The sequence below is a fragment of the Rhodanobacter sp. OR92 genome, assembly GCF_000427545.1.
Taxonomy (GTDB): domain Bacteria; phylum Pseudomonadota; class Gammaproteobacteria; order Xanthomonadales; family Rhodanobacteraceae; genus Rhodanobacter; species Rhodanobacter denitrificans.
Window position 1 is genome coordinate 1 of the sequence record NZ_KE386557.1, and the last position, 109,027, is coordinate 109,027.

Sequence of the window (109,027 nt, forward strand, 5' to 3'; positions counted from 1 at the left end):
CAGGTGCCTGACGTTCTTTTCCAGCCGGTTCTTCAGCATCTGCGCGCCGGCCGACAGCGGCTTCAGCTCGCGTGGTATCTCGTCGCGCGGCTTCAGGTCGAAGGTCAGCAGCACCGTTTCCAGCGCGCCGTTGTACAGCGCGTAGCGCTTGTCCGCATGCAGCTGCATCGCGCGGCCCAGTTCCACGTCACCGGCCAGCACGGCGNCNCNCCAGCCGATGAAGTGCTGGCGCAGGGTGTCGCCCAAGGCGCGGTACAGCTTCGGCATCTCGGCACGATCGCCGAGCCGCTCGCCGTACGGCGGGTTGGTGATGACCAGGCCGTGGTCGACGCCGGGCGGCGGCACGGCGTGCACCACGTCCTGCCGATCCAGCGTGAAGAAGCCGGCCACGCCCGCCGCCTGCGCGTTGCGTTTGGCCGTCTGCACCATGCGCGGGTCGGCGTCGCTGCCGAAGAACACGCTGCGCAGGCCGCGCAGGCCGGTTTCGGCGCGCTGCTTCGCTTCGTCCAGCAGACCGCGCCACAGTGCAATGTCGTGCTGCTGCCAGCCGAGGAAACCGAAATATTCGCGGCGCAGGCCAGGGGCGACGTCGGCCGCCATCAGCGCGCCTTCGATCAGCAGCGTGCCCGAACCGCACATCGGGTCGAGCAAGGCACCGCCGGCGGCGTATACCTCCGGCCAGCGCGCGCGCAGCAGCATCGCGCACGCGAGGTTTTCCTTCAGCGGCGCCTCGCCCTGCTCCTCGCGCCAGCCGCGCCGGTGCAGCGGCGAGCCGGCCAGATCCAGCGACACGGTGGCGCGGTCGCGACGCACGCGGACGTTGATGCGGATGTCCGGCTCGTCGGTGTCGATGCCAGGACGCGAGCCGTCGCGCTGACGGAACTGGTCGACCACCGCGTCCTTGGTGCGCAGGCCGATGAACTGGCTGTGGGTCAGCTTGCTCAGCGCGGTGCCGGCGTCCACGGCGAAGGTGGCGTGTGCGGCCAGGTGCTCGCTCCAGTCGATCGTCTGCACGCCGCGATACAACGCATCGTCGTCGGCCGCGTCGAACTCGGCCAGCGGCAGCAGGATGCGGCTGGCCAGGCGCGACCACAGGCAGGCCTTGTAGGCCGTCTCCAGCGTGCCGGAAAAATGCGCGCCGGCCAGCGCCTCCCGCACGTCGGGCGCGCCGAGCGCGACCAGCTCGTCACGCAGCAGGTATTCCATGCCCTTCGGGCAGGTAGCGAAATAGTGGCTCATGCGGCAACGGCCAGCTGGTCGAGCAGGTGGCGGAACTGTGCGTCGATCATGGCCATGCTGGAACCCAGCCGATGGTCGTCATCCAGCACCAGCAACGGCAGCCGGCGCTTCGCGGCGAACGCGTGCACGCCCGCCAGCGGGCAGACCTCGTCGCGCCAGCCGTGGATCAGCAGCGTGGGCACCTCCGGGCGCAAGTCGAACTTGCGCGCATAACCGGGAATCTCGCTGGGCGTGGCCAGCAACAGCAGGCCGGCCACCGGCACGTCCAGCGAGACCAGGCCGGAGACGAACGCGCCCATGCTGGAACCGACCAGCAACGGCGGCGCCTCCAGCGCCTCGATGGTGGCGCGCAGGCGGGCAACCCGCGGCGCCACCGAGCCTGCGTGACCGCGTGCATCGTCGGTGCGGTAATCCGGCCGCTGCGTACGCCAGCCCAGCGATTCGGCCAGCGCGGCCAGCGCGCTGACCTTGGTGGCCTGCGGACTGGAGTCCGAGCCGTGCGAAAGAATGATCTGGCCGCGCATGGCGCGTCTCCGTGAGACTGCTGGAAGCAAGGCGCGCATGGTAACAGGCGGCGTTTCCGCGGGCCCTTGCCGCATGCGAAACTGCGGCGCATGAGCCTGAGCATCCACGAGCAGCCGCTGCCTTATGTCGACCTCCTGCCCGAACGCCCGGCCGACGCGGTCGAGCTGGTGGTGATCCATTGCACCGAACTGCCGGACCTGGCCATGGCGCGCGAGTACGGCGAACGCGTGCTGCACGCCAGCGGCACCGGCAACAGCGGCCATTACTACGTCGACCGCGATGGCGCGGTGTATCGCTACGTGCCCGGCACCCGCGTGGCCAACCACGTGCGCGGGCACAACCCGAACTCGATCGGCATCGAGCTGGTCAACCGGGGCCGTTATCCGCACTGGTGGGATTCGCGCCATCAGCAGATGGATGAGCCCTATCCCGACGCACAGATCGCCGCGCTGAGCGCCCTGCTGGCGCAGTTGCGCGCGGCGTTCCCCACGCTGCGCCAGATCGCCGGGCATGAGGACCTGGACACCGACCTGATGCCGGCCAGCGACGATCCCGCGCGGCAGGTCCGTCGCAAGCTGGACCCCGGCGTGTGCTTCCCGTGGGACGTCGTCGTGCCGGCCTGCGGCCTGCAACGACTGCGTTAGACTCCGGCCCTGCCTCCCCCGGCCTGCGCCATGTCGGAGTTCACTGTCCAGCCGCTGCTGCAAACGCAGCTCGTCGCGGCGCACGACGTGCACTGCCGTGGCGCCTGCCGTCATCGCAGCACGGAGGAATGCGCGGTCGCCACTCACCTGGTCTTTCCGTACCGCGGCCTGTTCCTGCGCCACGTGGGCAGCACGCAGTCGGTGGCCGATGCCAACCACGTGCTGCTGTTCAACGCCGACCAGGGCTATCAGGTGAGCCATCCGGCGGCGGGTGGCGATGCCTGTTTGTCGCTGTCGATCGCGCAACCGCTGCTGCGCGAGCTGGCGCCGGCCGGACTGCTGCAGGATCGCCACAAACCCGTGTTCCGCGGCCAATCGCTGCGCATCGACGAGCGCACCCAGGTACTGGTGGCCTTGCTGCGGCACAGCCTGCACCACGGCAGCATCGAGCCGCTGGAAGCCGAGAGCCTGGCGCTGACCCTGGTCTGTCGCAGCCTCGGCCCGCGCACCGCCCACGCGCCCGGCGCCAGCCATGCGCGGCAGCGGCTGGTGGACCGGGCCAAGCTGCTGCTGGCCAGCGACCTCACCCGGCGCTGGACGCTGGCGGAGATCGCGGCGGACATCGGCGGCTCGCCGGTCTACCTCACCCAGGCCTTCCAGCAGGTCGAAGGCATGCCGTTGTATCGCTATCACCTGCGCCTGCGCCTGGCCCATGCGCTGGATCGGATCGCCGATTGCGCGGACGTCGCCGCGCTGGCGCAGGATCTGGGCTTCTCCAGCCACAGCCATTTCAGCGCAGCATTCCGCCGGGCCTACGGCCACACGCCCACGGCGTTCCGCCAGGCCGCGCTGGCACAGAAGCTGTAAAGAAAACCACATCCTGTGGTTTTCTTTTATCGCGAGTCCGGTACATGCCCGGACTCGCTCACGCGAATCAGGCACTGGCGTGCCCGATCCGCAGCCGGCCATCCATGGCCGGCCTGAGAGGTTGATAGTCTCAACCTCTCAGGTCGTCGTGAATCGCTAAAGATCCTGACAGCCGCCGGCGGCGGCCGGTGGTCTCCTGTGCCTGCCCGATCGCGGGCATCACCCGGAGACCCAGCATGAACGAAACCACCTGCGCCGCCTGCGACTATCCGCTCGACGGCAACGCCATCAAGGTCACCATCGGCGGCCGCACCGTCGAGGTCTGCTGCGAGGAATGCGCACAGAAGCTGCGCGAGGCGGCAGCGAAGTCGTGAGCGACCAAGCTTCCTCGCTTGCCGCTCGACGGGCGGCGCCGGGCATGCCCCGGCGCCGCTTCCTCGCCCTGTCCGCCGGCACGCTGGCCGGTGTGTGCGTGGGTAGCCTCGCCGGCTGTGTTCGCTGGCCGCGCACCGGCGCCGTGTCGGCACCGATGGACGCGGCGGGCTTCCACGCCGCGCGCCGCCATACCCGCACCATGTTCGGTCGCATCGCCTACGTCGAGCGCGGCAGCGGGCCGGCGGCGCTGTTCCTGCACGGCTTCCCGCTCAACGGCTTCCAGTGGCGCGGTGCGCTCGACCGGCTGGCAGCGTACCGGCGCTGCATCGCGCCCGACTTTCTCGGCATGGGCTACACCGAGGTCGCCGATGGGCAATCCTGCGCACCCGAGGCGCAGGTCGCCATGCTGGTCGCCCTGCTCGACACCCTTCAGGTCGAGCGCGCCGACGTGGTCGCCAACGACAGCGGTGGCGCCGTGGCGCAGCTGCTGGTCGCACGCCGCCCCGACCGCGTGCGCAGCCTGCTGCTGACCAATGGCGACACCGAGGAGAACTGCCCGCCGCCGGCGCTCCTTCCGGTGATCGACTTGGCGCAGCAGGGCCGCTTCGTCGACGAATGGCTGGGCACATGGCGCGACAACCACGCCCTCGCGCGTTCGACTGACGGCATCGGCGGCATGTGCTACACCGATCCCGCGCACCCCACCGACGAAGCCATCGAAACCTATTTCACGCCGTTGCTGGCCTCACGGCGCAGCCGCGACTTCGCGCACGCTTATGCCATCGCGCTGGAGCGCAACGCGCTGGCCGGCATCGGCCCCTCGCTCGCGCGATCGCGTGTGCCGGTGCGCATCGTCTGGGGCAGCGCCGATACGATCTTTTCCGCCGCCAACCCGGGCTTCCTCGACCGCGCCTTCGGCCGCTCGCTCGGCGTGCGCCGGCTCGCAGGCAGCAAGCTGTTCTGGCCGGAGGAGCGCCCCGACGTGATCGCCGACGAAGCACGGCGGCTGTGGGCCGCGCAGGGGGACCAGGCATGACGGCGCATTCCTCCCACCGCATCGCGGTGTATGGCGCCTACGGCCATACCGGCCGCTTCGTCGTGGCCGAACTGCGCCGCCGTGGCTTCGTGCCGGTGGCCTGCGGCCGCGACGCGGCCAGGCTGCATGACCTGGCCACGGTCGCCGGCGTCGAGGTCCGCGTCGCCTCCACCGATGACCCCGCTGCGCTGGATGCCGCCTTCGCCGGCACCGCCGCCGTGCTGCATTGCGCCGGACCTTTTCTCGACACCGCCGCGCCGGTGCTGGACGCGGCGCTGCGCGCACGCATCCACTATCTCGACGTGGCGGCGGAACAGCATGCCGTGACCGACACCCTGGCGCGCGATGCCGAGGCGAAAGCCGCGGGCGTGACGGTGGTGCCGGCGATGGCTTTCTACGGCGGCCTCGCCGATCTGCTGGCCAGCGCCGCGCTCGACGGCGCCACCGACGCGGACACGGTGGACATCGCCGTCGCGCTCGACGGCTGGCATCCGACGCGCGGCACCCGCCTCACCGGCGAGCGCAACCATTACCCGCGCACGTACGTCGAGCAGGGCCGCACCTGCACCGTGCCCGACCCCGCGCCCGTGCGCGAGACCGACTTCCCGGCACCGTTCGGGCGGCTGGAAACGGTGCTGCTGCCGCTGTCCGAGGCCATCGTGGTGCCGCACCACATCGCCTGCCGCAACCTGCACTCGTGGATGAACCTGGCACCGCTGCGCGACTTGCGCGATCCGGCCACGCCAGCGCCGCTCGCCGCCGACGCCAGCGGCCGCTCCGCACAGCGTTTCGTCGTCGACGTGCATGTGCGGCGCGGCAACCGCGCGTGCCGCGCGATCGCCCGCGGACGCGACATCTACGCCGTCACCGCGCCACTGCTGGTCGAGGCGCTGCAACGCATCCTCGACGGCCGTGCCCGCAGGCACGGTGCGCTCGCCGCGGGCCAGGCGTTCGACGCGCGCGACTTCCTGGCCGCGCTCGCACCCACGGCGCTCGCGGTCACGTTCGAGGCTGCCCCGGGGCTGGCCGTCGCCCGCTGAGTGCGGATTCGGGCGACCGCCACCGCTATACTGGCGAACCCCCGCAAGGACCCGCCATGAGCGAAGACCACGTCGCCGAACTCGTCGAACTGCTGCAGCTGGAACGGTTGGAGGACAACCTGTTCCGCGGCCAGAGCCGCGACATCGGCACCCGTTTCGTGTTCGGCGGCCAGGTACTGGGGCAGGCGCTGGCGGCGGCGCAGCAAACGGTCGACCCGTCGCGCGAGGCGCATTCGCTGCACGCCTATTTCCTGCGCGCCGGCGACATCGAGGCGCCGATCGTGTACAGCGTGGAGCGCACCCGCGACGGCGGCACGTTTTCCTCGCGGCGGGTGGTGGCGATCCAGCACGGTCAGCCGATCCTGAACGGATCGATCTCGTTCCAGGCGCCCGAGCCCGGCGTGGAGCACCAGACCAGCATGCCGGAAGTGCCGGCGCCGGAAGACATCGAGCCGCTGCACCCGCTGCCCGCCGGCGAGCTGGCGCGGCTGCCGGTGAAGCTGCAGCGCTGGCTCGGCATCGACGGCCCGTTCGAGTTCCGCCAGGTGTGGCCGCGCGACGAACTGCACCCGGTCAAGCGCCCGCCGATCCAGCACATCTGGTTCCGGCTGACTTCGCCGATCGACGACTCGGCGATCCTGCACCGCGCGCTGCTGGCCTACGCCTCCGATTTCCACCTAATCGGCACCGCCACCCTGCCGCACGGCATCTCGTACATGACCCACAACGTGCAGATGGCCAGCCTCGACCACGCGCTGTGGTTCCACCGCCCGTTCCGCGTCGACGAGTGGCTGCTGTACTCGTTCGACAGCCCCACCGCGCAAGGTGGGCGCGGTCTGGCGCGCGGGCAGATCTTCAGCCGCGACGGCCGCCTGGTCGCCTCCTCCGCGCAGGAAGGGCTGATCCGCGTGCGCGGCGACTGAGCACCGACGCCGGGCCGTTCGCGTAAACTCCCCGCATGCGCCAGATCTATACCTCGCCCCGCCAGGAAAACATCGATACCGTGGTCGCCCTGATGGCCGAACACGGCATCGAGGCGACCGTGGCCAACCGCTCCAACTACAACCGCCCGAGCTGGCAGCGCTTCAGCTACGCGCAGCGGCAGAACGACCGCAGCAGCTGGGCGCAGGTGTGGATCACCCGCGCCGACGACTACACCCGGGCGCGCAAACTGCTGCTCGACCTGGGTATCGAGCCGGTGATCCGCTACGGCGAGGAACTGGCCGCCGCGCGCAACCCCACCCCGGCCGACCGGCGTGCGCGCACGGTGGTTCGCGTGCGTCGCATCGTGCTGCTGGCGGTGCTGGCGGTGCTCGCCGTGGCGATGCTGCGCTTCCTGCGCGTGGCCTGAGCTGGCAAGGTGCACCGCCGCCGTGGGCGGCATAGAATCGCGAGATGCGCCGTTCCGACCAAGTCCGCCTGTTCCAGACGCTGCCCCACGCATGCGGCTACTACGCCGACCGCACGGCGCAGAACCTGGTGCTGGATCCGGCCGCGCCAAACCTCGACAAGCTGTACGGGCCGGCGCTCGAACGCGGCTTCCGCCGCGCCGGCGGCCACCTGTATTTCCCGCACTGCGCGCAATGCCACGCCTGCACGCCGTGCCGCATCGACGTGGCGAACTTCCGGCCCGACCGCGCCCAGCGCCGCTGCCTGAAACGCAACGCCGATCTCGTGGTCAGCGAGTCGATCCCCGGCTACAACCGCGAGCGCCACGCGCTGTACGAACGCTACCTGCAGAGCCGCCACGCCGGCGGCGGCATGGACGACGCGGAGGCCAGCGATTTCCGCCGCTTCCTCACCGCGCCATGGAGCCCCACGCTGTTCATGGAACTGCGCCTGGGCGAGCGCCTGCTCGCGGTAGCGGTCACCGACGTCTGCCCCAACGGCGCCTCGGCCGTGTACACCTTCTACGACCCCGACGAGACCGCACGCAGCCTCGGCACCTGCGCCATCCTGCAACAGGTCGCGCTGTGCCGCCGCCACAGCCTGTCGTGGCTGTACCTGGGCTTCTGGATCGACGGCCACCCGAAGATGGATTACAAGCGGCGCTTCAAGCCGCTGCAGATCCGCACCGCCGAAGGCTGGCAGGCGATGCCGTAGGCGGCCGCTCGTTGGAGCCGGGAGCCGGGATTCGCAAAAGCAAGAGCATCGCTCGCGAGCGGGCTCCTACGGGTGCTCGCTCGGTGGGACAGCTTGCGGGTAGGGAAACAGCTTCTCCAACGGGATCGACAAGCCGTCGTCGCCGACCACGCGGCAGTGGCTGCGGTTGAGCTGGCGCGGTTCGCTGACCCCGCAGCTGTGCGCGATGATGCCGACCTCGTGCATCAGGTTCTTCGCGTAGTGGTACACCCGCTCGCTCTTGTCGCTGACCACCAGGCCGCGCTGCAGTTTCGGGTTCTGCGTGGTGATGCCGGTGGGACAGGTGTTGCGGTTGCACTGCAATGACTGGATGCAGCCCAGCGCCAGCATGAAGCCGCGCGCGGAGTTGACGAAATCCGCGCCGATCGACAGCGCCCACGCCACGTCGTAGGCGGTGATGCACTTGCCCGAGCAGACCACCTTGATGCGCTGGCGCAGGCCCTTGACGATCAGCATGTCGAGCAGCGCCGGCAGCGCCTCGTGCAGTGGCAGGCCGACGCCTTCCATCAGGGTCTGCGGCGCCGCGCCGGTACCGCCCTCGGAACCGTCGACGATGATGAAGTCCGGCGCGCTCTCGATGCCGCGCCGGTACACTTCATCGCACAGCTCGCCGATCCACTCGACGCCGCCAAGCACCGCCTTGAAGCCGACCGGTTTGCCGGTGAGCTCGCGAATGTGCCCGATGCTGTCCATCAGCTGCGACACGTTGCCGATGTCGAGGTGGCGGTTCGGGCTCTGCGAATCCTCGCCGACCGGGATGCCGCGGATCGCGGCGATCTCGGCGGTGACCTTGGCGCCGGGCAGCAGGCCGCCCATGCCGGGCTTGGCGCCCTGGCCGAGCTTGATGCTGACCATCTTCACCTGCGGGTGTGCGCAGATCGCCAGCAGCTTGTCGTCGTCGAGCCTGCCCTCGGGCGTGCGCACGCCGTACTTGGCGGTGCCGATCTCGAAGACGATGTCGCAGCCGCCTTCCAGGTGGTACGGCGCCAGCCCGCCTTCGCCGGTATCCATCCAGATGCCCGCCTTGGCCGCGCCGCGCGACAGCGCGCGCACCGCCGGTGCCGACAAGGCGCCGAAGCTCATCGCCGAGATGTTGAAGAACGCCGCGTGGCTGTACGGCTCGCGCGCGTACGGGCCGATCGTCACCGGCACCGGCTCGACGTGGTCCATGCCCAGGTCCGGGAACGGCGCGTTGACGAAGAACGGTACGCCCTCCGCGCGCAGGTCGCGGCTGGAACCGAACGCATTGGTGTTGTCGACGTTCTTCGCGGCGCGGTAGACCCAGGTGCGCTGCGCGCGGTTGAACGGCATCTCCTCGCGATCGCTGGAATACAGGTACTGGCGGAAGAACTCGCCCAGGTGCAGGAACCAGTAGCGGAAGTGGCCGACCACCGGAAAGTTGCGCAGCACCGCATTGCCGGTCTGGTTGCGGTCGACCACCCAGGTCACCGCCAGCACCACCACCGCCAGGGCCAGCAACAGCAGGGCGAACGTCGTGACCAGTTCGACCAGCACAACCAGCCAGTGCGCAAAGCCGGTGGATTCCATCCTGCCTCTCCTTCGGTCAATCGAATGCCGGTGACGGCCACCGCCGTCACCGCCAAGCCTAGCGCATCAGGTCGTGCGCGCTCACAGCTCCACGCGCAGGTGGCCCGCCGCGCGCACCGCCTTGCCCACTGCCGCTTCCAGCGTGCCGGCGCGCGCCAGCGTCACCGCCATGCGCCGGCGCCCCTTCACCTCGGGCTTACCGAAGATGCGCAGTTGCGTGTCCGGCTCGGCCAGCGCCGCGGCTACGCCATGGTAGCGCGGCCCCGCGCCGTCGCCTTCGACCAGCACCGCGCACGAGGCCGACGGCCCGTACTGGTGGATCACTGGGATCGGCAGGCCGAGGATCGCCCGCGCGTGCAGCGCGAACTCGGAGAGCTCCTGCGAGATCAGCGTGACCAGGCCGGTGTCGTGCGGCCGCGGGCTGACCTCGGAGAAGATCACCGTATCGCCCTTGACGAAGAACTCCACGCCGAACACGCCCCAGCCGCCCAGCGCACCGGTGACCGCGGCGGCCTGCCGCTGCGCCTCCGCCAATGCGGCATCGCTCATCGGCTGCGGCTGCCACGATTCGCGGTAGTCGCCCTCCTCCTGGCGATGGCCGATCGGCGCGCAGAAGCTCACGCCATCGACGTGCCGCACGGTGAGCATGGTGATCTCGTAGTCGAAGTCGACGAAGCCCTCGACGATCACCCGCCCCCTGCCGGCGCGCCCGCCGGACTGCGCGTAATCCCACGCGTGCTGCAATCCGCCGGCGCCGCGCACCACGCTCTGGCCCTTGCCGGACGAACTCATCACCGGCTTGACCACGAACGGGTAGCCGATCGCAGCCACCGCCTCGCGGTACTGTGTTTCGTCGTCGCAGAAGCGATACGGCGACGTCGGCAATTTCAGTTCCTCGGCGGCCAGCATGCGGATGCCTTCGCGGTCCATGGTCAGCCACGCCGCGCGGGCAGTCGGGATCACCCGCTGCCCTTCCTTTTCCAGCGCGATCAGGGTCGGCGTGTGGATCGCCTCGATCTCCGGCACCACCAGGTCGGGCTTTTCCAGTTCGATCACCGCACGCAACGCCTTGCCGTCGAGCATGTCGACGACGTGGCTGCGATGGGCGATCTGCATGGCCGGCGCATTCGCATAGCGATCCACCGCGATCACCTCCACCGCGTAGCGCTGCAGTTCGATCGCCACCTCCTTGCCCAGCTCACCGGCCCCGAGCAGCAGGACGCGCAGAGCGTGGTCGGAATGGGGTGTGCCAAAGGGCTTCATCGGGTTCTCCGGGGCGGCAAACCCGCATTGTAAGCGGCCATCCGGCATCGCCCGCGCCGGCAGGGCAGCCTCCTTGTATTAGATATCATTTTGATATCTAATCATCACACCTCAGGGAGACCACTCATGAACGAACGCAATGGCTTTTCCGTCGCCGGCATTCCCTTCGTCGGCTTCTGCCTGATCCTGGCCGGCATCGGCGGGTGGATGGTGGTCGGTGCCATCCACGGCCAACCGGATGCGCCGCCGCTCACGCTGCTGCTGGGCGGCGCACTGCTGCTGGCCCTCGACGCCTTCCTGCTCAAGGGCTTCTTCCAGGTCGCCCCGAACGAAGGCCAGGTGCTGCAGCTGTTCGGCAAGTATGCCGGCACGGTGCGCCACGAGGGCCTGCGCTGGACCAACCCGTTCTACAGCCGCCGGCGCATCTCGCTGCGCGTGCGCAACTTCGAGAGCGGCAAGCTGAAGGTCAACGACAACGACGGCAACCCGATCGAGATCGGCGCCGTGGTGGTATGGCAGGTGCTGGATACGGCCGAAGCGGTGTTCTGCGTGGACGATTACGAGAACTACGTGCACATCCAGAGCGAATCGGCGCTGCGGCAGATGGCGCAGAGCTATCCGTACGACGCCCACGACGACGGCAAGCCGTCGCTGCGCAGCCACGGCGACGTGATCAACTCGCACTTGCGCGACGAAATCCAGACCCGCCTCGGCAAGGCCGGCGTGCAGGTGGTCGAGGCGCGCATCAGCCACCTCGCCTATGCCCAGGAAATCGCCCAGGCGATGCTGCAGCGGCAGCAGGCCGGCGCGATCATCGCCGCCCGCACCAAGATCGTCGAGGGCGCGGTGAGCATGGTCGAGATGGCGCTGGACCAGCTCAGCCAGCGCGGCGTGGTGAACCTGGACGAGGAGCGCAAGGCCGCGATGGTCAGCAACCTGCTGGTGGTGCTGTGCGGCGAGCGCGGCACCCAGCCGGTGCTGAATACCGGCACGTTGTACTGACACGTCACGATGGCCGGCGAGAAGAAAGCCTACCCACTGCGCATCAGCGCCACCGTGCTGGACGCGATGCAGCGCTGGTCGGACGACGAGTTGCGCAGCGTCAACGCGCAGATCGAATACGTGCTGCGCGAGGCGCTGCGCAAGGCTGGCCGGCTGAAAGCCGGCCCGGCCAGACCGGCAGCCGACGACAACGACACGGATTGAACGGCTCAACCAAGGAGTCCGCACGCATGCCTGTCCAGCCGCCCACCCTTCCGGTCAGCGGCCCGAACCTGAAACTCGCCGCGCTGTTCGGCATCGCTGGCGCGCTGGCCACGCTGGCGCTGATGCCGTACGCGATGGCGCTGACGCCGCAGAAATTCACCGCACTGCCGTTGCCCTTGCCGGCCATCGTGCTGGCCGCAGCGGCGCAGACCGGCGTGCTGTGCTGGCTGCTGGGCTGGCTTGGCCTGTACCTGGGTGCGCCGTACGGCCTCGATGCGCCCTGGCTGCGCGCCTGGGTGCACCGGCGGCCACGCGATCCGGCACGACGCCCACGCTGGTGGCTGGCCGTCCTGCTCGGCGGTCTGGCGGGGTTGCTGGTGGTCGGCTTGTCGGCGCTCGGCCCGAAGCATGCGGAGAACATCATTCAGGCGTGGCGCGGCGCGCTGGTTTCGTTCTACGGCGGCATCGTGGAGGAAGTGCTGTGCCGGCTGCTGCTGGTCAGCGCGCTGGTGTGGCTGCTGGCACGCTGCAACCGGCGCGTGGCGCGGCCGTGGATGTTCGTGCTGGCGATCGTGCTGGCCGCGCTGCTGTTTGGCGCCGGTCATCTGCCCGCCGCACATGCCGCCGGCCTGCTCGGTACCCCGCTGCTCGTTGCGCGCATCGTGCTGTTGAATGCCGTCGTCGCCGTCGTGTTCGGCGGCCTGTTCTGGAAGTACGGGCTGGAGCACGCGATGCTGGCGCACTTCTGCGCCGATCTGGTGCTGCACGTGGCGCTGCCGCTGGCCGGCGGTTTCTAGCGGCCGCCCACGGCCACCGCCCGCAGCTCCGGCAACTTCAGCAGGTGCACCTTCGGGTGCTGTCGGCCCGTCACGAACAACCACGACCCCTGCTGTGCGATCGACTGCACGTCCGGCAAGCCGTCGTCCGCGCCGAGCCGCTCCAGCGGACGGCCGTCGGTGGCGTCGTAGACCACCAGCTCGCGGGTCGCCGGGTCGACCACCAGCAGCCAGTCGTGATCCGCGTCCTGCCAGTGCACGAGTGGCTGGATCGAAGGCTGTTCCGCCGCACGATCGGCTGCCGGCCAGCACCACCACAGCAGGCATGCCGACAACAGCGCGAGCAGCAGGATGACCGGCAGGCTGCGCGGCATGCGGCCGGGTGACCACGCCGCAAGCGATCGATGGTGAAGGGCGAGCTGCGCGTTCATGCCGGCACCATCGCAACCGGCCATGACCACGGGATGACACCCGCAAGAACTATTCGTTACGCGTGCGCAACGCCCACCCGAGCGCGAGCCAGCCGGCAGCGAAGGCGAGCCCGCCGAACGGCGTGATGATCCCGACCCAGCGCGGCGCCCCCAGCGCCAATGCGTACAGGCTGCCGCTGAACAGCACGATGCCGACGACGAACGCCGCCACCGCGACGCGCCCGCTGCGGCCGCGCCCCAGCCCGGCCGCCACGGCCAGCGCCAGCGCATGCCATGCGTGGTAGGTCACCGCCGTATGCCACAACTCGGCGCCACGGGCGTCGAGCACGCCGCGCAGCGCATGCGCGCCGAACGCGCCAAGCAGCACCGCGCTGGCGCCGGCGATGCCGATCAGCACGGCGATACGGGTACTGGCAGGTTGTCGCATCGTGCGTGTCTTCCCTGGGCTGGCAAATCCGGCCATGCGGTCGGTGTCGTATGCTTGAACGGATGAAGACCCAGGATTCTCGCATGAAGCCCCGCCACTGGCTGCGCCCCGCCCTGCCGCTCCTGCTGCTTGCCACCGGCCTGCTGCTGGGCGGCTGCCACCGCGGCGAACCGCTGCCGTTCCGGCTGACCAACATCAGCGGGCACATGCCCGACCTCGACTTCAAGCTCACCGACGACAGCGGCAAGGCGGTCACCGGCGCCGACTACCGCGGCAAGGTAGCGGTGCTGTACTTCGGTTACACCCATTGCCCCGACGTCTGCCCGCTGACCCTGGCGCAGCTGCACGTGGTGATGCAGCGGCTGGGGCCGCTGGCCGACGGCGCGCGGATCCTGTTCGTCAGCGTCGACCCGGCGCGCGACACGCCGGCGATCATGCACGGCTACGTCAGCGCGTTCGACAAGCGGGCGGTGGGCCTGGTCGGCGATGCGCGCAGCGTAGAGGCGCTGAGCAAGCGCTACCGCTCCGCCTTCACCCGCGAGCCCAGTTCCGCCGACGGCGCCTACGAAGTCAGCCACAGCTCGGCGATCTACATCTTCGACCGCGACGGTCGCGCCCGCGTGTTGGCTACGCCGTCCGCCTCGCAGGACGACCTGGTGCACGACCTGCACCTGCTGCTCGACACCGGAGCCACCCCATGAAGTCATCCCGCATGAAGTCATCCCATATGAAGTTAGCCACCCTGCTGCTGGCCGGCCTGCTGCTGGCCGGCGGCGCCCACGCCACCGACGCCGACCACATCCGCGCCAGCCACGCCTGGATCCGCGTGCTGCCCGGCGCGCTGCCGGCCGGCGCCTATGTCACGCTGGAAAACGATGGCGAGAAGCCGGTCGCGCTGCGCGGCGCCGGCAGCACGGTGTACGCCGAGGTGATGCTGCACCAGAGTTCGCGCGCGGGCGGCATGAGCCGCATGGCGATGGTCGACGCGCTGGACGTGCCCGCGCACGGCAAGGCGGAACTGGCGCCGGGCGGCTACCACCTGATGCTGATGCAGCCGAACGCGCCGGTGAAACCCGGCGACACCGTCACCCTGACCCTGCAGTTCGGCGACGGCAGCACGCTGGCCACCGACTTCATCGCACGCCCGGCGAATGCGCTGGACGCCGGCGATGAGCACACCGACCACGCGATGCCGGCGATGGACCACGGCGCGATGCCGCACGGCCACTGAACCGCGAGGAAGGCTTCAGTCCGGCACGCGCGCCTCGACCGCGGCCGCACGCGCGGCGGGCCGACGCAGCGGCTTGCGCGGCAAGCGGCCGTGGCGCGACAGCCGCAGCCACATGCGCAGCGCCATCAGGCCGCCGATCGACTCCACCAGCGCCGACGGCACCCAGATGATCACGCCGCCGATCAGCTGCCCGGTGAGCACGTTGAAGGTGAACGCGCGGCCGCAGATCTCGAAGATCGGGTACAGGTCGGTCTTGGAGAAGGTGACGATCGCGCCGGCCACGATCTGCGGCGTCATGGTGATCGCCGGCGACAGCACGCGCAGTCCGGCGGTCATCCGCCCCGGCGGATGCGGCCGGTGGTCGAGTACCAGCGACCAGTAGGCGAAGCCGCTGACCAGCATGCTCCAGTTCATGAAGCGGTAGATGCGCCAGTCCAGCATCGCCAGCGTCTGCATGGACGGGATCAGCCAGATCAGGATGAAGGCGATGAACAGCAGCGTCGCCACGGTGGGGTTCAGCAGCACGCCGCCGAGCAGCCGCCACGGCCACGAACGCTGCAGCGGCCGCAGCAGACGCCGCCGCCAGGCCAGCGGCAGGCCGGCGCGCAGCACCGTGGCCGGGTAGGCGGTGACGATCAGCAGCGGCGCGATGTGGTGCAGCAGCAACTGCTGGATGCGGTGCATGAAGAACTCATGCTCGGCGTAGTAATCCAGGTAGGTGTGCAGCGACAGGTAGATGATCGCCATGCCGCACCAGAACGCCAGCCGGCGGCCGAAGCTCACCGGCAGCCGACGGCTGCCGCGCAGGTACAGCACGGCGGCCGTCACGAAGCACGCGAGCAGCACCCACGAGAACTCCCACGGCACGATCCATTTCAGCAAGGTTGCGGTCACTGCAGCGGCACTTCGGTCTGCGCCGGCAACGGCCGGCGACCGCCCAGCATAATGCCGCACGCCGGCGGAGTCAGCCGCAGCGGCGCCGCGGGCTTGCGGCAGTTCGCCGCCCTGGAGCCTGCGGACGCCCTGCTCCGTGGCTTCGTGCAGATTCTCAACGCCGCCGGCGGCTGTAGCGGGTACGCCGCCAGCCATACAGCAGGCCGAGCAAGACCACCAGCGCCGGCACCAGCACGATGTTGATGAACTTCAGGCGCAGGCCGAGCGCGTCGATCTCGGCGTTGAGCTGGTGCTGCACGTCGCGCAGTTCCTTGTTGATCGCCAGCTGGCGCTGGCGGAACTGCTCGATCTCGCGGCGCTGCTCGGCGCTGGCGGCGCTGCCGTGGCTGCCCTTGGCCGGCTGCAGCTCGTCCAGCCGGCGACGGGTATCGGCCAGCTCCTGCTCCAGCTCGTGTTCCTTCTGCAGGAACTTCTGGTCGGCCACGTTGCGCAGCGCCTGCACCCGCGTGAACGGCCGTTGCGAGGTGGAGCGGCCGCGGATCGACAGCAGCGCCGAGGAACCGCTGAGGTTGTCCACCAGGTTGGTGACGAAATCCCCGTTGTTGGCGAACACCCGCATCATGGTCTGGCCCAGGATGGTCTGCGGCTCCACCCACAGCCGGTCGCTGAGCAGGTCGGTGTCGGCGACCAGGATCACCTCGGCATCCGGCGCCGAGCGGGCCCGGTGGCCGGCCACGCCGGCCCGCTCGGGAAACGCGCTGTCGAAGGTGCCGCGCAGGCGCGCGGCGAGCACGTAGTGCGCATTGTCCGGCCGGTAGTCCTGCAGCAGCGCGGTGGGGTCGCTGGTTGCATCCAGCACCCGCTGGGTCGGCACCACCTCGGCCTCGGCACTGCTCTGCAGCAGCGGCACCAGCCGCGTGCGTGCATCGGCGGCCAGGTCGAAGTAACCGGTGGTGGACACGTTGATCCGCTGCAGGCTGGCGGTGACCACGTCGTTGCGGTTCAGCTCCTGCGCGCCCAGGTCGAGCATCGCCGGGTGGTTGAGGCTGCTGCCGGCCAGTTCGATCTGCAGCGCGCGGGCCCGGTCCAGCACCACCTTGTGCGGGTCGTAGCTCACGCCCCAGGCCTTGAACAGCCGCGGCAGGTCCGAACCGTGGTCGGGGAAGGTGATGCTGTCGGGTCCGTACGGCGAGGCGTCGAGTTCCGCGTCGGGGTCGACGAACACCACCAGGTGGCCACCGCGCAGCACGTACTGGTCGATCGCATACTGCGCATCGACCGGCAGCCGCTTGGGGTGGATCAGCAGCAGCACCCTGATGCCGTCGTCGACCTTCTGCAGCGTCGACGCATCCAGCGGCTTCACGTCGAACAGCTGGCCGAGCTGCTGCAGCACCGCCCACGGCTGCTCGCCGAGCACCGGATTGCCCTGCACGGGCAGCGAACTGATCACCCCGATCGGCGGCTTGCTGGCCTGGTTCAACTCGTACAGCAGCTTGGCGATGTCGTATTCCAGAAAGGCCTCGCGGGCCGGGTCGAAGAACGCGATCGCCAGCGTCTTCTCCGGCACGCGATCGTCCGCGCCTTCGCTCTCCGGGCCGCCGGAAAGGGTGCTGCCGGCCAGGCCGAAGAACACCCGCTCGCCGTTGCTGCCGCCGTTTGCCGCGGTCAGGCCGTTGCCTTCGGCACTGGCCTCGTCGTCCGAGTACGGCACCGGGTCGATGATCTGCAGGCGGATGCGGCCATGCGAGCGCGCCACCATCTCCTGCAGCATCTCGCGCACGCGCTGTTCGTAGCTGCGCAGCTGCGGCAGATCGCGGGTGGCATGCTCGGAGAAGTACAAGGTCAGCCGCAGCGGGCGCTGCAGCGTATCGACGATGTGCAACGTGCCCGGGGTCAGCGTGTACAACTTGTCGGTGGTGAGGTCGATCCGCGAGGCGTGCAACCCGCGGCTGCTGGCCACGATCAGCGGCACGAACAGCAGCACCAGCAGTACCAGCGCGGCATACAGCGCGCCGCGCCGGGTCGGTTGCAGCGGGGTGGTGAACAGGTGATGCAGGCGTGAGCGGGGCATCGCGTCAGCGCGTCCGTTTCAGGTCGAGCAGCAGCACGCCGGCGACCAGCCAGCCGATCGTGCTGAGCAGGAAATACACCAGGTCGCGGATGTCCAGCACGCCGCGCGCGATCGCCTCGAAATGCCGCAGCATGGACAGGTGCGCCACCGCATTGATCAGCTTGCGCGGCAGCGTGCCCGAGAAGAAATCCAGCACCTGCGGCTGGCCGGCCAGGATCAGCAGCACGCACACCAGTGCGGTGAGGATGAATGCCACCACCTGGCTGCGGGTCAGCGCGGACAGGCAGGCGCCGATCGCGATGAAGCTGCCGGCCATCAGCCAGCTGCCCAGGTAGCCGGCCAGGATCACGCCATTGTCCGGCGAGCCCAGGTAGTTGACGGTGATCCAGATCGGGAAGGTCAGCACCAGTGCCAGCCCGATGAACAGCCACGCCGCGAAGAACTTCCCCAGCATCGCCTGCCACAGCGTCAGCGGCAGGGTCAGCAGCAGCTCCAGCGTGCCGCCCTTGGCCTCCTCCGCCCACATGCGCATGGTGATCGCCGGCACCAGGATCAGGTACAACCACGGGTGCATCGTGAAGAACGGCTGCAGGTCGGCCTGGCCGCGCTCGTAGAAATCGCCGGCGTAGAAGGTGAGGATGCCGGCCAGCACCAGGAAGATCACCAGGAACACGTACGCCACCGGCGTCACGAAATAGCTGCGCAGTTCGCGCCGCAGCACGGCGTTGACCGGGTTCACGCGCGGCCTCCGACGCCATCGCCGTCACCCGTGGTGATCTGGCGGAACACCTCGTCCAGCCGGCCGCGCTCGAGCTGGATCTCCGACACCTCCAGCCCCTGCTCGCGCAGCAGCGTCTCGACCGGCTCCAGGATCCGCGCGCCCGGCTTCGGGAACACCGTGATGCGGCCGTCCAGCGGGTCCACCTCGATCGCCGCCACCTGCGGCAGGCGGCCCAGCATCTCCTGCGACATGCCGCTGCCCGGCGCGCTGAACGACACCGCGCCGTGGTAGCGCGAACGCGCCTCCAGCTCGGCCGGCGTGGCATCGGCCAGCAGCTTGCCGCGCGCGATGATCACCACCCGGTTGCACAGCGCATGCACCTCCTCCAGCAGGTGGGTGGAGACCAGGATGGTGCGGTCGCGCGCCATCGCGTCGATCAGCTGGCGCACCGCGTGCTTCTGGTTCGGATCGAGGCCGTCGGTGGGCTCGTCCAGCATCAGCACCGGCGGGTCGTGCAGGATCGCCTGGGCCAGTCCGACGCGCCGGCGCAGGCCCTTCGACAGTGTGTCGATGCACAGGCCCAGGACTTCCTCCAGTTGCAGCTGCTGCACCACCGCGTCGAACCGCCGGTAAGCGGCCTCGGCCTTGAGCCCGCGCATGCGCACGATGAACTGCAGGAACTCGCGCACGGTCATCTCGCCGTAGCTCGGAGCACCCTCGGGCAGGTAGCCAAGCGCGCGCTTGGCCTGCAGCGGCTCGCGGACGACGTCATGGCCGCACACCCGCGCGGTACCCGAGCTGGGCACCAGAAACCCGGCGATCATGCGCATCGCGGTGGACTTGCCGGCGCCATTGGGGCCAAGCAGGCCGAGCACCTGGCCCGGCTCGACACGGATGCTCAGCGCATCCACTGCGGTCAGGTTGCCATAGCGTCGGGTGAGCTGGTCGGTCTCGATCATGTCCGGTGGAAGGCTGTGGCGGCATACCGCGCCGGGCGCGGGCGAACCCGCCGACCATCGCCGCGGATCACCCCGCAATGTACCGCAAGACACCGACCGGCGGCCCGAAAAGAAAAGGCCCCTCCGAGCGGAGGGGCCTTTCGAGGCGCTGCGGCGATCCGGCTTACTTACCGGCGCTGGCCGCTGCGGCCGGCGCGGCAGCGCTGCCGGCCGGTGCCGGGGCGGAGCCGGACGCGGCCGGCGCCGCTTCGTCGAGCGTCGGCGGCTGCAGGCCGGCTTCCTGCTCCGGAGTCTGCTCCGGCGCGCTGCTGATCGGCAGGAACACGTTGTACTTCGCGTAGGTGGTGATGTTGCCGCCGGCATCCTTCACTTCCGGCGTGGCGATCACGTCGTAGGCGCGGTTGATCACGTCGTCATACTTGTAGCCGTGGGTCTGCGCATAGGCCTTGAGCATGTCGCGGGTCTGCGGCACGCCGGCGAAAGTGCCGTTCCACACGCCCTTCAGCGCTGCACCGCCGAAGGCCAGCATGGCGCGCACGTTGCCGTCCACCACCAGGCGGCCGTAACGGTCGCGGCTGCCGGCGGCAACGCTGGCATCCGCGGCGGCGGCGGCACTGCTGGCCTCGGCCGGCGCACCGGAGGCGTCGAGCGACGGCGGAGTCGCCGCAGTCAGCTGCTCGCTCTGGCCGTTGATGGTCAGCGTGCTGGAGTCGATCGGGAATGCCACGTCGAAGCTGTAGGTCTGGTCGCCGTAGTTGGTGGTGATCAGGATGCGCGAGCCGGTGACGTTCACGCCGAGCTTCTTGGCGGCTGCCTGGACCTCGGTGTTGGCCTTGGCGATGGCGTCTTCCACCGCCTCCATGCCGTCCTTGCGCTGGATCGAGGTGGACACCAGCAGCACCGGGGTCGGCTGGGTCTGTTCGATGTGCGGAATCAGCTGGCTGTAGTCGATGTTCGGCACGCCGGCCAGCACGTTCTGCAGGTTGTTCAGGCTGAACTGGATAAACGAATCGGGATCGCCATGGATGTACAGGTTGGCGAAGCGGTTGATCAGGTTCCAGCCGTAGGAGACGTCATACGACCAGGTGACCTGGGTCAGCTGCCCGCGGCTGCCCTGGCGTTCCAGATCCAGCGTGAAATGCTTGTCCAGGCCGCGCCAACTGTTGTCCAGGTTCCAGACGATGCTGGCGGTCTTGGTGTTGCTGTCGATCTTGTCGAACTCGGGCGTGGCGCTGGCGATGGTCAGGCCGCCGTTGCCGACCTTCGGGTCGGTGCTGGTCCAGCTGACCTCGGCACCCGGGCCGTACGCCTTGCCGGAGAAGTTGAACTGGATGTTCGGGTCGAACGAGCGCAGCACCGAGTAGTCGGGCAGCCGGCGGTAGTTGTCGAGCACGTCGTAGACCTGCCGCATGTCCTTGCCGATGACCAGTTGGCGTTCCACGTGGCCACTGCCGGGCATGATCACGGCCGCCAGGACACCGATGACCGCCACGATGACCAGGGCAGCAAGAAATTCAAAGACACGCATCATTCCAGAGTTCTCCGAAGCGTCTTTACGCCATACCTAGATAGTGTTGTCCCAGCCGTCCGCGCGGGCCCGCCCGAGGGTTCATCCCGAGGGCCATGGCAGGGGGTCGGCAAACGCCGAAGCAACGGATGTTACTTGCTCACGGGCCGGAACGCTATCGCCGGCATCGCCCGTTCCGGAAGGCCAAAAGCGGGCTGCAGCGGGGCCACCGGCGCCGCCAGGAGTGCTTCAGACGATGCCCATTTCCAGCGCCTTCAGCACCGCGCGGGTGCGGTCGCGCACGCCAAGTTTGGACAGGATATTGGAAACGTGGTTCTTCACGGTGCCCTCGGCCACCTTCAGCGAGTTGGCGATTTCCTTGTTGCTGTAGCCGCCGGACAGCAGCCGCAGGATCTCGGTCTCGCGCTCGGTCAGCGGGTCGGGCTGCTCCAGGCTGGTGAAGCTGTTCTGCATCCGCGCCACCCCGGCCATCAGCCGCTGGGTGACCATCGGCGCCACCAGCGAGCCGCCGCCGGCCACGGTGCGCACCGCCTCGACCAGTTGCTCCAGCGAGACGTCCTTCAGCAGGTAGCCGCGCGCGCCGGCCTTGAGGCCCTGCAGCACCAGCTGGTCGTCGTCGAAGGTGGTCAGGATGATGGTCGGCGGCAGCTCGTTGCGGGCGGACAGCGCCTGCAGCACTTCCAGCCCGCTCATGTTCGGCATGCGCAGGTCCAGCAGCACCACGTCCGGCTTGACCCGCGGGATGTCCTGCACGGCCTGGGCGCCGTCGGCACACTCGGCCACCACGCGGATGTCCTCAGCCAGGTCCAGCAGCGAGCGGACTCCCTGGCGCACCAGATTCTGGTCGTCGACGAGACAAACGGAAATCATCGCGGATCCTCGGGCAGACACGGCTTAAGGGTAAGTGATGTTGACAGCCGGCGGGCCGGGCCACTGCCGACACCGGCGCATTTTCGCACGCCGCGCGAGCTGCCAAGGTTACGACACATGCAGCGCCGGCGGCTCGAGGCGCGTCGGCGCGTGCGCCAGCGCGGTGTGCTCGCCCAGCGGCAGCCGCACGGTCAGCGCGAAGCCCTGGCTGAGGCCGGTATCCAGCGTCACGCTGCCGCCGAATTCGGCCAGCCGCTCGCGCATGCCGGACAGGCCGTTGCCCGGCTCGACGTTCTCGGCACCGCGGCCGTCGTCGCGCGCGTGCAGGCCGAGCAGGTTGTCCCCCGCATAGGCGAAATTCAGCCACAGGTTGCGCGCACCGGCGTGCTTGGCGGTATTGGTGATGATCTCCTGGGCGCAGCGCAGCAGCACCTGCGCGCGGCGCGGATCCTCCACGCTGAAGCGCGGCGGCATGATCACGTGCACGCTCAGGCCAGGCACGCCCTCGGTGAGGCTGCGCAGCGCCTGGGTCAGGTCGATCGCATCGTCCTGGCGCAACTCGCTGACCACCTCGCGCACGTCGGCCAGCAGCAGCTTGGCCGTGCTTTGCGCCTTGCGCACGTGCGCGCCGGCGGACTCGTTGGAGAGGTGGCTGGCCACCTCCAGGTTCAGGCTCAGCGCGGTCAGGTGATGGCCGATCAGGTCATGCAGGTCGCGTGCGATGCGCATGCGCTCGGCGATCCGGCTGGACTCGGCCAGCAGGGCGCGGGTGGCGCGCAGTTCGGAATTCAGCCGGCGCTGCACCTCGCGCTGTTCGGCCTGCTGGCTGGCCACCGTCGAAGTCACGAACACCAGCACCGAGATGCCCAGGTAGATGCTGGCCTGGATGAAGCCCACCGCGATGCTGTGGTCGTATTCGGGCCAGCCCGCGAAAACCGCGACCAGGCTCAGGTGCTGCAACACCAGCCAGAACGCGGCGAGCCAGAACGGCAGCAGCCACGGCAGCACCAGCGAGGCGACCACCATCAGCATCGCCGACAGGCCGCTGTGGCTGTACCAACCCACCGCCACTGCCGCCGCCGTCATCGAGGCCAGCCCGAGCAGCTTCAGCACCGGATAGCGGCGCGAGCCGAGGTTGCTGGTCAGCAGCCAGTACATCAGGCCGAAGATCAGATAGCACAGCGTCCACAGCAGCAGCGAGAAATTCGGACGGTGCAGTTGGTCCAGACGCTCGGCAGCCCAGTTCGTGACCAGCGGCGTGCCGGCCGACAGATAGGTGAAGAAGCCCGCATAGCGGAGCAGGCGGATATGGTTGAAGAAGGGCCAGCGCATCCCCGCATCATTGGGCGTACGGGGGTTTCGCGCAATGCGCGGGAAGTCATGGCCGGGCACGCGCCCCGGCCACGGCTTTACGAAGCTTTTACATGTGCCCTTGCGAGATGTAAGGGTCACAGCCGCATGTCATAATGGGCCATTGCGCGAGGCTGCTGCCCGACCTCGTCCCCGATTCCATCATTGCGGAGCAACGAATGGCCCTTGCCATCCGCGACGTGCGCGAGCACGACCTGGATGCCGTACTGGCGCTCAACAATGCCGCCGGTCGCTCCATCCTCGCCCTCGATGCAACCCAACTGCGCTACTTCTACGAGCACGCCGAGTATTTCCGCGTGGCCGAGATCGACGGCCACCTGGCCGGGTTCCTGATCGCGCTGCGCGAAGGCGGCGACTACGCCAGCCCGAACTACCGCTGGTTCGCCGACCACTACCCGCAGTTCGTCTACATCGACCGCATCGTGATCGCGAACGCCTACCGCCGCCACGGCCTGGGCCGCATCTTCTACTGCGACGTGCACAGCTACGCCGAGGTGCGCGTGCCGCTGCTTACCTGCGAGGTGTTCCTGGAGCCGCGCGACGACGTGGTGGTGCTGTTCCACGGCACCTACGGCTTCCAGGAAGTCGGCCAGCAGCGCATGGGCGAGCACGGCCCGCAGGTCAGCCTGCTGGCGCGCGACCTGCCCAGCTACGCCTACGTGCGCGATACCTGGCTCGAACACGGCGGCCTGCCCGACGTGCCGTGGCTGGCCGAACGCGAGCACCCGGCCCGGCACGACGCCGCCCCGCGCCGCCTCGCCGGGGAGCGGCGCCCGTGAGTGTAAGAACAGAGACCAACGATGCCTGCGACCTGCGCTTCGGCCAGGTCGGCATCGCCTGCGTGCGCGTGCGCCGGGTCGACGCCGCCGCGCTGTGCGACGAACTCGAACGCCGCGTGCGCGCCGCGCCGCAGATGTTTGCCCGCGCCGCCGTGGTGCTGGACCTGAGCCACCTGCTCGACCTGCCCGACGACGGCGCCGTCGATGCCCTGCTCGAAGCGGTGCGCAGCGCCGGCATGCTGCCGGTGGGCCTGGCCTACGGCACCAGTGAAACCGAGGCGCTGGCCAGGCGCATGGGACTGCCGCTGATCGCCAAGTTCCGCGCCGCCTACGAGCCGGCCCCGGGCAGCGCGCCTGTCGCCGAGCCGGCGGCACGCGCCGAACCGGCACCGGCGGTGCAGCGCGAGCCGATCCTGTCTGCGCCGGCGCCCGGCAGCATGCAGGGTGCGCAGCACCATGCCGGTTCGGTGCGCTCCGGCCAGCAGATCTACGCGCGCGAGCGCGACCTGATCGTCACCGGCGCCGTGGCCAACGGCGCCGAAGTGATCGCCGACGGCAACATCCACATCTACGGCGGCCTGCGCGGCCGCGCCATGGCCGGCGCGCAGGGCGACGCGAAGGCGCGCATCTTCGTCTCCGACTTCCGCGCCGAACTGGTGGCGATCGCCGGGCAATATCGCGTGTTCGAGCAGATTCCCGGCGACCTCGAGGGCCAGTCCGTGCAATGCTGGCTCGACGGCGACAAGCTGCTGATCGCCAGGCTGTAACCCCTTACAACAAGAACAATCATGCGGAGATGAGCCCTTGACTGCTGAGATTATCGTTGTCACTTCCGGCAAAGGCGGCGTCGGCAAGACGACGACCAGCGCCTCGCTGGCCACCGGCCTGGCCATGGCCGGCAAGAAAACCGCGGTGATCGACTTCGACGTCGGCCTGCGCAACCTTGACCTGATCATGGGCTGCGAGCGGCGCGTGGTGTACGACTTCGTCAACGTCGTGCACGGCGAGGCGACGCTGAAGCAGTCGCTGATCAAGGACAAGCGCTACGAAAACCTGTACGTGCTGGCCGCCAGCCAGACCCGCGACAAGGACGCGCTGACCCAGGAAGGTGTCGAAAAGGTGCTCGACGGCCTGTCCGAAATGGATTTCGATTACGTCGTGTGCGACTCCCCGGCCGGCATCGAGAAGGGTGCCCACCTGGCGATGTACTTCGCCGACCACGCGGTGGTGGTGGTCAACCCGGAAGTGTCTTCGGTGCGCGATTCGGACCGCATCCTCGGCCTGCTCGCCAGCAAGACCCGGCGCGCCGAGAAGGGCGAAAGCCCGGTCACCCAGCACCTGCTGCTGACCCGCTACAACCCCGCGCGCGTGGCGATCGGCGAGATGCTCAGCGTGAAGGACGTCGAGGAAATCCTCGGTATCGAGGTGGTCGGCGTGATCCCCGAGTCGGAAAACGTGCTGACCGCCTCCAACAACGGCATCCCGGTGATCGTCGACGCCGCCTCGCAGGCCGGCCAGGCCTACGGCGACACGGTGGCCCGCATCCTCGGCGAAGAGCGCCCGCTGCGCTTCATCGACGTACCGAAGAAAGGCTTTCTCCAGCGCGTGTTCGGAGGTTGATCACGATGGGCATTCTCGATTTCCTGAAGCGCAAGCCCGAAGCCACCGCCAGCGTGGCGCGCGAGCGCCTGCGCATCATCGTGGCACAGGAGCGCTCCACCCGCGGCGCGCCGGACTATCTGCCGATGATGCGCAACGAGCTGCTCGAGGTGATCAAGAAATACGTCCACGTCGACCTCGAGGCGATCAACATCAACTTCGAGCGCGACAGCGGCCACGAGATCCTCGAACTCTCGGTCACCCTGCCGGAAGGCAGGCCGGCCGCGAAGAGCGAAGCCAAGACCGAAGCCAAGACCGGCTGACAACCGGCCCAGCCGCTGCCGCGCTTCCCTGGGCCTGGCGACGCCGTGTCGCCAGGCCCGGCCCCACCCTCGAAGCCATCGCGCCCGCCGCGCACGTCCATGCACTCCGACACTCATTCCGCCTCCGGCGACGACCCGGCCAGCCGCGTACTGCGCCTGGACCAGATCGGCTTCGATGCGCCGGCGGCGCTGCTCGGCCGCTTCGGCCTGCAGCTGCGGCGCGTGGCGCCGGGCGCACCGATCCCCGGCAGCTTCTGGGGCGAGCGCGAGGCCGGCATCATCGGCAGCACCGTCTACGCCCGCGGCGACACCCCGGTGCATTCGCTGCTGCATGAAGCCGGCCACCTGATCGTGCTGCCGCCGGAAAGACGTCCAGACGTCCATACCGACGCCACTGACTCGATCGAGGAGGAAGACGCCACCTGCTGCCTGCAGATCGTGCTGGCCGACGAACTGCCCGGCGTGGGGCGCGAACGCCTGATGGCCGACATGGACGCCTGGGGCTACACGTTCCGGCTCGGCTCAGCGCGCGCCTGGTTCGAGCACGATGCCGGCAACGCCCGCGACTTCCTCAAGGCACGCGGCCTGCCGCATGCCTGACGCGCGAACCCTGAACCCGAATCCCGAACCACGGCACCAGGCTACTTCGCGTGCCAGTCGCCGTCGGCACCCTTGCGGTATTTCTTCTTCACCGCTGCCCAGGCGACCTTGTGCGCCGCCTCCTCGCGCGACTCGCTGCCGCGACGATCGTCCTTGTCGGCGTATTCCTCCCAGGCGCCGTTGAACGCCTCCTTGTAGATTTCCTGCGCGTGCTTCGGCACGTGCTCGCGCACGCTGTCGGGCAGTTCGCTGATGGATGAATAAGGCATGGCGCGGACCCCGCAATGGACGAGTGACGCCTGGCTACCGTGTGCCCCGCATCATCAAGCCTCCGTCAACTCCACGTGGCCGCCGCGACAACCGCGACGCTCCCGTTCAGCGCCGCGAGACGTGCGCATCGCCCGGCACGTACCAGCGCCAGGGTTGCCCGATCGCGCGCGTGATGCCGACGCGCGTCGTGACCACAGGTGCAACCGGTGGCGGCACGCCATCGTCGACGATGCTGAAGCCGCCGGCACCGCCGACCAGGTCGATGCCGTCCTGCGCGCGACCGATGCCCATCGCCTGGCACAAGCGCGCCGGCCCGCGGCACAGGTCGCGGTCGCGGCGGCAACCCGGCCGCGCCGCGCGCATCGCGGCCAGCCCGCCCAGCGGCGCCAGCGCGCGCAGCAACACCGCGACGCCTTCGCCCTCCTCGCCGCAGACCGGGTTGCAGCACCAGTGCATGCCATAGGTGAAGTACACGTAGAGCAGCCCCGGTGCGCCGAACATCGTCGCATTGCGCGCCGTGCGGCCGCGCCAGGAATGCGCGGCCGGATCCGTCGGCCCGCAGTAGGCCTCGGTTTCCACGATGCGACCGCAGCGACCGTCCGCATGCAGCAGCACCTTGTTCAGCAGGTCGGGCGCGACCGCGCGCGGATCGCGCCGGTAGAACGCGCGATCCAGCGCCACGGGCCGCTCAGCCATGCCCGCGCATCCGCGGCGCGGACGCCGCTGCCGGCCTGCGACGGGCCGGTAGCGGCGCCACGTTCAGCCCGCCGACTTCGGCTGGTAGCTGCCCACGTCCGCGCGAAAACCGATCGCCAGGCGGTTCCAGCCGTTGATGGCGATGATCGCCAGGGTGAGGTCGACCATCGACTTGTCGTCGAACTGCGCGTGCACCTCCTCGTACAGGGCGTCGGGCAATTCGTTCGTCGACAGCAGGGTGACCGCCTCGGCCCAGGCCAGCGCGGCACGCTCGCGTGCCGAGTAGAACGGCGCCTCGCGCCACGCCGCCAGCACGTGCAGGCGCTGCTCGGTCTCGCCGGCGGCGCGCGCGTCCTTGCTGTGCATGTCCAGGCAGTACGCGCAGCCATTGATCTGCGACACGCGCATCTTCACCAGCTCGATCAGCGAGTGCTCCAGGCCCGAGCCATGCACATACATTTCCAGGCCCAGCATGGCCTTCAGGCCCGCCGGTGCCGCCTTGCCGTACTCGATACGCTTGTTCATTGCAGACTCCTCGATGAAAAAACTGCCTGCGTCGCTCAGGCCGGCTCGAACAGCCGCTGCGCGTCCGCATAGGTGAAAGTCGCCCCCAGGCCGTCGAAGCGGCCGCTCTCCAGCAGCGCCGCCGCCGCACGATCCACCGCCGCCAGCGCCAGCGTGGCGAAACGCGTGGCCGTGCTGACGCGGGCTACGCCGAGCCGGGCCAGCTCGGCCAGCTCCAGCACGCCGGGGCCGGCCGCCACGTTGACCGGGGCGTCGATGGCCTGCACCAGCGCGGCCAGCACGGCTGGCTCGCCCAGCCCGATCGGATAGATGCCGTCGGCACCCGCCGCCAGATAGGCCCGCGCGCGCTGCACGGCGTCGACCAGCGGCGCGGCCGGGTCGGCGACGTGCCGGATCCAGTGATCCACCCGCGCGTTGATGACGATCGGCACGCCAGCGGCGTCGGCCGCACCGCGCGCCGCGCGGATCCGCGCCGCGGCCTCATCGACCGGGCGCAGCGGACCGTGGCCGGGGCAGCCGTCCTCCAGGTTGATGCCGACCGCGCCGGCGGCGATCACCGCGCGCACGGTGGCGGCCACCGCCTCCGGCGTCTCGCCATAGCCGGTCTCGACGTCTGCCGTTACCGGCAGCTCGACCACCCGCGTGATCCGCGCGATCGCCGCCAGTACCTCGGCCAGCGGCGCCCGTTCGCCGTCGGCGTAGCCGAGCGACCAGGCCACGCCGGCACTGGTGGTGGCGACCGCCGCGAAGCCGCGCCGCGCGAACAGCCGTGCGCTGCCCGCATCCCAGGCGTTCGGCAGCAGCAGGATCGCGCGGCGATCGTGCATCTGGCGGAACGCCCGTGCCTTGTCGACCTGGCTCTGCCTGTCCATGCTCGTGCTGTCCACCCGCGGCGATGTCGAAACGCACAGGGTACGCCTGCGCGCCTCTCCCGGCACTGGCCCGACGCACCGGCGCGGCCTAGAGTGGCTTGCGCCAACCCCGAACGCATCGCTGGAGGGCACCATGGCCGCACGCCGGCTGGTATTGCTGTTCGACGGCACCTGGAACAAGCCCGAGTCGAACACCAACGTGGAACGCCTGCGCCGGCTGATCGCGGCACGCGATGCCGCCGGCGCCCGACAGTTGGTCAACTACATCCCGGGCGTGGGCGTGAAGCGCGGCATCGCCCATCTGCTCGGCGGCGCGTTCGGCTACGGCCTGTCCGACCACGTGCTCGATGGCTATCGCTGGTTGTGCGAGACCTGGCAGCCCGGCGACCTCCTCTACCTCTTCGGCTTCAGCCGCGGCGCCTATACCGCGCGCAGCCTCGGCGGGCTGATCCGCAAGTGCGGCCTGCTCCGCTGCGACGCCCACGCCAGCGTGGCCAGGCCCGACGCTGCGGCTGCCTACGCGTTCTATCGCGACACCGGCAGCAAGCCCGACGACCCGATCGCGGTGGAATTTCGCGCCAGCCATTCGATCGTGATCGACATCCACTTCATCGGCGTGTGGGACACCGTCGGTTCGCTCGGCATCCCCGGTACCGCCTCGTGGTTTCCCTATGCGCGCAAGCGCTATCAGTTCCACGACACCGAACTCAGCAAGATCGTGAAGTACGCCTACCAGGCGCTGGCGCTGGATGAGCACCGCGCCGACTTCGCGCCCACGGTATGGACGCGCAACCCGTACACGGTGAAGCCCGGCGAGACGCTGACCTCGAAGAAGCGCGAGCAGATCGAGATCGAACAGCGCTGGTTCATCGGCGCGCACGCCGACGTCGGCGGCGGCAACGCGAGCGACGGAGCCGGCCGCCGGCCCGACCCGCTGCCCGACCTGCCGCTGGCGTGGCTGCAGCGCAAGGCGATCGACGCCGGCCTTGCCTGCAGCGAACAACTGCTGCCGCCGGTCGATGCCGACCGTGGCGTGCCGCGCAATTCGTACCGGGAGTTCATGGACGGCATCTACAAGGAGTTCAAGCCGCCGTTCGACCGCCGGCTCGGCACCGGCGTCAACGAGAAGGTGGACGACTCGGTATGGCAGCGCTGGCTCGCCGACGCCAGCTACCGCCCGCCGTCGCTGGTGCGGGCGCTGGCCGAGGCCAGCGTGTTGATGTCGGCGGATTCGGTGGTGCGCGCCGCCACGCCCGCGCCGGCCCCGCCCGCCTGACGCCCCGTCCGGCCCGGCTCGATCCGGCCGCCGTGTCAGCGCGGCTCGGCGATCTCCGCCTGCATCGCCGCCGTGCCGGCATCGGCCAGCGGCAGTTCCAGCGACCGGCGCGTGAGGCGGTGATACCACCACCACGCCAGCACGCCGGCCACGGTCAGCGCCGAGGCGCCCAGCGCCAGTGGCAGCATGCCCCTGGACAGCAGCGGCGACATCACCCCGGCCACGAAACTGCACAGCAGCAGGCTGGCGAACGCCTGCACCGAGGAAATCCCGCCGCGATGATGCGGGAAGCGGTCCAGCAGCAGCAGGGTGAGGGTCGGGAACGCCAGCTGCACGCCGATGCCGTGCAGGATCAGCGGCAGCATCGACCAAGGCAGCCGCGGCGCGGGGAGCAGCAGCGCGAGCAGCAAATGCGCCGCGCACGCCAGCAGCATCACCGCATAGCCCAGGCTCACCGTGGAGTTCGCGCTGTGCCGCCCTGCCATCCGCCCGGACAGCCAGGCGCCACCGATCAGGCCGCTGACCACCGGCAGGAACAGCCACGGAAAACCCTGCGCCGACAATTGCAGCAGCCCACGCACGATGCGCGGTGCCGAGGCGATGTACAGGAACAGCCCGGCGAAGTTCACCGAGCTGGAAACCAGCAGCGGCCACAACAGCCGGTCGCGGCCGAACGACCGGTAGCCCGCCAGCAGCGGCCGTGGCGCAAACCGCGTGCGCCGCGCCGGCGGGTGGGTCTCGTCCAGGAACAGCTGCAGCGCCAGCGCCAGCAGCACGGTGAACCCGGCCAGCAGCCAGAAGATGCCATGCCAGCCGCCCAGCGGCAGCAGCAGCGCGCCGACCATCGGCGCGATCACCGGCGCCACCCCGAAGATCATCATCACCTGCGACATCAGCCGTTGCGCGGCCGGCCCTTCCAGGCTGTCGCGGACCACCGCCCGGCCCACCACCAACCCGGCGCCGGCGCACATGCCCTGCAGGCCGCGGCAGGCCAGCAGCATCGCGAACGAGGTGGACATCGCCGCACCCACCGACGCCAGCGCATACACCAGCAGGCCGGCGACGACCACCGGCTTGCGCCCGACCGCATCGGAAATCGCGCCGTGGAACAGGCTCATCGCGGCATAGGTGACCAGGTACACGCTGATCAGCTGCTGCAGCGGCGCGGCATCCACGCCGAAGTGCGCGCCGACCAGCGGGAACGCCGGAAACACCGCATCGATCGAGAACGGCCCGATCATCGACAGCGCGGCCAGCAGCCACGGCAGGCTGCGGCGCACGGGACGGTGGGCTGGGTTCATGGCAACACGGGCATCGACGGGTCGCGCAGTATAGACGTCCGCGCTTGACGACGGGGCCGCCGGATCGACTAGGATGCCCCACCGGGAGATGGCATGCCTCCCGTTCCGGAGCCCTCGGGCACCTCGGGACAAACCGCTTCCCGCGATCCCGCGTCGAAGCTGATGATGCCTGCACCCCGGTTTCCGGCGGCGCAGGCGTGCCTGCCGCCGCGACAACCGGACACATTCACTGTCAGGAGGCGCGCACGTGGGCTGGAACGGATTTGTGGCAATCGGCATCGGCGGCGCCCTGGGCTGCTGGCTGCGCTGGGGACTGGGCGTGCTGCTCAATCCCGTCTTCCCCACCCTGCCGCTGGGCACGCTGGCGGCGAACCTCGTCGGCGGCCTGCTGATGGGCTGCGTGATGGGCCTGTTCGACCACTTCCAGGCATTGTCGCCGGCGCTGCGATTGTTCGTGTTCACCGGCTTCCTCGGCGGGCTGACCACGTTCTCCACCTTCTCGGCCGAGTCCGCCACGCTGCTGCTGCGCCAGCAATACCTGTGGTTCAGCGGCCACGTGGCCGTGCATGTGGCCGGCTCGCTGGCGATGACCGTGCTCGGCATCGCGCTCACCCGCAGCCTGCTGCGCCACTGACCGGGGAACCGCATGAACCAGGAAAAGCTGCAGCACGGCGTGCACCTGACCTTCTACTGCCACTCGCGCACCAAGCACGACGGCATGCTGCTGTCCGAGTGGCTGCTGCAACAGGCCAGGGCGCACGGCCTGGGCGGCGGCTCGGTGTTCCGCGCGATCGCCGGCTTCGGCCGGCATGGCGTGCTGCACGAGGAGCAGTTCTTCGAGCTGGCCGACGACCTGCCGGTGAAGATCGAGTTCCTGCTGCGCGAGGAACAGGCCGAGCTGCTGCTGCAGCTGGTACGCGACGCCGGTGTCGACGCGACGTATGCGCGTTCGCCGGCAAGCTTTGCCGTGCTCGGCGGTGGTTGACCGCCACGACTCCACAAACCGCGAGACGACGCATGAGCCAGGACGACCTGAAGAATCGCGCCAGCGAACTGCTCGAACAGGCCGGCATCCGCATCGACGGCGATGCCCCGACCGACCTGCGCGTGCACGACGAACGCCTGTACGCACGCGTGTTCGCGCACGGCTCGCTGGGCCTGGGCGAGGCCTACATGGACGGCTGGTGGGACGCCGACGACCTGCCCGCGCTGTGCACCCGCCTGCTCGCCGCCGGGCTGGACCAGGAACTGCGCACGCTCGACACCCTGCTCGCCCATCTCAAGGCGCGCTTCGTCAACCTGCAGCGTGGCGAGCGCGCGTTCGAGATCGGCAAGATCCACTACGACCTCGGCAACGACCTGTTCCACGCCATGCTCGGCAAGCGCCTGGTGTACTCCTGCGGCTACTGGGCCAAGGCCGACAACCTCGACGATGCGCAGGCGGCCAAGCTCGACCTGGTCTGCCGCAAGCTGCAGCTGAAGACCGGCCAGCGCGTGCTCGACATCGGCTGCGGCTGGGGCGAGGCGCTGAAGTACGCGGCCGAGCGCTACGGCGTCGAAGGCGTCGGCATCACCGTGTCGCAGCAGCAGGCCGACTACGCGCGCGAGCTGTGCGCCGGATTGCCGATCGAGATCCGCCTGCAGGACTACCACGAGGTCAACGAACGGTTCGACGCGGTGTTCTCGATCGGCATGTTCGAGCACGTCGGCGGCAGGAACTACCGCGCCTACTTCGAGACCGTGCGCCGCTGCCTGAAGAATGAAGGCCTCTCGCTGCTGCACTGCATCGGCAGCAACGGCGCGCCGGCGCAGCCGGACCCGTGGATCGAGAAATACATCTTCCCCAATTCGATGATCCCCGCCGCCAGCCAGGTCACCGCCGCCCTGGAGGACCTGTTCGTGGTCGAGGACTGGCACAACTTCGGCGCCGACTACGACCGCACGCTCACCGCCTGGCGCGCCAACATCGAAGCCGCCTGGCCCAGCCTGCCGGCCAGCTACGACGAACGCTTCCGCCGCATGTGGCGCTACTACCTCGCCGCCTCCGCCGCCGTATTCCGCTGCCGCCGCGACCAGCTGTGGCAACTGGTGCTTAGCCCGCGCGGCGTGCCGGGTGGCTATCGCGTGCCGCGCTGATCGGCACGCACGGTTGCCCGTGGGTGCGCTATGACGAAGAAACCCTCACGCGGCCGGATCCCGGTCCTATCCGAACGGCGGCCGCATGGCGATGTACGATGACCGGTAGGGGTATGTCGAGACGGTGACATGACACGGCGCATCGAAACGCTGCGGGGGTCAATCGGTGAACTCGGCCTGCGCATATCAAACGAAATTGTTGATTTCAGGGGCGACAGCTGGAGAAGAGACGCCGCCGACATAGCTAGGTTGCGGAATTAGACTGCAATTTTTGAAATCTACTAAGCGTTAGGCCTCAAAGGAGCCCCATGAGCCTTCGGAATTTCCACGTTGATTCGAACATCACTGACTCCGACCTCCTGAAGCGCTCCGATGGTCTCTTCAAGAATTTCGTAGCTTCTTTTCGTCAGGCGGCAGCGAACGGCCATTTCAGCTTTGGCGGAATCACTCTTCAAGACCATGACCTAAATCGAGTCCACGGTATCGTCACCGAAATCGATTCTCGCCGGCTGTTCTATGCATGCGGAGAGGACGAGTCTCCACATTACGCCATGCAGAGCCTTTACGAGGCGCGCAGGTCGATCGTCAATGCGTCCAAGGGTGTATGGGCAAACCCTTCCTGCGAAGTTCTCGTTCAAGAAATAACTGCAACTCTTAGCCAGTACTGCACAGAGGCAGAAAAGCTGGCCGCCAAAAGCGGAGACATGTGGTCAGTCGACCAGAGGGCGTTCATGATGGTCATGACAGACATGCGCCTAAGCATCTGGCTTCTTGTGGCGGCCTTGCAGCGCAAACTTGGCTCAATCATTCGCCCAAGGAACCTTCCTACAGACATTGTCCGTTTGGTCAACACGGGTGAGGTCTAACATTTTCTCAAGGCGGATGGCTTCGCCGCCGCTCAACTCAGGCGTTAGGCCTCATGAAAAACTTCGCTCGTACATTGGCCTTGTTGTATGCGGCGATCGTTGGCTTGGCGGCCACTTGGGCTTGGTACGCCGATGTGACGCTCCTTCGCTCAGCGCGGGAGCACATGCTTCCCGACATTCTACTGGCCACTGTGTCTGCGCCGACATCTTTGACACTCGGTCCTCTCTACGAGCTTTCGCCAACTTTCTTTTCACTGCCTTTCATGCAGCTCATATGGATGACTGTTTGCGGCGTGTTTCAAGCATCGGTGTTCTACTTCCTCCTCACGCACTCACCGAGACGACTCGCGCCGCCTAACCACCTATCCAAAAGGCGAAATTCTTAAATCGCGTCCTCCAGATAAGCGGAACCAAAAGGCAATGCCTAATATTTCAGTCCTGGTACTCACCCTGTTCCTCGCCTGGACGCTGCTCCTGCTGGTCGTCATGGAGCTGCTGCGCAGCTACCTCGTCGTCACCGGCCGCGTGCGCTCGAACGAGTTCAAGCCCGACAACTCGAATGTCTCGCCGTTCATGCAGCGGCTCGCCCGCGCGCACGCGAACTGCGTCGAGAGCCTGCCGGTGTTCGGCGGGCTGCTATTGGTCGCCATCGCGACGGGTCGGGCGGAAGTGACCGATGCGCTCGCGCCCTGGCTGCTGGGTGCCCGCGTCGTGCAGTCTGGCATCCACCTGGCCTCGACCAGCGTCATCGCCGTCAATGCCCGCTTCACCGCCTTTGCCGTACAGATGGGCATCGGCGCCTACTGGACGTGGCGGCTGCTTGGCCTGTAGCTCGCACACGGGCTCCAGGGACGAGGGCGGCTCGCGAACTCCCTGGCCGTTGCGCCTCCCTCGTCAATCATGCTCCGACGGAGACGAACCATGAACCAACCTGCCCCACTGTCCGAATACCTCGTCCTCTCCCGCGGCCAGTGGGATCTGGACGCCGCACGCGAGGACATCCAGGCGGCGATCGACCGCTTCTACGCCTGGCATGACCGGCTGGTGGCCGAGGGCCGCATGCGCGCCGGGCAGCGGCTGGCGCGCGAGGGCAAGCTGGTCTCGCGGCAGGCGATCACCGATGGTCCGTTCACCGAGGCCAGGGAGATCGTGGGCGGCTACTGGACGATCCTCGCCCGCAGCCTCGACGAGGCGGCGGCGATCGCGGCGGAGAATCCCTGCCTGGCCTACGGCCTGGCGTTCGAGGTGCGCCCGATCGAGCCGGTGCGCGCCAGCGCCTATGCGCTGACCAACGAAACCCCGACCTGACACTGCGCAAGCCTGGCGGGCGCCGGGATTGAACCGGCCGCCTCATGCCGCGACACTCCCGGCATGAAACCCACGATCGCGCTGCGCCTGCTCGCCTGCCTCGCCCTGCTGCTCGCCTGCGCCCCGGCGCTGGCGAAACCCGCCTTGTGGGTGGTGAAGGATGCCGACACCACGATCTACCTGTTCGGCACGGTGCACCTGATGCCGCGCGATGCCGGTTGGCATTCCCCCGAGCTGGACCGGGCACTGGCGGACAGCCGCACGCTGTACATCGAGCTGACCGACGACGATCCGGCGAACATGGCGGCGCTGGTATTGCGCTACGGGATGGATGCGGCGCACCCCTTGTCTAGCCAGCTCAGTCCAGCGGAGGCACACCGGCTGGACCTGCTGGCGAACAGGCTCGACGTGCCCGGCGGCCTGCAGACATTGAACGTGATGCGCCCGTGGCTGGCCGCGCTGACCCTGGCGCTGACACCGCTGCACAAGGCCGGGCTCGATCCGGAGCATGGCGTGGACAAGCAGTTGAAGGCGCAGATGAGCGCTGCCGGCAAGCCGGTGCTGGGGCTGGAAACCGCCGAACAGCAGATCCGCTTTCTCGCCGACATGCCGCGCGCGATCGAGCTGGCCCTACTGCGCTCGACCATGCGCGACGCGGACCAGGGCGCGTTCCAGCTCACCGAGCTGATCGACGCCTGGAAGGCCGGCGACGTGGACAGCATCACCCGCATCGGCAACGAGGACATGCGTCGGCGCGAGCCGAAGCTCTACCAACTGCTGCTGGTGCAGCGCAACCAGGTCTGGGCGACGAAGATCGCCGCGATGCTGCAGCAGCCCGGCACCGTCTTCATCGCCGTCGGCGCCGCGCACCTGGCCGGGCCGGACAGCGTGCAGGCGCGACTGGAATTGCTGGGCGTCGCGGTCGAGCGCCTGCCCTGATCAGTCGATGCCGGCGACGGCGTGCGGTGCGTACGGCGCCTCGAGCGCGGCGATTTCCGCCGGCGGCAAGCTGACCGACAACGCCGCCACCGCCTCTTCCAGATGATGCGGCCTGGTCGCGCCCACGATCGGCGCGGTGACCGCCGGCTGGTGCAGCAGCCAGGCCAGCGCCACCTGCGCGCGCGGCACGCCGAGCCGCGCGGCGACCTCGCCGACGCGATCCACCACGGCCTTGTCCGCCGCCTTGCTGGCGGCATACACGCCGTCGCCCCACGGATCGGAGCCGCCGCGCACGGTGCTCGGTTCGTCCTCCCACGCCCGCGCCAGCCGACCGCGCGCCAGCGGGCTCCACGGCACCACGCCGACGCCCTGGTCCGCGCATAGCGCCAGCATCTCGCGCTCCTCCTCGCGGTACAGCAGGTTGTAGTGCGGCTGCATCGACACGAATCGCGCCCAGCCATGCAGGTCGGCGGTGTACAGCGCCTTGGCGAACTGCCACGCCATCATCGACGAGGCACCGATGTAACGGGCCTTGCCCGCCTTCACCACATCGTGCAGCGCCTCCAGCGTCTCCTCGATCGGCGTGGCGTGATCCCAACGGTGGATCTGGTAGAGGTCGACGTAGTCGGTGCCGAGGCGGCGCAGGCTGGCGTCGATCTCGGTCATGATCGCCTTGCGCGAGAGGCCGCCGCCGTTCGCGTCGCCGCGCATCGGATAAAACACCTTGGTGGCGATCACCACCTCCTCGCGCCGCGCGAAATCGCGCAGCGCGCGTCCCAGCACCAGCTCGCTGCCGCCGCGCGAATACATGTTCGCCGTGTCGAAATAGTTGATGCCCAGCTCGAGCGCGCGCCGGATGAACGGCCGGCCGTGCTCCTCGTCCAGCGTCCATGGCCTCTCGTCGGTGGGCGTTACCGAATAGCTCATGCAGCCCAGGCAGATGCGCGAGACCCTGAGGCCGGATTTGCCGAGATTGATGTAATCCATAGCGGTTCTCCTTCAGTGTTCGGATGTCGATGCGGGTTCAGCGCGGCGCCGCCCGGTGCAGGTTGATGCCCGCGATGACCATGGCGATGCCGGTCAACTCGGCCGGGCCCGGCAACTGGTGCAGCACCACGATGCCGATCGCACAGGCGGTGGCCGGCAGCAGCGCCAGCATCAGCGCGAACGTGGCGCGCGGCAGCCGCGCCATCGCCAGCTGGTCGCACACGTACGGGATCACCGACGACGACACGCCCACGCCGATGCCGGCGGCCAGCAGGCCGGGATGGGTGAAGGCCACCGCCGCCTCGCGCCAGCCCAGCGGCATCACGACCAGCAGCGCCACCAGCATTGCCGCGGCCAGCCGGTCGATGCCGTTGCCGCCGCCGTCCCTGGCGATGCGATGGCCGAGCACGATATACAGCATGAACAGCGCGCAGTTCGCGAAAGCGAAGGCAAAGCTGATGGCCGTGCCGGCGAGACGCACGTGGGTCAGCATGGCCACGCCGGCCGCCGCCACCGCGAGCGCCACCCCGTTGCGGCGCCTGTGCAGGCCGGCCCAGGCCAGCGCGATCGGGCCGAGGAACTCGATCGCGCCCACCGTGGCCAGCGGCAGCCGGTCGATCGCCAGGTAGAAGCAGACGTTCATGCCGCCAAGCACCGCGCCCAGCGCCACGATGTTCCAGCGCACTGCGGCGTTCTGCTGCGCGAAATAGCGCCAGGGCCGTCGCCACAGCGCGAAGATCAGCGCCGCGCTGGCGATCCGCAGCCAGGCCACGCCGAGCGGCGCGACGTGGGCGAACAGCAGCACCGCGAACGCGGGTCCCAGGTAATGGAAGATCGCGCTGACCAGGAAATACAGCGAGGGCGGCATGCGTTCGCCGGCCGCGAAGGGCGGCGACGGCGGCTCGATCGTGGTGGCATCGGATTCATGGTTCATGCCTCTACTTTTACAAACGATCGGCGCATGATCCATCCTGAAAAGAAGGAATCAGCGACCCATATTTTCTGACTTGAAAGCCGGTGACGCCTCATGCCTCAGATTTCCAATTTGCTGTCCGACCCTCGCAATATCGCCCTGCTGCAGGCGCTGCAGGACGATCCGCGCCAGCCCGTCACGCGGCTCGCCAGCCGTGTCGGCATGTCGGCACCGGCGGTGAAGGAACGCCTGAACCGGCTGGAGGAAACCGGGGTGATCCGCGGCTACCGGCTCGACCTCGACCCCAAGGCGCTGGGCTGGCCGGTCACCGCCTACGTGCGCGTGCGCCCGGTGCCCGGGCAACTGCCGAAGATCGCCGAGCTCGCGCAGAAGATCCCGCAGGTGGTCGAGTGCCACCGCGTCACCGGCGAGGACTGCTTCATCATCAAGGTCCACCTTGACGCGCTGGAACACCTGGACCTGATCCTCGACCGCTTCCTGCGCCACGGCCAGACCACCACCTCGATCGTGCAGTCCACCCCGGTACCGCTGCGCGCGCCGCCGCTGCCGACCCGCAGGCCCTAGCAGATCGCGGCCGAAACCGCGCCTACAAGAGCCTGCCGCTTTCTGGCACCATCGACCGGTTATCCCGCGCGTCGCGCGCCACTTCCCTGATCCAACCGCATGAACCTGCAAGCCAATTACGAACAGATCCCGCTGAAGGAATACGCCGAGCGGGCCTATCTCGACTACTCGATGTACGTGGTGCTGGACCGCGCGCTGCCGTTCGTCGGCGACGGCCTGAAGCCGGTGCAGCGGCGCATCATTTACGCGATGAGCGAGCTGGGCCTGGCCGCCACCGCGAAGCCGAAGAAATCGGCGCGCACCATCGGCGACGTGATCGGCAAGTTCCATCCGCACGGCGATTCCTCGTGCTACGAGGCGATGGTGCTGATGGCGCAGCCGTTCTCGTACCGCTATCCGCTGGTCGACGGCCAGGGCAACTTCGGCTCGCCGGACGACCCGAAGAGCTTCGCCGCGATGCGCTACACCGAATCCAAGCTCAGCCCGATCGCCGAGGCGCTGCTGGGCGAACTGGGCCAGGGCACGGTGGACTGGGTGCCGAACTTCGACGGCACCATGGACGAGCCGAGCTGGCTGCCGGCGCGCGTGCCGCACGTGCTGCTGAACGGCTCGATGGGCATCGCGGTGGGCATGGCCACCGACATCCCGCCGCACAACCTGCGCGAGCTGGCCACCGCGTGCATCCGCCTGCTGGACGATCCGGACGCCAGCGTCGCCGACCTGTGCGAGCACGTGCGTGGGCCGGACTACCCGACCGAGGCGGAGATCATCACCCCGCGTGCCGACCTGCTGGCGATGTACCAGACCGGCGGCGGTTCGGTGCGCGCCCGCGCGGTGTACCAGCGCGAGGAAGGCAACATCGTGATCACCGCGCTGCCGCACCAGGTCAGCCCGTCGAAGATCCTCGAGCAGATCGCCGCGCAGATGCGCGCGAAGAAGCTGCCGATGATCGAGGACCTGCGCGACGAGTCCGACCACGAGAATCCGATCCGGCTGGTGATCGTGCCGCGTTCGAACCGCGTCGACGCCGACGAGACCATGCAGCACCTGTTCGCCACCACGGACATGGAGAAGAGCTTCCGCGTCAACCTCAACATGATCGGGCTGGACGGCCGGCCGCAGGTGAAAGACCTCAAGCGCATCCTCACCGAGTGGCTTAGCTTCCGCACCAGCACCGTCACCCGGCGCCTGGAACATCGCCTGGCCAAGGTCGACCGCCGCCTGCACCTGCTCGAAGGCCTGCACATCGCCTACCTCAACCTCGACGAAGTCATCCGCATCGTGCGCAGCGAGGACGAGCCCAAGCCGGTGCTGATGGCGCGCCTCCGGCTCAGCGAGGAACAGACCGACTACATCCTCGAAACCCGCCTGCGCCAGCTGGCGCGGCTGGAGGAGATGAAGATCAACGCCGAGCGCGACCAGCTCGAAGAGGAGCGCGCGCGCATCAACGTGCTGCTGAAATCGCCGGCCAAGCTGAAGAGTCTGATCAAGGACGAACTGCGCGCCGATGCCGAGAAATTCGGCGACGCACGCCGCTCGCCGCTGGTCGAGCGCGAAGTGGCGCATGCGCTGGACGAGAGCGCGCTGGTGGCCAGCGAACCGGTCACCGTGGTGCTCTCGCAGAAGGGCTGGGCGCGCGCCGCCAAGGGCCACGACATCGACGCCGAGGCCCTGAACTACCGCGAAGGTGACGGCCTGCTCGCCGCGGTGAAGGCGCGCACGACACAGCAGGTCGCGTTCATCGACTCCACCGGCCGCGCCTACTCCACGCCGGCGCACACGCTGCCCTCGGCGCGCGGCAACGGCGAGCCGCTGACCGGCCGCTTCAGCCCGGCCGCGGGCGCCAGCTTCGACGCGGTGATCGCCGGCGACAACGACACCCGGTTGATCCTCGCCACCGACTTCGGCTACGGCTTCGTCACCCGCTTCGAATCGCTCACCGGGCGCAACAAGGCCGGCAAGCAGATCATCTCGCTCAGCGACGGCGCGAAGGTGCTGGCGCCGCAAATCAGCGCCGACCCGGCGCGCGATCGCATCGTGGTGGTCAGCAGCGAAGGGCATCTGCTGATGTTCTCGGTAGCCGAACTGCCTGAGCTGGACAAAGGCAAGGGCAACAAGCTGATCGAGATCCCGAAAAAGCAGCTGGCCGAGGGCGAGCGCGTGGCCGGCGTGACGGTAGTCAGCGAGGGCAAGGGCGAGGTCACGATGTACGCCGGCGCACGCAAGCTGACCCTGAAGTGGGCCGACCTGGTCGAGTACGGCGGCAACCGCGCCACCCGCGGCGGCCTGCTGCCGCGCGGCCTGCGCCGGGTGGAGCGAATCGAGACCACCGGCTGATCACGACTTGCGGGAGCAGGAACCCGGTCGGAGGAACTTGTCGACGTCCGGCCTTTCCAACAGGGACGTACACGCCGATGCGCCATCATGCGTTGACTACGTGACAACCCCGGAGTGTGCATGAACATCCCACGGCATCTCGTCGCCCTCGCCGCCAGCCTGCTGGCCACCACGGCGTGGGCGCAGACGGCCGGCAAGCCGTTGAACCTCAAGCTGCTGCCCAGCGACACCCCCGCCGCCAGCAGCACGGCCGCCAAGCCCGCTGCCAGCGCACCCGGCGTGTATTACGGCGACACCAGCGGACGCATGGGCAACAACGACACCACAGCCGCCGCGACGCCCACCGACGACTGCGACGACTACAGCTACAACCAGCCGCAGATGCACGGCAGCGTCGGGATGGGCGTGGTCGGCGGCAACCATGTCAGCGGCAACTACCAGACCGGCACGGTCAACCTCAGCAAGGCCTTCGGCAGCTGCGACCATCCCAGCGGCGGCGTCAGCATTTCGATTGGTGGCGGCACCGGCCATTTCAACGGCCGCCGCGACCACTGAAGCAGGAACCGCGTCCACTCGGACTTGGGGCCGGCCATGGCGCAGACGCGAACCTGGCGGCGCGCATAACGCACGGCGTTTTCCAGTACCGCGCCGAAAATCCCGGAGAGGTCGTGCGGGCCACGGCCAGGTCATGCTTGCGCGTCGTTGATCGCAATGGTATCTGACAGCACCGCCAAGCCGCCCGCTCAACTCCAGCGTTGACCGTCTGCTTCAGGCTGCGAGCGGCCATGAGCGGCAACGCATGCGCGCCTCTGCGACCGCATGCAGCTAAGGTCCCCCTAGCAGCGCGACCAGCCGCGACTCGCATGCTGAAAGATCGTACCCCTGACGCTGCGAGACCATGAACGTGAGCGGACCCATGTGCCAAGCACGACGCTCAAGTTCGACGAGCTCTCCGCTGGCCAGATCCTCGCTGACGAGGTGCCGCGGCAAGTGTCCCCAGCCGAGGCCGGCCTTGAGCAGGTCGCGCTTGGCGCCGAGGTCGTTGACCAGCCACTGGCGCTTGCCGGCAACGCCCTGCTGGGTCTTTTCTGCGCCGGGCTGGTTGTCGGTGACGACGATCTGGGTGTGTCGACCGAACTCGTCCACGGGGATGGGTTTGGGGGTCGAAGCGAGCGGATAGGATGGCGCGCATACCGTCACCATTTCCTCCTCGCGCAACCAGTGGCGTTCGATGGCGTCCGGATTCACCTCCGGCACGTTCTCGATCGTGACGGCCAGGGCGCACAGCTTTTCGAGCACCAGGTGCTCGCCGCCCTGCATGGTGGTGATGCGCAGGTTGATCGCGGCGGTCGGAAACTCCTGCTGCAGCGTGCGCAAGCAGTCGATCAGGTGGGTGCGTGGAAAGTAGGCATCCACCGCCACCGATACCTGCGGCACCCCCACCTTGGCGATCGCGCCGGCGCGGTTCTTCATTTCCTCGGTGCGTGAGATCACCGCACGCGCGTCCGGCAGGAGGCTGCGGCCCGCGGCGGTGAGCTTCGCCTTGCGTGTATTGCGCTCGAACAACTCGACATCGAACGCGCTTTCCAGCGCCTTGATCGCGTGGCTGATGGCCGACTGCGCGCGTGCCAGTTTCCGCGCCGCACCCGAGAAGCTCCCCTGGTCGCACACCGCAACGAACGCACGCAGCTGGTTGATGGTGACGTTGTCGAGCACGGGCTATCCAGAAAATAGATCGTATTAAGCGATGTTTCGTCAATTGTGTTGATACGTCAAGCGACCCAGATTGATGGGGCAACCGGCCCGAGCGGGCCGGCCCACTCCATCCCCGTACTGAAAAGGATCATCTCCATGAGCTACGCCATCATCGGTTTCGGCGCCATCGGTCAGGCCCTCGCCCGCGCTTTCGCCCGCAACAACATCGAAGTCTCCGTCGCCAGCCGGCGCGCGCCCGAAGCGCTGCTGCCGCAGGCGCAGGCGATCGGATCCACGGTCGTTCCCCGGACGCTGCAAGAAGCGCTCAAGGCGGACGTGATTTTCCTGGCCGTTCTCTTCGAGGGGCATCGCGAGGTCGCCAAGATGCTGCCGAGCTGGCAGGGCAAGACGATCGTGGATGCGATGAACGGTTTCGAGGGCCTGTCTTCTGCCGACGTCGCCAAGGCCTTCCCCGGCGCCCGCTTCGTGAAGGGCTTCAACCATCTGCCCGCGAGGACGCTGGCCGCCGATCCGAACGTCAACGGCAGCCACCGCGTGGTGTTCCTGTCGAGCGACGACCAGGCCGCCGCGGCGCAGGTGGCGGACCTGTCCGAACAACTGGGTTTCGCACCCGTCAATCTCGGGAAGCTTGCAGAAGGCGGCGCGCTGGTACAGGTGCGGGACAAGCGCTGGGCGCCGCTGATCTTCCAGGACCTGTTCAAGAACGAACCCGAGCGACCGGCGACCGCCGGCGCCGCATCGTAATCACCTATCTGTGCCATCCCGACCAAGGATCAAAGACGTGACCAGACTGAATGGAAAAACCGCCGTGATCACCGGTGGCGCCACCGGCATCGGCCGCGCGGCGGCAAAGCGTTTCATCGATGAAGGCGCCTTCGTCTTCATCTTCGGCCGCCGGCAGGAAGCGCTCGACGCTGCCGTGGCTGACCTCGGGCCCAACGCCCGCGCGGTGCAGGGCTCGGTCTCCGACGAGGCCGATCTCGACCGCCTCTACGCGGCGGTGAAGGCCGAGCGCGGCACCCTCGACATCGTCTTCGCCAATGCCGGGACGGGAAGCCTGCTTGCGCTCGGCGAGATCACCGCCGAACACATCGACGAAACGTTCGACACCAACGTGAAGGGCACGATTTTCACGGTGCAGAAAGCACTGCCGCTGATGGGCACGGGCGGTTCGATCATCCTGACCGGATCGAGCGCCGGCACCACTGGTGCCCCGGCATTCGGCGCCTACAGTGCGAGCAAGGCGGCCGTGCGCAACCTCGCCAAGACCTGGGCGGAGGACCTGAAAGGCACCGGCATCCGCGTCAACGTGCTGTCGCCCGGTCCGACGGCGACCGAACTGGCGAAGGCCGCGGTGGGCGAGGAGGGCCTGAAGGCCTTCGCCTCGATGAACCCACTCCAGCGCATGGCCGATCCGGCGGAGATCGGCGCGGTCGCTGCATTTCTCGCGTCGCCGGACAGCAGCTTCATGACCGCCAGCGAAGTCGCCGTCGACGGCGGCCTGGCGCAAATCTGACGCGCCAGGCCCGGCCGGCATCCACCACGAGCTTTTCAGAAGTCATGCCTGACGTGCTGCCCACGCAAAGCCAGAATTGCAAACATGTGCCGTGGGAATCGATCGCCAGGGTATTGACGCCGGAGATGCGCTGAACCCGCCCAAAAGCGGCGGCATGATGTCGCCGCCTTTGGCATGGCGGGCGCCACGAGGCACACTTACACAGATTCGAGGACATTCGGGACGCGTACATGCACGGCGAATACAAGATGCCCGGCGGCAAGCTGGTGGTGATCGACCTCACCGTGCGCGAGGGCCGTCTCGCCGACGTGCAGCTGAGCGGCGACTTCTTCCTCGAGCCGGACAGTGCATTGGAGGCAATCAACCGCGCGCTGGAAGGCCAGCCGGCGCTCGCCGACGAAGCGGCACTCGCCGCCGCCGTGAAGCAGGCGCTCTCGCCGGACGTGATGATGTATGGTCTGTCGCCTGAAGCCATCGCGGTCGCCGTGCGCCGCGCCTTGCACAGGGAAGCCGAAGCATGATGCGCACCGACTGGCGCGACCACGACTGGCAGCTGATCCACACCGCGCCGCAATCGCCCACCCTGCACATGGCGCTGGACGACGTGCTGACCCACGAGGTCGGCGCCGGCCGCCGCGCGCCGACCCTGCGCATCTGGGAATGGGCGTCGCCGGCGGTGGTGATCGGCCGCTTCCAGTCGCTGCGCAACGAAGTGGACGGCGAGGCGGCCCGGCGCCACGGCATCGAGGTGGTGCGCCGGGTTTCCGGCGGCGGCGCGATGTTCATCGAGCCGGGCAACACGATCACCTATTCGATCTACGCGCCGCAGTCGCTGGTCAAGGGGCTGTCGTTCCAGGAAGGCTACGCCTTCTTCGACGCCTGGGTGCTCGAAGCGCTCGGCGAACTGGGCATCAAGGCCTGGTACCAGCCGCTCAACGACATCACCTCCGAAGGCGGCAAGATCGCCGGCGCCGCCCAGGTGCACCGCGGCGGCGCGGTGCTGCATCACGTCACCATGGCCTACGACATCGACGCGGCGAAGATGCTGGACGTGCTGCGCATCGGCCGCGAGAAACTGTCCGACAAGGGCACCGTCAGCGCGGCCAAGCGGGTCGATCCGCTGCGCAGCCAGACCGGCCTGCCGCGCGAGGCGGTGATCGAGCGCATGATCGCGACCTTCCGCCGCCTGCACGGACTCACCGACCACCGCCTGCGCACGGACGAACTGGCCCAGGCCGAAGCGCTGGCACAGACCAAGTTCGGCAGCCCGGCGTGGCTCGCCGACGTGGCGTGAGCCTCCACTCCCGCTCCCGGCCGGGGCAACGGGATGAACGCTACAGCCGCGTGTACGACCACGATTGCATGCGGCCGTCCCGGTACGGCATCACGCCGTGGAACGGGCGCGGGTCGGCGTCGAACACCAGCGGCAGGAAATAGCGGTCGCCTTCCCACATCGGCAGCTCCAGCAGGCGCGTGCGCGCCACCCATTCCAGCGTGCCCTCGTGGTTGGCCGTCTGCGGCGTGCCGCTGTAGCGGTCGATCACGAAGATGAAACCCAGCCAGTCTTCGCCATGCTTGCCGAAGCCTGGCCAGTTCAACGTGCCGCGCAATTGCATCGACTCGCATTCGATGCCGGCCTCCTCGCGGATCTCCCGGCGCATGCACACGGCGATGTCCTCGCCCGGCTCCATCTTGCCGCCGAGGCCGTTGTACTTGCCCAGGTGCAGGTCGTCCGGCCGCGCGTTGCGGTGGATCATCAGCACCTCGCTGCGGTCGGGCGACAGCACGTAACCGAGCGTCGCCACTATCGGGGTATAGGGCATGGACGGGCACCGCGAAAAGAACCCAGTTTAGCGGCAGCCGCCGCACGCTGCAGGTGCGGACTTGCACCGGCGCGGCCGGGCGGCGACCATCGACGGATGCGCGTACCCGCTTCCCTGCCCCGTCCCTTTCCGGTTTCGCCGCTGCGACGCATGCTGCCGCGCGTGCTGCCGCTGCTGCTGCTTGCCGGCGTGTACGGCTGCGCGCCGGGCGCACGAGCACTGGACAGCCGCGAGCTGGCGTTCGAGGGCCAGAACTACCGCGTGGTGCACGTGAACCTGAAACGCGAGCAGCTCAGCCTGCACTGGCGCGAACCCGCCAGCGGCCAGCCGTTCGGCAGCATCGAGGCGCTGCGCCAGTGGGGCGAGGCGCGTGGCCAGCGGCTGCTGTTCGCGGCGAACGCGGGCATCTACGACCACAAGTTCGCGCCGCTGGGCCTGCACGTGGAGAATGGCAGGACCGTGGTGCCGCTGAACCTGGCGCACGGCAACCCGGCTTCGGGCAATTTCTCGCTGCTGCCGAACGGCGTGTTCGCCGTGTACCCGGACGGCCACGCCGCGGTGCGCACCAGCGCCGCGTTCAAGGCCGACGGCAAGAGCGCGCAGTGGGCCACCCAGTCCGGGCCGATGCTGCTGATCGACGGCAAGCTCAACGAGCAGTTCCTCGACGACTCGTCCAGCCTGAAATGGCGCAGCGGGGTCTGCGCGAAGACGCCCACCGAGGTGGTGTTCGCGGTGAGTGAGACGCCGGTGAACTTCCACGCGTTCGGACGGCTGTTCCGCGACAAGCTGGGCTGCCGCGACGCGCTGTACCTGGACGGCAGCATCTCGCAGCTGTACGTCGACGGCGAAGGCTACGCCGGCGCCCCGGCGTTCATGGTCAAGCCGTACGCGGGCATCTTCGCGGTGTTTTCCCGGCCATGACGGTGCGCCGCCGGCGGCTCCTGCGCGTCCTGCTGCTCGCCCTGCCGGCGCTGCTGCTGGCCGCCTTCGTCACCGGCTGGTATCTGCTCGCCGGCAGTCGCGCCCGGCTGGATGGAGCGCGTCCCGCCGCCAGCCTGGCCGCCGCGGTCAGCATCACCCGCGATGCGCTGGGCACGGTCACCATCGAGGGGAAGAACCGCGCCGACATCAGCTATGCGCTGGGCTACGTGCACGCGCAGGAGCGCTTCTTCGCGATGGACCTGATGCGCCGCCTGAGCGCCGGCGAACTGTCCGCGCTGGTCGGGCCGGCGGCGCTGAAGGTCGATCTCGACCATCGCCGCCATCGGCTGCGCGCGATAGCCGCGGCCGCGTACGCGCACTTGCCGCCCGCGGAGCGGCACCAACTCGACCGTTACCGCGACGGCGTCAACGCCGGCCTTGCCGACCTGCGCGTGCGGCCGTGGGAATACCTGCTGCTGGGCAGCCGGCCGCAGCCGTGGCGCGCGGAAGACAGCATGCTGGTGATCGCCGCGATGTACCTGGACTTGAACGGCGACGCCCGCAACGAGCGCGAACTGCGCATGGCGCAGATGCGCGCGGTGCTGCCCGGCCCGCTGGTGGATTTCCTGCTGGCGCCCGACCCCGACTGGGAGGCACCGTTGCGCGGCCGGCTGTCGCGCTCGCCGGTGCTTCCCGCCGCCGACGTGTTCGACCTGCGTCGACTCGCACCGGCGACCGGATCGTCGACGGCGCTGGCCGCCGCACTGGTGCCGGCGCTGGATGCGCCGCGCCCCGGCAGCAACAACTTCGCCGTCGCCGGCACGCTCACCGGCAGCGGCGCGGCGCTGCTGGCGAACGACATGCACCTGGGCCTGCGCGTGCCGAACATCTGGTTCCGCACGCGCCTGCGCTACCCCGACCCCACCGCGCCGGGCGGCCGGCGCGACGTCAACGGCGTCAGCCTGCCCGGCACGCCGGCGATCATCGTCGGCTCCAACGGCCAGATCGCCTGGGGTTTCACCAACAGCTACGGCGACTGGCAGGACTGGGTGCGCGTGCGGCGCGACCCGGCCGATGCTTCCCGCTACCGCGTGCCGGACGGCTGGGCGGCCATCGAAACCCACGACGAGCACATCCAGGTCAGGGGTCGCCCCGACACCATCCTCAAGATCGAGGACACCCGCTGGGGTCCGATCATGGGCACCGACACCGACGGCACGCCGCTGGCGCTGGCCTGGATCGGCGGCCGTCCGCACGGCTACAACCTCGACCTGATGCAGCTGGAGCATGCGCCCGACGTGGCCGCGGCGCTCGATCTGGCGCCGCATCTCGGCATGCCGCCGCAGAACCTGCTGGTCGCCGACAGCCGCGGCGAGATCGGCTGGACCCTCGCCGGCAACAGCGTCCCGTTGCGCGCCGGCATCGACCCGCTGCTGCCGTCGGATTGGTCCAGGCCCGGCAGCGGCTGGCAGGGCTGGGCTGCGCCCGCCAGCTACCCGCGTATCGAGAACCCCGCCGACGGCCGTCTGTGGACGGCAAACAACCGCACCGTCGACGGCGACGCGCTGACCCTGCTCGGCAACGGCGGCCACGACCTCGGTGCCCGCGCCCAGCAGATCCGCGACGACCTGCACGCCCGCCCCAGCTTCACTCCCGGCGACATGCTCGACATCCAACTGGACGACCGCGCCGTGTTCCTCTCCCGCTGGCAGCGCCTGCTGCAGGACACCCTGGCCGACAACACCGATCCATCGCTGCAGCCGCTGCGTCGGCTCACCGCCGCCTGGCGCGGACGCGCCGCCGTCGACAGCGTCGATTACCAGCTGGTACGCGCCTTCCGCCGCCAGGTCAGCGCGGCCGTGCTGGCACCGTTTGCCGCCCGCGTGAAACAGCGCTACGCGGATTTCGGCTGGCCCGGCGAGAACAGCGCCGAAGCCGCGGTGTGGACGCTGCTCCAGCAGCAACCCGCGCAACTGCTCGATCCGGCCTACCCGGATTGGCACAGCCTGCTCATCGACGCGGCGAAGCAGGTGACGGACGAACTCGGCCAACAACCCGGCGGCCTCGCTGCCCGCCGCTGGGGCAAGCACAACCGCACCGGCATCCGCCACCCGCTGTCCGCCGCCCTGCCGTCTTGGCTGGCCCGCTTCATCGACATGCCCGACCAGCCGATCTCCGGCGACAACAACATGCCGCACGTCGCCGCCCCCGGCTTCGGCGCCTCCGAACACCTCGATGTCGCCCCCGGCCACGAGGCCGAAGGCATCCTCAACATGCCCGGCGGCCAGAGCGACCACCCGCTGTCGCCGTATTTCGGCGCGGGTCACGCGGACTGGCTCCAGGGACGACCGACGCCGCTGCTGCCGGGCGCGACGCGGCACACGCTGGTGCTGCAGCCGGCCTCGCGCTGACGCAGCGCCCGCGTGCGGCATTGGACCGCACGAATCGCCCGGCCATATCTGATCGAAGTCAAAAGTACCGCCTTCGTGTGCGCGCATGATCCGCACCGTCCACACGGCGGATTCATCCATGATCAGCTGCGACACCGTCATCATCGGAGCGGGCCCGGTCGGCCTGTTCCAGGTTTTCGAGCTGGGCCTGCTGGGGCAGGATGCGCACGTGATCGATGCCGTGCCGCATGCCGGCGGCCAGTGCACGGAGCTGTATCCGGACAAGCCGATCTACGACATCCCGGCGTTGCCGGTGTGCAGCGGACGCGAACTGATCGAGCGGCTGCAGCAGCAGATCCGCCCGTTCGCGCCGAAGTTCCACCTGGGCCACACCGTCACCGCGCTGCAGCGCATGGACAACGGCCGCTTTCACCTGCGCACCAGTGGCGGCCTGGCGTTCAACGCCGGCGTGGTGATCATTGCCGGCGGCCTGGGCGCGTTCGCGCCACGCACGCTCGACCTGCCGGAAGCCGCGCCGCTGGTGGATCGCACGCTGCACTACAAGGTGACGCAGCCGGCGCTGTTCGACGACCAGGACATCGTGATCGCCGGCGGCGGCGACGTGGCGCTGGATTGGGCGCTGGCCCTGGTCGAGCGGGTACGCAGCATGGTGCTGGTGCATCGCTCGTCCAGCTTCCGCGCGGCGCCGGCCAGCGTGGCGCGCATGCAGACGCTGTGCGACGAGGGCCGCATGCAGTTCTGCGAAGGCGACATCGTCGGGCTGGAAACCAGCGATGAAACGCTGGCGCAGGTCCGCGTGCGCACGCGCAGCGGCATGGTCCGGCGTATCGAGGCGTCGCAGCTGCTGGTGTTCTGGGGCCTGCATCCGGCGCTGGGGCCGATCGCCGACTGGGGACTGGCGCTGGAGCGCCAACAGCTGGTGGTGGATCCGTCGACGTTGCAGACCTCGGTGCCTGGCGTGTTCGCGGTGGGCGACATCAATACCTATCCCGGCAAGAAGAAGCTGATCCTCTGCGGCTTCCACGAAACGGCACTGTGCGCCTTTGCCGCACATGCGCACCGGCATCCCGGCGACAAGGCGAACCTGCAGTACACGACCACCAGCCCGGCACTGCAACGGCGCCTGGGTGTGCGCGATACCGCAGGCGCCGACGTCGTGGCGCAACCGCCGCCACGGGTCGAAGCCAGCGCGGCCTGACGCTCCCCACCCTTTCGCATTCGCACCAAGACGCACGCCGGGAGGCCCTTCCATGCACGGCTCCATCGAACCCACCGAACCGCGCTCGCCCGAGCGCCGGCGACTGCTCCGGCAGGCCGGCCAGCTCGCCATCGCCGGCGGCCTGCTGGCCGGCGGCGGCTGGGCCGTGCTCAGGCGCAAGCAGAACCTGTGGCAGGTGCGCCGCGAGCGCACGCTGATGCAGACCTCGGTGGCGGTGACCTGCCTGGCCGACGACGTGCAGGCGGCCGGCGCGGCGATCGAGGCGGCGTTCGCGCGCATGGCCGCGACCGCCGCGCAGCTGACCCGCTTCGACCCGGCCAGCCCGCTGGCGCGGCTGAACCGCGACGGCCAGCTGGCGCAGGTGCCCGCGCAGCTGGACGCGGTGCTGCGCCAGGCGCTGTCGCTCTCGCGACTGACCGACGGCGCGTTCGACCCGACCGTGCTGCCGGTGCTGCGCTACTTCGAAACGCTGCGCGGTACGGCGACAACCAACGCGCACGAGCAGCGCGTGGCCGAAAGTCGCGACGCGCTGGTCGGCTACCGCGACCTCGCGCTGGACGCACGCGGCGCGCGGCTGCTGCGTCCGGGCATGGCGATCACCCTGGACGGCATCGCCAAGGGCCACGTGGTCGACCAGGGCATCGCCGCGCTGCGCGGCGCGGGCATCGAGTACGCCCTGATCGACGCCGGCGGCGACATCCACGCGATCTGCGGCAACGACCCCGAGCGGCACTGGAACGTCGGCATCGTCGACCCGCTCGACGTCAGCCGCGTGGCGGCGGTGCTGCAGCTGCGCAACGCGGCGCTGTCGACCTCGGGCAACTACCGGGTGTTCTTCTCCGCCGACCGGCGGCTGTTCCACATCGTCAACCCGCGCACCGGCTGGTCGCCGCAAAGCTACTCGAGCGTCACCGTGATGGCGCGGCGTTCGGTGCTGGCCGACGGCATGAGCACCGCAGCGTTTTCACTGGAGCTACCGCGGCTGTCGTCGTTGATGAACGCGCAGGACCACCAGTGGCTGGCCTTCTCGCGCAGCGGCGAGCAGCGCTGGCGCTCGCGCGAACTGCCGCTGATCGCCGGCACGGCGGAGCTGGCCTGATGCGCGACGCACGCTCCCGCTCCTTCATGGCCAGGCTGCTGCTCGCGCTGCTGTTGCTGCTGCCCGCCTCCGCGGCGCTGGCCGGCATCGACGCCCGCTTCCCTCAGTTGCACCAGGTGTTCCCCGAAGCCGACCGCTTCGGCGACGTCGAGGGCACCCCGCCCGCCGCGGCCGTCTATCACGGCGACAAGGTGATCGGCTACGTGTTCGAGACGGTGATGGTGGCGCCGGTGCCGGCCTACTCCGGCGCGCCGATCAACGTGCTGGTGTCGATCGGCACCGACGGCACCATTCGTGACGCGCGCGTACTGGAGCAGCACGAGCCGATCCTGCTGGTCGGCATCCCGGTGCAGAAGCTGTACGACTTCGTGGCCCGCTACGTCGGCCACCGCGTGGACGACCAGATCGTGGTCGGCGGCGGCGCCAGCGGCAGCGTGCGCATCGACGCGATCAGCAGCGCCACGGTGACCTCGATGGTCGCCAACGAGACGATCATGAACTCGGCGCTGAAGGTGGCCGCCTCGCGCCAGCTGATCGCCGGCGCGGCCGACACCGGCGCGGCCGCCGCGCAGGTGCGCGCCGACCACTTCGTGCCGGCCGACTGGCAGGCGCTGACCGGCAACGGCGCGATCGGCCACCTGCAGCTGGCGCGGCAGGCGGTCACCGACGCCTTCAAGGGCCAGCCGGAAAGCGGCCTGGTCGACGACCCCACCGCGCCCGCGCCCGGCCACGGCGCAGACACCTTCATCGACCTGTACTTCACCGACGTCACCCCGCCCACGGTGGGCCGCAACCTGCTCGGCGCCGCGGCCCACGCCGACCTGATGAAGCTGCTCAAGCCCGGCGACTCGGCGATCGCGGTGATGGCCAACGGCATCTACTCGTTCAAGGGCGTGGGCTACGTGCGCGGCGGCATCTTCGACCGCGTGCACCTGCTGCAGGACGGCAAGCTGGTGCTGTTCAAGGACGCCGACCTGGTGCAGCTGAACGACACCCCGCTGCGAGGCAAGCCCGACTTCGCCGAACAGGCGATCTTCATCGTGCGCCACGGCGGCAGCGGCTTCGACGCGACCCGGCCGTGGACGCTGCAGCTGATGGTGAACCGCCAGGTCGGCCCGCTGCAAAGCATCTACCACACCTTCACCCGCGACTACCGCATGCCGGCGGTCTACACCACGCGGCCGGACGCCGCCGAAGCGCAGGCAGACGCGCTGCCGGCCGATGCGCCGCTGTGGCAGAAGGTCTGGTACGGCCGCCGGGTCGACATCGCGCTGCTGCTGGCCGGACTCACCGTGCTCACCCTGATCCTGATGTTCCAGGACTGGATCGTGACGCGCCCGCACCTGCTCGAACGCCTGCGCGTGGGCTTCCTGATCTACACGCTGGTGTTCATCGGCTGGTACGGGCTGGCGCAGCTGTCGGTGGTGAACATCCTCACCTTCATCCAGGCGGTGCTGCACGACTTCCGCTGGTCCACCTTCCTGATGGATCCGCTGGTGTTCATCCTGTGGGTGTTCGTGGCCGCCACGCTGCTGCTGCTCGGGCGCGGCATCTACTGCGGCTGGCTGTGCCCGTTCGGCGCGCTGCAGGTGCTGGTGAACAAGCTGGCGCGCCGGCTGCACGTGCCGCAGTTCGAGGTGCCGCAGTACCTGCACGAGCGGCTGTGGGCGATCAAGTACATCCTGCTGCTGGTGCTGTTCGGGATGTCGCTGCAGTCGCTCAACCTGGCCGAGCACTACGCCGAGATCGAGCCGTTCAAGACCGCGATCACCCTGCACTTCGCCCGCTCCTGGGGCTACGTGCTCTACGCGCTGGCGCTGGTGGCGGTGTCGGCGTTCAACAACAAGTTCTACTGCCGCTACGTGTGCCCGCTGGGCGCCGGGCTGGCGGTGTCCGGCCGCTTCCACCTGTTCGAGTGGCTGCGCCGGCGCAAGGAGTGCGGCCGCCCCTGCCAGATCTGCGCGAACGAATGCGAAGTGAAGGCGATCAACGCGATCGGCCAGATCAACTTCAACGAATGCCATTACTGCCTGGACTGCCAGGTCACCTACGCCAACGACCAGAAATGCCCGCCGCTGGTGGAGCGCCGCAAGAAGCGCGAACGCGCCGCACGGCCGCTGCCCACTCCGGTGCTGACGATCATCCCGGCGGCGACGCCGGCAACCCCCGAGCCGGCGAAGGCCGCCGACTGACCCACCCACCTATCCAGAGGGATGGAGCGCCATGCACGACGAATCGAGCAACCAACCCGGCCAGTCCGGACAAGCTGCGGAACCGGGCAACCCTGCACGCCGCAACTTCATGAAGACCAGCGCGCTGGCCAGCCTCGCCGGCGCGGCGGGACTGGCGCTGGCGGCCTGCGGCCGCAACGGCGAGCACGCCGGCGTGGACGGCGACGAGCATGAGGACAAGCGCCGACACGAAAAAGGTGAGCACGCAGCGGCTTCCGACCACGTGCCGCCCGGCCAGCTCGATGAGTACTACGGTTTCTGGAGCGGCGGCCAGTCCGGCGAGGTGCGCCTGGTCGGCGTGCCCTCGATGCGCGAGCTGATGCGCATCCCGGTGTTCAACCCCGACTTCACCATCGGCTGGGGTGTCACCAACGAGAGCAAGCGCGTGCTCGGGCCGAACTTCCCGCCCGGCGGCGACTGCCACCACCCGCACATGAGCCAGACCGACGGCCACTACGACGGCCGCTACATCTTCATCAACGACAAGGCGCACACCCGCGTGGCGCGCATCCGCTGTGACGTGATGCGCACCGACCGCATCACCGAGGTGCCCAACGTGCAGGCGATCCACGGCCTGCGCGTGCAGCGCGCGCCGCGCACCGGCTACGTGTTCGCCAACGGCGAGTTCCTGGTTCCGGCGCCGAACGACGGCCGCGACCTGGAGGACCCGAAGAAATACCAGACCATGTTCAGCGCGCTCGACGGCGACACCATGGAGGTCGCCTGGCAGGTGCTGGTGGACGGCAACCTGGACAACACCGAGGCCGACTACGCCGGCAAGTACGCGATCTCCACCTGCTACAACAGCGAGGGCGGCATGGACCTGCCCAGCACGATGCAGGCCGAGCGCGACTGGGCGGTGGTGTTCGACATCGCGCGCATCGAGGCGGCGGTGAAGAAGGGCGACTTCAAGACCATCGGCGATTCGAAGGTGCCGGTGCTGGACGGCCGCCACGGCTCCTCGTTCACGCTATACATCCCGATCCCGAAGAACCCGCACGGGATCAACGCCAGCCCCGACGGCAAGTACGTGGTGGCCAACGGCAAGCTCTCGCCCACCGTCACCGTGATGGAGTGGAGCCGCATCGACGACTGGTTCGCCGGCAAGCTCAAGGACCCGCGCGACACCGTGGTGGCCGAGCCCGAACTGGGCCTGGGCCCGTTGCACACCGCCTACGACGGGCGCGGCAACGGCTACACCACGCTGTTCATCGACAGCCAGATCGCCAAGTGGAACATCGCCGACGCGATCGCCGCCCACGACGGCAAGAAGGTCAACTACCTGCGCCAGAAGATCGACGTGGCCTACCAGCCCGGCCACTGCCATACCTCGATGGGCGAGACCCGCGACGCCGACGGCAAGTGGCTGGTGTCGCTGAACAAGTTCTCCAAGGACCGCTTCCTGCCCACCGGGCCGCTGCACCCGGACAACGACCAGCTGATCGACATCTCCGGCGAGACCATGAAGCTGGTCGCCGACGGCCCGGTCTACGCCGAGCCGCACGACGTGATCCTGCTGCACCGGCGGCTGCTGATCGACAAGGTCAAGAAGAGCTGGGATCGCGACGATCCGTTCTTCGCCGAGACGGTGGCCATGGCCAAGCGCCACGGCATCAATGTGCTGGCCGACAGCAAGGTCATCCGCGAGGGCCGCAAGGTGTTCGTGTACATGACCTCGGCCGCGCCGATCTTCGGCCTGGGCAGCTTCAAGGTGAAGAAGGGCGACGAGGTGACCGTGGTGGTGACCAACATCGACGCGGTGGAGGACGTGAGCCACGGCTTCTGCATCGTCAACTACGGCATCAACATGGAGATCAGCCCCGGCGCCACCGCCTCGGCCACCTTCACCGCCGACAAGGCGGGGGTGTTCTGGTACTACTGCACGTTCTTCTGCCATGCGATGCACATGGAGATGAGCGGGCGGATGCTGGTCGAGGCCTGAGCCATGGCCGTGCCGCCGCGCAGCACGCGGCGGCACGGCATGACCTTCCGCTGCCATGCATACGCTTCGTTGCCTCGTCATCCTGCTGCTGCCGTTGCTGGCGCTGTCGGCACACGCGGACGAGTCGCTGGAACAGCTCGTGGCCGCGGCGCCGCCCGGCGCCACGATCAACGTGCCCGCGGGCGTGCATGCAGTGCATCTGAAGCTGGGAAAACCGGTCACGCTGGTCGGCGAACCCGGCGCGATCCTCGACGGCGGCGGTTCGGGCGACGTCGTGCGCATCGGCGCGTCGAACGTGACCGTGCGCAGCCTGACCCTGCGCCACAGCGGCAGCGACCTCACCGCGACGAACGCGGGCATCTTCGTCGAGCGCCAGGCGCGCGAGGTCACGCTCGATGGCAACCGCATCGAGGACAGCCTGTTCGGCATCTACCTCGACGGCGCGGCCAACGTCCGCGTCGCGCACAACGTGATCCGCGGCATGCGCAACCTGCGCGTGGCCGACCGCGGCGACGGCATCCACCTGTGGAACGACACCGGCTGCACCATCGAGAGCAACGACGTGGCCGGCACGCGCGACGGCATCTACGTCTACGTCAGCCCGCACAACACCATCGCGCGTAACGTGGTCCACGACGTGCGCTACGGCATCCACTACATGTACTCCCAGGACAACCTGCTGCTGGACAACGTCAGCCGCGGCAACCTCGCCGGCTATGCACTGATGTCCTCGCACCACCTGAAGGTGATCGGCAACAGTTCGGAGGACGAGAGCTCCTACGGCTTCCTGCTCAACTACATCGCGCACAGCGAGATCGCCGGCAACCGCGTCTACCGCGTCAACGGCCAGAGCGACGACGCCGGCGGCACCATCGACGGCACCGAGGGCAAGGGCCTGTTCGTCTACCTGTCGCAGTTCAACGACTTCCACGACAACCTCGTCGCCGACTCGCAGATCGGCATCCACGTGACCGCCGGCTCGGAGAACAACCGGTTGTGGGGCAACCACTTCATGGACAACCGCATCCAGGTGAAGTACGTGCAGAACCTCGCCCAGGAGTGGTCGGCGGACGGCCGTGGCAATTTCTGGAGCGATTACCTCGGCTGGGACCTGGACGCCGACGGCATCGGCGACGTGCCGTTCCGCCCCAACGACGGCGTCGACGTGCTGCTGTGGAAATACCCCACCGCGCGCAACCTGATGTCCAGCCCCGCGGTGCTGCTGCTGCGCTACGTGCAGCGCGCGTTCCCGGTGTTCACGCCACCCTCGGTGCAGGACAGCCACCCGCTGATGAAAGCTTCCCGGGCAACCCCATGAACCACGCGATCGAATGCGAGGCGCTCGTCAAGCGCTACGGCGCGCTCACTGCGCTGGACGGCGTCAGCGCCGGTGTGCCGCGCGGCCAGGTGATCGGCCTGCTCGGCCACAACGGCGCGGGCAAGTCCACGCTGATCAAACTGATCCTCGGCCTGATCGCACCCAGCGGCGGCCGGCTGCAGGTACTCGGCCAGTCGCCGTGGCGCGCGCACGCGCTGCGCCGGCGCATCGGCTACCTGCCCGAGAGCGCCACCTTCTACGGCAACCTCAGTGGCCGCGAACTGCTCGACTACCTGGCGCGGCTGAAGCAGGCGCCACGCGGCCAGGTCTCCGCCCTGCTCGAGCGCGTCGGCCTGGCACACGCCGCCGACCGGCGCATCGGCACCTACTCCAAGGGCATGCGCCAGCGCATCGGCCTGGCGCAGGCGCTGCTCGGCTCGCCCGAACTGGTGCTGCTGGACGAGCCGACCACCGGCCTCGATCCGCAGGCCACCCGCGAGCTGTACCGCATCGTCGGCGAGCTGCGCGCGGATGGCCGTTGCGTGCTGGTCTCCTCGCACCTGCTGGCCGAGCTGGAGCCGCACATCGACGGCGCGCTGATCCTGCGCCAGGGCCGATTGCTCGCGGCCGGCAGCCTGCATGCGCTGGGCGAGGCGGCCGCGCTGCCGGCGCAGGTGCTGTTGCGCCCGCGCGAGCAGGCCATGCCGGAATTGCTCGCGCGCCTTGAAACGGGTGGCCTGTCGGCGCGGCCGCGCCCCGACGGCCGGCTGGAACTGCAGGTGCCGCGCGCCGGCAAGCTGCGCACGCTGCGCGAGCTGCTGGCCGATCCGGCGATCGTCGATCTCGACGTGCGCGAACCGACGCTGGCGCAACTCTACGACTGGCTCGGCGCCGGCCCGCCGTCCAACGCACAGGTGACCGCATGAACCCGATCCTCACCGTCGCTGCCAAGGAGTTCCGCGACGACTTCCGCAACCGCTGGACGGTCGCGCTCACCGTGCTGTTCGCGCTGCTGGCGCTGGGCATCGCCTGGTTCGGCAGTGCCGCCGCCGGCCGGGTCGGCTTCACCTCGTTCGACGCCACGCTGGCCAGCCTGACCACGCTGGGCGCCTTCGTGATTCCGCTGATCGGCCTGCTGATCGCCTACGACACCATCGTCGGCGAGCGCGACGACGGCACCTTGCTGCTGATGCTCAGCTATCCGCTGGCACGCGGCCAGCTGGTGGCCGGCAAGTTCCTCGGCCACTGCGGCGCGCTGGCCGCGGCCACGCTGGCCGGCTTCGGCCTGGCGGTGGTGATCATGCAGTGGATGCAGCCGCCCGCGCAGGCGCTGCAGGCGTGGCTGCCGATCGGTCGTTTCATCGTCAGCGCGTCCCTGCTCGGTGCCTGCTTCGTCGGACTGGCCTGCCTGATCAGCGTGCAGACCGCCGACAAGTCGCGCGCCGCCGGCCTCGCACTGATCGGCTGGCTGGCGAGCGTGGTGCTGTTCGACCTCGCGCTGCTGGCGCTGCTGGTGGTCAGCGGCGGCAACCCGGTCGAGCGTGCGGTGTATCCGTACCTGCTGCTGCTCAACCCGGTCGACGTGTTCCGCCTGGTCAACCTCACCGCCTTGGGCGACGGCGCCGGCAACGACCTGCTGACCGGCATGACCGCCCACCACACCTATTCGCCGCTGCTGCTGAGCCTGGTGCTGCTGGGCTGGGCGGCGGCGCCGTTTGCGTGGGCGATGCTTGCGTTCCGGCGCAAGGAAATCTGAAGGAGCCCGCGCATGCACCCGTTGCCGTTGACCGTCATCCGCCGAGCCGGCTTCATGCTCGCGCTGGTCCTGCTCGCCGGCTGCAGCGGCCACCCATCGCCCGCCAAGCCCGCGGTCGATACCCACGCGGACGACACCTGCGCCGTCTGCGGCATGTACCTGGACGGCTCGCCCGGCCCGCGTGCGGAAGCCTGGGTCAGTGGCCGCGCCAAGCCGCTGGTGTTCGATTCCACCCGCGACTTTTTCGCCTACGTGCTGCAGCCGGAGAACCTGTCCGCGCTGCAGGAACTGTACGTGCAGGACAGCGCACGCATCGACTGGCAGCAGCCCAGCCACGCCGCGGTCAGTTTCATCGACGCGCGCCGTGCCTACTACGTGGCCTGGCAGCCGCTGCCCGGCTCGATGGGACCGACCCTGGCGCCGTTCGCCAGTCACGCGGCGGCGGAAACCTTCGTGCGTGAACATGGCGGCGCCGTACTCGCTTTCGACGAAGTCACGCCCGCGCTGGTGGCCACGCTGGACTACCGCTGCCCCGCCCAGGCCGCCGGCCGTCACGGCGCGCCGCAATGCCTGGCTCCGGCCGCGCCGTCCCTCGGCCTGTCGGCCCATCCGCAACCCGCGTTTCCGCCGGCGTCGCCACCGCCGCCGGCTCACCCACACCCACATCCGTAACGGGAATCCGGAACATGCTCGGACTGAACAGTTTTTCGCACTGGATCGTGCTGCTCGTACTGGTACTGCTGGTGTTCGGCACCGGCAAGTTGCGCCATGCCGGCCGCGACCTCGGCAGTGCCATCGCCGATTTCCGCAAGGGGCTCAAGGGCGGCCCACCGGGCGACACGTTGCCGGCGGCACGGTCGGATGCCGGCGACGAGCCGAGGCCCTGATGCGCTGACCCTTCCTGCGCGAAGCCCGACACAGGGGCTAGCCGGATCGGGTCCCGGTCAGCAGCCGCTCGCACACGGCACGGTACAGCCGCGGCAGCAGTTCCAGCTCATCCAGCGCCACGCACTCGTCCACCTTGTGGATGCTGGCGTTGACCGGGCCCAGCTCCACCACCTCGGCGCCGAGCGGCGCGATGAAGCGGCCGTCCGAGGTGCCGCCGCCGGTGCTTTGCTCGGGATCGATGCCGCACAGCTCACGGCATACCGCCACCACGACTTCGCGCAGCACGCCGCCGGGCGGAGTGAGGAACGGTTCGCCGGACAGGTTCCAGTCCAGCGCGAAGTCCACGCCGTGCCGCTGCAGGATCGCCTCGGTGCGCGCGCGCAGGTCGTCGGCGCGGCTGGCGGTGCCGTAGCGGAAGTTGATCAGCGCGGTGAGTTCGCCGGGAATCACGTTGTTCGCGCCGGTGCCGGCGTTGAGGTTGGAGACCTGGAACGAAGTGGGCGGGAAGTCGGCGTTGCCTTCGTCCCAGCGCGTGGCCGCGAGTTCGGCCAGCGCGGGGGCGAACGCGTGGATCGGATTCGACGCCTTCTCCGGATAGGCCACGTGCCCCTGCACGCCGCGCACGACGAGCGTGCCGGAGAGCGAGCCGCGGCGTCCCACGCGGATCAGGTCGCCCAGTGTTTCCTTCGCCGACGGCTCGCCCACCACGCACCAGTCGATGCGCTCGCCGGTGACGCGGAAGCGTTCGGCCACCTTGCGCACGCCGTCGAGGTTGGTCGGGCCTTCCTCGTCGCTGGTCAGCAGCAGGCCGACCCGGCCGCGATGGTCGGGATGCGCCGCCGCGAACTGCTCCAGCGCCACCACCATCGCCGCCACCGAGCCCTTCATGTCGGCGGTGCCGCGGCCGTATAGACGGCCATCACGCACGGTCGGCTCGAACGGCGGACTCTGCCACGCCGCTTCCGGGCCGCTGGGTACCACGTCGGTATGACCGAGGAAGATCAGCGTGGGACTGCTCGCGCCGTGGGTGGCCCACAAGTTGTCTACCTCGCCGTGGCGCAGGTATTCGATGGCAAAGCCGGCACGCGCCAGCCGCCCACCGACCAGCGGCAGGCAGCCGGCGTCCTCCGGCGTCACCGAACGGCGGCGGATCAAGTCACGGGCGAGTTCGAGCACGTCGGACATGGGATTCACGGAACGGGCGGCAGGCGGCAGGCGCCGGCGCAGCATAGCAAGCGCGGCGGAACGTGCGCCCTCACTCGTCGCACTCCCCATCGCGCTGGCCCAGGAAGAGCAGCGCGGCCAGCAGCACCACCACGAAGCGGAACGCACTGGCCAGGCCGTTCCATTGCGTGGACATCCACATGCCGAACCATTCGCCGCCGATCGCCATGAAGCCGCCCAGCCACAGCAGCACGCCGAGCGTGAGTCCGGCCACGGCGGGCCGCATGGCACGCCGGAACGTCGCCGCAGGCGTGCGGCGCGCGTGCCACAGGCGCCAGGCGCCGGCGCCGCACAACGCGGCGGCCAGCGTTTCGGCGGCAATGATCAGCGCGTAGGCGGCGTGCTGCAGCAGCGGCGCGTGGATCGCGCGGTAGTGGATGGCGGCGTCGGGGAAGATCGAATCCATCGCCAGCACGTGCTGCACGAAGGCGAGGTTGCTGCCGTAGTCGGTAAGGTTGCCGAACGCGACCAGCCCCAGCCACAGCGCGATCGTCGCCACCAGCGCGATCTTCGAGAGGCGCAGCGTCATGTCAACGCCCGAACAGCTTCTTGAAGCCGTTGTCGCTGAAGCCCACGCTTACCGTGCCGTCCGGCAGCAGCACCACCGGACGGCGGATCAGCGCGGGATATTCCTTCAGCAGCAAGGTCCACTCCGGGTCGCTGCCGGGGTTCTTGCGTTGCGGCAGCAGGTTGCGCCAGGTGGTGGAGGACTTGTTGACCAACTGCTCCCAGCCGCCGAGCTGCGCCACCCAGTCTTTCAGCGTCGCCGCCGGCACCGGGGTGGCGCGGTAGTCGACGAAATCGTGCGCCACGTCGAAGCGGGCCAGCCAGTTGCGCGCCTTGCGGCAGGTGTCGCAGGTCGGCAATCCGTACAGGGAGGGTTTCATTCGCCGCTCCTGAGCAAGTCGTTGATGCTGGTCTTGCCGCGGGTCTTCGCGTCCACCTGCTTGACGATGACCGCCGCGTACAGGCTGTGACTGCCGTCCTTCGCCGGCAGGCTGCCGGCGACCACCACACTGCCGGCCGGCACCCGGCCGTAGCTGACCTCGCCGGTCATGCGGTTGTAGATACGGGTGGACTGGCCGAGGAACACGCCCATGCCGATCACGCTGCCCTTCTCCACCACCACGCCCTCGACCACTTCCGAGCGCGCGCCGATGAAGCAGCCGTCCTCGATGATGGTGGGGTTGGCCTGCAGCGGCTCCAGCACGCCGCCGATGCCGACGCCGCCGGACAGGTGCACGCCGGCGCCGATCTGCGCGCAGGAGCCGACCGTGGCCCAGGTGTCGACCATGCTGCCAGCGCCGACGTAGGCGCCGATGTTGACGTAGCTGGGCATCAGCACCGCGTCCTTCGCGATGTGCGCGCCGCGGCGCACCAGCGCGCCGGGCACCACGCGCGCACCGAGCTGCTGCAGTTCGGCGTCGTTGCCGTGGGCGAAGCGCAGCGGCACCTTGTCGAAGGCCTGCGCCGGGCCGCCGTCGACCACGCGGTTGTCGTTGATGCGGAAGTACAGCAGCACCGCCTTCTTGAGCCACTGGTTTACCGTCCAGTCGCCGTGGCCGTCCGGCTCGGCGACGCGGCGCTCGCCCGATTCGAGCAGGTCCAGCACCTGGCCGATGGCCGGCCGCAGGTGGGTCTCGATTTCGGCCTGGGTGAGCGCATGGCGACGCTCGAAGGCGTCGTCGATCAGGGTTTCGATGGCTTGCATGGGACTCGTTCGCTTGGGGCCGGGACGGCGGCCACGGCAGGGTTCGGCCATCCGCGATGGCGGGTGCGCCATTCTTCCACAGCCGGCCCGCACGCCGCGAATCGGAGCCCGGCCAGGCGGGGGCGCAAGATTCCATTTTCACCGCGCCAAGACGAGAGCCGTGCCCATCATGCGCCAAGGCCCGCGACCGCCCCGCGGCGCCCCTCCGCCAACCCGCCCCGGGGGGATCACGACATGCGCGAACAGATCAACGAGGGTTCCATGGTTTTCATCGCCGACGGCAGCGAAGGCATCGGCTCCGTCCGCGAGATCCGGCACGGGCTGCCCGAGCTGCTCGTCTACATCGAGAACGCCGGTGATTTCGTGGTGCCGATGTCGGCCGTCAAGGCGATCCACTCCGGCAAGATCGTCCTGGACTTCGACCACCTGGACCTGCGCCTGCGCAACGCCATCCGCCATGCGCGCGATTCGGAGGACCCGAACTACATCTCACCTTCGTCGGAGGATGAATAGGGAATGTACCCGTCGGCCCGTCGCCGGCGGCAAGCGCGGGTTTGCCGATACGATGGGGCTTTCCGTGGAAGGGTCGCTCGCGCCGCATGACCGACAAAGACGAGGACGGGCTCAACCGGCAACTCGACCGTTTCGAGCGGGAACTGCCGCCAGGCATCGGCCGCAGCCTGCGCTGGTTGCGCGAACCGTCGGCGCGCTGGGTACGCCTTCCAGTGGGGTTGCTGCTCATCGGCGGCGGCATCTTCAGCATCCTGCCGGTCCTGGGCCTGTGGATGCTGCCGCTCGGCCTGCTGCTGCTGACGCAGGATCTGCCCTTCCTGCGCCGCCCGATGCGACGCGCGCTGCTGTGGGCGGAACGGCGCTGGGTACGGTGGAAGCAGTCCCGCCGCCCGCCGCAAGGCAGGGACTGAAACCCGTTTCCCGATGGGTATATGGTTCGTTTGCGTGTTGGTTGCGTGCCAAAAAGCAAAAAGGCCACCCGGTAAAGATGGCCTAAGTGCTTGATATATTGGTGGGCGGTACAAGGATCGAACTTGTGACCCCTACCATGTCAAGGTAGTGCTCTACCGCTGAGCTAACCGCCCGTATCGCGCTTGACCAGCCACGCGAGCCGCGCAGTATACGGCAGCCGCCGGTGCTCGACAATATCCCGCCGGCCATGCCGCTGCCGGCTCAGCGCAAGGCCTGCTCGCGCAACTGGTGGATCTGGTCGCGCAGGCGAGCCGCATCCTCGAACTCGAGGTTCTGCGCGTGCTTGTACATCTGCGCCTCCAGCTTCTTCAGCAGGCCTGCCGCCTGCGGCGCGCTGAGTCCCGCGTAATCGGCCGCCTGTTCGGCCACGGCAGCGCGCCCGCGCGCGGATGACTTGCCGCCGCGGCGATTGCCGACCTCGCTGCGCGCGCCTTCCATGATGTCGGCGATGCGCCGCACGATGGTGGTCGGGGTGATGCCCTGCTGCAGATTCCACGCCACCTGTTTCTCGCGGCGGCGGGCGGTCTCGCCCATCGCCGCCTGCATCGAGCGGGTGACGTTGTCGGCGTACAGGATCGCCTTGCCGCGCACGTTGCGGGCAGCGCGGCCGATGGTCTGGATCAGCGAACCGGTGGAACGCAGGAAGCCTTCCTTGTCGGCGTCGAGCACCGCCACCAGCGACACCTCGGGCATGTCCAGCCCCTCGCGCAGCAGATTGATGCCGACCAGCACGTCGAATTCGCCCAGACGCAGGTCGCGGATGATCTCGCTGCGCTCGACCGTCTCGATGTCCGAATGCAGGTAACGCACCTTCACGTCGTGCTCGGCCAGATATTCGGTGAGATTCTCGGCCATGCGCTTGGTCAGCGTGGTGACCAGCACGCGGTCACCGATCGCCACGCGCTTGTGCACTTCGCTGAGCAGGTCGTCGACCTGGGTGCGCACCGGACGCACCTCGACTTCCGGGTCGACCAGGCCGGTCGGGCGCACCACCAGCTCGGTCACCGCGTCGCCGGATTTGTGCAGCTCGTAATCGCGCGGCGTAGCGGAGACGTAGATCGCGCGCGGCACGCGTGCCTCCCATTCCTCGAAGCGCAGCGGCCGGTTGTCCATCGCCGACGGCAGGCGGAAACCGAACTCCACCAGGGTTTCCTTGCGCGAGCGGTCGCCCTTGTACATCGCGCCCAGCTGCGGCACGGTGACGTGCGACTCGTCGACCACCAGCAGCCCGTCGGCCGGCAGGTAGTCGAACAGCGTGGGTGGCGGCTCGCCCGGCGCGCGCCGGGTCAGGTGGCGCGAGTAGTTTTCGATGCCCTGGCAGTAGCCCACCTCGGCCATCATCTCCAGGTCGAAGCGGGTGCGCTGTTCCAGCCGCTGTGCCTCGACCAGCTTGTTTTCGCGATACAGATATTCCAGCCGCTCCTTCAGCTCGACCTTGATCGTCTCGATCGCGTTCAGCACGCTCTCGCGCGTCGAGGCGTAATGCGTGCGCGGATAGACCGTGTAGCGCGGTATCTTGCGGATCGTCTCGCCGGTGAGCGGGTCGAACAGCGCCATGTCCTCCACTTCGCCGTCGAACAGTTCGATGCGCAGCGCCTCGGTTTCCGATTCGGCCGGGAACACATCGATGATCTCGCCGCGTACGCGGTAGGTACCACGGCGCAATTCCATCTCGTTGCGGGTGTACTGCAGCTCGGTCAGCTGGTGGATCAGCTTGCGCTGGTCGATCCGCTCGCCCTTGGCCAGGATCAGCCGCAGGCTCAGGTAGTCCTCCGGATTGCCCAGGCCATAGATCGCCGACACCGTGGCCACGATGATCGAATCCCGCCGCGACAGCAGCGCCTTGGTCGCCGACAGCCGCATCTGCTCGATGTGCTCGTTGATCGAGGCATCCTTCTCGATGAAGGTGTCCGACGCCACCACATAGGCTTCCGGCTGGTAGTAGTCGTAGTAGCTGACGAAGTACTCCACCGCGTTGTGCGGGAAAAACTCGCGGAACTCGCCGTACAGCTGCGCGGCCAGCGTCTTGTTCGGCGCCATCACGATGGTCGGGCGCTGCACCCGCTCGATCACGTTGGCGATGGTGTAGGTCTTGCCCGAACCGGTGACGCCCAGCAGGGTCTGCGCGGCCAGGCCGGCCTCGAAACCTTCGGTGAGGCGGGCGATCGCCTGCGGCTGGTCGCCGGAAGGCTGGTAGGGGGCGACGAGTTCGAAGCGGTCGGTCATCGGCTACAGATGTGGGTGGGATGGCGCATTTTAAATCGCCCCTGCTGACAGCACGCGTCAGCAGGCACCGACACCCGGATGGCGGGCGGACGGCTGCCCGGACGAAGGCCGCGCCCTAGCATGCCTCTCCGGGACCACGCAGGAGGCGATGCCGTGTCGGTGTCAAGGAATCCCAGGCCGCTGCGCCGGCAACGCGGAGTGACCCTGATCGAGCAGATCATGGTGCTGGCCATCATCGCGTTGCTCATCGGCATCGCCGCGCCGCCCTTGCGGCACCTGCTGAGCCGCAACACGCTGCGGGTCGCCCAGACCGATTTCATCGCCGTCCTGCGGCACGCCCGCGAGACGGCAGTGATGAGCGGCAAACGCACGCTGCTGTGTCCCACCCGGGACGGCAGCCGCTGCAGCGATACCACCAGCTGGGAGAGTGGCTGGCTGCTCGGTCGTGACGGCGACGGCGACGACCAGCCCGACGGCAGCCCCTTGCGCGTCGGCAGCGGCTACGAGGGCAAGCTGCTCATTCGCAGCAGCAGCGGCCGGCATGTCGTGCGCTTCCGCCCCGACGGCAGCGCCAGCGGCAGCAATATCACCCTGCTGTTCTGCCAGCCGTCCCGCGCAGCCGACGCCCTGGCCGTGGCGGTTTCCAACGCCGGTCGTATCCGCGGCGCGCCCGCCAATACCGCCCAGGTCGCCAGCTGTGCCCAGCTGAACTGAGCCATGGCGGCGCCATCCGCATGACGGCATGGCATTCCCTTGACTCCGATCAACACCCGGGCGCGCCGCTGCGCACATGCTGTGCTCCGACTCCCCGAGCAGGCATGCCCATGGACAGACTGAGCGGCAAGGTGGCGCTGGTGACCGGCGCAGCCATGGGCATCGGTGCGGCCTGCGTGCGCCGCCTGCTGGAAGCGGGCGCGCGAGTGGCCCTGGTCGACCTGCACGACGGGCCGGGGCAACAGCTGGCGGCGGAGTTCGGCGACGCCGCACGCTACTTCCATGCCGACGTCTCGGTGGAAGCCGAGGTAGCCGCGGCGGTCGCCGCCACCGTAGCCGCGTTTGGACGGCTGGACGTCCTGATCAACAACGCGGGCATCGCCGGCGCGAACAAGCCCACCCACGAGCTCAGCGAGGCCGAATGGGACCGGGTACAGGCGATCAACGTGAAGGGCGTATTCTTCTGCACCAAGCACGCGATCGCGCCGTTGCGCGCAGCCGGCGGCGGCAGCATCGTCAACCTGTCGTCGATCTACGGCCTGGTTGGCGCGGCCGACTCGCCGCCCTACCATGCGTCCAAGGGTGCGGTGCGGCTGATGAGCAAGACCGACGCGATGCTGTACGCCGCCGATCGCATACGGGTCAATTCGATCCACCCTGGCTTCATCTGGACGCCGATGGTGGAGCAGCACATCGCCTTGATGGGCGGCGACCCCGCACAGCATCGGCGCGAAACCGGCGCACTGCATCCGCTGGGCCACATGGGTGAGCCGGACGACATCGCCTGGGGCGTGGTCTACCTGGCTTCCGACGAATCGAAATTCGTGACCGGCAGCGAGCTGGTCATCGATGGCGGGTATACCTGCCGCTGATCTTCCCGAGCAAGAGGAGTTCACCATGTTCAAACACATCCTGCTGCCCACCGACGGTTCCGAGCTGTCCATGCGGGCGGTCGACACCGGCATCGAGCTGGCCGCCAAGCTCGGCGCCCGCGTGTATGCGTTCCACGTCATCGCCCCCTTCCCTGCCTCGGTCTACTTCGCCGAGTTCGTCGTGGCCAACGAGCCGAGCTATACCCGCGAAGCCATCGCCAACGGCGAACGCTACCTGGCCGACGTGCGCCAGCGTGCGCAGGCTGCCGGGGTTCCGTGCGAGGGCAGCTACGAGATCGACGCCCGCCCCTATTCGGCCATCGTCGGCGCCGCCCGCAAACAGCAGTGCGACCTGATCGTGATGGCCTCGCACGGCTGGCGCGGCTTCGACCGCCTGCTGCTGGGCAGCGAGACGCACAAGGTGATCCTCAACGGCGATTTGCCGGTGCTGGTGTGCCGCTGAGCGGCGATACCGGCGGGGGCGGTCAGCGAGTCGACGCATGAGCGAAGCACCCCCCCGACTGGCCGGCCGTCCCGGCCTCGATCCGGCCGAGGCCGCGCGGCGGCTGGCCGAACATGGCCCCAACCTGCTGCCGGGCAGCACGCCGAAGAGCCTGTTCGGGATCGTCCGCGGCGTGCTGACCGAACCGATGTTCCTGATGCTGCTGGTCGCCGGCGGTCTGTACCTGGCACTGGGCGACCGGGCCGAAGCGGCGTTCCTGCTGTCGGCTGTATTCGTGGTCATCGGCATCACGCTGATGCAGGAACGCAAGACCCAGCGGGCGCTGGAGTCATTGCGTGAGCTGTCCGCGCCGCGGGCGCTGGTGCTCCGCGGCGGCGAGGAAATCCGTGTGCCCGGTCGCGATGTGGTGGTCGGCGACCTGCTGGTCTTGCACGAGGGCGACCGCATCGCCGCCGATGCGCTGCTGCTGGACGGCCACCTGGACGTCAACGAGTCGCTGCTCACCGGCGAGGCGGTGCCGGTGACCAAGCTGCCGGGTGCGGAGGCCGGCCAGCTGTTCGCCAGCACCGTGGTGACCAAGGGTGTCGGCGTCGCCGAGGCCCATGCCGTCGCCGGATTCACCGCGGTCGGCCGCATCGGGCAGGCGCTCAGCACCACCGTCGAACCCGTCTCCGGCCTGCAGCTGGCTTCGCGCCGGCTGATCCGCCAGCTCGCCACCGGCGGACTGCTGCTGGCCACGGCGTATGCGCTGCTCGGCTGGCTGTGGGACGGCCACGGCCTGCTGCAGAGCGTGCTGGCCGGCATCGCGCTGACCATGGCGATCCTGCCCGAGGAGATCCCGGTGATCCTCACCGTGTTCCTCGCACTCGGCGCGTGGCGGATATCCCGGCACAAGGTGCTGACCCGCCGCATACCCGCGGTGGAAACGCTGGGCGCGATCTCGGTGCTGGCGGTGGACAAGACCGGCACGCTGACGCAGAACCGCATGCAGGTGGCCGAACTGGACCTGGTCGGCGACACCTTCCGCGACGCCGGCGCCGACGAGCTGCCCGAGCCGTTCCACGAGCTGGTCGAGTTCGCCATGCTGGCGACGCCGGCCGATCCGTTCGACCCGATGGAAAAGGCGATCCAGCAGTTCGGGCTGGGTTGGCTCACCGACACCGAACACGTGCACGCCGAGTGGGCGCCGGAATTCGAATACGCGCTGTCGCCGGACATCCTGGCAATGACCCGGGTGTTCCGCGGCGACGCGCGCGACGCGCACCTGCTGGCCACCAAGGGCGCGCCGGAGGCGGTGATCGACCTGTGCCATCTGGACGCCGGGCAGGCCGCCGCGATCCTGCAGCGGGTCGAGGCAATGGCCGAGCGCGGCCTGCGCGTGCTCGGCGTGGCGCGCGGCGAGTGGCAGGGTGCCGCTTGGCCGCGCGGCCAGCACGACTTCGACTTCCGCTTCCTCGGCCTGCTGGGCTTCGTCGACCCGCCGCGCCCGGAAGTGCCGGCGGCGATCGCCGAATGCCGCGGTGCCGGCGTGCGCGTCATCATGATGACCGGCGACCACCCGGCCACCGCGCGCGCCATCGCGCGCGAGGTGGGGCTGAGCGAACGCGCCGAAGTGATCACCGGCGCGGAGTTGGCCATGCTGGACGACGCCGCGCTGGGCGAGCGCCTGCGCCACGTCGACCTGTGCGCGCGGCTCCAGCCCGAACAGAAACTGCGTCTGGTGCAACTGCTGCGCGCAAACGGCGAGGTGGTGGCGATGACCGGCGACGGCGTCAACGACGCACCCGCGCTGAAGGCCGCCGACGTCGGCATCGCGATGGGCGAGCGCGGCACCGACGTGGCGCGCGAGGCGGCGGCGCTGGTGCTGCTGGACGACAGCTTCGCCAGCATCGTCAGCGCGATCCGCCAGGGCCGGCGCATCTACGACAACATCACCAAGGCCACCCGCTTCGTGTTCGCCGTGCACATGCCGATCATCGCGTTGGCGCTGGTGCCGACCCTGCTGCACTGGCCGGTGCTGCTGATGCCGGTGCACATCGTGCTGCTGGAGCTGTTGATCGACCCGGCCTGCTCCGTGGTCTACGAGGCCGACCCGGCCGCGGACGACATCATGCAGCGGCCGCCGCGTGTGCCGTCGGACTCGCCGTTCGCCGCCGCCAACCTGCGCTACGCGGTGATCCAGGGGCTCGGCTTTGCCGGCCTGCTGCTGCTCGGCTACGGTCTGCTGCTCGGTCAGGGCCTGGACGCGGCGCAAAGCCGCAGCGCGGTGTTCATCGCGCTGGTCGCCGGACTGTTCCTGCTGACCCTGGCCAATCGTGACCTGTCCCGCCCCGCCTTCAGTCGCATGCCGGCGCGCAACCCCTGGCTGCCGCGGATGTTCGGCGCGGTGGCGCTGATGCTGGCGGCCGTGGTCGGGCTGCCGTTCCTGCGCGGCGTGATGGGCTTGGCGGTGCCGGGCGCACTCGCCCTGCTCGCCACCGCCGGCATGCTGGCCGCCACCGTCGTCTGGCTGGAACTGCTGCGCCGCGCGGCACCCGGCGTGGCGCGAAAGGCCACGGCGCGCTGAGACGGCCACGTCGCGCCGCCGAGGGTGCGGGCTCCCGCGCGCCAGCGCCGCCCTGTCCGGGCCGCCCGGTTCGCCGCGGGGCACGAGCATGCCGCCCCCTGCGGCGGCGCGAGCCGGCACAACCTGCCCAATGAAAGCCGCGTCACTCCCGTTGACAACCGCTCCGGTTTGCGTAAGATAGTAACTAATTACTTACTGAAACGAGCCATGGCCACGAACATCCCACGCAAACACCTGCCGGCGGACGAGCGCCGCGCGGTCACCGTCGAGGCGGTCGTCAAGCTGGCCGCCGAACAGAACCCCAGCGAGATCACCACCGCGGCGATCGCCACCTCGATGAAGCTGACCCAGGGCGCGCTGTTCCGCCACTTCCCGAACAAGGACGCGATCTGGCAGGCGGTGATGGAATGGGTCGCCGACCATCTGCTGGCGCGGGTGGAGCGCGCCGCGCGCGACGCCGCCAGCCCGCTGGCCGCGCTGGAGGCGATGTTCATGGCGCACATCGGCTTCGTCGCCGAACACCCGGGCGTACCGCGCATGCTGTTCGGCGAGCTGCAGCGGGCCGAGGACACGGCCGCCAAGCGGATGGTGCAGACCATGATCCGCCGCTACGGCGAGCGCCTGCGTGCGTTGATCGAGGAAGGCCAGGCCGCCGGCGAACTGGACCCGCAGCTGGACCCGGCCGCAGCGGCCACGCTGTTCATCGGCAGCATCCAGGGCTTGGTGATGCAGGCGCTGCTGGCCGGCGACACCCGCCACATGCGCAAGGAAGCGGCGGGTGCGTTCGCGATCTACCGCCGCGGCATCGCGCGCGCCGCCCGCCGGTCGAGGACATGAAGATGACGGCTCACCCGCAACACCGCGTCTGGATCCGGCTGATGTCGCTGCTTGCCATCGGCTTCGGCCTGCTGACGCTCAGGGAAGGCGGCGCAGTCCTGTTCGTGGACGGCGCCGCGCGCCAGGCCGCCGGCCATTACGTGCCGTTCGTGCTCTGGTTCAATTTTCTGGCCGGGTTCGCCTACGTCGTCGCCGGCGTCGGACTGTGGCTGCGCCGTCGCTGGGCGGCGTGGCTGGCGCTCGCCATTGCACTAACGACGGCGCTGGTCTTCCTCGCCTTCGGCTTGCATGTGGCCTTGGGCGGTGCGTGGGCGCATCGCACGCCGGTCGCCATGACCCTGCGCACGCTGGTATGGCTCGGCATCGCGGTCCTGGCCCGGCGTTCGTCGGCGAGCGCCGTGTCGGTGGCGCATACGCGCTGAATACCTCCTCTCACGTGGAAAACCCATCGCGATGAAAACCCCGAGCCTTCCCACTGGAAAAACCCGCTGGATCGCCATCGCCATCGCGGTGATCGCGCTGGGCGGCCTCCTGGTGTTCTGGCTGTTGCGCGACCGCGGCAACCCGGACGTGCTGCGCCTGTACGGCAACGTCGACATCCGCGAGGTGGAGCTGGCCTTTCGCCAGCCCGGCCGCCTGACGAACATAGCCTTCGACGAAGGCGACGCCGTCACCAAGGGCGCGGTGATGGCGCAGCTCGACGCCACGCCGTACCGCGAGAAGCTGGCCGCGGCCGAAGCCGAGCTGGCGGCGGCGCAGGCGCAGCTGGACAAGCTGCACAGCGGCAACCGCCCGCAGGAAATCGCCCAGGCCCGCGAGCAGGTCCGCCAGGCGCAAGCCAGCGCGGACGAGGCCGCGCGCAACTTCAGGCGCCAGGACACCTTGCTCAAGTCCGGCGCCAGCAGCCAGCGCGCCGCCGACGCCGCCCGCGCCGCGCGCGACCAGTCCGCCGCCAACCTGGCCGCGGCGCAGGCCTCGCTGTCGCTGGCCAGCGCGGGCTTCCGTCGCGAGGACATTGCCGCCGGCCAGGCGCGCGTGGCCGCCGCCGAAGCCGCCGTGACCCAGGCGCGCACCGCGGTGGCCGATGCCACGCTGGTTGCGCCCAGCAACGGCGTCGTGATCGCCCGCGTGCGCGAGCCGGGCAGCATGGTGGCGAGCAGCACGCCGGTGTACAGCCTGAGCCTGCGCGATCCGCTGTACCTGCGCGCGTACATCGGCGAGGCGGATCTGGGCCGCATTGCGCCGGGCACCAAGGTACGCATCCACACTGATTCCTCCACGACCGTCTATCACGGCCAGATCGGCTTCATCTCGCCGCGTGCGGAATTCACCCCGAAGACGGTGGAGACCGCCGACCTGCGCACCGATCTGGTCTACCGCCTGCGCGTGGTGGTGTCCGACGCCGACGAGGGCCTGCGCCAGGGCATGCCGGTGACGGTCGACGTCGACACCGCCAGCCAGCCCGCGAGGGGGCACTGAGATGGGTCCGCAGCCTGCCCGCGTTGCCTCGCAACCCGGCAAGCACGATGCCGCGGTGGTGATCGACGGCGTCGGCAAGCGCTTCGGCGAGGTCCAGGCGCTGCGCGGCCTCAGCGCCACGATCCGCTACGGCCGCCTCACCGGCCTGGTCGGCCCCGACGGCGCCGGCAAGACCACGCTGATGCGGATCATGACCGGGCTGCTGGTTCCCGACGCCGGCAGCGTCAGCCTGGCCGGCTTCGACGTGGTGAAGGACAACGATGCCATTCACGTCGCCAGCGGCTACATGCCGCAGCGCTTCGGCCTGTACGAAGACCTGTCGGTGATGGAGAACATGCGCCTGTACGCGCGGCTGCGCGGCATGGATGCGGACCGCCACGCCGACCTGTTCGCCGAGCTGCTCGAGTTCACCCGGCTCGGGCCCTTCACCAAGCGCCTCGCCGGCAAGCTCTCCGGCGGCATGAAGCAGAAGCTCGGCCTGGCCTGCGCGTTGATGGCGCGGCCCAAGGTGCTGCTGCTGGACGAGCCCGGCGTGGGCGTCGACCCGGTCAGCCGGCAGGACCTGTGGCGCATGGTGCAGGCGCTGACCGACGAAGGCATGGCGGTGGTCTGGTCCACCGCCTACCTCGATGAGGCCGAGCGCTGCGAGAGCGTGCTGCTGCTCAATCAGGGCAAGCTGCTGTTCGATGGCCCGCCGCAGACACTCACTGCGCAGCTCGAAGGCCGCAGTTTCCGCCTCGAGAACGTCGGCGCCGAGCGCCGGGCGGTGCTGACCCAAGCGCTCGACCTGCCCAGCGTGAGCGATGGCGTGATCCAGGGCGCCGGCGTGCGCGTGGTGCTGCGCGAGGGCGCCGACACCGAGCAGATCCAGTCACTGGCCGACCAGGCGCGGGTAGAGCTGGCGCCGGTACCGGCACGCTTCGAGGACGCCTTCATCGATCTGCTCGGCGGCGGCCCCGGCGGCACCTCGGCCCTGGCCGAGCACCTGCCGCCGGTCGAACTGGGCTCGGACATCGCCGTCTCCTGCCGCAACCTGACCAAGCGCTTCGGCCCCTTCACCGCCACCGACAGCGTCAGTTTCGAGGTGCACAAGGGCGAAATCTTCGGCCTGCTCGGCCCCAACGGCGCAGGCAAGTCCACCACCTTCAAGATGCTGTGCGGCCTGCTTAAACCCACGACGGGCGAGGCGCACGTGGTGGGCCTGGACCTGCGCCGCGCCACCGGCGCGGCCAAGAGTCGCCTGGGCTACATGGCGCAGAAGTTCTCACTGTACGGCCTGCTCTCGGTGCGGCAGAACCTGGAGTTTTCCGCCGGCGTCTACCAATTGGAAGGCCAAACGCGACGCGAGCGCATCGAAGAGATGATCGCCACCTTCGACCTCGGCGACTGGCTGTCTGCCACGCCCGACTCGCTGCCGCTCGGCCACAAGCAGCGCCTCGCGCTGGCCTGTTCGCTGATGCACCGCCCGCCGGTGCTGTTCCTGGACGAGCCCACCTCGGGCGTGGACCCGATCACCCGACGCGAGTTCTGGACCCACATCAATGGGCTGGCGCGCAAGGGCGTGACCATCATGGTCACCACCCACTTCATGGACGAGGCCGAATACTGCGACCGGGTGGCCATGCTCTCGCGTGCGCGCCTGATCGCGCTGGACACGCCCGACGCGCTCAAGCGCATGGCGATCACCCCGCAGCGGCCGGACCCGACCATGGAGGATGCCTTCATCCATCTGGTGCAATCCGCCGACCGCGACATCGAGGCTGCCGCATGAACGCCGCCGCACGCAAGCAAGGCGATGGCGCGCTGCCGGCCGGCTCGCGGCGTTTCGACCGGCGGCGGCTGATGGCCCTGGTGGTCAAGGAAAGCCATCAGGCCCTGCGCGACCCCTCGACGCTGCTGATCGCGTTTGTGCTGCCGGTGGTGCTGCTGCTGCTGTTCGCCTATGCGGTGTCGCTGGACGCCAAGAACGTGCGCATCGGCGTGGTGCTGGAATCGCCGGGTGCTTCGGCGCAGTCCCTGGCGGCGGCCTTTTCGGGCACCCGCTTCCTCGACGTGCACTTCGCGCACGACCGGCGCGAGGTGGCCGACCAGCTGGTCTCCGGCGCGCTGCGCGGCTACGTGGTGATCCCGCAGGATTTCGAGCAGCGCCTGGCCCGGCGCGGCAGCGAGCCGCTGGTGCAGATCATCACCGATGGCTCCTACCCCAACACCGCCAACTATGTGGAGAACTACGCCCGCGGCGTGGTGCAGTCCTGGCGCGCCGGCCGCGGCGCCGCCGCGCCGCAGCAGGCCGTGATGCTGGAGCCGCGCTACTGGTTCAACCCCGAGCTGGAGAGCCGTCGCGCGCTGATCCCCGGCGCCATCGCCATCGTCATGACCATCATCGGCACCATGCTCACCGCACTGGTGGTGGCGCGCGAATGGGAGCGCGGCACCATGGAGGCGGTGCTGTCCACGCCCGCCTCCGTGGCCGAGATCCTGATCGGCAAGCTCTTGCCCTACTTCGTGCTCGGCATGCTGTCCACGCTGGGTGCCGCAGCACTGGCGGTGTTCGTGTTCGGCGTGCCGCTGCACGGCTCGCTGGCGGCCTTGCTGCTGTTGTCGGCAGTGTTCATGGTGCCGGCGCTGGGCCAGGGCCTGCTGATCTCGTCGCTGGCGCGCAACCAGTTCCTGGCGGCACAGATCGCACTGTTCACCGGCTTCCTGCCGGCCTTCATGCTGTCGGGCTTTTTGTACGAGATCGACGCCATGCCGGCGCCGATCCGCGCCGTGACCCATCTGATCCCGGCGCGCTATTTCGTCGAATCGCTGAAGACGGTGTTCCTGGCCGGCGACATCTGGGCGGTGTTCGTGCCCAACCTGCTGGCGATGGCGGCGATCGGCGTGGTGTTCTTCGGGCTGGCCAAGCGCGCCACGCGCAAGAACCTGGAGTAGCGCCGTGTCCGGTTCCCTGCTCAGCTTCACCCGCCTGCGCGCGCAGTTCGTCAAGGAAATCCTGAGCATCCTGCGCGACCCGCGCAGCCGCATGGTGGTGTTCGTGCCGCCGATCCTGCAGCTGCTGGTGTTTGCCTTCGCCGCCACGCTGGAAGTGCGCAACGTCGATATCGCCGTGTACAACCAGGACGCCGGCCGCTGGTCGCACGAGCTGGTGCAGCGGATGGACAGCGCCCGCTTCATCACCCACGTCCGGCACGTGGACAGCCAGCGGCAGCTGCACGAACTGATCGACCGCGGCCAGGTCATCGCCGCACTGGCCATCCCGGCGGATTTCTCGCGCACGATCGCCGCCGGCGGCAGCGGCCGCGCGCAGGTGCTGGTCGATGGCCGGCGCAGCAACTCCGGCCAGATCACCGTGGCCTATCTCTCGACCATAGCCGCCGAGGTCGGCGCCGCGGTCGTGCCGGGCACGCAGGCGTCGAACCCGGTCGTCGTGCGCCACTGGTTCAACCCGAACCTGGTCTACCGCTGGTTCATCGTGCCGGGCCTGACCGGCATCCTGGCGCTGTTCAGCGCGCTCTTGATCACCTCGCTGTCGATCGCGCGCGAACGCGAGCTCGGCACCTTCGACCAGTTGCTGGTGTCGCCCACCTCGACGCCGGAAATCATCATCTCCAAATCGCTGCCGGCGCTGGCGATCGGCACCTTGCTCGGCCTGTTCATGATCAGCGCCGGCGTGTTCCTGTTCGGCATCCCCTTTACCGGCTCGTTCGGCCTGCTGCTGGCGAGCCTGGTGCTGTTCATCCTGTCGGTGGTCGGCATCGGTCTGATGATTTCCGCGGTCAGCGCGACGCAGCAGCAGGCCATCCTCGGCGCCTTCGCGATCGGCGTGCCGGCGGTACTGATGTCCGGCTTCGCCACACCGGTGGAAAACATGCCGGTGGCGCTGCAATGGCTGGCGCAGGCGATTCCGCTCACCCACTTCCTGGTCATCGTCGAAGGCACGTTCCTGAAGACGATGCCGGCGCTGGACATCCTCGCCAACCTCTGGCCACTGGCCGTGATCGCGTTGGTGACGCTGACCCTGGCCACGGCGCTGGTGCGCAGCCGCCTGCAGTGACGCCACCCAAGCCATGCCTGAAGGAGTTGCCATGACCTGCTCATCCAATCGCCGCTGCCGAGCGCCCCGCGTGGCGGCCGTCGCGCTGGGCACGCTGTTGCTCGGCGCCTGCGCCGCCGGCCCCGACTACCGCGGGCCACCGAAGGTCGACACCGGCCATGGCTGGACGCAGCCGGACACCGCCGCGCCGGCGCCGGCCAGCCTGCCCACCTGGTGGACCACGCTGGGCGATCCGACGCTGGAGCGGCTGGTCGCCACGGCGTTGGCGGACAACCTCGACCTGCGCCAGGCGCAGGCGCGCATCGCCGAGGAGCGTGCCCTGCGCGATCGCACCGCCGGCGGCTATGCGCCAACCGTGGGCGCCGGTGCCAGCGTGACCCGGCGCCGGCAGAGCAAGAACGGTCCGCTGCCGATCGGCGCCATTCCCGGACTGGCACGGGACCAGACCATCCACGACGCCGGCTTCGACGCGGCTTGGGAAATCGACCTGTTCGGCGCCACCCGTCGCGCGGTGGAAGGCGCCGAGGCGCGCCTGCAGGCCGCGCAGGACGATGCCGCCGGCGTGCGCATCAGCATCGCCGCCGAAGTGGCGCGCAGCTACCTCAGCCTGCGCGGCGCGCAACGCGAGCTGGCCGCGCGCGAAGCTTCGGTGCAGGCGCTCGCGCAGACGGCGGACCTGGTCGGCCAACGCTTCCGTGCGGGCGACGCGGCGCAGGCCGATGTCGATGCCGCGCAGGCGCGGCTGGACGCCGCCTCGGCCGGCCTGCCTGCCATCCAGGCGCGCGCGCGTGCCGCGGCGCTGGGCCTGGGCGTGTTGCTGGGCGCGCCGCCCGAGCGCGAGCTGGCCCTGCTCGACACCGCCGCTGCACCGATCACGCTGGCGCCGATCCCGGTGGGCCAGCGCGCCGACATCCTGCGCCGCCGGCCGGATGTGCGTGCAGCCGAGCGACGCCTGGCCGCACGCACTGCCGACATCGGCGTGGCGACGGCGGAGCTGTTCCCGAAGCTGTCGATCGGCGCCAGCGGCGGCTTCCAGGCGCTCGATGCGAGCCAGCTGTTCGACTCCGCCAGCCAGCGCTTCTCGCTCATGCCGCTGATCTCCTGGCGCGTGTTCGACGGCGGCCGCGTGCGCGCGGAAATTCGCGCCAGCGAGGCACGCGAGCAGCAGGCCGCGCTCGCCTACGAGAAGGCCGTGCTGACCGCGCTGGGCGACGCGGAGCGCGCGCTTGGCGACTACCGGCTGGGCGTGGAGGCGGTACGGCTGCAGCGGACCGCCCTCGACGCCGCGCGGCGCAGCTACGCCCACGCGCAGGCACGCTACGCCGCCGGCGACATCGCACTGACCGACCTGCTGGCCGAAGAGCGCGTGCTGCGCGACGCCGAAGACGGTTACGCACGCACGCATACCGCCGCGGCGATCGACCTGGTAGCGCTGTTCAAAGCGCTGGGCGGCGGCTGGGATGCCGACGCTGGCGATGCCGATACCCGCGGCCAGGAAAAGGTCGGGGCGCGGTCGCCGGCACGGCAGGAGCAGCCACCCCATGGGTGACAGGCAACCGCAACGCCTGCGCAGGCACTGCCGGCGCCGCGACGGCGCGTGCCGGACGGACGGCTACTTGCGATGGATCCTGCGCGTGCCCTTGGTGATCACGGCGCTGGTCGGCGGGTCGCTGTCCTTCGCGCAGGCCATGGCCGCCGACGCACGTCCCCCGGATGCCGTCGCCCCACGCCAGCTCCAGCTCGACCACGGCCAGCGATGGCCCGCCGATCCCGCGTTGCGCGAAGGCATGCGGCGCATCCGCGCCGTCGCACTGTGGATGCAGCAGGCGCAGGCCGAGGGTTCGCTGTCGGCACGGCAATCCCGCGCCGCCACCGCATCGATCGAAGACAGCGTGGCCGCCATCGTCGATCATCCTCCCCGCGGCGGCGGCATGGACGTCAACCTGCGCCTCTTGCTCGGCCGCGTGCTCGCCGCCGACGGACTGCCGCAACTGCTCGACTCGCTCGAACTGTACCCGCGCTATTTCGACGACCCGGGCTGGCAGCCGCTGACAGCCAACCCAGCCGCCGACCGGGGATCACCCGACCAGGCATCCACCCAAGCCACACCACCCTGACCGCCCGATCGCCGGCTACCACCGGGCAGCCTTGCCGCCGGCGCGACTGAACGAATCCGGAGAACCGCTACGATGCAGATCACCTTTCTCGGCGCCGCCCGCGAAGTCACCGGCTCCTGCTTCCTGATCGAGACGACCACGACGAGGTTCCTGGTCGACTGCGGCATGTTCCAGGGCGGACGCGAAGCCGCCCAGCGCAACCGGCAAGCGTTCGGGTTCGATCCGTCGACGATCGACTTCGTCCTGCTGACGCACGCGCACATCGACCACAGCGGCCTGCTGCCGAAACTGACGCGCGCCGGCTTCCGCGGCACGATCCATGCCACCGCCGCCACCGCCGACCTGCTGCAGGTGATGTTGCCGGACAGCGCCCACATCCAGGAAATGCAGGTGCTGCGCGCGCAGCGTGACGCCCGCGGCGTGCGCGATGCGCAGGCCATCGCCGCACCGCTGTACACCCTGCACGACGCCGACGCCTGCCTGCGCCAAGTGCAGCCCCACGGCTACGGGCGTGAGTTGCGGCCACACGCGGATGTCCGCTGCCGCTTCCGCGATGCCGGCCACATCCTGGGTTCGGCGATCCTCGAGGTCTGGGTCAGCGAAGGCGAGCGGACCACCAAGCTGGTGTTCAGCGGCGATCTCGGGCAACCGGGCCGGGTGATTCTGCGCGACCCGACGCCGATCGCCGAGGCGGACATCCTGTTCGTCGAATCGACCTACGGCAACCGCCTGCACAAGGACCTTGCCGCGACGCAGGAGGAGCTGATCGACGTGGTCGAACGCACCCTGCCCCGCGGCAACGTGATCGTGCCGGCCTTCGCGGTGGGCCGCACCCAGGAGGTGCTGTACCACCTGCACCACCTGAGCCGGGAAGGGTGGCTGCGCGACCTGCGCATCTTCGTCGATTCGCCGATGGCCGCCGAGGCCACCCGGATCACGCGGCAGCACCTGGAGCTGTTCGACGAGAACGCCGTGCGCCTCGCCGGCTGGCACGCACTCGGCAAGGACCTGCCCTACCTCAACTTCACCGGCAGCGTGGAGGAGTCCATCGCGCTGAACCAGATCCGCTCCGGCGCCATCATCATCTCCGCCAGCGGCATGTGCACCGCCGGCCGCATCCGGCACCACCTGCGGCACAACCTCGGGCGGGCCGAATGCAGCGTGCTGATCACCGGCTTCCAGGCCCAGGGCACGCTGGGCCGGCGGCTGGCCGACGGCGCCGACCAGGTGCGGCTCTTCGGCGAGGATATTCCGGTGCGCGCCGCGATCCACACCGTCGACGGCTTGTCCGCGCACGCCGACCGGAACGCATTGCTGGCCTGGACCGCCGGCTTCGCGCGACCGCCGGCGCAGACCTTCGTGGTGCATGGCGAGGAGATGGCGGCGCAGGCGCTGGCCAGCGGGCTGCGTGTGCGCCCCGGCTGGAACGTGACCGTCCCTGCGGCGGGCCAGCAGGTGCACTGGCACGGCAGCGGAGTCCCGGCATGAACGGCAGCGACGACAGCAAGCGGCGGCAGGAGGCGATCGTGCACGGCGAGGCCTACCGGCTGGCACAGGAAGACGTCGCGTTCCTCGCCAGCGACGAGCTGCGCGGCGTGCGCCTGCAACTCGAATTGCTCAAACCCGAGATCTCCTTGCACGCACACGCCATCCGTTCCACCGTCGTGGTCCTCGGCAGCTCACGCACCTGTTCGCCCGAGCAGGCCCAGGCCGACGTGGTGCGGCTCGCGGCTCGCGCGCAAGTCCATCCGGACGAGCCGGGGCTGGCACACGAACTCGCCGCCGCACGGCGCCAGCTGGCCGGCGCCCGCTACTACGAGGAAGCCCGCCGCTTCGCGGAAATCGTCTCGAGCCGCTTCCAGCGCGAGGGTCGGCGCGATTTCGTGGTGGTGACCGGCGGCGGCCCGGGCATCATGGAAGCGGCCAATCGCGGCGCCTATGAGGCGGGCGCGCGCTCGATCGGGCTCAACATCACGCTGCCGCACGAACAGCAGCCCAACAGCTGGATCACCCCGGAGCTGGCCTTCCGCTTCCACTATTTCGCCGTGCGCAAGATGCACTTCATGATGCGTGCGAAGGCACTCGTCGCCTTTCCCGGCGGCTTCGGCACGCTGGACGAATTGTTCGAAGTGCTGACTCTGGTGCAGACCGGCAAGATGCCGCGCCTGCCGATCGTGCTGGTCGGCAGCACCTTCTGGCACCGCGCCTGCGACCTGGCGTTCCTGATCGAACAGGGCATGCTCGACCCCCGTGACGCCGAACTGCTCAGCGTGGTCGAGAACGCCGAACAGGCCGTGGCCGCCATGCATGCGTTCTACGACGGCGAGCCGCCGGCATGAGCGCGGCTTCCGGCAGCGCAACGCGCCAGGCCGGCCTACCCTCCGGACACCCATCGACACCCAGCCCACAGGAGTACCGCCCATGCCTCCCACGCCACGCACTTCCACACCGCGACGCGTCGCCACCGTCGCCGTCGCCGTCGCATTGATGATAGTCGCCGGCAGCCTGCTGCCGGCGGCCGACGCGGCCGATGCGCCGGACCGGACCGCGCCGATGGCGTTGACGACGATCATGCGCGACCTTGGCCACGACATGCAGGGCGCCACCGACGGCATCGCGCGCGAGGACTGGCCCGCGGTGGCGACCGTGGCGGCGCGCATCGCCGACCACCCGCAACCGCCGCTGGCGGAGAAGCTGCGCATCCTCGCCTTCGTGGGCAAGGACACCGGCCACTTCCGCGGCTACGACCAGCAAGCCCACGACGCCGCGCAGCAGCTGGCGCAGGCTGCGCAACGGCAGGACGGCACCGCGGCGATCGCAGCGTTCGCCAACCTGCAGGGGGCCTGCCTGGGCTGCCACCAGCAATTCCGCAAACCGTTCCGCGAGCACTTCCACGGCGGACGCTGAGCGGCCCGCGAACCCTGCTCGCCGCCATGCTGGCGATGCTGCTGGCCTGACTGGGGCGGCGACGCCAGCCTGCTGCGCAACGGGTCGCCACGGACGGGCCGGCGCGGCAACGACCGCGCTTCAGCCGGCCCGCCGCAGCACGCCGGCGAGGCGGGTGCCCGGCGCCACCGTGTTGAACACCGTGCCGTACTTGCGCACGTTGTCGTGCAGCAGGGCCAGTCGTTGCTCGCTCTCGTCGCTGTCCACCAGAATCTCGTAGTCGATCGATTCCAGCCGCGGCGGCACGTCCTGGCGCACGCCATGCACGCGCACCTCGACCCCGCACAGCTGGAACTTCAGGATCGGCGCGACCCGTTCGATGCCCTTGATCATGCAGGCCGACAACGCAGCCAGCAGCAGCTCGGCGGGGTTGAACGCATCCATGCGGCCGGCCAGGTCGGTGTCCAGCCACAGTTCGGCATCCTTGCAGCGGGCGACGCTGCCGTGCGCGTCGGTTCGACGGGCGGTGACCTGGAAGCTCAGCCTGCGGGTGGTTTCGGTCATGGGTCTCTCCGCGAAGATGTGAGGAGTGTTTCGCCCGCTCAGGCGTAACCGGGTACATGCGGTGCGGCGCCCGCGATGCGTGGCAGGCTGAAGCTGACCCGCGCGCCGCCCAGCGCGGAGCGGCCGAAGGTCAGCTCGCCGTGGTGCAGGTGGGCGATCGCCTGCGCGATCGACAGGCCCAGCCCGCTGCCCTCGCCCACGCTGCCTTCGGGGCGGTGGAAGCGCTCGCCCAGCCGCGCCGTGTCGTCCGCCGCAAAGCCGGCCCCGCTGTCGCTGACCTCCAGGCTGACCCGCCCGTCGTGGCCACCGACGCGCACGTTCACCTGGCCGCGCTCGGGCGCGTGGCGCAGCGCGTTGTCCAGCAGGTTCTGCACCAGGATGCCGAGCAGGCTGCGGCTGCCCAGCACGAAGTCGTTGCCGTCGTGATCCAGCGACAACTCGATCGAGCGCGCCGCCGCGCGCTCGCTGACGTCGCGCAGGGCGGCTTCGGCCACGCCTGCCAGGCGCAGCGGACCGGCGTCGTCCAGTTCGGCCAGTTTCTCGACCCGCGCCAGCATCAAGAGCTGGGCCACCAGCCGCTGCATGCGGTCGAGCGCGTCCTGCGCGCGCTGCAGGTGCCGCGCACGGGCGGCCGCATCGTCACCGCTTCCGGCCAGGTCCAGTTCCAGCCGCAACGCCGCCAGCGGATGGCGCAGTTCGTGCGCCGCGTCGGCAGTGAAGCGGCGCTCGTGCTCCAGGCTGAGCCGGAGGCGATCGACCAGCTGATCGATCGCCTCGGTGAATGGCGCCAACTCGACCGGCACCCGATCGTCGGTGAGCGAGGCCGCCGCCGGATTGGCGCCGGCGGACAGGCTGCGGGTCAGCCGGTGCAGCGGCTTCAGCCCACTGCGCAGGCCGGCGAATACCGTCGGCGGCACCAGCACCAGCAGCGCCAGCAAGGCCAGCAGCGCCGGCGCCAGCAGCTTGCGCATCAGTTCGTCGCGTTCGTCCAACGGTGCGCCGACCTGGATCCAGTACTGGTGCTGCGCATCCCAGCGCTGGAATACCCGCCAGCGCCGCCCGTCGTGGCTGATCGAATGGAAATGCGCGTCGCCCGGATCGAAGCGCAATATCGGCAGCTCGGCACTCTCCACCAACAGCTCGCCGCGGGCATCGCGCAGCACGATCGCCGGCCGCTGGGCCGTGGCATCCGAGCCGACCAGTTTCCTGTCCGGCAGGCGCACCGCGCCGGCGCGGGCCGCGTCGTCAGGCATCACCGCGAACACGCTGGCGGCGGTGCGCACCAGCATCTGGTCGAAGATCTCGTCGACCTCATGCAGGCTGCGCCAGGCCAGCCAGCCGGCGGCGGCGCACCACACCAGCACGATGCCGGCCACCAGCCGCAGCACCAGCCGCCGGTTGAGCGAGGGGCGGATCACGCGACCGGGCCGCCGGGCCGGTTGATCGCGTAGCCGATGCCGCGCAAGGTACGGATCCAGCCCGGACCCAGCTTGTGGCGCAGGTGGTGGATGTGCACTTCGACCGCGTTGCTGGCCACTTCCTGGTCCCAGCCGTACAGGGCCTCCTCCAGCTGGTCGCGCGAATAGGCCCGCCCGGGATGGCGCACCAGGGTTTCCAGCAGCTGGTATTCGCGCGCGGTCAGCTCCAGCGCGGCACCCTCCAGCGTGGCGGCGCGGGCGACCGGGGTGACTTCGAGCCCACCCACGCGGATCGCCGGTTCGAGCTGGCCATCGGCGCGGCGCAGCAAGGCGCGCAGGCGCGCGGCCAGTTCGTCCAGGTGCACCGGCTTGACCACGTAATCGTCGGCGCCAGCGTCCAGCCCGGCGACCCGGTCGGCAAGCTCGTCGCGGGCGGTCAGCAGCAGCACCGGGGTGGCGTCGCGACGCCGGCGCATGCCAGCGATGATGGCCGGCCCACTGCTGCGCGGCAGGTTCCAGTCCAGCACGGCGGCGGCGTAGCTGGTGTCGGCCAGCGCGACGGCGGCCTGGTTGCCGTCCGTGATCCAGTCCACCGCATAGCCGAGCTGGCGCAGGCCTTCGGCCAGCGCCTGCCCCAGTGCCCGATCGTCTTCGGCTAGCAGGATGCGCATGGCCTCATTCTTGTCGCGTGACTGGACGGCTCACTTGACTTGCCGCAAGTCGCGGTGCTTTTCCGCCGGCTGCGGCATCCTGCCCCAGCGCGCGCTTGCGGCCGTGGATCATCGCGGCAACCAGGTTCTCGCGGTAGTGCACGCTCTCGCCTACTGCCGCCAGCACGTGCACCACGACCAGCCCCAGCACGCCGTAGGCCAGCAGCTCGTGCAGTTCCTCCAGCCAGGGCGTGCCGAAGAACGCGTCGGTGGTCTGCAGCCAGCCGGTGACGCCCACCAGCAGCACGCCGGCGAGCAGGGCCAGGATCATCATCGCCGCCGCCGGGTTGTGCCCCAACTGCCGTTGCGAGCGCCCGGCCAGTCGCGCACGCAGGTAATCGCGCACGCGGTGCGGGCCGGGCACCCAGTCGGCGAAACGTGCATGCCGCGTGCCGACCCAGCCCCACACGAAGCGCACCGCGAGCAGGGCCAGCACGGCGTAGCCGATCCCGCGGTGGACCAGCTCGCCGTCCTCGGTGAAGAAATTGGCGAGGAACAAGCCCGCCAGCGACCAGTGAAACACGCGTACCAGCGGATCCCATACCTTGACCGTGGCGTGCATGGCTTGTCCTCGCTCGGGTGATCGATCAGCCACCCTTCCGCTTGACGATGCGGCCGTCGGTGGGGTCGAAGTAGATCTCGACGTTCTTGCCGGCCTTGTCCTTGCCGTAGATCTCGTAGCAGTTGCCCGAGACCTGGAACACCTTGATGGTGTAGCCCTGGTCGAGCACCTTCTGCTTCATCGCAGCTTCGGTGAGCCACTGCGCACGCGGCGCATTGGTGCATTGCGGTGCGGCGAAGGCGGACGCCGACAACGCGGCGGCGGCGAGGAAGAACGATGCAACGAGGGTGTGTTTCATGATGCGTCTCCGGTGTCGGCAGGATTGCCTTGGACGGCATTGCAACCGGAACGGCTTACGTGGGTCTTAAGGACCCGGCGCGTCACCCCGCGGGCGCTGAGCGGCGGCACGCGCCCGGCGCAGCCGCAGCGGCCGGCTGCGACCGGCGACGCCGGCGGCGGGACCGGGGGCAAGGCGCTGCTCAGGCTCCCGCGCGAGCCGCCCCCGGAGGCGCCACCGCCGCGACCACCACGATCTGGTCGCACCCCGCATGCTTGGCGTCATACAGCGCGGCGTCGGCACGCCGGATCAGGTTCTCGGCGGCGTCGCCGTTGGCGGACTGCGCCACGCCGATGCTGATCGTGACCAGGCGGTGTGGCCACTCGAAGGTGCGAAATGCGTCGAGGATGCGCATCGCCACCTCGCTGGCCCCGGCCAGGTCGGTCTCCGGCAACAGCAGCACGAACTCCTCGCCGCCATAGCGCGCGGCCAGGTCCGACGGCCGCAGCGCGGCGCGCAGCAGGTGGCCGGTGATGCGCAGTACCTGGTCGCCGGCGAGGTGGCCGAACTCGTCGTTGAAGGTCTTGAACCGGTCCAGGTCGAGCATCAGCAGCGAAAACATCCGGTCGTGTTCGCGCTGGCTGTGCAGCAGGCCGGCCAGCGCCTCGTCGAGCGCGCGCCGGTTGGCCAGCCCGGTCAGGATGTCGGTGTCGGCGTCGTTGCGCAGCAGCATGCTCTCGCGGCGCTGGCGCTCCAGCTTGTCGAACAGGTTCGCCGCCCACCACACCAGCCCGGCCACCGCGCCGCCGCTGAACAGGGTCATGAACACGGAGGCCAGCGTTTCGGACAGGCCCAGCCAGGACTGCAGCAGTTCGAATACGAACGCAAACACGCCCGGCAGCAGCAACGCCGGCAGCAGCAGTCGGCGCGCCAGCGCGCCACCCAGCGTGTCCGCCGTGGCCACCCGGGTCAGCCCGAGGGTGGGTGTGGCGGACAGCCAGCCCAGGGTCGCCAGCAGCAACAACAGCATGGTGTGGATCGGCATCCGTCCGAACAGCATGTCGTCCTTGCCGGCCAGTGCGATGCCGTAGGAAGCCAGGCCGCTCATGGCGATAGCCAGCAGGCCCACGGCCAGACCTTCGCGCAGGTACAGCCAGCGCCGGACCGGCAGCAGCAGGCCCAGGCCGCCAAGCAGCACGAACCCCGCCGCGACCGGTTCGGCCATGCGCCCTGGCCACGGGCCGGACCCATGCGCCGGCAGACCGCCGAACAGGTGGTCGATGCCCAGGTCGGTCGGCCAGAGGTATTCCACCAGGGTGGCCTCGCCGATCGCCAGCACGAGCAGCGACAGCCAGCGGCCGAGACCCGACCACCGCGGCGAGGCGTGCCGGCTGAGCAGCAGCGAACTGCCGGAAAGCACGAAGCCGATCGCCGCATTCGCCGTCATCGCGGCCTGCCCCGGCCATACCGTGGTCAGCCGCGGCCAGTTCCAGCACCAGCCGGCCAGCACCACCAGCGCCACCGCGCAGATCAGTGCGGCAGCCGCGCGCGAGAACTGCAGGAACCCCCGCACGACGTGCGAATCGTGGTGGAAAGGCACCGTGATCATGGCAAACCCCCGCGTGTGCCGGACGCCCGCCGCCGCCGTGCACGGCGGCACAACGACACAAGACGCACCATGGCACAGTCGCCGGGCGCCCCGAATTGACGACGATCAATCCGGCTGCCGGGGTACTCTGCCAGAGTGCGCCGCGAGCCGCCCGGGCCGCCCTCATCCATACCGTCGGGGAACGCATGATCATCTACAGCTGCCACGGCGCCGCCAAGCAGGTCACCGGCTCCTGCCACCTGATCACCTGCAACGACCGTCGCGTGCTGATCGACTGCGGCATGTTCCAGGGCAGCGAAGAAGTCGAGCGCGCCAACGCCGAGCCGTTCGGCTTCGACCCGGCCGGCATCGACGTGCTACTGCTCACCCATGCCCACCTGGACCACTGCGGGCGGATCCCGCTGCTGGTGCGACGGGGTTTTCGCGGCCGCATCCTCACCACCGCCGCCACCCGTGAACTGGCCCGCGTGGTGATGCTGGATGCCGCCGGCCTGCAGGAAGAAGACGCGCGCCGCGCGCAACGCAACAACCGCCGCGGCGAGGCGGTGGCGCCGCCGCTGTACACGCTGGACGACGCGCTGCACGCGCTGGACTTCTTCGGCGCCGACGTCGGCTACGACAAGACCGTGCCGGTCGTCGACGGCGTCAGCGCCCGCTTCCTCGACGCCGGCCACATCCTCGGCTCGGCCTCGATCCTGCTGGAACTGGACGACGGCAAGCAGCACCGTCGCATGCTGTTCTCCGGCGACCTGGGCAATCCAGGCCGCCCGCTGCTGCGCGACCCGACGCCCGCGCCGCCGGCCGACTACGTGGTGATGGAAAGCACCTACGGCGACCGTCCGCACCGCTCGGTACCCGACTCGGTCGACGAGATGTACCAGGCCATCCGCGACACGGTGAACCGGCGCGGCAACGTGGTGATTCCCACCTTCGCGCTGGAACGCACCCAGGAAATCCTCTACTACCTGCACCGCGGCATCGCCGGCGGCGCGATCCCGCCGCACGTGCGCGTGTTCCTCGATTCGCCGATGGCGATTTCCGCCACCGAGATCTTCCGCCGCCATCCGGAATGCTTCGACGACGGCTTCCTCGACGAGCTGCAGCATGGCGACCCGTTCGCCATGCCGGGCCTGCACTTCACCCGCGAGACGGCCGAGTCGATGGCGATCAACAACGTCGACGGCGGCGCGATCATCCTGGCCGGCTCGGGTATGTGCAACGGCGGCCGCGTGCGCCACCACCTCAAGCACAACCTGTGGCGCGAGCGCTGCAGCGTGGTGTTCGTCGGCTATGCCGCGGAAGGCACGCTGGCGCGGCGGATCATCGATGGTGCAGCCAGCGTGCGCGTGTTCAACGAGGAGATCCCGGTGCGCGCGCAGGTGTGGACGATCAACGGCTTCTCCGCGCACGCCGACCAACCCTCGCTGCTGGCCTGGCTGGGCGATGCGCCGCGACGCAAGGTGTTCCTGGTGCACGGCGAATACGGCCGCGGCATGCAGGCGATGCAGGAGACGCTGGCCGCACGCGGCGTCGGCTGCCAGCTGCCCGGGCTGCACGAGCCGATCAAGATCGACTGATGCCCCCTGGCGCGCGCCGAATGGCACGGCACGGTCACGCTGCGCCATGCCGGCTGCGAACCGCTGCGCCACCGCCTGACGCTGGACGACCTCAAGCAGGACCTGCACTTGCGCCTGGACTGTTCCGCCGCGGTGACGGCGACGGCGGCACGCGTGGCGCTGCCGGCAGCGACACCGGCAGCGACGGCAGCAGCGACGGTGACGACGCGCCCGCTGCCCGCCCACCGTCGACCATGCCGCAGCGTCAGCTGCGTCAGCTGCGCCAGCTGCGGACTCTGCAGGAGTTGCTGGACGAAGGACTCATCAGTCCGGCCGAGGAACAGCGCGTGCGTCGAAAGATCCTGCAGCTCGGCAGCGGCGCCGACGACTAGCCGCAGCCACTACCGCGCGTGGCCCGCGCGGCAACGCCGATCGTTCCCGCGCAAGCGATGGCCGGCGCCGAAGCCCCGCGACCATGCGCGTCGAAAACACGCGCACGCTTGACCTGGATCATGCGTGCGCGCAAATGCCACACCTAGTATTCAGCCCGCCTTGCACGCGAATCCCTCGGGGTAGGGTTTCGATGGTTCTGGTGCTATCCGACGAGGCTCGAACCCTTTGGGGAAAATCGCATGACGCAACGGATCACTGATCTGACGCTTTCGGTGCTGGCCTGTGTGGCAGCCCTTCTATTGTCCTGGCCATTCTGGCGCAACTTCGAGTATTGGCCCGAATCGCATCTTGCATGGTGGATCTACTTCATCACCGGCTTCGTGCTGGCGGTGTACGTGTTCTACGTCTTCATCGGCAGCCTGCGCATCCTGTTCCTGCACGACACCCAGGAGCAGGCCACCACCGTCAAGGACAAACTCTCATGAGCTGCGGAACCGGCGGTAGCAGTTGCGAGACGCCCCGGCGCCGGGGTGCATTTCTGGTATTGGCCATCCTGGCCCTGATCTTCGTCGCGCTGTCGATCTTCTCCTTCCTGAAGTCGCGCCATCAGGTAACCCCGGACACGGTTTCCTTCGGCCCCTATCAGGCGGTCGACGGCAAGCGTGTGTTCCAGGCGTACAACTGCATGGGTTGCCACACCATGGTCGGCAACGGCGCCTACCTGGGGCCGGATCTCACCGAAGAATACAAGCGCGTCGGTCCGGCCTGGCTGGCCGCCTTCCTGCCCTCGGCCGGAGGCTGGCCGACGACCGCGGCGGTGCGTGCGCAGTTGCTCGATCCGAACCAGCAAGCCGACACCGGCACCGATTCGATCGAGGCTTACCTCAAGAAATTCCCCGGCGCAGCGCAGCGCATCGAGCGGCGCGGCGGCGGCACCACGATGATGCCGAACCTGCCGTTCAGCAAGGACGAAATCGGCCAGCTGATCGCCTACCTGAAGTACACCTCGGCAATGAACACCGAAGGCTGGCCGCCGAAGGTGGAAGTGGAAGGGTTCGACCATCGCCTGCAGCTTGCGCACGGCATCGCGCCCGTCGCCCAGGCGAACGCTGCAGCGGCATCGCCGGCGCCCGCCGCGGCTGCGCCGGATCCCGTAGCCCACGGCGCGCAACTGGTCAAGGACACCGGCTGCCTGGCCTGTCATGCCACCGACGAGAAGCGGCTGGTCGGCCCGGGCTGGGGCGGCCTGTACAACTCGAAGGTCAGCCTCGCCGACGGCAGCACGGTCACCGCCGACGACGCCTACCTGAAGGAATCGATCCGCCAGCCCAACGCGAAAGTCGTGGCGGGTTACCCGGCCAGCGTGATGCCTGTCTATGAGACTTTGCTCAAGGACGACGAAGTCAACGCCATCGTGGCCTACCTCCACTCCCTGGAGAAGCAGTGATGCAGATCGAATTCCAGACTCAACGGCTGAGCATGCGTTTCTTCATGCTGATGCTGGTGCTGTTCGTGCTGCAGGTCGGTTACGGCCTGCTGCTGTCGGTGCAACAGACCGACCCGACCGTGCTGGCGGGGGTGATGAACTTCAACGTCGCGCGCGCCGAGCACCTCAACCTCGGCATCCTGTGGATCCTGTGCGGCTTCATCGGCGCGATCCTGTTCGTCGGCCCGCTGCTGGCCAAGCGCGAGATGGTCTCGCCGTGGCTGATCAAGCTGCTGTTCTATGCGTTGATCGTGATCGCCGTGTGGAACTTCTTCACCCTGCGGCTGGCCCAGTTCGGCATTGCCGGGTGGTGGCACGGGCAGCCATGGCTGCAGCAGGGGCTTGAGTACCTGGAGGCAGGTCGCATCGCCGGCGTGCTGGTGCTGATCGGCTTCGCGATCCTCGCCTACGTGGTGCTGCGCACGTTCCCGCCGGTGCGCCAGTGGAACGAGATCCACTGGGGCCTCGGCCTCGGCGTCAGTGCGCTGATGGCGGTCTGGGTGTTCGGCCTGTTCTACGTGGCGCGGCTGGACCTGCAGGAGTACTTCCGCTGGTTCGTGGTGCACTACTGGGTGGAGGGCGTGTGGGAAGTCATCCACATCACCCTGGTCGGCTTCCTGCTGGTGCTGATGTTCAAGGTCGACGTCAAGTCGGTGGGCTTTGCGGTGTTCTGGGGCGTGGCGCTGGTGTGGCTGTCCGGGCTGATCGGCAACGCGCACCACTATTTCTGGATCGGCACGCCGGCGTTCTGGCAATTCTGGGGCTCGCTGTTCAGCGCGCTGGAACCGCTGCCGCTGGTGTTCTGCTTCTGGCACATCTACCTCGATGCGCACACCAACAAGCGCCCGCTGGAAAACGCGCCCGCGTTCTACTTCATCCTGGGCTCGGTGGTGCTGGAGCAGATCGGCGCCGGCATCCTCGGCTTCACCATGACCTTCGCGCTGACCAACGTGTGGTCGCATGGCACCTGGGTGACGCCGGGGCATGCTCACCTGGCGCTGTTCGGCACCTTCGGCATGCTGGGCATCGCGGCGGCCTATTTCGCGGTACCGATCCTGCGCAAGGTGCCGAACTACGACCAGCGGCTGGGCAAGCTCAGTTTCTGGCTGGTGCTCACCGGCGTGCTCGGCATGGCGTTCTCCTTCTCGATCGGCGGCACGGTGCAGATCTACGTCTACCGCATCCTCGGGCTGGACTGGTTCGGCGGTGACGTGGCCCGCTCGATGGGCGTGTTCAAGCTGATGCTGCCGCTGTTCGGCGTGGTCTTCGCGACGGGTGCGGGCGTGCTGGTCTATGACCTGCTCACCCTGGGCCGCCGCCTGGCCGTGCCGGCCGGTGCGGATACCCACGGCGAGCCTGCCGAGGCCCATCCCGTCACCCGCTGGAGCCGGCCGCTGAGCGGCTTCGAGGCAGGCATCTGGCTGATGATGATGTGGATCTTCGGCACGATCATCACGCTCGGCCTGCTCAGCTTCAACCTGCCGCGGGTGCGCGTGGCCGGCGACCCGACCCTGCCCTACCTGCTGGCCGGCGTCGGCTACCCGGGGCTGCTGCTGGTCACCCTGCTGTTCGTGTGGCGCTTCCTCGCCTCGATGGAAGCGCGCGCGAAGGCGGTGGCGGCGCCTTCACTGTTGCGGGTGTTGCCCGCGCAAGCCTGAGTTCGAACCGGCCCCGGGGAACGGGGCCGGGAAGCAGCAAGACAAGGCCGCCGGGGAAACCCGGCGGCCTTGTCTTTGCATGGCCAACGGCGGCGCCCGGCGCCGGCGTGGCGGACGGCCTTACGGGCGCTGCCCGCCACGCCGCGGCAACATGCGCAGCAAGGTGTTGTCGCGGTTCACGTAGTGATGCACCAGTGCGGCCGCCGCGTGCAGGCCGACCAGGTAGTAGCCCACCGTGCCGATGGTCCCGTGGATGTCTTCCAGCGAGTCGGCGAACGCCTTGTCCGCCCCCACCAGCGCCGGCAAGTGCAGGCCGAAGAACGGCACCGGCTTGCCTGCGGCGCTGAGCACCAGCCAGCCGAGCAAAGGCATCACGATCAGGAAGGCGTACAGCGCCAGGTGCATCAGCGCGGCCAGGCGCTCCTGCCACACGGGTGGCGCCGGCCGGATCGGCGGCCGCGGCCCCGACCCGAGACGGATTGCCAGCCGCACGAAGACCAGGGCGAACACCCCCAGGCCAAGCATGAAGTGCCAAGTCTTCAGGCCCTCGCGCAGGTCGCTCCCGCGTGGGTAGAACTCGCGCAACTCGATGCAGGCATACACGGCGACCAGCAACAGCAGCGTCAGCCAATGCATGCCGATCGACAGCGCGCCGTAACGATCCTCGGTGTTCTTCCAGTTCATGGTGTTCTCTGCAGGTGAAAGTCGGGAGACACCGACCCGGCCGCCAGCCTACGGCGGGGTCACGGCGCGCCATTTGACCGCAGTCAAATACACACAGAATTTGCGTATCGTCATGCTAAGGTCCAGCCCTGCCCGGCCACAACCGGGTTCACCAGCCCCCTCCGCTCCAGCTACGCGAGGACGTTGATGGTTCCGGAAACCAACGTTTTCGACCTGAACCAGCTGCGCCGCAGTTGCTCCTCCTGCGCGTTGGGTGAGCTGTGCCTGCCGGCCGGCATCGGCCACGACGACCTGGATCGGCTGGACACCACAGTTCGCGACAAGCGGATGCTGGATCGCGGCGGCGTGCTGTACCGCGATGGCGACCCGTTCGCGGCGCTCTACGTGGTGCGTTCCGGCTCGCTCAAGACCTTCGTGCAGGACGAGGCCGGCGACGTGCAGGTGCTCGGTTTTCACCTGCCCGGCGAAATCATCGGTTTCGACGCATTGGCGCTGAACCGGCATGTCAGTCAGGCCGAGGCGCTCGAACGCAGCAGCATCTGCGAACTGCCCTATGCACGGCTGCAGCAGGTCATCAGCGAGGTGCCGGCACTGCACCGGCAGCTGATGCGGGTGATCAGCCGCGAGGTGATCGAGGAACACCGCCACCTGGTGATGATGGGCCGACAGCAGGCCCAGGAGCAGCTGGCGATCTTCCTGAAGAGCCTGGCCGACCGCTACCAGCGCCTGCAGCGCGATGGCATCGCGCTCTCCCTGCCGATGTCCCGCTACGACATCGCCAACTACCTCGGCCTGGTGGTCGAGACGGTCAGCCGGCTGTTTTCGCGGCTGGAGGAAATGGGCGTGCTCGAAGTCAATCGCAAGGCCGTGCGTATACTGCGCCCCGACCTGCTCGCCGACCTCTGCCGCAACAACACGGCGGCGACGAAACGACACGACACCGGCTGAGAGACCGGCCATCGAACCGCCGCGCGAGCGCGCACGTGCTGGCCGGCGCCGTTGCCGACCGATGCCGCGGCACGCCGGTTCATGCATGGGCACACGGCCCGCGCTCGCGTTCCGCACGGATTGACCGAGGTCAACTCGGGCCGCGGCCGGCCGGCGTAGAACTCGTCTCGCAAGCCGCCATGCCGTGATCGCCGCCGCTCACGGCATCGGAATCGCTCACGGTTCATCTGCCGCGGGAACAGTCCATGTCGAATATCCACCACACCGAACCCACCCCCACCCCCGCCGCGCCGTTCGGCGCCATCGAGGGAACCCACTGGATCGAGACCCTGAACGATGGCAGCCCGGTGCTGGTACGCCCGCTGCGCGCGGAGGACCGCCAGCGCGAAACGGAGTTCATCGACCGCCTGTCCGAACAGGCCTGCCGCTTCCGCTTCCTCGGCAACCTGAAGGAAGCCAGCCCGGCCCTGCTCGACCAGTTGATGAACGTGGATTACCACGACCGCATGGCGTTCGTCGCGCTCGCCCACGACAACGGCGAGCTGCGCCTGGTCGGCGTCAGCCGCTACGGCGCCAGCGGCGACGACAAGCAGTGCGAATGCGCGGTGACCGTGGCCGACGACTGGCGCCACCGCGGCCTGGGCGTGCTGCTGATGCGGCGGCTGATCGAGATCGCGCGCAAGAACGGATTCCGCCGGATGTTCTCGATCGACGCCACCGAGAACGAACCGATGCGCGAACTGGCCGGTTTCCTGGGTTTCCAGCGCCGGATCGATCCGGATGACGCCACCCAGGTCATCCACTCCCTCGACCTCTGAGCACCGCCGAACCCGGGCCATCCGCCATGACAAGCACCGACCCCATGCCGCGCGTGACGCGCCCGGGCGACATCCTCGCGCTGGTGACCGACACCGACCCGTGGAGCCCCGCCGCCGTTGCCGGTGTCGCCATCGCCGCACGCTGGGACGGCAACCTGACCGGCTGCTACGTCGACCCCGCCCTGCGCAAACTCACTGCCGGCGAAGCCGGCAGCGAGCCCACCGTACTCGGCCTGCTGCTCGAACCGCGGGCCGAGCTCGCCGACGAACACGCCGCCTTCGGCTCGTTCGCGCGCCATGCCGGCGTGCGCAACGCCGACTGGATCGTGGCCCGCTCCGGCATCACTCCGACCCTGCGCTGGCTCGGTGCGCGACACGACCTGGCGGTGATCGAACGCGACATGGTGCAGGCATCCGGCCTGCTCGACATCCTGGGCGAAGCGATCCTGGACTGCCGCCTGCCCTGCCTGGTACTGCCCCCGCACTGGGCCGGCGAGCTCCGCTTCGAGCGCATCGTGATCGGCTGCAACGGCAGCCTCGAGGCGATCCGCGCAATCCACTCCGCGCTGCCGTTCCTCAAGGTGGCAAAACAGGTCACCCTGGTCGACGGCGACGTGCGCGACGGCGACCAGGGACATCCGCGCTTCGACCCGTTCGTCTATCTGCTGCGCCATGGCATCATGGCCAAGCCCAGCTACGTCCGTGCCTCCTCCGCGATGGCCGGCGAGATCCTGCTGAAGGAAGTCGGCAACATCGACGCCGACCTGCTGGTGATGGGCGCCTACGGCCGCTCGCGCATGCGCGAGCGCGTGTTCGGCGGCGCCACCCGGCGCGTGCTGGAGGAAGCCACCCTCCCGGTGCTGATGCAGCACTAGCGGTGCGCTGACCCATTCGGCGTGGGCGTGGTGACGGCGTTGCGGCGACGGCGACGCCGGGCCACGCCGGCCAGCACCGCCACCGCGGCAAGGCTGCCCAGCAGGGCGAGCAGCATATCCTGCTGCGCGTCCCACGGATCGCCCTGGGTGCCGAGGTAGGCCACGCCGAGGTCGCCGCCGAACCCCACGGCGGCGGCCCATTCGAACAGTTCGTACAGGGTCGAGCTGGCAGTCATCAGACTGACCGGCACGATCCAGCGCCAGGCGCCGGGCGAGGACGTGCGCGCGGCCACCAGCTCCACCACCGCTGGCGTCACCAGCAGGCCGTAGGCGAAATGGATGGCACGGTCGAAGTGGTTGCGCGACAGGCCCAGTGCCGCATCCAGCGAGAAGCCGAACAGTGCGGCGAACCACTGGTCCCACGGCACCTCCGAGTAGGTGTAGTGCGCGCCGATCTCGTGCAGCAGCAGGAACGCGAACAGCGCCGCATAGCTGGCGTTCGAAAAGCGCAGCCGGCGAAACCCCAGCACCAGCGCCGGCAGCACCAGGAGCACCAGCACGTTCTCCATCAGCCAGTCCTGGCGATAGCGCGGCGCGATGCCCAGGGCCACCGCGGCAACCAGGAAAACAGCCAGCAACAGCAGCGGAAATCGAGATCCTTCCTTCCCGGGTCGCTCGTTCATGCCTGCCTGCATTCCGTCAGCGCTGCGCGTCGTGCCGATCATGCCACGCCGGCCGCGGGCCACTGCGACAATTCGCGCGGCACGCCGGCCGGACCGCCTGACCTGCATCAAGATCAGCGGACACTGCCTCGCCGAGCATGCGCGCACCTTTCTGGGAGATGCGCAATGAGTACCACCCGAAAACTCTGGCTGGGCCTGGCGGCCTTGCTGGTAGCGTCGTTCGCCGTGCTGCTGTGGGTCGGCAGCGTGGTCCACCAGCAGGCGCCACCGCTGCCCGCGGCGGTCGTCACCAGCGACGGCCAGACGCTGTACACCAAGGCCGACATGGAGCAAGGCCGCCAGGTGTGGCAGAGCATCGGCGGCCAGCAGCTGGGATCGATCTGGGGCCACGGCGCGCTGCTGGCGCCGGACTGGAGCGCCGACTGGCTGCATCGCGAAGCCACCGCCATGCTGGAACTGCTCTCGCGCGACGCAGGGCTGGGTCCGTACGACTCGCTCGATGCGCCACAACAGGCGGCCCTGAAAGCGCGGGTGCAGGAAGAACTGCGCACCAACACCTACGACGCAGCCAGCAACACCATCACCGTCTCGGCGCTGCGCGCGCACGCGATGGAAGCCGTCGCGGCGCATTACATGAGCCTGTTCGGCAACGACCCGGCCACGCACAAGCTGCGGGTAGGCTATGCCATGCGCGAGAACACCGTGGCCGAGATGGAGCATCGGCGCGCGGTCACCGCGTTCTTCTGGTGGACCAGCTGGGCCGCCGCCACGCAGCGACCGAACGAGGCGATGAGCTACACCCAGAACTGGCCATACGAACCGCTGGTCGGCAACGTGCCGACCTCGACCAGTTTCCTGTGGTCGGTCTTCAGCATCCTGTTCATGATCTTCGGCATCGGCCTGCTCGGTTGGCATCACGCGCGCCAGGCAAGCCATGAACCCCTGCCGCCGATCCCCTCGCGCGACCCGTTGACCGAAATGAAGGCGACGCCTTCGATGAAGGCTACCGGCAAGTATTTCTGGACCGTGCTGGCGCTGTTCCTGGCGCAGATCCTGCTGGGCGCCACCACCGCGCATTACCAGGTGGAAGGCCAGCAGGCCTACGGCTTCGCGCTGGCCAACTACCTGCCGTACAGCCTCACCCGCACCTGGCACACCGAGCTGGCCGTGCTGTGGATCGCCACCGCGTGGCTGGCGACCGGCCTGTACATCGCGCCGCTGATCTCCGGCCACGAGCCGAAGTTCCAGCGGCTCGGGGTGAATTTCCTGTGGGTCTGCCTGCTGCTGATCGTGGTCGGCTCGTTCGCCGGCCAGTGGTTTGCGGTGATGGACAAGATGGGCCTGCAATACAACTTCTGGTTCGGCCACCAGGGCTGGGAATACACCGACCTCGGCCGCTTCTGGCAGATCTTCCTGTTCATCGGGCTGATGCTGTGGCTGTTCCTGGTCGGCCGCGCGCTGTGGCCGGCGATGCGCGGCGGCAGGGAAGGCGCCTCGATCGTGGGCCTGCTGTTCCTCTCCACCGTGGCGATCGGCCTGCTCTACGGCGCCGGCCTGATGTGGGGCGAGCACACCCACATCGCGATGGTCGAGTACTGGCGCTGGTGGGTGGTGCACCTGTGGGTGGAAGGCTTCTTCGAGGTGTTCGCCACCGCGGTGATCAGCTACCTGTTCGTCAAGCTGGGCCTGCTGCGCGTGGGCAGCGCCACCACCAACGTGCTGTTCGCCACCATCGTGTTCATGGCCGGTGGCGTGCTCGGCACGCTGCACCACCTGTACTTCAGCGGCACCACCACGGCGGTGATCGCGCTCGGCGCCAGCTTCTCGGCGCTGGAAGTGGTGCCGCTGGCGCTGATCGGGCTGGAAGCCCACGACACCTGGAAGAAGCAGCACGCCGCGCCGTGGATGGCGCGCTACCGCTGGCCGATCCTGTTCTTCGTGGCGGTGAGCTTCTGGAACCTGGTCGGCGCGGGCCTGCTCGGCTTCCTGGTCAACACGCCGATCGCGCTGTACTACATGCAGGGCCTGAACCTCACCGCCAGCCACGGCCATACCGCGCTGTTCGGCGTGTACGGCATGCTCGGCCTGGGCCTGATGCTGTTCTGCCTGCGCGGCATCAAGCCGCAGGCGCAGTGGCGCGAAGGCTGGCTGCGCGGCGCGTTCTGGTGCCTCAACATCGGCCTGTCGCTGATGGCCGCGCTGACCCTGCTGCCGCTGGGCATCCTGCAGCTGAAGGCGGTGCTGGAACACGGCTACTGGTTCGCCCGCTCGGCCGAGTTCATGGATCGCCCGCTGATCCACATGCTGGTGTGGATGCGCGTGCCGGGCGACACCCTGTTCGCCGTCGGCGCCCTGCTGATCGCGGTGTTCGTCGCCGCCCTGTGGCTGTGGCCGAAGCGCCGGACCGCCAGCGCGCCCCTGCCGCAGGGCGTTCCCGAGCGCGCGTGATCCCTCGCGCACATGACGTACGTCAGGGCGCGCCGCACGGCGTGCCCTGATGCTTTCACCGTATCCCGAACCCCGGAACCCGCATGTTCGAGTTCTATCCGCAGATCAAATGGGTGCACATCGCCTGCGTGCTGGCCAGCGGCACGCTGTTCGCGTTGCGCGGCCTGCTGGTGCAGGCCGGCCACGCCGGCGCCGCGCAGTGGGAGCCGGTGCGCTGGCTCAGCTACGCCATCGACACCACCCTGCTCACCGCCGCATTGATGCTGGTGAGCATCCTGCCCGGCGCGATGTTCGCCAACGGCTGGCTGACCACCAAGCTGGTGCTGCTGGTGGCCTATGTGGTGCTCGCCATGCTCGCCCTGAAACGGGCACGCACGCCGCGCGCGCGGCGGGCCTTCTACGTGGCGGCACTGGCCACCTACGTCTACATGCTGGGCGTGGCCCGCATGCATCATCCGCTGAGCTGGCTGCACGGATGGCTGGCATGAGCGCGGCACAACCGTTCGACCACGTCGAGCCGCGCGACCACACGCTGGACGCCTGCTTCCTCGGCCCCTACGGCGAGAACGACACGCTGCTGGAAAAGCTGCTGGTGGAGTTCCTGCGCGATCACGTCTACTGGCGGCGCAACTTCCACCCGGAGGACCCGCCGGCGATCGGCACCGGCGCCGCGCACCACCCGGACTACCTCGCCTTCGAATCGCGCATGCGCCGCGAGCTGCACCAGCTCTCCGCCGCGCTGAAGAAGTCGGTGCCGTTCCACAGCCCGCGCTACATCGGCCATATGGCTTCCGACCTGCTGCTGCCGGGACTGGCCGCGCAGATGCTCACGCTGCCGTACAACCCCAACAACGTCAGCGAGGACGCCGCCCCGGTCACCGTCGACCTGGAAGTGCAGGCGGGCCTGCAACTGGCGCGCATGCTCGGCTATCCGCACGACCCGGCGCAGGAGGCCTGCGCGTTCGGCCACCTCACCTCCGGCGGCACCCTGGCCAACTACCAGGCGCTGCGCCTGGCATTGGCACTGAAAGCGTTCCCGGTGGCGCTGCGCGCCGCCGGCGCGCCGGAGCTGGCGCTGCCGGCGGACGACTGGAGCGCCTTCAATCTTTCCACGGCCGACGGCATCGCGTTGCTGGAGACCTGGCAGCACTGGCTGGCCGCGCAGACACCGGCGCAACGCGCGCACTGGCTGCACCGGGTCGAGAACGAGCGCATCGAACAACTCGGTCTGGTCGGCTTCTTCGCCGCGCATCCGTCATTGCGCGTGCCGCTGGTGCTGGCGCCGGTCACCGCGCACTACTCGTGGAGCAAGGGCCTGAAGCTGCTCGGCCTCGGCCGCGACCAGTTGGAACTGCTGCCCACCGACGGTATGCGGCTGAATCCGGCCGCGCTGGCCGACACGCTGGAACGCTGCGCGCGCGAACGCCAACCGGTGCTGATGTGCGTGGCCGTGCTCGGCGGCACCGAGTACGGCACGATCGACCCGATCGACGCCGTGCTCGCCGCGCGGCAGGCCTCGCGCGGGCGCGGCCTGGATTTCGCCGTGCACGTCGACGCCGCCTGGGGCGGCTACCTGGCCACATTATTCCGCAACGAAGACGGCTCGCTGCGCACGCGCGAGGAGGTGGCCGCCGACTACGTGCAGTTCCCCACGCCGGCAGTGCATGCAGCGTTCGCTGCGCTGGGCGAGACCGACTCGGTCACGGTCGACCCGCACAAGCTCGGCTACCTGCCCTACGGCAGCGGCGCCTTCATCTGCCGCGACCACCGCGCGATGACGCTGCTGGCCGAGCGCGCCGACTACGTGTTCCACGCCGCCACGCCCGCCGGATATCTGGCGCGCTACCGCAGCCTGGGCCAGTTCATCCCGGAAGGCTCGAAATCCGGCGCGGCCGCCGCCGCGGTGTACGTGACGCACCGGGTGCTGCCGCTGGACCACGCCCACTTCGGCGCCCTGCCGCGCGCCACCGTGCGCGCGGCGGAGACCTTCCACGCGCGCGCGCAGCGCTTCGCGCTGGAGCTGGCCGACGACGTCCACGCGCTGGTGCCGTTCGCGCCGGACAGCAACCTGGTCTGCCTCGCGCTCAACCCCTGCGGCAACACCTCGGTGGCCGCGGCGAACGCCTTCGTGCGCGAGCTGCACGACACCCTTCGCTGCGACCCGCACCAGCCGCTGCAGACGAAGGAATTCTTCGGCTCGGTGACCAGCCTGCGCCCGGACATGCTGGGTCCGGTGCAGACCTCGCGCATCTTCGCCGCGCTGGGCCTGGATACGGCCAGCCTCGGCCCGGACGAGGACCGGCTGCTGATCCTGCGCCACACGCTGATGAACCCGTACCTGATCGATCACGAAAACGGCATCAGCTACATCGACCGCTATTTCGACTTCCTCGGCCGTCGCATGCGCATGCTGCGCGGCGGCGCCACCAGCCAGACATGAACCCGGAGCCTCCCATGGACAGCGTCCTGCGCCTGGTCAGCCTGCAACACGAGACGGACCGCCGCTGGGTGCACGACGCCCTGGCGAAACTGGCGCAGGAAGCGGCACGCTCGGCCGACACCCACCTGCTGAAGCTGAACTTCCCCGGCTTCCACGGCATCGACTTCTACTTCAAGGACGAGGCCGCGCACCCCAGCGGCAGCCTGAAACATCGCCTCGCCCGCTCGCTGTTCCTGTACGCGCTGTGCAACGGCCGGCTGCGCGGCGGCCAGGGCGTGGTGGACGCCTCTTCCGGCAGCACGGCGATCTCCGAAGCGTGGTTCGCACGCCTGCTCGGCCTGCCCTTCACGGCCGTGATGCCGGCCTGCACCGCACCGGGCAAGATCCACGACGTGCGGGCGCTGGGCGGCGAGTGCGACCTGGTCGACGACCCCGCCCAGGTGCACGCCCGCGCCGCCGAGCACGCCGCGCGCGGCGCCTGCCACCTGGACCAGTTCGGCCTGGCCGAACGCGCCACCGACTGGCGCGGCAACAACAACATCGCCGAGTCGATCATCGGCCAGCTCGCGCTGGAGGCCGAACCGGAACCCGCGTGGATCGTCTGCGGCGCCGGCACCGGCGGCACCTCGGCCACCATCGGCCGCTACCTGCGCTACCGCCGGCTGCACACGCAGCTGTGCGTGGCCGAGCCGGCCGGCAGCGCCTATGTGCACGGCTGGCGCAACCGCGACGCGCAGGCGCTGGCCAGCCAGCCAACCCTGATCGAAGGCATCGGCCGGCCGCGGGTGGAACCGGGCTTCATCTTCGAGGTGGTCGACCGGGTAAGCGAAGTGCCCGACGCCGCCTCGATCGCCGGCGCCTGGCTGCTGGAGGAGCTGTTCGGCCACCGCTACGGCGGCTCGTCCGGTACCAACCTGGTCGCCTGCCTGCAGCTGGCCGCCTCGATGCGTGCCCGCGGCGAGCGCGGCAGCATCGTCAGCCTGCTGTGCGACCGCGGCGAGCGCTATGCGCAGACGCTGTTCGATCCGTCGTGGCTGGCCGCCCACCGCATCGACCTCGCGCCGTGGACGACCGCGCTGCGCGCCAGCCTGGCCAGCGGCCGCCCGCCGCTCACCGCATGAGCGCGGCCGGACCGCGCGAACCGGCGCCACCCGCTGCGACGGTTGCCGTGCTCGGCTACGGCCGCTTCGGCCAGGCCTTCGCCGGGCTGCTGCAGCAGGCGGGGCATCGCGTGCGTGCATGGGATCCGCGCGCGCAGATCCCCGCTGCGCTGGCTGCCACGTCGATGCCGACGGCGATCGACGGCGCAGCATGGATCGTGCTGGCGATGCCGGTGCCGCAGCTACGAGAGTCGCTGATCGCGCTGCGCCCGCTGCTGCATGCCGGACAGACCGTGCTCGACGTGGGCAGCGTGAAGATGCACCCCTGCGCGACGATGGACGAGCTGCTCGGCGCGGCCATTCCGCACGTCGGCACGCACCCGCTGTTCGGCCCGCTCAGCCTGGCCCGCGACGAGCGTCCGCGGCGCACGGTGATCTGCCCAGCCGCGGATCACCCAGAGGCCGCCGAGCGGGCCCGCGAGCTGTTCGCCGGACTCGGCTGCGAAGTCATCGAGCAGAACCCGGAAGCGCACGACCGTGCCATGGCGATGACCCATGCGCTGGCGTTCTTCGTCGCCAAGGGCCTGCTCGACATCGGCGTGAACGACGGCCTGCCGCTGGCGCCGCCTTCGTTCCAGGGCATGCAACACATGCTGGCAGCGGTGCGCGGCGACGCCGGCCACCTGTTCGCCGCGATCCAGCGCGAGAACCCGTTCGCCGCCGAGGCGCGTGCGCGGCTGCTGGCCGAACTCGAACGGGTGCACCGGCAACTGCTGGCCGATGCGGACGGCGACGGCCTGGCCATCCCCGCGCCGCCCGCATGAGCTTGCACGACCTGCGCGGTTTCCGAACGCCGCCCTCACTCGTGCATGGACGCTTCCGGCAACGTCGCCAGCACCGCCAGCGCTTCGCGCAGCTCGGCCTGCAAGGCCAGCCACGAGCGTTCCCATTGGCCTTCATGCGGCGTGGCCAGAACAAAGCGCTGCAGCATTGCGCGGGCCCGCGCAAGCTGCGCGTGCAGCGCCGTGATTTCCGCCAGCGCGCGTTCGTGCGCCTCCTTGCCGACCATCAGGATCTTGTGGTCGCGGCACACGCCGATGCACGGCTGCGGCGCTTCGATCTTGCCGCAGCCGATGCATTGCCAGGCCTGGATCCAGTCAGTCATGCGCCGGCATCCGCTCAGGGCTCGTCGTGCATCTCGTGCACGGCCGGGGCCGGCTTGTCCCAGCCGGGGTCGTTGAAATACTGCGGATAGTGCGCGATCGCCGCACGCATCTCGGCTACCGCCGACACCTTTTTCGGGTCGGCCTTCAGCGTCTGCGCCGCGCTCATCAGCGGCACCAGGATGCCGTGCAGCGCGGCATCGGGCTCGGGTGCCAGCTTGCAGTTGGCGAACATGTAGGTCACCGCCTGCTCGACCTCGGTGGCGCGGTCGACCGCCATCGGCGCGCTCATGTGGCCCATCTCGTAGTGGCGCAGTTCGTCCACCGCCACATGGGCCCGGCGCATGCCCTCGCTGAGCGGCGCGTCCGGTGCCCAGCGCTGCGCCGGCGCGGCAGTCGTGGCGGCGTGCGCGGGGTGGCTTTCATGGGCGTGCTGGGGGGATGCCTGGGCCGCCAGGCCCAGGCCAAGGCCACACGCCAGCGCAATCACAACATTGACCGATTTCATGCGGAAGACTCCGGCAAGCGGCACGGCGGCCGCGGATGGGAAAAGGCTAGCGCACCGCGACCTCGCCGCGACTGACCCACGTCAACCTGGCGCCAGCGCGGCATGCGCCTGCGGCAAACGGCCGCCCGGCGGCCTGGGCACGCCGCAAGAACGCCCTTCGCGCCCGGCCAGCGGCTGCGGCAAGTTGCCCGGGATCCACCTGCGCGGTCCGCCGTTGTGTATAAATCGAACCCACCCATGCTGGCGGCCACGTCCGCACCGGGAATCGGCGCGGCAGGCCGGAACAACCCACCGAGGGGCAGGCGTTGCAGCTGAAAATCGTCCACATGCTGGTTCGTCGCGCCGTGCCGGTGCTGCTGGCCATCGCCAGTCTGGCCGCCTGGCCAGCAGGCCGGGCCAGCGCGAGCACGCCACCGGTGGCGCGGGCGCGGGTCGCCGTTGCCGCCAATTTCAGCGAGGTGGCCCACCTGCTGGCGGCACAATACACACGCCGCAGCGGCAACCGCATCGACATCAGCGTGGCCTCGACCGGCAAACTGTATGCGCAGATCCGCCATGGCGCGCCGTTCGACGTGCTGCTGGCGGCGGACGACAGCACGCCGCAGCGCCTGGTCGACGAAGGGCTGGCGGTGCGCTCGTCGCTGTACGACTACGCGCGCGGCCGGCTGGTGTTGTGGAGCCGCGATGCCGCGCTGGTCGCCGACGGCGAGCAGGTGCTGCGCCGGCACGACTTCCGCAAGTTCGCGATCGCCAACCCCGCGCTGGCACCCTACGGCGCCGCCGCACGCCAGGTGCTGCAGCACGTCGGCCGCTGGGACACGCTGCAGCCGCGGCTGGTGCTCGGCGAAAACGTGGGCCAGGCCACCCAGTTTGTGTTGAGCGGCAATGCCGAGGCCGGGCTGTTGCCGCGCTCGCTGGTGCTGGAGGCGCAGCGCCAGGTCGGCGGTTCGGCCTGGCTGGTTCCCGCCGACTGGCACCGGCCGATCGTCCAGAGTGCGGTCCTGCTCGACCACGGCCGCGACAACCCGGCGGCGATTGGCTTCCTGGAATATCTGCGCGACGATACCGCCCGACGCACCATCGCGGCCCACGGTTATGACTGAGCCGGCACCGGCATCGCAACGACGGCCATGACGACGCTGCAGGCCGCCATCCTGGTCACCCTCAAGCTCGCCGGGCTGACTACGCTGATCCTGCTGCTGCTGGGCATGCCGCTGGCCTGGTGGTTGGCGCGCAGCCGTTCGCGCTGGCGCATGCCGGTCGGGGCGCTGGTTGCCCTGCCGATGGTGCTGCCGCCCACCGTGCTGGGCTTCTACCTGTTGCTGGGGATGGGGCCGGACGGACCGCTTGGCCAGCTCACCACGGCACTGGGGCTGGGCACGCTGGCGTTCACTTTCCAGGGGCTGCTCCTTGCCTCGGTGCTGTATTCGCTGCCGTTCGTGGTGCATCCGCTGCAGTCCGGCTTTGCCGCGATCGAGGCGAGCGTACTGGAGGCCGCCGCCACGCTGCGCGCGTCGCCGTTCGACCGTTTCATCAGCGTGGTGCTGCCGCTGTCGAAACCGGCGCTGGTCACCGCCACGCTGTTCGGCTTCGCCCACACGGTGGGCGAGTTCGGCGTGGTGTTGATGGTGGGCGGCAACATCGACGGCCAGACGCGGGTACTGTCGGTATTGCTGTACGACCAGGTCGAGGCCATGGCCTACGCCGACGCCCACCGGCTGGCGGCCGGGCTGCTGGCGTTCTCCTTCGGCATGCTGCTGGTGGTGCAGTGGCTGGGCCGGCGGACGGCGCTCGCGCATGACTGAGCCGGCCCCGGGCATCGAGCTGCGCCTGCAGCTGCGGCGCACGAATTTCGCGCTGGACGTGGCGCTGTCGCTGCCCGCGCAGGGCGTCGCCGTGGTGTTCGGCCCCTCCGGCAGCGGCAAGAGCACCCTGCTGCGCGCGATTGCCGGCCTCGAGCCGGCGGCTCGCGGCGAGCTGCGCATCGGCGGGGAGACCTGGCAGGACGCGCACGTCCGCCTGCCGCCGCACCGGCGCCGGGCGGGCGTAGTGTTCCAGCATGCGGCGCTGCTGCCGCACCTGTCGGTGCACGACAACCTGCGCTACGGCTGGCGGCGTGCCGGCGCGCCAACCAGCGTCATGCAGGAGTGGATCGACAAGCTGGCGCTGGGGCCGCTGCTGGCGCGGCCGCCGGCCACGCTGTCCGGCGGCGAGCGGCAGCGCGTGGCGCTCGGCCGCGCACTGGTGTGCCAGCCGCGCTGGCTGCTGCTGGACGAGCCGCTGAGCGCGCTCGACGCCGAGCGGCGCGCCGAGATCCTGCCGTACCTGGAAGCGATCCGGCGCGAGACGCGCATCCCCCTGCTGTACGTCACCCATGCGGTGGAAGAAGCCACGCGCCTGGCCGACCACCTGGTGCTGCTCGAAGCCGGCCGGGTGCGTATCGCCGGCCCGGCGCTGGAAGTGCTGAACCGCTCCGACCTGCCGTTGGCGCTGCGCGATGACGCTGCCAGCGTGATCGAGGCCAGCGTGCTCGGCCACGACGGACACGGCCTGCTGCGGCTGGACACGCCCGCCGGTACGCTGCACGCCCACGGCCCCGCCCACCCCGCCGGCACCCGCGTGCGCCTGCGCGTGCAGGCGCGCGACGTCAGCGTCGCACTGAGCGCGCACGCCGACACCAGCGTGCTGAACATCGTCCCGGCCGTGCTGCAAGCGCTGTCGCCGCTGCCCAACGGGCAGCTCCAGTTGCAGCTGCAGGCCGGTGGCCTCCCCTTGCTGGCGCGCGTCTCCCACCAGTCGGCGCTGCGCCTGCAGTTGCGCGAGGGCCTGGCCGTGTGGGCGCAGATCAAGTCGGTAGCGCTGCTGGTCTGAAACGCGCCGCGGCATGGCCCGGCACCGGACCCGGCCCGGCCATGCCGGCAGCCTTCGCCGGGCGGGTTGACTGCAATCAACTTGCGCCCGTCCCGACCACCCTAATCTGTCCGCAGGCACGGACGCACACCTGCCGTCGAGGGAGCCGCCCCGTGCCGTGATTCGCATCCATCCCGCCACCGACCACGGAGGCGGGACCGTGATTTCCCGCCGTCCATTCCGGCTACGCCGGCGACCATCGAGAAACGCCACATGCAGCAGGCATCGCGCTTCCCCCCTTCCGCCCTGGCAGGACTCTCGCCGGCCTACTTCGGCATGGTCATGGCCACCGGCATCGTCTCCATCGGCGCCTGGCGGCTGGGCCTGCCGCGGCTGGCCCGGGGCCTGTTCGCCATCAATGCCGGCGTCTATGCATTGCTCTGGCTGCTCTACGCCTTGCGCCTGGCGCGCTATCCGCAACGATTCCTCGGCGACCTGACCGACCACCTGAGCGGGCCGGGCTTCTTCACCATGGTGGCCGCCTCCAGCATCCTGGGCTGCCAGTTCCTGCTGCTGGCCGGCAGTGTCCGCGGCGGCCTGCTGCTGTGGGGCGTGGCGATCGTGCTGTGGCTGGCGCTGACCTACACGGTGTTCACCGCCTTCACCGTCAAGGAAGGCAAACCCACGCTGGACCGCGGCATCAGCGGCGGCTGGCTGCTGGCAGTGGTGGCGACCCAGTCGATCGCGGTGCTGAGCGCCCTGCTCGCCGCGCACGCGGCGCAGCCGTACAAGCTGGAGCTGAACTTCTTCGCGCTGTCGATGTGGCTGTGGGGCGGCATGCTGTACATCTGGATGATGTCGCTGATCTTCTACCGCTACACGTTCTTCGAGTTCTCGCCGGCCGACCTGTCGCCGCCGTACTGGATCAACATGGGCGCGATGGCCATTTCCACCCTGGCCGGTTCGCTGCTCAGCATCAATGCGGTGGATGCGCCCTACCTGCTGTCGCTGCAGCCCTTCATCAAGGGTTTCACGGTGTTCTACTGGGCCACCGGCACCTGGTGGATCCCGATGCTGCTGGTGCTCGGCGTGTGGCGCCATCTCTACAGGCGCTTTCCGTTGCGCTACGACCCGCTGTACTGGGGTGCGGTGTTCCCGCTGGGCATGTACGCCACCAGCACACTGGAAATGGCCAAGGCGATGGGCTTCGGTTTCCTCGGCTTCCTGCCGAAGCTGTTTTTCGCGATTGCATTGGTTGCATGGCTCGGCGCGTTCGCTGGCGTCGCGCACAACCTGTGGCGCCTCGCGCACGGTTCGCGCGCGCCGTCAACGTGACCGCTTCGTCCGGTTTGCCCGATGACGCACCACACCGACTCCACGATCCACGTCAAAGACAGGCAGGAAGCCCCTACGCTCAGCCTCGCCGGCTGATTCCCACGAGACGACCCGAGGACCACCATGAACACGAAATCAGGCCCTGGCGCTGCGCCACCAACGCACTCAAGCGGCGCGGACATCGACGACTGGCGCCCGGAGGATCCCGCGTTCTGGGAGACGACCGGCAAGCGGATCGCCTACCGCAACCTGTGGATCTCGATCCCCGCCCTGCTGTGCGGCTTCGCGATCTGGGGCATGTGGGGCATCATCACGGTGCAGATGCTCAATCTCGGCTTTCCGTTCACGCAGGCCGAGCTCTTCACCCTGACCGCGATCGCCGGCATTGCCGGCGCCACGATGCGCATCCCGGCATCGTTCCTGATCCGCCTCGCGGGCGGACGCAACACGATCTTCCTGACCACGGCGATGCTGCTGGCGCCGGCCATCG

General features: G+C 69.2%; 116 protein-coding genes, 1 tRNA gene and 1 riboswitch (1 of these 118 cut by a window edge). Of the genes, 79 read left to right on the forward strand and 38 right to left on the reverse strand.

What is annotated here, in order from left to right; translation table 11 throughout:
• Together rlmKL and RHOOR92_RS0114175 are read right to left on the reverse strand one after the other, a co-directional pair.
• Positions 1-1,239: bifunctional 23S rRNA (guanine(2069)-N(7))-methyltransferase RlmK/23S rRNA (guanine(2445)-N(2))-methyltransferase RlmL (gene rlmKL / locus RHOOR92_RS0114170; protein ID WP_027490554.1), on the reverse strand; the 1,239-nt coding region annotated here is incomplete at its 3' end.
• A complete protein-coding gene (locus RHOOR92_RS0114175; RefSeq protein ID WP_007507799.1) occupies positions 1,236-1,763 on the reverse strand; it encodes an alpha/beta hydrolase in 528 nt (175 codons plus the stop codon). The genes RHOOR92_RS0114175 and rlmKL, both read right to left, overlap by 4 nt.
• Before the next feature lie 90 nt (positions 1,764-1,853).
• Here RHOOR92_RS0114175 and RHOOR92_RS0114180 point away from each other — a divergent pair, with 90 nt between their 5' ends.
• The 8 genes from RHOOR92_RS0114180 to RHOOR92_RS0114215 all read left to right on the forward strand — a co-directional run bounded on the left by RHOOR92_RS0114180 (position 1,854) and on the right by RHOOR92_RS0114215 (position 7,829).
• Positions 1,854-2,408, forward strand: a complete 555-nt coding sequence (locus RHOOR92_RS0114180) for an N-acetylmuramoyl-L-alanine amidase (RefSeq protein ID WP_027490555.1) — start codon at positions 1,854-1,856, stop codon at positions 2,406-2,408.
• A 30-nt stretch (positions 2,409-2,438) separates the two neighbouring features.
• Entirely contained in the window at positions 2,439-3,275 is an 837-nt protein-coding gene (locus RHOOR92_RS0114185) for an AraC family transcriptional regulator (RefSeq protein WP_027490556.1), read from the forward strand.
• 236 nt (positions 3,276-3,511) lie between these two features.
• Positions 3,512-3,649, forward strand: coding sequence for a hypothetical protein (locus RHOOR92_RS19875; RefSeq protein ID WP_007507792.1), 138 nt, complete (start codon positions 3,512-3,514; stop codon positions 3,647-3,649).
• Positions 3,650-3,693: 44 nt separating this feature from the next.
• Positions 3,694-4,686 carry an alpha/beta hydrolase gene (locus tag RHOOR92_RS0114195; protein WP_015448289.1) on the forward strand — a complete coding sequence of 331 codons (993 nt, stop codon included), beginning with the start codon at positions 3,694-3,696 and terminating at the stop codon, positions 4,684-4,686.
• On the forward strand, positions 4,683-5,726 hold the full coding sequence (locus RHOOR92_RS0114200) for a saccharopine dehydrogenase NADP-binding domain-containing protein (protein WP_015448290.1): 1,044 nt from the start codon (positions 4,683-4,685) through the stop codon (positions 5,724-5,726). Before RHOOR92_RS0114195 ends, RHOOR92_RS0114200 begins: the two co-directional genes overlap by 4 nt.
• A gap of 56 nt (positions 5,727-5,782) precedes the next feature.
• Positions 5,783-6,649: an acyl-CoA thioesterase II gene (locus tag RHOOR92_RS0114205; RefSeq protein WP_027484370.1), complete on the forward strand. Its 867-nt coding sequence runs from the start codon at positions 5,783-5,785 to the stop codon at positions 6,647-6,649.
• Between the two features lie 35 nt (positions 6,650-6,684).
• Complete coding sequence (locus tag RHOOR92_RS0114210) at positions 6,685-7,077, forward strand: hypothetical protein (protein ID WP_027490557.1); 393 nt, start codon at positions 6,685-6,687, stop codon at positions 7,075-7,077.
• A 44-nt stretch (positions 7,078-7,121) separates the two neighbouring features.
• Positions 7,122-7,829, forward strand: coding sequence for an arginyltransferase (locus RHOOR92_RS0114215; protein WP_027484372.1), 708 nt, complete (start codon positions 7,122-7,124; stop codon positions 7,827-7,829).
• 66 nt (positions 7,830-7,895) lie between these two features.
• Here the strand turns inward: RHOOR92_RS0114215 and RHOOR92_RS0114220 are convergent, their stop codons facing one another.
• Together RHOOR92_RS0114220 and purT are read right to left on the reverse strand one after the other, a co-directional pair.
• The gene (locus RHOOR92_RS0114220) at positions 7,896-9,416 is read right to left on the reverse strand and encodes an FMN-binding glutamate synthase family protein (RefSeq protein ID WP_027484373.1); all 1,521 of its coding nucleotides are present in this window, start codon (positions 9,414-9,416) and stop codon (positions 7,896-7,898) included.
• Between the two features lie 81 nt (positions 9,417-9,497).
• Complete coding sequence (gene purT, locus RHOOR92_RS0114225; protein ID WP_027484374.1) at positions 9,498-10,679, reverse strand: formate-dependent phosphoribosylglycinamide formyltransferase; 1,182 nt, start codon at positions 10,677-10,679, stop codon at positions 9,498-9,500.
• Positions 10,680-10,805: 126 nt separating this feature from the next.
• Between purT and RHOOR92_RS0114230 the strand changes: the two genes are divergently transcribed.
• The 3 genes from RHOOR92_RS0114230 to RHOOR92_RS0114240 are packed head-to-tail and all read left to right on the forward strand — an operon-like array spanning position 10,806 to position 12,682.
• Positions 10,806-11,681 (forward strand): SPFH domain-containing protein, encoded by an 876-nt coding sequence (locus tag RHOOR92_RS0114230; RefSeq protein WP_027484375.1) that lies wholly within the window; start codon positions 10,806-10,808, stop codon positions 11,679-11,681.
• Between the two features lie 9 nt (positions 11,682-11,690).
• Positions 11,691-11,885 (forward strand): hypothetical protein, encoded by a 195-nt coding sequence (locus RHOOR92_RS0114235; RefSeq protein WP_007507770.1) that lies wholly within the window; start codon positions 11,691-11,693, stop codon positions 11,883-11,885.
• Positions 11,886-11,911: 26 nt separating this feature from the next.
• Complete coding sequence (locus tag RHOOR92_RS0114240; RefSeq protein ID WP_027484376.1) at positions 11,912-12,682, forward strand: CPBP family glutamic-type intramembrane protease; 771 nt, start codon at positions 11,912-11,914, stop codon at positions 12,680-12,682.
• On the opposite strand, the gene RHOOR92_RS0114245 is transcribed toward RHOOR92_RS0114240, so the two are convergent.
• Both RHOOR92_RS0114245 and RHOOR92_RS0114250 read right to left on the reverse strand, forming a co-directional pair.
• Complete coding sequence (locus RHOOR92_RS0114245; RefSeq protein WP_007507765.1) at positions 12,679-13,035, reverse strand: hypothetical protein; 357 nt, start codon at positions 13,033-13,035, stop codon at positions 12,679-12,681. The genes RHOOR92_RS0114240 and RHOOR92_RS0114245 overlap by 4 nt on opposite strands.
• A gap of 106 nt (positions 13,036-13,141) precedes the next feature.
• Complete coding sequence (locus tag RHOOR92_RS0114250; protein WP_015448297.1) at positions 13,142-13,519, reverse strand: DUF423 domain-containing protein; 378 nt, start codon at positions 13,517-13,519, stop codon at positions 13,142-13,144.
• A gap of 83 nt (positions 13,520-13,602) precedes the next feature.
• On the opposite strand from RHOOR92_RS0114250, the gene RHOOR92_RS0114255 reads away from it, so the two are divergent.
• Together RHOOR92_RS0114255 and RHOOR92_RS0114260 are read left to right on the forward strand one after the other, a co-directional pair.
• Positions 13,603-14,220, forward strand: coding sequence for an SCO family protein (locus tag RHOOR92_RS0114255; RefSeq protein ID WP_007507760.1), 618 nt, complete (start codon positions 13,603-13,605; stop codon positions 14,218-14,220).
• A gap of 26 nt (positions 14,221-14,246) precedes the next feature.
• A complete protein-coding gene (locus tag RHOOR92_RS0114260; RefSeq protein WP_007507758.1) occupies positions 14,247-14,750 on the forward strand; it encodes a copper chaperone PCu(A)C in 504 nt (167 codons plus the stop codon).
• Between the two features lie 15 nt (positions 14,751-14,765).
• Here RHOOR92_RS0114260 and RHOOR92_RS0114265 read toward each other — a convergent pair whose 3' ends face one another.
• From RHOOR92_RS0114265 to RHOOR92_RS0114295, 7 genes are all read right to left on the reverse strand, one after another.
• Positions 14,766-15,644 (reverse strand): cytochrome c oxidase assembly protein, encoded by an 879-nt coding sequence (locus RHOOR92_RS0114265; RefSeq protein ID WP_027490558.1) that lies wholly within the window; start codon positions 15,642-15,644, stop codon positions 14,766-14,768.
• 154 nt (positions 15,645-15,798) lie between these two features.
• Positions 15,799-17,715, reverse strand: a complete 1,917-nt coding sequence (locus RHOOR92_RS0114270) for a GldG family protein (protein ID WP_027490559.1) — start codon at positions 17,713-17,715, stop codon at positions 15,799-15,801.
• 4 nt (positions 17,716-17,719) lie between these two features.
• Entirely contained in the window at positions 17,720-18,454 is a 735-nt protein-coding gene (locus tag RHOOR92_RS0114275; RefSeq protein WP_007507751.1) for an ABC transporter permease subunit, read from the reverse strand.
• A complete protein-coding gene (locus tag RHOOR92_RS0114280) occupies positions 18,451-19,395 on the reverse strand; it encodes an ABC transporter ATP-binding protein (RefSeq protein WP_007507749.1) in 945 nt (314 codons plus the stop codon). The genes RHOOR92_RS0114275 and RHOOR92_RS0114280 overlap by 4 nt, the downstream gene beginning before the upstream one ends.
• Before the next feature lie 163 nt (positions 19,396-19,558).
• A complete protein-coding gene (locus tag RHOOR92_RS0114285) occupies positions 19,559-20,926 on the reverse strand; it encodes a polyketide cyclase (RefSeq protein WP_027490560.1) in 1,368 nt (455 codons plus the stop codon).
• A 225-nt stretch (positions 20,927-21,151) separates the two neighbouring features.
• Positions 21,152-21,793 (reverse strand): response regulator transcription factor, encoded by a 642-nt coding sequence (locus RHOOR92_RS0114290; protein WP_007507744.1) that lies wholly within the window; start codon positions 21,791-21,793, stop codon positions 21,152-21,154.
• Between the two features lie 108 nt (positions 21,794-21,901).
• On the reverse strand, positions 21,902-23,125 hold the full coding sequence (locus RHOOR92_RS0114295; RefSeq protein WP_007507739.1) for a sensor histidine kinase: 1,224 nt from the start codon (positions 23,123-23,125) through the stop codon (positions 21,902-21,904).
• Between the two features lie 197 nt (positions 23,126-23,322).
• On the opposite strand from RHOOR92_RS0114295, the gene RHOOR92_RS0114300 reads away from it, so the two are divergent.
• The 5 genes from RHOOR92_RS0114300 to RHOOR92_RS0114320 all read left to right on the forward strand — a co-directional run bounded on the left by RHOOR92_RS0114300 (position 23,323) and on the right by RHOOR92_RS0114320 (position 26,465).
• A complete protein-coding gene (locus RHOOR92_RS0114300; RefSeq protein WP_015448303.1) occupies positions 23,323-23,943 on the forward strand; it encodes a GNAT family N-acetyltransferase in 621 nt (206 codons plus the stop codon).
• Positions 23,940-24,710, forward strand: coding sequence for a septum site-determining protein MinC (gene minC, locus RHOOR92_RS0114305; protein ID WP_007507737.1), 771 nt, complete (start codon positions 23,940-23,942; stop codon positions 24,708-24,710). Before RHOOR92_RS0114300 ends, minC begins: the two co-directional genes overlap by 4 nt.
• 37 nt (positions 24,711-24,747) lie before the next feature.
• Positions 24,748-25,563, forward strand: a complete 816-nt coding sequence (minD, locus tag RHOOR92_RS0114310; protein WP_015448304.1) for a septum site-determining protein MinD — start codon at positions 24,748-24,750, stop codon at positions 25,561-25,563.
• A gap of 5 nt (positions 25,564-25,568) precedes the next feature.
• Positions 25,569-25,865 (forward strand): cell division topological specificity factor MinE, encoded by a 297-nt coding sequence (minE, locus tag RHOOR92_RS0114315; protein ID WP_027490561.1) that lies wholly within the window; start codon positions 25,569-25,571, stop codon positions 25,863-25,865.
• A 99-nt stretch (positions 25,866-25,964) separates the two neighbouring features.
• The gene (locus tag RHOOR92_RS0114320) at positions 25,965-26,465 is read left to right on the forward strand and encodes a hypothetical protein (protein WP_007507734.1); all 501 of its coding nucleotides are present in this window, start codon (positions 25,965-25,967) and stop codon (positions 26,463-26,465) included.
• A 41-nt stretch (positions 26,466-26,506) separates the two neighbouring features.
• On the opposite strand, the gene chaB is transcribed toward RHOOR92_RS0114320, so the two are convergent.
• The 4 genes from chaB to RHOOR92_RS0114340 form a co-directional block, all read right to left on the reverse strand.
• Positions 26,507-26,734 carry a putative cation transport regulator ChaB gene (gene chaB / locus RHOOR92_RS0114325; protein ID WP_015448305.1) on the reverse strand — a complete coding sequence of 76 codons (228 nt, stop codon included), beginning with the start codon at positions 26,732-26,734 and terminating at the stop codon, positions 26,507-26,509.
• Between the two features lie 106 nt (positions 26,735-26,840).
• Positions 26,841-27,431 (reverse strand): DNA-3-methyladenine glycosylase, encoded by a 591-nt coding sequence (locus tag RHOOR92_RS0114330; RefSeq protein ID WP_027490562.1) that lies wholly within the window; start codon positions 27,429-27,431, stop codon positions 26,841-26,843.
• A 63-nt stretch (positions 27,432-27,494) separates the two neighbouring features.
• Positions 27,495-27,956 (reverse strand): carboxymuconolactone decarboxylase family protein, encoded by a 462-nt coding sequence (locus RHOOR92_RS0114335; RefSeq protein WP_007507729.1) that lies wholly within the window; start codon positions 27,954-27,956, stop codon positions 27,495-27,497.
• A 35-nt stretch (positions 27,957-27,991) separates the two neighbouring features.
• Positions 27,992-28,828, reverse strand: coding sequence for an isocitrate lyase/phosphoenolpyruvate mutase family protein (locus RHOOR92_RS0114340; protein WP_027490563.1), 837 nt, complete (start codon positions 28,826-28,828; stop codon positions 27,992-27,994).
• 133 nt (positions 28,829-28,961) lie between these two features.
• Between RHOOR92_RS0114340 and RHOOR92_RS0114345 the strand changes: the two genes are divergently transcribed.
• The gene (locus RHOOR92_RS0114345) at positions 28,962-30,104 is read left to right on the forward strand and encodes a DUF2235 domain-containing protein (protein ID WP_027490564.1); all 1,143 of its coding nucleotides are present in this window, start codon (positions 28,962-28,964) and stop codon (positions 30,102-30,104) included.
• A 35-nt stretch (positions 30,105-30,139) separates the two neighbouring features.
• Here RHOOR92_RS0114345 and RHOOR92_RS0114350 read toward each other — a convergent pair whose 3' ends face one another.
• Positions 30,140-31,405, reverse strand: a complete 1,266-nt coding sequence (locus RHOOR92_RS0114350; RefSeq protein WP_027490565.1) for a multidrug effflux MFS transporter — start codon at positions 31,403-31,405, stop codon at positions 30,140-30,142.
• Between the two features lie 75 nt (positions 31,406-31,480).
• Positions 31,481-31,584, forward strand: a riboswitch (Fluoride riboswitch).
• Between the two features lie 68 nt (positions 31,585-31,652).
• Between RHOOR92_RS0114350 and crcB the strand changes: the two genes are divergently transcribed.
• The 7 genes from crcB to RHOOR92_RS0114385 all read left to right on the forward strand — a co-directional run bounded on the left by crcB (position 31,653) and on the right by RHOOR92_RS0114385 (position 36,654).
• Positions 31,653-32,039 carry a fluoride efflux transporter CrcB gene (gene crcB / locus RHOOR92_RS0114355; RefSeq protein ID WP_027490566.1) on the forward strand — a complete coding sequence of 129 codons (387 nt, stop codon included), beginning with the start codon at positions 31,653-31,655 and terminating at the stop codon, positions 32,037-32,039.
• A 12-nt stretch (positions 32,040-32,051) separates the two neighbouring features.
• Entirely contained in the window at positions 32,052-32,390 is a 339-nt protein-coding gene (locus RHOOR92_RS0114360) for a DUF190 domain-containing protein (protein ID WP_007507719.1), read from the forward strand.
• A gap of 32 nt (positions 32,391-32,422) precedes the next feature.
• Positions 32,423-33,541 (forward strand): cyclopropane fatty acyl phospholipid synthase, encoded by a 1,119-nt coding sequence (gene cfa, locus RHOOR92_RS0114365; protein WP_027490567.1) that lies wholly within the window; start codon positions 32,423-32,425, stop codon positions 33,539-33,541.
• 308 nt (positions 33,542-33,849) lie between these two features.
• The gene (locus RHOOR92_RS18845) at positions 33,850-34,407 is read left to right on the forward strand and encodes a hypothetical protein (RefSeq protein ID WP_037115539.1); all 558 of its coding nucleotides are present in this window, start codon (positions 33,850-33,852) and stop codon (positions 34,405-34,407) included.
• Between the two features lie 420 nt (positions 34,408-34,827).
• Positions 34,828-35,238 (forward strand): MAPEG family protein, encoded by a 411-nt coding sequence (locus RHOOR92_RS0114375; protein ID WP_015448311.1) that lies wholly within the window; start codon positions 34,828-34,830, stop codon positions 35,236-35,238.
• A 90-nt stretch (positions 35,239-35,328) separates the two neighbouring features.
• Positions 35,329-35,715, forward strand: a complete 387-nt coding sequence (locus tag RHOOR92_RS0114380) for a YciI family protein (protein ID WP_027490569.1) — start codon at positions 35,329-35,331, stop codon at positions 35,713-35,715.
• Positions 35,716-35,778: 63 nt separating this feature from the next.
• Complete coding sequence (locus RHOOR92_RS0114385) at positions 35,779-36,654, forward strand: TraB/GumN family protein (protein WP_027490570.1); 876 nt, start codon at positions 35,779-35,781, stop codon at positions 36,652-36,654.
• On the opposite strand, the gene RHOOR92_RS0114390 is transcribed toward RHOOR92_RS0114385, so the two are convergent.
• Both RHOOR92_RS0114390 and RHOOR92_RS0114395 read right to left on the reverse strand, forming a co-directional pair.
• Positions 36,655-37,641 carry an aldo/keto reductase gene (locus RHOOR92_RS0114390; protein WP_027490571.1) on the reverse strand — a complete coding sequence of 329 codons (987 nt, stop codon included), beginning with the start codon at positions 37,639-37,641 and terminating at the stop codon, positions 36,655-36,657.
• A 37-nt stretch (positions 37,642-37,678) separates the two neighbouring features.
• The gene (locus RHOOR92_RS0114395; protein ID WP_027490572.1) at positions 37,679-38,575 is read right to left on the reverse strand and encodes a membrane protein; all 897 of its coding nucleotides are present in this window, start codon (positions 38,573-38,575) and stop codon (positions 37,679-37,681) included.
• Positions 38,576-38,668: 93 nt separating this feature from the next.
• On the opposite strand from RHOOR92_RS0114395, the gene RHOOR92_RS0114400 reads away from it, so the two are divergent.
• The 3 genes from RHOOR92_RS0114400 to RHOOR92_RS0114410 all read left to right on the forward strand — a co-directional run bounded on the left by RHOOR92_RS0114400 (position 38,669) and on the right by RHOOR92_RS0114410 (position 42,031).
• Positions 38,669-39,139, forward strand: coding sequence for an Lrp/AsnC family transcriptional regulator (locus tag RHOOR92_RS0114400; protein ID WP_027490573.1), 471 nt, complete (start codon positions 38,669-38,671; stop codon positions 39,137-39,139).
• A gap of 99 nt (positions 39,140-39,238) precedes the next feature.
• Complete coding sequence (gene parC, locus RHOOR92_RS0114405; protein WP_027490574.1) at positions 39,239-41,476, forward strand: DNA topoisomerase IV subunit A; 2,238 nt, start codon at positions 39,239-39,241, stop codon at positions 41,474-41,476.
• A gap of 120 nt (positions 41,477-41,596) precedes the next feature.
• Positions 41,597-42,031 (forward strand): hypothetical protein, encoded by a 435-nt coding sequence (locus tag RHOOR92_RS0114410; RefSeq protein ID WP_027484392.1) that lies wholly within the window; start codon positions 41,597-41,599, stop codon positions 42,029-42,031.
• Positions 42,032-42,301: 270 nt separating this feature from the next.
• Here the strand turns inward: RHOOR92_RS0114410 and RHOOR92_RS0114415 are convergent, their stop codons facing one another.
• Positions 42,302-43,192 (reverse strand): LysR family transcriptional regulator, encoded by an 891-nt coding sequence (locus tag RHOOR92_RS0114415; RefSeq protein WP_027490575.1) that lies wholly within the window; start codon positions 43,190-43,192, stop codon positions 42,302-42,304.
• Between the two features lie 135 nt (positions 43,193-43,327).
• On the opposite strand from RHOOR92_RS0114415, the gene RHOOR92_RS0114420 reads away from it, so the two are divergent.
• The 4 genes from RHOOR92_RS0114420 to RHOOR92_RS0114435 all read left to right on the forward strand — a co-directional run bounded on the left by RHOOR92_RS0114420 (position 43,328) and on the right by RHOOR92_RS0114435 (position 46,002).
• Positions 43,328-43,936, forward strand: a complete 609-nt coding sequence (locus tag RHOOR92_RS0114420; RefSeq protein WP_007507694.1) for an NAD(P)-binding domain-containing protein — start codon at positions 43,328-43,330, stop codon at positions 43,934-43,936.
• 37 nt (positions 43,937-43,973) lie between these two features.
• The gene (locus RHOOR92_RS0114425; RefSeq protein ID WP_027484395.1) at positions 43,974-44,708 is read left to right on the forward strand and encodes an SDR family oxidoreductase; all 735 of its coding nucleotides are present in this window, start codon (positions 43,974-43,976) and stop codon (positions 44,706-44,708) included.
• A 230-nt stretch (positions 44,709-44,938) separates the two neighbouring features.
• Positions 44,939-45,229: a biotin--protein ligase gene (locus tag RHOOR92_RS0114430; RefSeq protein WP_027490576.1), complete on the forward strand. Its 291-nt coding sequence runs from the start codon at positions 44,939-44,941 to the stop codon at positions 45,227-45,229.
• On the forward strand, positions 45,226-46,002 hold the full coding sequence (locus RHOOR92_RS0114435; RefSeq protein WP_027490577.1) for a biotin/lipoate A/B protein ligase family protein: 777 nt from the start codon (positions 45,226-45,228) through the stop codon (positions 46,000-46,002). The genes RHOOR92_RS0114430 and RHOOR92_RS0114435 overlap by 4 nt, the downstream gene beginning before the upstream one ends.
• Positions 46,003-46,042: 40 nt before the next feature.
• On the opposite strand, the gene RHOOR92_RS0114440 is transcribed toward RHOOR92_RS0114435, so the two are convergent.
• Positions 46,043-46,531: an 8-oxo-dGTP diphosphatase gene (locus RHOOR92_RS0114440; protein WP_027490578.1), complete on the reverse strand. Its 489-nt coding sequence runs from the start codon at positions 46,529-46,531 to the stop codon at positions 46,043-46,045.
• Between the two features lie 150 nt (positions 46,532-46,681).
• Here RHOOR92_RS0114440 and RHOOR92_RS0114445 point away from each other — a divergent pair, with 150 nt between their 5' ends.
• The 11 genes from RHOOR92_RS0114445 to tatA all read left to right on the forward strand — a co-directional run bounded on the left by RHOOR92_RS0114445 (position 46,682) and on the right by tatA (position 60,315).
• Positions 46,682-47,452: a phosphodiester glycosidase family protein gene (locus tag RHOOR92_RS0114445; RefSeq protein WP_027484397.1), complete on the forward strand. Its 771-nt coding sequence runs from the start codon at positions 46,682-46,684 to the stop codon at positions 47,450-47,452.
• On the forward strand, positions 47,449-49,863 hold the full coding sequence (locus RHOOR92_RS0114450) for a penicillin acylase family protein (protein WP_027490579.1): 2,415 nt from the start codon (positions 47,449-47,451) through the stop codon (positions 49,861-49,863). The genes RHOOR92_RS0114445 and RHOOR92_RS0114450 overlap by 4 nt, the downstream gene beginning before the upstream one ends.
• A gap of 118 nt (positions 49,864-49,981) precedes the next feature.
• Positions 49,982-51,061 (forward strand): NAD(P)/FAD-dependent oxidoreductase, encoded by a 1,080-nt coding sequence (locus RHOOR92_RS0114455; protein WP_015448322.1) that lies wholly within the window; start codon positions 49,982-49,984, stop codon positions 51,059-51,061.
• 52 nt (positions 51,062-51,113) lie between these two features.
• Positions 51,114-52,181 (forward strand): FAD:protein FMN transferase, encoded by a 1,068-nt coding sequence (locus tag RHOOR92_RS0114460; protein WP_015448323.1) that lies wholly within the window; start codon positions 51,114-51,116, stop codon positions 52,179-52,181.
• Positions 52,181-54,373: a NosR/NirI family protein gene (locus RHOOR92_RS0114465; RefSeq protein ID WP_027490580.1), complete on the forward strand. Its 2,193-nt coding sequence runs from the start codon at positions 52,181-52,183 to the stop codon at positions 54,371-54,373. Before RHOOR92_RS0114460 ends, RHOOR92_RS0114465 begins: the two co-directional genes overlap by 1 nt.
• A 31-nt stretch (positions 54,374-54,404) precedes the next feature.
• Positions 54,405-56,354: a TAT-dependent nitrous-oxide reductase gene (gene nosZ / locus RHOOR92_RS0114470; protein ID WP_027490581.1), complete on the forward strand. Its 1,950-nt coding sequence runs from the start codon at positions 54,405-54,407 to the stop codon at positions 56,352-56,354.
• Positions 56,355-56,409: 55 nt separating this feature from the next.
• Positions 56,410-57,672 carry a nitrous oxide reductase family maturation protein NosD gene (locus RHOOR92_RS0114475; protein WP_027490582.1) on the forward strand — a complete coding sequence of 421 codons (1,263 nt, stop codon included), beginning with the start codon at positions 56,410-56,412 and terminating at the stop codon, positions 57,670-57,672.
• A complete protein-coding gene (locus tag RHOOR92_RS0114480) occupies positions 57,669-58,598 on the forward strand; it encodes an ABC transporter ATP-binding protein (RefSeq protein WP_027490583.1) in 930 nt (309 codons plus the stop codon). Before RHOOR92_RS0114475 ends, RHOOR92_RS0114480 begins: the two co-directional genes overlap by 4 nt.
• Complete coding sequence (locus RHOOR92_RS0114485) at positions 58,595-59,428, forward strand: ABC transporter permease subunit (RefSeq protein ID WP_027490584.1); 834 nt, start codon at positions 58,595-58,597, stop codon at positions 59,426-59,428. Before RHOOR92_RS0114480 ends, RHOOR92_RS0114485 begins: the two co-directional genes overlap by 4 nt.
• Before the next feature lie 12 nt (positions 59,429-59,440).
• Positions 59,441-60,100 (forward strand): nitrous oxide reductase accessory protein NosL, encoded by a 660-nt coding sequence (locus tag RHOOR92_RS0114490; protein ID WP_027490585.1) that lies wholly within the window; start codon positions 59,441-59,443, stop codon positions 60,098-60,100.
• A gap of 14 nt (positions 60,101-60,114) precedes the next feature.
• Positions 60,115-60,315 (forward strand): twin-arginine translocase TatA/TatE family subunit, encoded by a 201-nt coding sequence (tatA, locus tag RHOOR92_RS0114495; RefSeq protein WP_015448330.1) that lies wholly within the window; start codon positions 60,115-60,117, stop codon positions 60,313-60,315.
• A gap of 37 nt (positions 60,316-60,352) precedes the next feature.
• Here tatA and dapE read toward each other — a convergent pair whose 3' ends face one another.
• The 4 genes from dapE to dapD form a co-directional block, all read right to left on the reverse strand.
• Positions 60,353-61,501 (reverse strand): succinyl-diaminopimelate desuccinylase, encoded by a 1,149-nt coding sequence (gene dapE, locus RHOOR92_RS0114500; protein ID WP_037115590.1) that lies wholly within the window; start codon positions 61,499-61,501, stop codon positions 60,353-60,355.
• Between the two features lie 70 nt (positions 61,502-61,571).
• Positions 61,572-62,069, reverse strand: coding sequence for a DUF2165 domain-containing protein (locus RHOOR92_RS0114505; RefSeq protein WP_027490587.1), 498 nt, complete (start codon positions 62,067-62,069; stop codon positions 61,572-61,574).
• Between the two features lies 1 nt (position 62,070).
• On the reverse strand, positions 62,071-62,427 hold the full coding sequence (locus tag RHOOR92_RS0114510; RefSeq protein ID WP_027490588.1) for a Spx/MgsR family RNA polymerase-binding regulatory protein: 357 nt from the start codon (positions 62,425-62,427) through the stop codon (positions 62,071-62,073).
• Complete coding sequence (gene dapD, locus RHOOR92_RS0114515) at positions 62,424-63,251, reverse strand: 2,3,4,5-tetrahydropyridine-2,6-dicarboxylate N-succinyltransferase (protein WP_007507650.1); 828 nt, start codon at positions 63,249-63,251, stop codon at positions 62,424-62,426. Before dapD ends, RHOOR92_RS0114510 begins: the two co-directional genes overlap by 4 nt.
• A 234-nt stretch (positions 63,252-63,485) precedes the next feature.
• Between dapD and RHOOR92_RS0114520 the strand changes: the two genes are divergently transcribed.
• Together RHOOR92_RS0114520 and RHOOR92_RS0114525 are read left to right on the forward strand one after the other, a co-directional pair.
• Complete coding sequence (locus tag RHOOR92_RS0114520) at positions 63,486-63,764, forward strand: hypothetical protein (RefSeq protein ID WP_015448333.1); 279 nt, start codon at positions 63,486-63,488, stop codon at positions 63,762-63,764.
• A gap of 86 nt (positions 63,765-63,850) precedes the next feature.
• A complete protein-coding gene (locus tag RHOOR92_RS0114525) occupies positions 63,851-64,174 on the forward strand; it encodes a hypothetical protein (RefSeq protein ID WP_015448334.1) in 324 nt (107 codons plus the stop codon).
• Between the two features lie 99 nt (positions 64,175-64,273).
• On the opposite strand, the gene RHOOR92_RS0114530 is transcribed toward RHOOR92_RS0114525, so the two are convergent.
• Positions 64,274-64,348 (reverse strand) — tRNA-Val (locus RHOOR92_RS0114530).
• Between the two features lie 88 nt (positions 64,349-64,436).
• Positions 64,437-66,461, reverse strand: coding sequence for an excinuclease ABC subunit UvrB (gene uvrB / locus RHOOR92_RS0114535; RefSeq protein WP_007507644.1), 2,025 nt, complete (start codon positions 66,459-66,461; stop codon positions 64,437-64,439).
• Positions 66,462-66,614: 153 nt separating this feature from the next.
• Between uvrB and RHOOR92_RS0114540 the strand changes: the two genes are divergently transcribed.
• From RHOOR92_RS0114540 to RHOOR92_RS0114610, 15 genes are all read left to right on the forward strand, one after another.
• The gene (locus tag RHOOR92_RS0114540; RefSeq protein ID WP_231378398.1) at positions 66,615-67,175 is read left to right on the forward strand and encodes a GspH/FimT family pseudopilin; all 561 of its coding nucleotides are present in this window, start codon (positions 66,615-66,617) and stop codon (positions 67,173-67,175) included.
• A 110-nt stretch (positions 67,176-67,285) separates the two neighbouring features.
• On the forward strand, positions 67,286-68,047 hold the full coding sequence (locus RHOOR92_RS0114545; RefSeq protein WP_027490590.1) for a glucose 1-dehydrogenase: 762 nt from the start codon (positions 67,286-67,288) through the stop codon (positions 68,045-68,047).
• Between the two features lie 25 nt (positions 68,048-68,072).
• Positions 68,073-68,510, forward strand: a complete 438-nt coding sequence (locus RHOOR92_RS0114550; protein ID WP_027490591.1) for a universal stress protein — start codon at positions 68,073-68,075, stop codon at positions 68,508-68,510.
• A gap of 37 nt (positions 68,511-68,547) precedes the next feature.
• Positions 68,548-71,076 carry a cation-translocating P-type ATPase gene (locus tag RHOOR92_RS0114555; RefSeq protein WP_027490592.1) on the forward strand — a complete coding sequence of 843 codons (2,529 nt, stop codon included), beginning with the start codon at positions 68,548-68,550 and terminating at the stop codon, positions 71,074-71,076.
• A 207-nt stretch (positions 71,077-71,283) separates the two neighbouring features.
• Entirely contained in the window at positions 71,284-71,913 is a 630-nt protein-coding gene (locus RHOOR92_RS0114560; RefSeq protein WP_007507631.1) for a TetR family transcriptional regulator, read from the forward strand.
• A gap of 2 nt (positions 71,914-71,915) precedes the next feature.
• Positions 71,916-72,335, forward strand: coding sequence for a hypothetical protein (locus tag RHOOR92_RS0114565; protein ID WP_027490593.1), 420 nt, complete (start codon positions 71,916-71,918; stop codon positions 72,333-72,335).
• A gap of 31 nt (positions 72,336-72,366) precedes the next feature.
• Positions 72,367-73,392, forward strand: a complete 1,026-nt coding sequence (hlyD, locus tag RHOOR92_RS0114570) for a secretion protein HlyD (protein ID WP_007507627.1) — start codon at positions 72,367-72,369, stop codon at positions 73,390-73,392.
• A 1-nt stretch (position 73,393) separates the two neighbouring features.
• Positions 73,394-75,163 (forward strand): ATP-binding cassette domain-containing protein, encoded by a 1,770-nt coding sequence (locus RHOOR92_RS0114575; protein WP_007507625.1) that lies wholly within the window; start codon positions 73,394-73,396, stop codon positions 75,161-75,163.
• On the forward strand, positions 75,160-76,326 hold the full coding sequence (locus RHOOR92_RS0114580; protein WP_007507623.1) for an ABC transporter permease: 1,167 nt from the start codon (positions 75,160-75,162) through the stop codon (positions 76,324-76,326). Before RHOOR92_RS0114575 ends, RHOOR92_RS0114580 begins: the two co-directional genes overlap by 4 nt.
• Before the next feature lie 4 nt (positions 76,327-76,330).
• Complete coding sequence (locus tag RHOOR92_RS0114585; RefSeq protein WP_007507621.1) at positions 76,331-77,449, forward strand: ABC transporter permease; 1,119 nt, start codon at positions 76,331-76,333, stop codon at positions 77,447-77,449.
• Positions 77,450-77,480: 31 nt separating this feature from the next.
• Positions 77,481-78,998 carry an efflux transporter outer membrane subunit gene (locus RHOOR92_RS0114590; RefSeq protein WP_027490594.1) on the forward strand — a complete coding sequence of 506 codons (1,518 nt, stop codon included), beginning with the start codon at positions 77,481-77,483 and terminating at the stop codon, positions 78,996-78,998.
• A gap of 85 nt (positions 78,999-79,083) precedes the next feature.
• On the forward strand, positions 79,084-79,566 hold the full coding sequence (locus RHOOR92_RS0114595) for a hypothetical protein (RefSeq protein ID WP_231378399.1): 483 nt from the start codon (positions 79,084-79,086) through the stop codon (positions 79,564-79,566).
• 72 nt (positions 79,567-79,638) lie between these two features.
• Positions 79,639-81,054 carry an MBL fold metallo-hydrolase gene (locus RHOOR92_RS0114600; RefSeq protein ID WP_027490595.1) on the forward strand — a complete coding sequence of 472 codons (1,416 nt, stop codon included), beginning with the start codon at positions 79,639-79,641 and terminating at the stop codon, positions 81,052-81,054.
• Positions 81,051-81,905 carry a TIGR00730 family Rossman fold protein gene (locus tag RHOOR92_RS0114605; RefSeq protein WP_027490596.1) on the forward strand — a complete coding sequence of 285 codons (855 nt, stop codon included), beginning with the start codon at positions 81,051-81,053 and terminating at the stop codon, positions 81,903-81,905. Before RHOOR92_RS0114600 ends, RHOOR92_RS0114605 begins: the two co-directional genes overlap by 4 nt.
• An 82-nt stretch (positions 81,906-81,987) precedes the next feature.
• Positions 81,988-82,473 (forward strand): cytochrome c, encoded by a 486-nt coding sequence (locus RHOOR92_RS0114610; RefSeq protein WP_027490597.1) that lies wholly within the window; start codon positions 81,988-81,990, stop codon positions 82,471-82,473.
• A 120-nt stretch (positions 82,474-82,593) separates the two neighbouring features.
• Here the strand turns inward: RHOOR92_RS0114610 and RHOOR92_RS0114615 are convergent, their stop codons facing one another.
• From RHOOR92_RS0114615 to RHOOR92_RS0114640, 6 genes are all read right to left on the reverse strand, one after another.
• The gene (locus tag RHOOR92_RS0114615; protein WP_015448348.1) at positions 82,594-83,016 is read right to left on the reverse strand and encodes an OsmC family protein; all 423 of its coding nucleotides are present in this window, start codon (positions 83,014-83,016) and stop codon (positions 82,594-82,596) included.
• Between the two features lie 38 nt (positions 83,017-83,054).
• Positions 83,055-84,434 carry an ATP-binding protein gene (locus RHOOR92_RS0114620; RefSeq protein ID WP_027490598.1) on the reverse strand — a complete coding sequence of 460 codons (1,380 nt, stop codon included), beginning with the start codon at positions 84,432-84,434 and terminating at the stop codon, positions 83,055-83,057.
• Positions 84,431-85,105: a response regulator transcription factor gene (locus RHOOR92_RS0114625; protein ID WP_015448350.1), complete on the reverse strand. Its 675-nt coding sequence runs from the start codon at positions 85,103-85,105 to the stop codon at positions 84,431-84,433. Before RHOOR92_RS0114625 ends, RHOOR92_RS0114620 begins: the two co-directional genes overlap by 4 nt.
• Positions 85,106-85,109: 4 nt before the next feature.
• Entirely contained in the window at positions 85,110-85,706 is a 597-nt protein-coding gene (locus RHOOR92_RS0114630; protein ID WP_007507601.1) for a cytochrome b/b6 domain-containing protein, read from the reverse strand.
• 25 nt (positions 85,707-85,731) lie between these two features.
• Positions 85,732-86,004, reverse strand: coding sequence for a PepSY domain-containing protein (locus RHOOR92_RS0114635; RefSeq protein ID WP_007507599.1), 273 nt, complete (start codon positions 86,002-86,004; stop codon positions 85,732-85,734).
• 181 nt (positions 86,005-86,185) lie between these two features.
• The gene (locus RHOOR92_RS0114640) at positions 86,186-87,592 is read right to left on the reverse strand and encodes a GGDEF domain-containing protein (protein WP_015448415.1); all 1,407 of its coding nucleotides are present in this window, start codon (positions 87,590-87,592) and stop codon (positions 86,186-86,188) included.
• A 185-nt stretch (positions 87,593-87,777) separates the two neighbouring features.
• On the opposite strand from RHOOR92_RS0114640, the gene RHOOR92_RS0114645 reads away from it, so the two are divergent.
• The 5 genes from RHOOR92_RS0114645 (at position 87,778) to RHOOR92_RS0114665 (ending at position 92,685) form a co-directional block, all read left to right on the forward strand.
• Complete coding sequence (locus tag RHOOR92_RS0114645) at positions 87,778-89,169, forward strand: MBL fold metallo-hydrolase RNA specificity domain-containing protein (protein ID WP_015448416.1); 1,392 nt, start codon at positions 87,778-87,780, stop codon at positions 89,167-89,169.
• A gap of 233 nt (positions 89,170-89,402) precedes the next feature.
• The gene (locus RHOOR92_RS19730) at positions 89,403-89,540 is read left to right on the forward strand and encodes a hypothetical protein (protein ID WP_015448417.1); all 138 of its coding nucleotides are present in this window, start codon (positions 89,403-89,405) and stop codon (positions 89,538-89,540) included.
• Between the two features lie 240 nt (positions 89,541-89,780).
• Positions 89,781-90,026: a hypothetical protein gene (locus RHOOR92_RS0114655; RefSeq protein WP_015448418.1), complete on the forward strand. Its 246-nt coding sequence runs from the start codon at positions 89,781-89,783 to the stop codon at positions 90,024-90,026.
• Positions 90,027-90,085: 59 nt separating this feature from the next.
• Complete coding sequence (locus RHOOR92_RS0114660) at positions 90,086-90,988, forward strand: c-type cytochrome (protein ID WP_027490599.1); 903 nt, start codon at positions 90,086-90,088, stop codon at positions 90,986-90,988.
• Complete coding sequence (locus tag RHOOR92_RS0114665; RefSeq protein WP_015448420.1) at positions 90,988-92,685, forward strand: cbb3-type cytochrome c oxidase subunit I; 1,698 nt, start codon at positions 90,988-90,990, stop codon at positions 92,683-92,685. Before RHOOR92_RS0114660 ends, RHOOR92_RS0114665 begins: the two co-directional genes overlap by 1 nt.
• 120 nt (positions 92,686-92,805) lie before the next feature.
• Here the strand turns inward: RHOOR92_RS0114665 and RHOOR92_RS0114670 are convergent, their stop codons facing one another.
• Positions 92,806-93,369 carry a cytochrome b gene (locus tag RHOOR92_RS0114670; protein WP_015448421.1) on the reverse strand — a complete coding sequence of 188 codons (564 nt, stop codon included), beginning with the start codon at positions 93,367-93,369 and terminating at the stop codon, positions 92,806-92,808.
• Between the two features lie 186 nt (positions 93,370-93,555).
• On the opposite strand from RHOOR92_RS0114670, the gene RHOOR92_RS0114675 reads away from it, so the two are divergent.
• The 3 genes from RHOOR92_RS0114675 (at position 93,556) to RHOOR92_RS0114685 (ending at position 96,010) form a co-directional block, all read left to right on the forward strand.
• Positions 93,556-94,317, forward strand: coding sequence for a cyclic nucleotide-binding domain-containing protein (locus tag RHOOR92_RS0114675; RefSeq protein WP_007507585.1), 762 nt, complete (start codon positions 93,556-93,558; stop codon positions 94,315-94,317).
• A gap of 245 nt (positions 94,318-94,562) precedes the next feature.
• Positions 94,563-95,135, forward strand: coding sequence for a GNAT family N-acetyltransferase (locus tag RHOOR92_RS0114680; RefSeq protein ID WP_015448422.1), 573 nt, complete (start codon positions 94,563-94,565; stop codon positions 95,133-95,135).
• A 44-nt stretch (positions 95,136-95,179) separates the two neighbouring features.
• Complete coding sequence (locus RHOOR92_RS0114685) at positions 95,180-96,010, forward strand: universal stress protein (protein WP_007507583.1); 831 nt, start codon at positions 95,180-95,182, stop codon at positions 96,008-96,010.
• On the opposite strand, the gene RHOOR92_RS0114690 is transcribed toward RHOOR92_RS0114685, so the two are convergent.
• Positions 96,007-96,693 carry a DUF2238 domain-containing protein gene (locus RHOOR92_RS0114690; RefSeq protein ID WP_015448424.1) on the reverse strand — a complete coding sequence of 229 codons (687 nt, stop codon included), beginning with the start codon at positions 96,691-96,693 and terminating at the stop codon, positions 96,007-96,009. The genes RHOOR92_RS0114685 and RHOOR92_RS0114690 overlap by 4 nt on opposite strands.
• A 165-nt stretch (positions 96,694-96,858) precedes the next feature.
• Here RHOOR92_RS0114690 and RHOOR92_RS0114695 point away from each other — a divergent pair, with 165 nt between their 5' ends.
• From RHOOR92_RS0114695 to RHOOR92_RS0114715, 5 genes are all read left to right on the forward strand, one after another.
• Positions 96,859-99,141, forward strand: coding sequence for a nitric-oxide reductase large subunit (locus RHOOR92_RS0114695; protein ID WP_015448425.1), 2,283 nt, complete (start codon positions 96,859-96,861; stop codon positions 99,139-99,141).
• Positions 99,142-99,224: 83 nt separating this feature from the next.
• Positions 99,225-99,629 carry a SirB2 family protein gene (locus RHOOR92_RS0114700; protein ID WP_015448426.1) on the forward strand — a complete coding sequence of 135 codons (405 nt, stop codon included), beginning with the start codon at positions 99,225-99,227 and terminating at the stop codon, positions 99,627-99,629.
• Positions 99,626-101,581: a pyridoxal-dependent decarboxylase gene (locus RHOOR92_RS0114705; RefSeq protein WP_015448427.1), complete on the forward strand. Its 1,956-nt coding sequence runs from the start codon at positions 99,626-99,628 to the stop codon at positions 101,579-101,581. The genes RHOOR92_RS0114700 and RHOOR92_RS0114705 overlap by 4 nt, the downstream gene beginning before the upstream one ends.
• 14 nt (positions 101,582-101,595) lie before the next feature.
• A complete protein-coding gene (locus tag RHOOR92_RS0114710) occupies positions 101,596-102,702 on the forward strand; it encodes a PLP-dependent cysteine synthase family protein (RefSeq protein WP_007507572.1) in 1,107 nt (368 codons plus the stop codon).
• Complete coding sequence (locus RHOOR92_RS0114715) at positions 102,699-103,505, forward strand: prephenate dehydrogenase/arogenate dehydrogenase family protein (RefSeq protein WP_037115595.1); 807 nt, start codon at positions 102,699-102,701, stop codon at positions 103,503-103,505. The genes RHOOR92_RS0114710 and RHOOR92_RS0114715 overlap by 4 nt, the downstream gene beginning before the upstream one ends.
• A 35-nt stretch (positions 103,506-103,540) precedes the next feature.
• Here the strand turns inward: RHOOR92_RS0114715 and RHOOR92_RS0114720 are convergent, their stop codons facing one another.
• Both RHOOR92_RS0114720 and RHOOR92_RS0114725 read right to left on the reverse strand, forming a co-directional pair.
• Positions 103,541-103,846 carry a hypothetical protein gene (locus tag RHOOR92_RS0114720; RefSeq protein ID WP_007507567.1) on the reverse strand — a complete coding sequence of 102 codons (306 nt, stop codon included), beginning with the start codon at positions 103,844-103,846 and terminating at the stop codon, positions 103,541-103,543.
• Between the two features lie 14 nt (positions 103,847-103,860).
• On the reverse strand, positions 103,861-104,352 hold the full coding sequence (locus RHOOR92_RS0114725) for a hypothetical protein (protein ID WP_007507566.1): 492 nt from the start codon (positions 104,350-104,352) through the stop codon (positions 103,861-103,863).
• Between the two features lie 326 nt (positions 104,353-104,678).
• On the opposite strand from RHOOR92_RS0114725, the gene modA reads away from it, so the two are divergent.
• The 5 genes from modA to RHOOR92_RS0114750 form a co-directional block, all read left to right on the forward strand.
• Positions 104,679-105,455 (forward strand): molybdate ABC transporter substrate-binding protein, encoded by a 777-nt coding sequence (gene modA, locus RHOOR92_RS0114730; protein WP_231378400.1) that lies wholly within the window; start codon positions 104,679-104,681, stop codon positions 105,453-105,455.
• 27 nt (positions 105,456-105,482) lie between these two features.
• Positions 105,483-106,157, forward strand: a complete 675-nt coding sequence (modB, locus tag RHOOR92_RS0114735; protein ID WP_007507564.1) for a molybdate ABC transporter permease subunit — start codon at positions 105,483-105,485, stop codon at positions 106,155-106,157.
• Positions 106,150-107,223 carry a molybdenum ABC transporter ATP-binding protein gene (gene modC, locus RHOOR92_RS0114740; protein ID WP_007507563.1) on the forward strand — a complete coding sequence of 358 codons (1,074 nt, stop codon included), beginning with the start codon at positions 106,150-106,152 and terminating at the stop codon, positions 107,221-107,223. The genes modB and modC overlap by 8 nt, the downstream gene beginning before the upstream one ends.
• Before the next feature lie 252 nt (positions 107,224-107,475).
• Positions 107,476-108,537 carry a tellurite resistance/C4-dicarboxylate transporter family protein gene (locus RHOOR92_RS0114745; RefSeq protein WP_037115547.1) on the forward strand — a complete coding sequence of 354 codons (1,062 nt, stop codon included), beginning with the start codon at positions 107,476-107,478 and terminating at the stop codon, positions 108,535-108,537.
• 123 nt (positions 108,538-108,660) lie between these two features.
• On the forward strand, positions 108,661-109,027 hold the start of the coding sequence (locus RHOOR92_RS0114750) for an MFS transporter (protein WP_007507561.1). Its footprint extends 1,289 nt past the window's final position; only the first 367 of its 1,656 coding nucleotides appear in the window; the start codon lies at positions 108,661-108,663; its stop codon lies off the right edge, out of view.

Bases quoted from the DNA above. Each gene is read 5' to 3' on its own strand.
- modB (WP_007507564.1), top strand. From the start codon at position 105,483: ATGACGACGCTGCAGGCCGCCATCCTGGTCACCCTCAAGCTCGCCGGG.
- RHOOR92_RS0114685 (WP_007507583.1), top strand. From the start codon at position 95,180: ATGCCGCGCGTGACGCGCCCGGGCGACATCCTCGCGCTGGTGACCGAC.
- RHOOR92_RS0114435 (WP_027490577.1), top strand. From the start codon at position 45,226: ATGATGCGCACCGACTGGCGCGACCACGACTGGCAGCTGATCCACACC.
- RHOOR92_RS0114380 (WP_027490569.1), top strand. From the start codon at position 35,329: ATGAACCAACCTGCCCCACTGTCCGAATACCTCGTCCTCTCCCGCGGC.
- RHOOR92_RS0114440 (WP_027490578.1), bottom strand. From the start codon at position 46,531: ATGCCCTATACCCCGATAGTGGCGACGCTCGGTTACGTGCTGTCGCCC.
- RHOOR92_RS0114200 (WP_015448290.1), top strand. From the start codon at position 4,683: ATGACGGCGCATTCCTCCCACCGCATCGCGGTGTATGGCGCCTACGGC.
- RHOOR92_RS0114290 (WP_007507744.1), bottom strand. From the start codon at position 21,793: ATGATTTCCGTTTGTCTCGTCGACGACCAGAATCTGGTGCGCCAGGGA.
- RHOOR92_RS0114605 (WP_027490596.1), top strand. From the start codon at position 81,051: ATGAACGGCAGCGACGACAGCAAGCGGCGGCAGGAGGCGATCGTGCAC.
- RHOOR92_RS0114675 (WP_007507585.1), top strand. From the start codon at position 93,556: ATGGTTCCGGAAACCAACGTTTTCGACCTGAACCAGCTGCGCCGCAGT.
- RHOOR92_RS0114205 (WP_027484370.1), top strand. From the start codon at position 5,783: ATGAGCGAAGACCACGTCGCCGAACTCGTCGAACTGCTGCAGCTGGAA.
- RHOOR92_RS0114260 (WP_007507758.1), top strand. From the start codon at position 14,247: ATGAAGTTAGCCACCCTGCTGCTGGCCGGCCTGCTGCTGGCCGGCGGC.
- RHOOR92_RS0114520 (WP_015448333.1), top strand. From the start codon at position 63,486: ATGCGCGAACAGATCAACGAGGGTTCCATGGTTTTCATCGCCGACGGC.
- RHOOR92_RS0114545 (WP_027490590.1), top strand. From the start codon at position 67,286: ATGGACAGACTGAGCGGCAAGGTGGCGCTGGTGACCGGCGCAGCCATG.
- RHOOR92_RS0114385 (WP_027490570.1), top strand. From the start codon at position 35,779: ATGAAACCCACGATCGCGCTGCGCCTGCTCGCCTGCCTCGCCCTGCTG.
- RHOOR92_RS0114455 (WP_015448322.1), top strand. From the start codon at position 49,982: ATGATCAGCTGCGACACCGTCATCATCGGAGCGGGCCCGGTCGGCCTG.
- RHOOR92_RS0114590 (WP_027490594.1), top strand. From the start codon at position 77,481: ATGACCTGCTCATCCAATCGCCGCTGCCGAGCGCCCCGCGTGGCGGCC.
- modA (WP_231378400.1), top strand. From the start codon at position 104,679: ATGCTGGTTCGTCGCGCCGTGCCGGTGCTGCTGGCCATCGCCAGTCTG.
- RHOOR92_RS0114670 (WP_015448421.1), bottom strand. From the start codon at position 93,369: ATGAACTGGAAGAACACCGAGGATCGTTACGGCGCGCTGTCGATCGGC.
- RHOOR92_RS0114180 (WP_027490555.1), top strand. From the start codon at position 1,854: ATGAGCCTGAGCATCCACGAGCAGCCGCTGCCTTATGTCGACCTCCTG.
- RHOOR92_RS0114560 (WP_007507631.1), top strand. From the start codon at position 71,284: ATGGCCACGAACATCCCACGCAAACACCTGCCGGCGGACGAGCGCCGC.
- RHOOR92_RS0114465 (WP_027490580.1), top strand. From the start codon at position 52,181: ATGCGCGACGCACGCTCCCGCTCCTTCATGGCCAGGCTGCTGCTCGCG.
- RHOOR92_RS0114555 (WP_027490592.1), top strand. From the start codon at position 68,548: ATGAGCGAAGCACCCCCCCGACTGGCCGGCCGTCCCGGCCTCGATCCG.
- RHOOR92_RS0114690 (WP_015448424.1), bottom strand. From the start codon at position 96,693: ATGAACGAGCGACCCGGGAAGGAAGGATCTCGATTTCCGCTGCTGTTG.
- RHOOR92_RS0114390 (WP_027490571.1), bottom strand. From the start codon at position 37,641: ATGGATTACATCAATCTCGGCAAATCCGGCCTCAGGGTCTCGCGCATC.
- tatA (WP_015448330.1), top strand. From the start codon at position 60,115: ATGCTCGGACTGAACAGTTTTTCGCACTGGATCGTGCTGCTCGTACTG.
- RHOOR92_RS0114210 (WP_027490557.1), top strand. From the start codon at position 6,685: ATGCGCCAGATCTATACCTCGCCCCGCCAGGAAAACATCGATACCGTG.
- RHOOR92_RS0114480 (WP_027490583.1), top strand. From the start codon at position 57,669: ATGAACCACGCGATCGAATGCGAGGCGCTCGTCAAGCGCTACGGCGCG.
- RHOOR92_RS0114330 (WP_027490562.1), bottom strand. From the start codon at position 27,431: ATGGCTGAGCGGCCCGTGGCGCTGGATCGCGCGTTCTACCGGCGCGAT.
- dapE (WP_037115590.1), bottom strand. From the start codon at position 61,501: ATGTCCGACGTGCTCGAACTCGCCCGTGACTTGATCCGCCGCCGTTCG.
- RHOOR92_RS0114345 (WP_027490564.1), top strand. From the start codon at position 28,962: ATGGCCGCACGCCGGCTGGTATTGCTGTTCGACGGCACCTGGAACAAG.
- RHOOR92_RS0114745 (WP_037115547.1), top strand. From the start codon at position 107,476: ATGCAGCAGGCATCGCGCTTCCCCCCTTCCGCCCTGGCAGGACTCTCG.
- cfa (WP_027490567.1), top strand. From the start codon at position 32,423: ATGAGCCAGGACGACCTGAAGAATCGCGCCAGCGAACTGCTCGAACAG.
- RHOOR92_RS0114610 (WP_027490597.1), top strand. From the start codon at position 81,988: ATGCCTCCCACGCCACGCACTTCCACACCGCGACGCGTCGCCACCGTC.
- RHOOR92_RS0114375 (WP_015448311.1), top strand. From the start codon at position 34,828: ATGCCTAATATTTCAGTCCTGGTACTCACCCTGTTCCTCGCCTGGACG.
- RHOOR92_RS0114580 (WP_007507623.1), top strand. From the start codon at position 75,160: ATGAACGCCGCCGCACGCAAGCAAGGCGATGGCGCGCTGCCGGCCGGC.
- RHOOR92_RS0114490 (WP_027490585.1), top strand. From the start codon at position 59,441: ATGCACCCGTTGCCGTTGACCGTCATCCGCCGAGCCGGCTTCATGCTC.
- parC (WP_027490574.1), top strand. From the start codon at position 39,239: ATGAACCTGCAAGCCAATTACGAACAGATCCCGCTGAAGGAATACGCC.
- RHOOR92_RS0114700 (WP_015448426.1), top strand. From the start codon at position 99,225: ATGTTCGAGTTCTATCCGCAGATCAAATGGGTGCACATCGCCTGCGTG.
- RHOOR92_RS0114710 (WP_007507572.1), top strand. From the start codon at position 101,596: ATGGACAGCGTCCTGCGCCTGGTCAGCCTGCAACACGAGACGGACCGC.
- RHOOR92_RS0114715 (WP_037115595.1), top strand. From the start codon at position 102,699: ATGAGCGCGGCCGGACCGCGCGAACCGGCGCCACCCGCTGCGACGGTT.
- minE (WP_027490561.1), top strand. From the start codon at position 25,569: ATGGGCATTCTCGATTTCCTGAAGCGCAAGCCCGAAGCCACCGCCAGC.
- RHOOR92_RS0114505 (WP_027490587.1), bottom strand. From the start codon at position 62,069: ATGACGCTGCGCCTCTCGAAGATCGCGCTGGTGGCGACGATCGCGCTG.
- RHOOR92_RS0114410 (WP_027484392.1), top strand. From the start codon at position 41,597: ATGAACATCCCACGGCATCTCGTCGCCCTCGCCGCCAGCCTGCTGGCC.
- RHOOR92_RS0114460 (WP_015448323.1), top strand. From the start codon at position 51,114: ATGCACGGCTCCATCGAACCCACCGAACCGCGCTCGCCCGAGCGCCGG.
- RHOOR92_RS0114320 (WP_007507734.1), top strand. From the start codon at position 25,965: ATGCACTCCGACACTCATTCCGCCTCCGGCGACGACCCGGCCAGCCGC.
- RHOOR92_RS0114550 (WP_027490591.1), top strand. From the start codon at position 68,073: ATGTTCAAACACATCCTGCTGCCCACCGACGGTTCCGAGCTGTCCATG.
- RHOOR92_RS0114450 (WP_027490579.1), top strand. From the start codon at position 47,449: ATGACGGTGCGCCGCCGGCGGCTCCTGCGCGTCCTGCTGCTCGCCCTG.
- RHOOR92_RS0114270 (WP_027490559.1), bottom strand. From the start codon at position 17,715: ATGCCCCGCTCACGCCTGCATCACCTGTTCACCACCCCGCTGCAACCG.
- RHOOR92_RS0114295 (WP_007507739.1), bottom strand. From the start codon at position 23,125: ATGCGCTGGCCCTTCTTCAACCATATCCGCCTGCTCCGCTATGCGGGC.
- RHOOR92_RS19730 (WP_015448417.1), top strand. From the start codon at position 89,403: ATGCCGCAGCGTCAGCTGCGTCAGCTGCGCCAGCTGCGGACTCTGCAG.
- RHOOR92_RS0114195 (WP_015448289.1), top strand. From the start codon at position 3,694: ATGCCCCGGCGCCGCTTCCTCGCCCTGTCCGCCGGCACGCTGGCCGGT.
- RHOOR92_RS18845 (WP_037115539.1), top strand. From the start codon at position 33,850: ATGAGCCTTCGGAATTTCCACGTTGATTCGAACATCACTGACTCCGAC.
- RHOOR92_RS0114645 (WP_015448416.1), top strand. From the start codon at position 87,778: ATGATCATCTACAGCTGCCACGGCGCCGCCAAGCAGGTCACCGGCTCC.
- RHOOR92_RS0114510 (WP_027490588.1), bottom strand. From the start codon at position 62,427: ATGAAACCCTCCCTGTACGGATTGCCGACCTGCGACACCTGCCGCAAG.
- RHOOR92_RS0114185 (WP_027490556.1), top strand. From the start codon at position 2,439: ATGTCGGAGTTCACTGTCCAGCCGCTGCTGCAAACGCAGCTCGTCGCG.
- RHOOR92_RS0114430 (WP_027490576.1), top strand. From the start codon at position 44,939: ATGCACGGCGAATACAAGATGCCCGGCGGCAAGCTGGTGGTGATCGAC.
- dapD (WP_007507650.1), bottom strand. From the start codon at position 63,251: ATGCAAGCCATCGAAACCCTGATCGACGACGCCTTCGAGCGTCGCCAT.
- RHOOR92_RS0114360 (WP_007507719.1), top strand. From the start codon at position 32,052: ATGAACCAGGAAAAGCTGCAGCACGGCGTGCACCTGACCTTCTACTGC.
- RHOOR92_RS0114350 (WP_027490565.1), bottom strand. From the start codon at position 31,405: ATGAACCCAGCCCACCGTCCCGTGCGCCGCAGCCTGCCGTGGCTGCTG.
- RHOOR92_RS0114625 (WP_015448350.1), bottom strand. From the start codon at position 85,105: ATGCGCATCCTGCTAGCCGAAGACGATCGGGCACTGGGGCAGGCGCTG.
- RHOOR92_RS0114600 (WP_027490595.1), top strand. From the start codon at position 79,639: ATGCAGATCACCTTTCTCGGCGCCGCCCGCGAAGTCACCGGCTCCTGC.
- RHOOR92_RS0114695 (WP_015448425.1), top strand. From the start codon at position 96,859: ATGAGTACCACCCGAAAACTCTGGCTGGGCCTGGCGGCCTTGCTGGTA.
- RHOOR92_RS0114215 (WP_027484372.1), top strand. From the start codon at position 7,122: ATGCGCCGTTCCGACCAAGTCCGCCTGTTCCAGACGCTGCCCCACGCA.
- RHOOR92_RS0114565 (WP_027490593.1), top strand. From the start codon at position 71,916: ATGACGGCTCACCCGCAACACCGCGTCTGGATCCGGCTGATGTCGCTG.
- RHOOR92_RS0114485 (WP_027490584.1), top strand. From the start codon at position 58,595: ATGAACCCGATCCTCACCGTCGCTGCCAAGGAGTTCCGCGACGACTTC.
- RHOOR92_RS0114640 (WP_015448415.1), bottom strand. From the start codon at position 87,592: ATGATCACGGTGCCTTTCCACCACGATTCGCACGTCGTGCGGGGGTTC.
- RHOOR92_RS0114575 (WP_007507625.1), top strand. From the start codon at position 73,394: ATGGGTCCGCAGCCTGCCCGCGTTGCCTCGCAACCCGGCAAGCACGAT.
- RHOOR92_RS0114240 (WP_027484376.1), top strand. From the start codon at position 11,912: ATGCCTGTCCAGCCGCCCACCCTTCCGGTCAGCGGCCCGAACCTGAAA.
- RHOOR92_RS0114630 (WP_007507601.1), bottom strand. From the start codon at position 85,706: ATGCACGCCACGGTCAAGGTATGGGATCCGCTGGTACGCGTGTTTCAC.
- RHOOR92_RS0114725 (WP_007507566.1), bottom strand. From the start codon at position 104,352: ATGAAATCGGTCAATGTTGTGATTGCGCTGGCGTGTGGCCTTGGCCTG.
- RHOOR92_RS0114285 (WP_027490560.1), bottom strand. From the start codon at position 20,926: ATGATGCGTGTCTTTGAATTTCTTGCTGCCCTGGTCATCGTGGCGGTC.
- RHOOR92_RS0114250 (WP_015448297.1), bottom strand. From the start codon at position 13,519: ATGCGACAACCTGCCAGTACCCGTATCGCCGTGCTGATCGGCATCGCC.
- modC (WP_007507563.1), top strand. From the start codon at position 106,150: ATGACTGAGCCGGCCCCGGGCATCGAGCTGCGCCTGCAGCTGCGGCGC.
- RHOOR92_RS0114680 (WP_015448422.1), top strand. From the start codon at position 94,563: ATGTCGAATATCCACCACACCGAACCCACCCCCACCCCCGCCGCGCCG.
- RHOOR92_RS0114235 (WP_007507770.1), top strand. From the start codon at position 11,691: ATGGCCGGCGAGAAGAAAGCCTACCCACTGCGCATCAGCGCCACCGTG.
- nosZ (WP_027490581.1), top strand. From the start codon at position 54,405: ATGCACGACGAATCGAGCAACCAACCCGGCCAGTCCGGACAAGCTGCG.
- uvrB (WP_007507644.1), bottom strand. From the start codon at position 66,461: ATGACCGACCGCTTCGAACTCGTCGCCCCCTACCAGCCTTCCGGCGAC.
- RHOOR92_RS0114445 (WP_027484397.1), top strand. From the start codon at position 46,682: ATGCTGCCGCGCGTGCTGCCGCTGCTGCTGCTTGCCGGCGTGTACGGC.
- RHOOR92_RS0114525 (WP_015448334.1), top strand. From the start codon at position 63,851: ATGACCGACAAAGACGAGGACGGGCTCAACCGGCAACTCGACCGTTTC.
- RHOOR92_RS0114655 (WP_015448418.1), top strand. From the start codon at position 89,781: ATGACGCAACGGATCACTGATCTGACGCTTTCGGTGCTGGCCTGTGTG.
- RHOOR92_RS0114280 (WP_007507749.1), bottom strand. From the start codon at position 19,395: ATGATCGAGACCGACCAGCTCACCCGACGCTATGGCAACCTGACCGCA.
- RHOOR92_RS0114255 (WP_007507760.1), top strand. From the start codon at position 13,603: ATGAAGCCCCGCCACTGGCTGCGCCCCGCCCTGCCGCTCCTGCTGCTT.
- RHOOR92_RS0114340 (WP_027490563.1), bottom strand. From the start codon at position 28,828: ATGGACAGGCAGAGCCAGGTCGACAAGGCACGGGCGTTCCGCCAGATG.
- RHOOR92_RS0114420 (WP_007507694.1), top strand. From the start codon at position 43,328: ATGAGCTACGCCATCATCGGTTTCGGCGCCATCGGTCAGGCCCTCGCC.
- RHOOR92_RS0114395 (WP_027490572.1), bottom strand. From the start codon at position 38,575: ATGAACCATGAATCCGATGCCACCACGATCGAGCCGCCGTCGCCGCCC.
- RHOOR92_RS0114175 (WP_007507799.1), bottom strand. From the start codon at position 1,763: ATGCGCGGCCAGATCATTCTTTCGCACGGCTCGGACTCCAGTCCGCAG.
- chaB (WP_015448305.1), bottom strand. From the start codon at position 26,734: ATGCCTTATTCATCCATCAGCGAACTGCCCGACAGCGTGCGCGAGCAC.
- hlyD (WP_007507627.1), top strand. From the start codon at position 72,367: ATGAAAACCCCGAGCCTTCCCACTGGAAAAACCCGCTGGATCGCCATC.
- RHOOR92_RS0114300 (WP_015448303.1), top strand. From the start codon at position 23,323: ATGGCCCTTGCCATCCGCGACGTGCGCGAGCACGACCTGGATGCCGTA.
- RHOOR92_RS0114665 (WP_015448420.1), top strand. From the start codon at position 90,988: ATGCAGATCGAATTCCAGACTCAACGGCTGAGCATGCGTTTCTTCATG.
- RHOOR92_RS0114400 (WP_027490573.1), top strand. From the start codon at position 38,669: ATGCCTCAGATTTCCAATTTGCTGTCCGACCCTCGCAATATCGCCCTG.
- RHOOR92_RS19875 (WP_007507792.1), top strand. From the start codon at position 3,512: ATGAACGAAACCACCTGCGCCGCCTGCGACTATCCGCTCGACGGCAAC.
- RHOOR92_RS0114705 (WP_015448427.1), top strand. From the start codon at position 99,626: ATGAGCGCGGCACAACCGTTCGACCACGTCGAGCCGCGCGACCACACG.
- RHOOR92_RS0114335 (WP_007507729.1), bottom strand. From the start codon at position 27,956: ATGAACAAGCGTATCGAGTACGGCAAGGCGGCACCGGCGGGCCTGAAG.
- RHOOR92_RS0114220 (WP_027484373.1), bottom strand. From the start codon at position 9,416: ATGGAATCCACCGGCTTTGCGCACTGGCTGGTTGTGCTGGTCGAACTG.
- RHOOR92_RS0114720 (WP_007507567.1), bottom strand. From the start codon at position 103,846: ATGACTGACTGGATCCAGGCCTGGCAATGCATCGGCTGCGGCAAGATC.
- RHOOR92_RS0114615 (WP_015448348.1), bottom strand. From the start codon at position 83,016: ATGACCGAAACCACCCGCAGGCTGAGCTTCCAGGTCACCGCCCGTCGA.
- RHOOR92_RS0114245 (WP_007507765.1), bottom strand. From the start codon at position 13,035: ATGCCGCGCAGCCTGCCGGTCATCCTGCTGCTCGCGCTGTTGTCGGCA.
- RHOOR92_RS0114230 (WP_027484375.1), top strand. From the start codon at position 10,806: ATGAACGAACGCAATGGCTTTTCCGTCGCCGGCATTCCCTTCGTCGGC.
- purT (WP_027484374.1), bottom strand. From the start codon at position 10,679: ATGAAGCCCTTTGGCACACCCCATTCCGACCACGCTCTGCGCGTCCTG.
- RHOOR92_RS0114475 (WP_027490582.1), top strand. From the start codon at position 56,410: ATGCATACGCTTCGTTGCCTCGTCATCCTGCTGCTGCCGTTGCTGGCG.
- RHOOR92_RS0114635 (WP_007507599.1), bottom strand. From the start codon at position 86,004: ATGAAACACACCCTCGTTGCATCGTTCTTCCTCGCCGCCGCCGCGTTG.